This window comes from Larkinella sp. VNQ87 (assembly GCF_049445795.1).
GTDB lineage: Bacteria > Bacteroidota > Bacteroidia > Cytophagales > Spirosomataceae > Larkinella.
The window spans coordinates 230,687-346,029 of the sequence record NZ_JBMSDT010000007.1; the positions used below are offsets into that span (position 1 = coordinate 230,687).

Sequence of the window (115,343 nt, forward strand, 5' to 3'; positions counted from 1 at the left end):
AGCAGCACGCCTGTTTCGCCGTTGGTATGGCGTTTCACCATCCGGATCGTGTACATCTGATCCGCTTTGGGCGTTTTGACGCCGAATTCCGCATAAAACGCCAAAACCGGCGCCGGAAAGTTGTCGTTTACGCAAATGACTTCCATTTCTACTGATCAACTATTTTCTTTTGTCTATTAGGCTGCCCGCTCCTGCACAACGGATTTAATCCCGACGGACGAAGAAGGAAGCACATGCATACCCAAAAAATCCTGAATATGATACACTTCGTCGTCCCCGTCGAATAGCAGCATCACGCCATCGGCAATATGATACTTCCGGCGTTGGGTAGTTGTTAACCGTTCAATGCCCGGAAAACGGCTCAGGGGTACCGACAGAATCCGGCCATCTTTCAGAAGTAAGGACAAATAGCCTTCTTTCCGAAACGAAATCCGATCCAATACCGGCTGTTCCTTGGTAAATCCGTCCGTTTTCATCCCAGTTGCAAAACGTTTACTTTCTCTCCGGTTGCAAATGCCGTAATGTTGGCGGCAATTTCCGGACCGTGCTGTTTTAACAAATTTAAGGCCGTATTAATTTCCTTCGGCGTCAGACTTCCGGTTTCGAACACCTCCAGCGTATCTAGCCAGATTTTGGCCGATTTACCCTTGCGACTTTTCGTATTGGAAATGTGAACGTGCATCCGTTCCGACAAATCATAGGCATACAGAAAGAATACCAAGGCTTTGTAAACGGCCAATTTCGGCATCAGTCCTCAAACAAATTCCCCAAACCACCCAGGACCGAGCCGCCTTCCTTGCGGGATTGCGCCCCGCCAACAGCCAGCCGGTCGACCAGTTTGGAGATCGGCATCGACTGAATCCAGACTTTGCCCGTTCCGCGTAAGGTTGCCAGGAAAATACCTTCTCCGCCAAAAATCATGGATTTCAACCCACCCGAACGCTGAATGTCGAAGCTGATCGACGGCTCAAAGCCAACGACACAGCCCGTGTCGACCCGCAGCGTTTCGTTGTTCAGTTGCCGCTCCATCACCACGCCCCCGGCGTGGATGAACGCCATCCCGTCGCCCTGAATTTTCTGGAGAATAAAGCCCTCCCCGCCGAACAAGCCGCTGCCGATCCGCTGGTTGAAGTGGATAGACATTTGGGTACCCAAAGCCGCACACAGAAAGGCGTCTTTCTGCACAATCAGTTGATTGCCATAAATTTTCGCCAGGTCGATGGGCATCACCGTGCCCGGATACGGAGCCGCAAAGGCCACTTTGCGTTTGCCGTAGCCCCGGTTCGTAAAGTGCGTCATAAACAGCGACTCGCCCGTGAGCAAGCGCGAACCAGCTTGAAACAGCTTGCCCATGATGCTTTGGGTCGCCTGCGAGCCGTCGCCCATTTTGGTTTCAAACTGAATGCCGTCTTCCATGTATAACATAGCGCCTGCTTCGGCGATGACGGTTTCGTTCGGGTCTAGTTCCACCTCGACGACCTGGATATCTTCGCCGATGATGCGATAATCAATTTCGTGAGAACGCATGAATAGTGTCTGATTTACAACTTATTGCTAGCCTTTAAGCCCCGTTGGGTCCGGATCCTCATCCTCCTCGTCGAGGAACTCGTCGTCGTCATCCGTCTCACCCTCGCCCTCTTTCAGGTCCTTGCGGTTGCGCAGTTTCTTGTCGTCGACGGTTTTGTTCAGAAACGCGTTGATTTTATCAATATCGTAGCTGGTCGTAATCTCGCCAAACGTATTGATTTTGATGTCGAACCCCTCGAGTTCCTTATGAACCCGCGGCTTATCGCTCGACTGATCTTCCGGTTTTGCTCCTTTCTTCGCCATTCCCTTTTTTAGTTAAAAGTTAAAAATTAAAAGTTAAAAATAGGTGGTCAATCAGGTCGACAAACTGTAAGCAGAATACTTTTAATTTTTAACTTTTAATTTTTAATTCAGTTCATGAAGGGCTTTTTGCAGCCGGTCGATGGTGGCGGTTTTACCAATGATTTCGAGCGTCATCATCAGGTCCGGTCCGGCTCCGACGCCGGTGATCGCCAGCCGGAGCGCCTGCATAATTTTTCCCTGTTTGATTCCGATGGCGGTCATCGTTTCGGCCAGCGTCGTTTTCGCCAATTCAGCCGTCAGCGGTTCTGGTATCGAAGATAACGCATCTTTGAATGCGGTCAAAGCACGAACCGCTTCGTCGTTCCATTTGGCCGTCACGATGGCCGGATCATAACTTTCGGGAGCCCGGAAAAAGATACCCGACTCGGCGTAAATCTCGTCCGCAAAGTTGACGCGCTCTTTCAGCAAACCGGCAATTTTGGCGGCTTTTTCGAGCGAACAATCCAGTCCGTCGGCCGTGGCCTTGGCGGCAATCGTTTCGGCCAGTTGCTCGTTGGGCTGCTGCCGCAGGTATTCATGGTTGAACCACTTCGCTTTCTGAATATCGAATCGCGCGCCCGCCTTGTGGATTTGCTCCAGACTGAACGCCTGAATTAGTTCGTCCATCGTGAACAGTTCCTGCTCGGTGCCCGGATTCCAGCCCAGAAAGGCCAGGAAGTTGACGAGCGCTTCGGGCAGATAACCGTCTTCGCGGAAGCCCCGCGCCACCGCGCCCGTGAACGGATCAGTCCACTGGAGCGGAAAAACCGGAAAACCGCCCAGGTCGGCATCACGCTTGCTGAGCTTGCCGTTGCCATCGGGTTTCAGCAGCAGCGGCAGGTGCGCAAACTGCGGCATAGTGCTTTCCCAACCCAAAAACCGGTACAGCAAGACATGCAACGGAGCCGACGGCAACCACTCTTCGCCCCGGATGACGTGCGTAATGCCCATCAAATGGTCGTCGACGATGTTGGCCAGGTGATACGTCGGCATTCCGTCCGATTTCAGCAGCACCTTATCATCGATCTGCGACGAATGCACGACCACCCAGCCCCGGATCAGGTCGTTTAGCCGGATGTCCTCTTTGTTGGGCACCTTCAGCCGAATGACGTACGGCGCGCCCGAATCGATCAGCGCCTGCACTTCCTCCGGCTTGAGTGTCAGCGAGTTCTTCATCTGACGGCGCGTAATGGCGTTGTACTGCGCCGACGGTGCCTTGGCTTCCTCCATCCGTTTCCGCATGGCATCGAGTTCGTCGGACGTATCGAAGGCGTAGTAGGCTTTGCCTTCGGCCACCAGCCGTTCGGCGTGTTCGCGGTAGATTTCCTTGCGCTCCGACTGCCGGTAGGGTGCGTGCGGGCCGCCCTCGCTGATGCCTTCGTCAATCTCGATGCCGACCCATTTCAGGGCGTCGATGATGTAGTCTTCCGCGCCGGGCACAAAGCGGTTTTGGTCGGTATCCTCGATCCGGAGCAACATTTTTCCGCCGTGCTTGCGGGCAAACAGGTAGTTGTACAAAGCCGTCCGCACCCCGCCGATGTGCAACGGCCCGGTGGGGCTGGGGGCAAAACGAACGCGTATGGTTGTTGATTGAGACATTATGGAAGGACCATTTCGCCCGGTTGCGTCGTCAAAAGTCAGCAGCGGCTCTCCGCTCACCTCCTCTTCACTCCGCTTACCTCCGCGAAACAACTTTTATATAATCACTTATTGAACAGCAATAACCGAAATTTCCACATTAACATCTTTCGGCAGACGCGCCACCTCCACGGTTTCGCGGGCGGGCGGTTCAGCGGTAAAAAAAGTACCGTACACCTCGTTGATGGCCCCGAAATTGTTGAGGTCTTTGACAAAAATGGTGGCTTTCACCACGTTTTCAAACGACAGCTCGGCGGCTTTCAGAATCGCGCCGATGTTTTCCATCACTTTGCGCGTTTCGGCCTGAATATCACCGGCCTGGGCTACGTCGAGGGCAATCTGGCCGGAGACATACAGCGTTCCATTGACCAAAACCGCCTGGCTATAGGGCCCGATGGGTGCCGGAGCGTCGGGCGAGAATATGATTTTTTTCGTTGACATACGAGAACTTGTTGCAAATCGACCCGCAAGTTAACAAATGAAGTTAAGAGTTATGAATTAAGAGTTATGAGTTGGCTCCGCCGTTGCCTGTAAAGTGGCAGCGCCAACCGCCGGGCGGCCCCGTCTTAATTCATCACTCTTAACTCATAACTCCTTCGGTGGTAGGCGCCGAAGCAGCCCAGGCCGCCCCGGATGTTGGACGGGATCGTGACGGGTTCGGCAAATGGGTTGCCGTCGGCTTGCTGCTGGCGTTGCAGGGCTTCGTGATAGCGGTAGTAGTCGGCGTTCAGGTGCAACAGGCTGGCCGTCAACACCAGCGGTTTTTGAAAGACCGTGGAAAACAAGAAGTCGCTGGCGGGAATGGATGCGCCGAGGTAGCCGTTGCCCGATGTAAGCGGTTTTCCGTTGCGGTCCTGATCGGTGTAAAACGCCCGTTCGCCGGAGCCGCTCAGAAACTGCACCGGTTCTCGGACGGTTTTGGCGGGATTGCAGTTAGGGCACGGGTAGGAAAAAACGCCTTCTGTTTCGTAGTAATTCGGTACGCCGGGCGGATCGGTCCAGAAATACCGGGCAAAAAGCCGCTTCCGAAGTACGTCATTTTCCAGCACAACCTCCGAATCGAGCCGCACCCGGTGCAGGTCGACCGGTGCCGGAACCGTCGTCTCGGCGTCGACCCGCTGGCCGTCGGGCATTTGCACCGTCAGTTGGTACGTCTCACCCGGTATTATCGGAAATTCATCCGGCGAAACCCGGTAATACCGAAGCCGGGCGTCATACCGCAACACCACCGACTGCGTTCGGCTTTGCAGGGTCACGGTGGCATTTGTGATGTCCAGATTCGTGACGGTTTCATCATCCAGCAGCGGCCGCGACCGGGCTACTTTGGCGGCAATCACCGTGTCCTCCGGGGCAATAAAACAGGCCACCACCAGCTTCACCGGCTCGCTCGTCAACTGCTGCGGAACGACTTCCTGCTGCAATGGCTGGCAAGCCGCCAGGGCCAACAGGATCAGCAACCAACCCGGTTTTTTCATAATCAATCAAAATTGAAGCGTGTAACTGACCGACGGCACTACCGGAAACAGCGAGAACTTGTACAACACGGTTTTCGAGTGTCGGCCCGGCCCCTGGTCTTTGCCTTCCAGCGAATAATAGAATGGATTCCGGCGGTTGTACAGGTTGTACACCCCAATCTCCCAGGTTCGGGTGACGGTTTTTCGTTTTTTCCGAAATTGACAGCCTAGGTCGAGCCGGTGGTAGGCTTCGGCCCGAAAACCGTTTCGCTCGCCGTATTCTCTCACATTAGGCGCGGGGCCGAACAGTTGCTGCTGCGGACTGCCCGAACCAACGGCCGAAGCGGGCCGGTTTTCGTAACCCGAAAACCGGGAAACCGGCAGCGTCAGCGCCTGGCCGGTGCCGTACACCCAGGTTCCCGAAACGGTCAGGCCCGGTTTTAGTTCGTAAATACCCACCACCGACGCATCGTGCCGCCGGTCGTAACGCGGGAAAAACCGACGCCCGCCGTTCAGGGCCGGAAACTGCCACCAGGTCCAGGCCAGCGTGTAGCCCACCCAGCCCGTCAGTTTGCCGGTTTTTTTCTGCACAAAAAGTTCACTGCCGTACGACCAGCCCCGGCCCGTGGTGATGTTTTTCTCCCATTGCTGCGCGTCGGTGGCCGGTTCGGCGGTCAGAAAATTCGTGCCTTCGGCGTAGCTGATGAGGTTTTGCAGCTTTTTGTGATAGCCTTCCAGCGTCACCGACCAAGAGCGCGTAAAATCCCAGGCGAGCCCAACGGCCACCTGCCGGGCCTGCTGCGGCCGAATTCGGCCCGTGGTCGGAATCCAGAGGTCGGCGGGTAAGCCCAGGCCGTTGTTCGACAGCAGATGCGCGTACTGGTTCATCTGTGCGTACGACAGTTTCAGCGAAAAATCCGGAGCCAATTGATATGCCACCGACAGCCGGGGTTCGGGCCGCAGGTACTGAACCGGCCCTCCGCTCCGCTGCGCGGGGTATTCGACCTGACTGGCCGGATTTCCGTCGGCCGACAGCATTCCGGACTGAAGCAGCAGAAAATGACTGAGCCGAAAACCGCCGTTGATCCGCCAGCGGCCGGTGGGTTGCCAGGTGTCTTCGGCGTACAGACCGGTTTCCAGCGCGTCGATAAAAAACCGGGTGTTCGGGCCGGGCGCGGTGTTTCCCGCCGTTACGGCCGCGCCGGGCGTAAACCGGTGGTGCGTCGTCTGGATGCCAAAGCGTAGTTGGTGCCGATTCTGTTCCAATTCAAACGCGTATTTCAGTCCCGCATCCCGGATGCCGGACCGATACCGGAGCCGGTAGCGCAAACTGGCGGTATCGCGCCGACCGACACCTTCGTTCTCCACGTTCAGTTTGTAATCTGTAAACAGCAACGACAGCGTAAACGAAGCCTGGTCGGAATACCGGTGCTGCCAGCGCAGCGTGCCGAGGTTGTTTTGCCAGTTGAGCTGCCCCTGCAACGGGTTGTTGTCGGTTCCCGGCCGGTTCACGAACGCATCCCCGCTCCGAAAACCGCTCAGCGACACCTGGTCATCGGGGCCGAGCGGGGCGCTCAATCGGGCATTCAGATCGTAAAAGTAGGTGTTGGTTTGAAGCGCATCCGGTCGATTCGGCGCGGTAAACGGGCGGGTCAGCAGGTCGATGTACGTCCGGCGACCCGCCAGTAAAAACGAAGCGGGTTGTCGGCCCGGGCGGTTCCGGCCAAGCGGTCCTTCCAGCACCAGCCGCGACGCCACCAGCCCGACGCTGGCTTCGCCCCGGAGTTTCTCCCGGTTGCCGTCCTTCAGGTTCAGTTCGATCACCGACGAAAGCCGACCGCCAAACCGGGCCGGGAAACCGCCTTTGGTCAGTTCGACATTCCGGATAACGCTGCCATTAAAGGCCGAGAAAAAGCCCAGCAGGTGCCCGGCGTTGTAGACGAGCGCATCGTCGAGCAGAATCAGGTTTTGGTCGGGGCCGCCCCCGCGCACGTAAATGCCCGTATTGCCTTCGGAGCCTTTCTGCACGCCCGGCAGCAGTTGCAGCGTCCGCAACACGTCTTTTTCGCCCAGCAGAGCCGGAATTTTGTTGAGTTGGCTGGCCGAAAGCTGGATCTGACTCATCTGCACCCGGCGACTGATTGCTTCCGGGCCCACCGCCCGCACGGTCACTTCGTTCAGGAGTTGCCCGCCCGACAGCTCAATCCGCACCAATTGATCGCTTTGGAAAGGAACGGTCATTTGTACGGTGGCATAGCCCACGGCCGAGAAAACGAGCGTCAGGCTGTCCTGCGCGGGCAGTGTGAGGGCGAAAAAACCGCTCGAATCGGTCGTCGTACCGGCGGTTTTGTCCGAAACGTATACGTTGACCCCCACTAACGGCCGGACACTTCCGGCTTCAAAAACCGAGCCGCTGACGGTATGCCGATCCTGCCCCGGACTGTTGAAGCCGGACAGCAGAAGACACAGCACCACGAGCAACCGTTTCATCCGAACCGTTTGTTGATACATAAAATAGTACTCAAGATACGGTTTATCAGACGAAAAAGATTGACGGGTAAGTGCTTACGTCCGTGGAACGACTGTTTTTTTAGGCAATAGCCTTTGCTTTGGCACCCTGGCAAGATTCCGTTGAAGTCAACCGGGAAAGGACACCAAACCGGTCACCTTACTTCAGATCAACCGATAACTGAGTCCGGTTGTAGGCCCCGAAACAGCCCAACCCGCCCTGAATATTGCCGGGCACCAAAACCGGTTCGGCGAAAGGGTTGCCGCTGGCCTGGCTCTGCTGCTGTACAGCCTGATGATACTGGAAATAATTCGCATCCACATGAAGCAGATCAACGGTGATCGTTGCTTTGTCGAGGTATTGAAATGCTCCCTGCGGATTGCCTCCGTACAGACTCACAAATCCCCGCGAGGAGCCCAGGACTTCGCCATCCCGTTGCCGATCGTCCACCAGATCGCGGGTGTCCTCGTTCCGCCGGAAATCAAGCAGATTTTGCGCCCAACTGGGTTCAGGTGCGTTCGGATAGTCGGGTCGTTTACTCAAATAGCTGAACGTGCCCGCAACCCGGTAAAAATTTGGCTGGCCTGCCGGGTCCTGCCAGTACAGGCGCACAAAATAATCTGTTCCCGAAAAACCGTTTTTAAACGTCGGGATCGAGTCAAAAACGATTCGATCAGCGACAACCGGCGCCGGAACCGTGCAATGCGCTTCGACTTTCCGGCCGTCGGGAATCTGCACCGTCAGGGTATACCGCCGACCGGCAACGATCGGGAAGTTTTTCGGATCGATGGCATAGTAGTATTGCCCCTGGTACTGGCCGGATCGGCGTTCAAACACCGCCGAGCGGTTTTCGTCGGAAAGCGTAAGGGTGGCATTATCAACCCGATCATTGTAGCCGATGTTCTCGCCCAATACGGGCCTTGATAGCCTTACGTCGGCTGTCAGGAGCGTATCCTGGGGCGAAATAAAACAGGCCACGACCAGCTTTTGTACTTCCTCATTCAGCTTGCCGGGGTCGACTTCCTGCTTCAGACTTTCACAACCCATCAGGAGCCAAAAACTGCCCAGAATTAGCAGATACTTTTTCATGTGCTGTCAGAATTTGAACATGTAACTGATGGACGGAACGATAGGAAACACCGAATAGCGGTACAGCACGGTTTTGGTCGGTTGGCCTTCTCCCTGGCTCTTGGTGCCCAGGTCATAAAAGAATGGATTCCGTCGATTGTACAGATTATATACGCTGAACTCCCAGGTGCGCTCATGGTGCTTTTTCTTCTTGTGAACCTGCACACTCAGGTCCATCCGGTGGTAGGCTTCGGCCCGAAAGCTGTTCTTTTGCGTTCCGTAATCGTTGATCTGGTGACCAAAATCCTGGTTGGGTGTGCCAAAACCGTAGTACGGGTTATAAATCGGAACATGGCGCGGAGCCTGGTATTCGCTGGTAGGCACGGTCAGGGCCTGGCCGGTGCCGTAGACCCACGTACCCGAAACCGTAATGCGGGGACTGAGTTCGTAAATCCCGACAATCGACGCATCGTGCCGTCTGTCGTAACGCGGGAAGAACTTCCGGCCGAAATTCAGCTCCGGAAACTGCCACTGCGTCCAGGAAAGGGTATAGCCGATCCAGCCCGAAAACCGCCCGACTTTCTTTTGCAGCAATACCTCCGCGCCGTACGACCAGCCCCGGCCGCTGGTTACGTTATCTTCCCAGCGCACGGTTTCGGCCGAAGTCGGGTCGTTTAACAACAAAAAACTGGCTCCTTCGCGGTAATTGATGATGTTGTTCATCGTTTTGTAATACCCCTCGACCGTCAGGGCCAGGCCTTTCTTCTCGAAGTCTTTGGCTATCCCAATTGCGACCTGCTCCGACTGCTGTGGTTTGATGCGGTCGGTAGTCGGCACCCACAAATCCGTCGGCAAGCCAATTCCGGTATTCGACAGCAAATGCACGTACTGGTTCATCAATGCGTAGGAGCCCTTCAGCGACAGCGACGGTTTTAGCACAAAAGCCGCCGACAGCCGGGGTTCGGGCCGGATGTAATTGACGGCTTTGTGCTGAAAATGACTGAGCCGAAACCCGCCATTGATCCGCCAGCGGTCGGTCGGTTTCCAGGTATCTTCGGCGTACAGACCAGATTCCACCACGTCGATGGCATCAATTTCCTGCTTGAACTGGTTGATATCGGTGTTTTTCAACACGACGGCGCTGGGCGTAAAGCGGTGCATCGTCGCCTGAATGCCAAGGCGTAGGGAATGCTGCGGAGACGGATAGAGATCGACATCGTGCTTCAGCGAAAAATCCCGGATGCCCGATGTATAGCGCAAAGAGAATGCGTCTTCGTTCTGAAAATTCAACTCATCCGACGAAATCTGAAACTTGTAATTGCTGAAAATCAGCGAGGTATTCGAAAAAGCTTTTTCCGAGATCAGGTGATTCCAACGGAGCGTCGCCGTAGCATTCCCCCAATTCAGCCCAATTTTTATTCCCTCCTCTTTTTCATCCGCGTAGAACCGGTCCTGCCCAAAATAACCGCTCAGGTAAAGCTTATTTTTGGGACCAAAGTCGTAATTGGCCTTGGCGTTCAGGTCGTAGAAATAATATCCCGCCACCGTCTGCCCGTCGGTTTGCTGTTTGATGATCGGCCGGGCCACAAAATCCAGGTACGTCCGGCGTGCCGATACCAGAAACGACGAGGAGCCCGCGCCCGATTTCTTTTTGGTCAGCGGCCCTTCCAGCGTCAGCCGGGAGGCAATCAGACCGATGCCGCCTTCGCCGTGCAGCTTCTCCTTGTTGCCCTCCTTCATGTTCATCTCGATCACCGACGAGAGCCGCCCGCCGTAGCGCGCCGGGAAACCGCCTTTGATCAGCTCCACACTCTTGAGTGCATCGCCGTTGAAAACCGAGAAAAAACCAAACAAATGGTTGGCGTTGTAAACCTCTGCATCGTCCAGGATCACGAGGTTCTGGTCGGGGCCGCCCCCGCGTACGTAGATGCCGGTGTTGCCTTCGGAGCCTTTCTGCACACCCGGCATGAGTTGCAGCACCTTCAGTACGTCTTTTTCGCCCAGAAAAGCCGGAATCTTCTTGATCTGGTTGATGGGAATGTCGATGGTACTCATCCGGGCACTCTCACTCACTTTCTCCTCGCCCGGGCGAGGGGCCGTCACGGTTACTTCCGACAGCAGCCGACCGGGCGTGAGTTGGATGTTCAGCTCGGCATTGCGCCGGAACGACACGGTTTGCTGGACAGATTCGTAGCCGACGAACGAGAACGCCAGCGTCAGGCTGTCCCGGGCCGGCAGTGTCAGCGAGTAAAAACCGTAGGTGTTGGTGGTCGTACCGGTGGAGGTGCCGGGCAGGTAAACGTTGACGCCGATGAGGGCTTCCTGACTGCCTTTTTCGCGCACGTAGCCACTGACCGTGAAACGGTTGGCCGGAGTTTGCGCCAGGACTGAAGCAACCGTGCAGAGAAAAAAGAGGTGAATGCAGAGTAGCAAGTGCTTCATATGTCGGTATACAGATAAAAGGCTTCAACCCGTATACGACGAAAGAGCGGAAAAAGTGTGGAATGGTTGGAATTTAACAGATTTTAAGGAAGCCCGGGAATAAAGTCAACGAGTTGTCGGAATGCAAGTCAGTTTTGCTATTTTCGCCGGTATCGATTCTTCTCCCGAAAAACTAGCCCTATGCATTCCTTTTCCCTGCTCATCAGCCTGCTCCTGCTCACCGGTTTGTATCCGGGTCCGCCGAAGCCCAAACCGGACGGCTGGATTCAGCTTTTCAACGGCAAAGACCTGAAAGACTGGTCGGTGAAGATAACGGGGCATCCGCTCAACGATAACTACGGCAACACCTTCCGGGTGGAAGACGGGAAGATGGTGGTGCGCTACGATCAGTACAAAAACTTCGACGAGCAATTCGGCCACATTTTTTACAAAAAACCGTTTTCGGCTTACCTGCTGCTGGTCGAATACCGGTTTGTGGGTGAGCAGGTCGCCGGTGGACCGGGCTGGGCCGTGCGCAACAGCGGGGCCATGCTCCACGGCCAGGACCCCAAAACGATGGGGCTGAAACAGGACTTTCCGATTTCGCTGGAAATGCAACTGCTCGGCGGTGACGGCCAACACGAACGGCACACGGCCAACCTCTGCACGCCCGGCACCAACGTGGTCATGAACGGCAAGCTGTTTACGCCCCACTGCATCGATTCAAACTCCAAAACCTACCACGACGACCGTTGGGTCCGGGCCGAAGCCCTCGTGCTGGGCGACTCGCTGGTGAAACACATCGTGGAAGGCGATACGGTGCTGACGTACACTAAACCGCAAATCGGGGGCGGTAATGTCATTCATTTCAACTCCGATCAGAAAAAAGACGGTCAATTGCTGCGGCAGGGCTACATCTCGTTGCAGAGCGAAAGCCACCCGATCGAATTCCGGAAAGTTTCGCTGTTCGACCTGTCGCCGTATCTACGCAAACCGAAAGAATTACAAGCGGTTTTGCGGCAGTTGCAGACTCGGAAGTTATGATTTGGGGATACAAACACGGCCGGGTCGGCCGTGTTTGTATCGGTTTTATTGTTCATATACAATAACCCGATTTAACAGTTTGGCCGGTGTCGGGTTATCCTATCGAACGACCTGATTAACACGCTACGGCCATGCTGAATTTCGATCAACTTTCGCTCAATATTCCCGACACTACCAAGCCCCGGGTGGTCGTCATCGGGGGCGGTTTTGGGGGCATTAATCTGGTGAAGAACCTGAGCGGCAAAGATTTCCAGATTGTGATGTTCGATAAACAGAACTACCACGGTTTCTGGCCGTTGCTGTATCAGGTCGCCACCGCCGGGCTCGAACCCGACGCCATTGCCGAACCGCTCCGCAAGCTCTTCGACGAAGATTACGAAGATTTTCACTTCCGGCTGGTCCGCATCACGGGCGTCGATCCGGTGACGAAAACCGTCAAGACGCTGATCGGCGACCTGCCTTACGATTATCTGGTGATTGCCACCGGCACGAAAGCTAACTTTTTCGGCAACGAGCAGGTGCAGAAATATTCATTTTCGCTCAAAACCATTCCGGAAGCGCTAAACCTCCGCAGCCAGTTTCTGCAATCGTTCGAGCAGGCCAGCATCACGAAAAATCCGGCGGATCGGGAAAGTCTGCTGAACTTCGTCATCGTCGGGGCCGGGCCGACGGGCGTCGAAATGGCCGGGTCGCTAGCCGAGATGCGCAAACACGTCCTGCCGGGCGACTATCCGGGCCTGGATTTCAGCAAGATGAATATTTATTTGGTCGAGGGTCTGGACCGGGTTTTGCCGCCGATGTCGCCCGAAGCCAGCGCCAAAACGCAGCGGTATCTGGAGGAATTGGGCGTGAATGTCAAGCTGAAAACGCTGGTCGAATCGTACGACGGCGAAACCGTGACCTTTAAAGGCGGGGAGCAAATCCGGTCGAAAACCGTCGTCTGGGCAGCTGGCGTCACGGGTGCGCTCATCGACGGTTTTCCGAAAGAAATCATCGGGCGCGGAGGACGGCTGATGGTCAACGCCTTCAACCAGGTGCAGGGCTTCACCGACATTTTTGCCATTGGCGACATTGCCCTGATGCAAACCGAAAAATGGCCGAATGGGCACCCCGGCGTGGCACAACCGGCCATTCAGCAGGGTAAACATTTGGCCAGAAACCTGCGTCGGCTGCTCAAAAACGAAGCTTTGACGCCCTTCGATTATTTCGACAAAGGTTCACTCGCCATCATTGGCCGCAGCCGCGCCGTGGCCGATTTGCCCGGCAACGTTCACCTCGGCGGTTTTGTGGCCTGGGTCGCCTGGCTGTTTGTCCATATTTACTACCTGATCGGTTTTCGGAGCAAGCTGGTCGTCCTGAGCAACTGGATTTACCGCCTGTTCACCTACGAACGCGGCACCCGGCTCATTATCCGGCCCTTCGTCCGGAAAGACGACAAGGAAGCACAGGAGTTTGTATTGAAAAATGAATTGTGACGCCGGATTATTCTTGAACTGGGATTACACGGATTTGAGGATTAACTGGGATATTTTTATACCTTGTTCGTTATCATACCCAATCCAGAAAAAGAATTACAATAGACGATTAGAGAAGAGGAAAGAAGTGAGATTAACATTCTCTTTTTCAGTCGATTACTCGCTTGTCTATTCTCTTTCTTTTTTTGTCTGAGTAGAAATCATACTTAATCCCTGAATCTGTGTAATCCAGGTTCAGAATGTTGCGATGAGATATTTGTTAGCCGCCCTGCTGCTGTTCGAGACGGTTTTTGTTTCGGCCCAATCCACGTTGAATCCCGACACCGTCAAAGCCGGGCAATTCGACATGGGCAAGATGTGGACGTTCGATACGCCCCCGATGGCGTATTTCCAGAAAACATACGGATTTACGCCCGATCAGAAGTGGTTCGATGAAGTGCGGCTGGCGTCGCTGCGGTTTGCCGATTACTGCTCGGCTTCGTTCGTGTCGGCCAACGGCCTGGTGATGACCAACCACCACTGCGCCCGCGAATCCGGGACGAGCGTGCAGCGCAAGGGCGAAAACCTGAACGAAACCGGTTTTATCGCTAAAACGCTGGCCGAAGAGCGGAAAGTGCCGAATTTGTTTGTCGATCAGTTGCTGAAGATTGAAGACATTACGACGCGGGTGCAGTCGGCCATGAGCAACGGCAAATCCGAAACCGAACAACTGCAACTGCGCGAACGCGAATTTGCGGCAATCAAGCAGGAATTCGGCAATCAGCCGGAATGGAAAGGACTGGAACTGCAAACGATCACGTTTTACAACGGCGGGCGGTATGCACTCTACGGCTTCAAGCGGTACAACGACGTGCGGCTGGTGCTGATGCCCGAACTCCAACTCGGTTTTTTCGGCGGTGATCCCGACAACTTTACGTACCCGCGCTACGCCCTGGATTTCTCGTTTTTTCGGGTCTACGACAACGGTAAACCGCTCAAAACCGCCCATTTCTTCAAATTCAACCCGAACGGGATCAAGGAAAACGAGCCGGTTTTTGTGACGGGCAATCCCGGCAGCACCGAGCGCCTGAAAACCGTGGCCGAACTCGAATACGACCGCGATCTGCGCATCCCGTACATCCTGCAACTGCTCCGCAACCGGGCCGATGCGCTCCAGGCCTACAACGCGAAGGCGAAAAGCGACAGCATTCAGAACGAGATCTTTAGCTTTGAAAACAGCCTGAAAGCCTACGGCGGCCAGTTGGAAGGCTTGCGCGACCCGTATCTGCTGGCCCGGAAAGCGGCTTTCGAGCGCCAGTTCAAAATCGATGCCCGGCAGGTGGAAAGTGGGCAGGCGAAGTTGAGTACCGGTTCTGGCCGCAGCAACGACGCAGGTAACGGCACGGCTTCGGCTACGCCCGGATCGAAGGTCGACATCAACCTGAAACTCTGGGATAACCTCGCCGACAACGTAACGGAACTCCGGAAGCATTTCAAAGACAACACGTATTTGTCACCGAACGAACTGGCGCGGGGTGATCTGCTGGTGTTTGCCCACCTGCTGACGATGTATGCCGAGGCCGCCCGCCAGAACCCCGCCCGGGCCGAGCAAATGAAGGAACTGCTGCAAACCCCGAAGCTGACCGACCGGGCGCTGGAAGAAGCCTACCTGGCGGCTCACCTGAGCGAAGCCCAGGCGGCTCTGGGCAACGACGACCCGTACATCAAAGCCGCTCTGAACGGCAAATCGCCCAAGGAAGCAGCCGCTTACCTGCTCAACAACACCAAACTCAGCGACCAGGGATACATCAACGACCTGATTACGAAAGGTCCGGCGGCCATCAGTGGCGACAACGACCCGTTGCTGGCCCTCGCCCGGATTTCGGTGCCGCGTTACCAGCAGGCATCGGCCGCCGTGAAAGCCATCAGCGGACGACAAACCGTATTGCGGAGTAACCTGGGCCGGTTGTTGTACGAAGTCTACGGCACCGCCATCCCGCCCGATGCCACGTTCTCGCTGCGAATCAACGACGGCGTCGTGAAAGGCTACCCGTACAACGGCACCGTCGCGCCCTACCAGACGACGTTTGCCGGTTTGTATGACCGGTATTACTCCTTCAACGGCAAATTCCCGTGGTCGCTGCCCCAACGCTGGCTGAACCCGCCCGCCCAGTTGCTGCGCCAACCGATGTGTTTTGTGTCGACGAACGACATCATCGGCGGCAATTCAGGCAGTCCGCTGATTAACAAAAACCGGGAAGCCGTGGGACTGGCTTTCGACGGTAACATGGAAAGTCTGCCCGGCAGCTTCATTTTTGTTCCCGACAAAAACCGCACGGTTTCCGTCAACACCGGTGCGATTGTGGCTGCGATGCGCTATATTTATAAGGCAGAGCGCATCGTAACGGAACTCGTCGGGAAATGAAACGCATCATCCACAAGCATCCGCTGGCCATCCGGTGGTTTCACTGGATCAACTTTCCGATCCTGTTTGTCATGATCTGGAGCGGCCTGTTGATTTATTGGGCCTACCATCCGTACAAAATCCAGGTGGGCGACACGGTTTTGTTCGAATTTTTCCCCAATTCCTTTTTCCTGGCGCTGAAACTGCGTCGTCGGCTGGCGGAGGGCATGGCGTGGCACTTTGTGTTCATGTGGATTTTTACGATCAACGGCCTGCTGTACGTGCTGTACACGTTTTTTTCGGGCGAATGGCGGCTGTTGCTGCCCAATCGGCATTCGTTTCGGGAAGCCTGGCAGGTGTTGCTGCACGATTTGTACATTCGGAAAACCGCCCCTCCGCAACTCAAGTACAACGGCGCGCAACGGATTGCTTACACGGCCATCCTGCTGATGGGATTCGGGTCGTTGTTGACCGGGCTGGCGATCTACAAACCGACGCAGTTTTCGTGGGTGACGTGGCTGACCGGCGGTTACCAAACCGCCCGCGTCTGGCATTTTGCGCTCACCATCGGCTATGTGCTGTTTTTCGTGATTCACATTTTGCAGGTAATCCGCGCGGGCTGGAACAACTTCCAGGCGATGGTGACCGGTTTCGAAGTCGAAAAAGAGCCTGCCGAAAAAGCCCCGACCGAACCCACCGTTTCGGCTTAGTTCCTTTCTCTGAACGACCCGCTATGGCAACCGTAAACGATCTTGACGAAAAATTGCCCAAAAAAAAACCGGAACGGGAAGAGCTGACCACCGAGCAGCATATCCGTCGGCGGACCCTGAAAGCGTTTCTGGGCTTCGGGCTGGCGAGTCTGGTGCCCTACGGCGTCTGGAAGTGGATCACAAAACAACCCCGCGCAGGTGGTTTGCCAAAAGCATTCCGCAGCGTTTTGAATGCAAATGAACAGGTAGCCAACAGCTATTTCAGTCACGCCAACCTGGCGCCGACCTTTCCGAAGGAGCGGGCGGCCAAAAACGTCCGCATCAACGGCCGCGACGGGTTACGAAGCGCGCTCGACAAGGAAGCCTGGCGGCTGACCGTTCAGCAACCCGGCCAAAAACCGCTGGCGCTGACGCTGGAAGACCTGAAAACCCTGCCGAAACAGGAGCTTATTTTCGAATTCAAGTGTATCGAAGGCTGGAGCCAGATTCAGCACTGGGGCGGGGTTCGGTTTGCCGATTTTGTCGAAAAATACCAGTTGGGGCAAAAAACCGGGTCTGGCGACTGGTACCAGCACGTGGGCATGAAAACGCCCGATGGCGGCTACTACGTCGGCATCGACACCCCCAGCGCCCTGCACCCGCAAACCCTGCTGGCCTACGAGATGAACGGCGAACCGCTGCCGGATTTGCACGGCGCTCCGCTTCGGCTGATCATTCCCGTCAAATACGGCGTCAAGAACCTCAAACGGATCGGCAGCATCTGGTTCAGCGACGAGCGCCCCCGCGATTTCTGGGCCGAGCGCGGGTATGATTACCACGTTGGGTTGTAGTTGCTCTCCAGACTGGCATCTCACCAGAGTAGCATCCCGCCCCGAACTGACGTCCTGCGCCGGACCGGACTACTCTCTCCGGGCTGGCATCCAGCCCCGGATTGCATCCGGGGTTATCCAGAGGGAAGCCCTGCGGGCTTGATGGATGGGATGAGCGGCATTGGGCGGTTTTTGTTATCTTCGGAGCTTATTCAGAAACAAACTGCTTCATGAAGAAACTGCTACTCCTGGCAACGGCGCTCGGGCTGCTGCCGCTGTTCGCCCGTGCCCAAACCGCTTCCCAAAAGATTGTCGCTACGGACCTGACCCGCATCAAACAGGTCGGCACGGTCAAAACTGCCCCCGACGGAAGCCGGGCCGTGTATACCCTGACGACGATTGAGCCTGATCCGGAGAAAAAAGAGGAATACGAGTACAAGACCCATCTTTATTTATCAGGACTGAAAACCGGCGATTTAAAAGCCCTGACCCACGGCAGCGAGAGCGCCAGCCAGCCGGATTGGTCGCCGGATGGCAAGTCGATTGCGTTTGTTCGAAGTGTGAAGGGTAAACCGCAGATTTTCGTGATGCCGCTCGATGGCGGGGAAGCCTGGCAGTTGACCAAACTGCCGTACGGCGCGTCGGGGCCGCAATGGTCGCCGGATGGGCAGCGGATTCTCTTTACCGCTTCGGCCTCGCTGTCCGACATCCTGACCGACTCGCTCCTGAATCCGGGCAAAATGGTTCCGGCCTGGTCGCTGGAAAAACCGGGTTTTGCAACCAACCAGTTTATCAAACCCGACAAAACCGTCAAGCCCAATCCCGACGGTTCGCTGGCCGAAATCCGGGCGTATCTCAACAAGGATGTCGAGGACAAAAAAGCCAAAGTCATCAACCGGCTCAACTTCCAGGGCGAATCGACCACCGAACCCGAACTGCGGTTTACGCACCTCTACAGCATCGACGTAAAACCGGACGCCCGGCCCAAACCGCTGACGCGCGGCTTTTACTCCTTCCAGGCCCCAGTCTGGCTTCCGAACGGGCAGGGCATTCTGGCCGTCACCGACCGCGACACGCTCCGGCACCCCGACCGGGAGCAGGACGCGGCTTTGATCTGGCTGGCCGCCGATGGCTCCGGAAAACGCGTCAACCTGCTGGCCGAATCGGGCAAAACCTATTTTTCACCGGCCATCTCGCCCGACGGTCGGCAACTGGCGTTCCTGACCAGCTCGGCACAGGGCGTCAACGTAGGCCAACTTACGGTGGCGACCCTGAACGGCACGGCGGTTTCGGACCTCCAGCCAATCGCGTTCGACCGGGCCGCCGGAAACCTGAAGTGGAAAACCGTAGCGGCTGCAGCTTCCGGCAAGAAAAAACCGGCTCCGGCCTATGCGGTCTTTTTCACGGCTCCCTCGAACGGCGGTTTTCCGCTTTACCGGCTCGACCCGGCCACGAAGCAGGTCACGCAGTTGTCGGATTTTAACAGCGGCATCAATTCGTTCGACCTGGCTGGCAATCAGGTGGTGTTTGCCAAAACCGAGGTCGCCAATCCGTCGGAACTGTACATCGCGGCCCTCACGGGCGCAACGGTCCAACAACCGTTTACCGAAAAAGCAACGAAACTCAGCAGTCACAACGACTGGGTGGCGGGTAAAACGCTGAGTTTTCCCGAAAAACGGACCTACAAAAACTCCAAAGGCCAGATCGTCGAGTACTGGATCATGAAACCGACCGCGCTGGCAACGGGCAAAAAATACCCGCTGCTGCTGAACATGCACGGCGGTCCCACGGCCATGTGGGGCCCCGGCGAACCGTCGATGTGGCACGAATTTCAGTATTTCTGCTCGCAGGGCTACGGCATCGTCTACGCCAACCCGCGCGGATCGGGCGGCTATGGCATTGATTTCCAGCGCGCCAATGTAAAAGACTGGGGCACCGGCCCGACCGAGGACGTGCTGGCAGCCGCGACGGATGCTGCCCGCGAAGCCTGGGTCGATACGAGTCGGCAGGTGATTACAGGCGGTTCGTACGCGGGGTATTTGACGGCCTGGATTGTGGCCCACGACAACCGGTTCAAGGCGGCTTTCTCGCAGCGGGGCGTCTACGACCTGACGACGTTCATGGGCGAGGGCAACGCCTGGCGGCTGGTGCCGAACTACTTCGGCGGTTATCCGTGGCAAAAACCGGCGCAGGAGGTGCTGGACGCTAACTCGCCCTACACGTTCGTGGAAAACATCCGGACCCCTTTGCTGATCAAACACGGCGAGAACGATTTACGGACGGGCGTAATTCAGAGCGAAATGCTCTACAAAAGCCTGAAGATATTGGGTCGCCCGGTCGAGTACGTCCGGATGCCGGGCGCGACGCACGAACTGAGCCGCACGGGCAACGTCCGGCAGCGTATCGACCGCATCCTGCGGATTTACGAGTTCTTCGAGCGGTACGTTGGGGAAAAAACCAACCGGCAGTAGACTGGAACACGGCCGGGTCGCCGTCGCGATTTAACGGATAAAACGGATTAGAACTGATCTTTTATCCGTTAAATCCGTGTTCCTATCCCAAAATGACACAAATGCCGTAGAAATGTCGGGATAAAACCGGCAGACTCCGGCGGCAGTAGCCCTACCTTTGACCAAAAACAACGACGATGAGCAAGGGATTATTAGCCGAAAAAATCGGGTCGCTGAGACGCAGCAAAGGACTCTCTCAGGAAGCACTCGCTGAATACGCATCCATTAACCTGCGGACCTTACAGCGCATTGAAGCGGGCGACACCGAACCGCGCGGACAGACGCTCCGCCTGATTGCCAAGGCGCTGGACACACCGGTGGAAGAGTTTCTGGATTTCACCAAGGAGGAAGATACCGGTTTTCTGCAACTGATGAACCTGTCGGCCCTTTCCTTTCTGGTCATTCCGGTCGGGAACATCTTTATTCCGCTGGCGCTTTGGGTTCTCAAACGGGATAAGGTAAAAGGGGTTCATGCGCTCGGCCGCCGGATGATCAATTTCCAGATCACCTGGACGTTTGTCACCTACGGGTTGTTACTCGGCTGGATAGCCGCCCTGTTCATGCAGCTTCCGGTTATCCTTCCGCCGATGCTGGTTTTCTCCATTGTGTTTGGACTCTGTATCCTGAATGCCATTATTATCCTGGTAGCTACTTTTCAGATTAACCGGGGCGGTGAGAAGGTTTATTCTATCGGTTTTCCACTCCTGCGGTAAAATCTGTGCGCATCCACCGCGCCCGGGCCTGCCTGGAGTTGTCAACGTCCTGCCGATTGCTAAACCTTTTGCGCACCTGTTATAAAAACTTCTGATCTTGCGGTCAGCAAGCGACTTCACTTACCAGGTTTGGCGATGATAACCAAGGTTTTGCGGTTTTGGCTATTGCTTTATGGGATCGTTCATACAGGAGGCATTTCGTTGCGGGCCCAGCCAGCCGCCGTACAGGACAGCATCAATCGTTACCTCAGCCGGGCCGAACAACTCACGTCTTCCCAGCCTGAACAAGCTTTGGTGGCCGCGCAAACCGCCCTGGCGCTGGCGCAGAAAAACCGCCAGCCGTTATCCGAAGCCAAAGCCTATCAACGGCTGGCCCGCATCCACGCCGAACGCGACGATTATGTCCGCGCGCTCGACGCGGCCAAAACCGGGCTTTCCATTTTTCATCAACTCGGCGAACAGCGGGACGTTTGCCGGATGTACATCGCCATCGGCATCATCAATCGGTACCTGAAACTTTACAACGCGAGTATTGAAGCCAACTTGCAGGCGCAAAAAATCGCGGAGGCCCGCCAGGACACGGCCCTGCTCGGGGCTATCTACGGCAACCTGGGGAACGTGTATTTCGACAAAAAAGACTACGAACAGTCGTTGCAATCGGGTCTGAAAGCCCTGAACATCCAGGTGGCCCAGCGGGATACGCAGGCGATGGGCAACACGTTTCATAACCTGGCCAGAATTTACCGCATTCGCCGGGAGTTCGGCAAAGCGCGGGAATTTTACCACAAATCGCTGGCCATCGACCTAAAAAAAGGCAATCAGCTAAACATCGGCGGCTCGTACATGGATTTGGCGTTGCTATACCGGGACATGGGCGATTTTCAACAAGCCTTGCTGTATTCGCAGCGGACGCTGGTGATCGCCAACCAAATTAACTCCAAAAGTCTGCAACAGCAAGCCTTGGCCAATTTGCCCCTGATTTACGGCGTATTGGGCAAACCCAGGGAAGCCCTGGCCGCCCAACGGCAGTACCACGACCTAACCGACAGTTTACGCTCCGTGGAATTGTCCCGGCAAATCGCTGAGGTGCAGGCCCGCTACCAGGCCGAACAGAAAGACCGCGAACTGAGTTTGCAAAAATTACGACTGGAAACTCAGCAGGCGTCATTAAGCCAGCAACGGATGCTAATTCTAACCCTGATCGCCTTCGTGCTGCTGAGCGGACTGATTGGCTACCTGGTTTTCAACCGGTACAAACTTCGGCAACGCAACCTGAAGCTTTCGCTGGAGAATGAACAATACCGCCTTTCCCGGAACCTGCAACTGCGGCAGCAGATTGACGAAACGATCAACTACTTCGCCACCTCGCTTTACGGCAAGAATACGGTGGATGAAATTTTGTGGGATGTGGCCAAAAACTGCATTGCCCGGCTGGGGTTTGTCGATTGCGTGATTTACCTGCTCAACGAAGAAGACACGGCCCTGGTGCAGAAAGCCGCCTATGGCAACAAAAATCCGGAAGACTATGCGATCCTGAACCCGCTGATGATTCCGCTCGGCGAGGGCATTGTCGGAAGCGTGGCCCAAACGGGCCGACCGGAAATTATCGCAGATACCACTCAGGACACGCGCTACATCCTGGACGACGAAATGCGCCACGCAGAGTTGGCCGTCCCGCTGCTGTTCCAGAACAAGGTGATCGGCGTCATCGACTCCGAACATCCCGAAAAAGGCTTTTTCAAACCGTACCACCTGGATGCCCTGCAAATGATTGCGGCCATCTGTAGCAGTAAAATTGCCCAGGCGCTGGCGGATGAAGAGTCTAAAAAAGCCCGCATGTTGCAATTGGAAGCTGACCACATCCGGCAGTTGGACCGGGTCAAGTCGCAGTTTTTTGCCAACATCTCCCACGAGTTCCGTACCCCGCTTCAGCTCATTCTGGCTCCGCTTCAGAAACGGGGGTCCCTCAGCCCGGAAGAAACCCACATGATGGAGCGGAACGCCAACCGGCTGCTCCGGCTCGTGAACCAACTGCTCGACCTGGCGAAAGCCGAAATGGGGATGCTGACGCTGCACGGCCAGCGGGGCAACCTGATCGGGTTTCTGCGGCAAACCGCCCACTCCTTCCAGCCGATGGCCGACGCCCGAAAGCTCCGGTATCGGATCGACCTGCCGACGTCCGACTGGGTGGCCATGTTCGACCGCGACAAACTGGAAAAGATTATCTACAACCTCTTGTCCAATGCGGTCAAGTTTACCCCGCCGGGCGGTCAGGTGCGGTTTTGGGCGGGGGTGGAGCCCCAAACCGGCCTTCGGCTGGTGGTCAGCGACACGGGTATCGGCATTCCCGAATCGCTGCAAAACCGCATCTTCGACCGGTTTTACCAAATCGATCCTTCCCAAACGCGGGCCTTCGAGGGGAGTGGCCTGGGGTTGGCCCTGACCAAAGAACTGGTCGAACTCCATAAAGGCTCCATTCAGGTGGCGAGCCAATCCGAATCGGGGAGCACGTTTGAAGTCTGGCTTCCGATGCCGGTCGAGCCGATGCCCGAAACGGACGGTATGGGTGAACCGACTACGCTTTCCGCTCCCGATTTACCCCTGACAACGCCCGGGCCCTCCGCCGAAGAGCCGCCGACCGAAGCCGACGACAAACCCACGCTGCTGCTGGTAGAAGACCATACCGAATTAAACGATTACCTCCGTCAGCAACTCGCCGACCGCTTCCGGGTGGTGCAGGCCAGACAGGGCGACGAAGGGTTGCAGGTGGCCCGCCGGGTAGTTCCGGACCTGATCATTTCCGATGTGATGATGCCGGTGATGGACGGTTTTTCGATGACCCGACACTTGAAAGAAGATGACCTGACCAGCCACATTCCGGTTATCCTGCTCACGGCTAAAGATGACGTCGACTCCCGCAAAGAGGGGTTTGAGGGCGGGGCCGAGCAGTACCTGGCAAAGCCCTTTGCCCTGGACGAACTGGTCGCCCGCATCAACAGCATGCTTACGCAGCGCGATCTGTTGCGCAAAAAGTACAGCCGGGAAGTGATGCTGCAACCGACCGGGACACCCATCCGCGACCGGGAGGCCGAGTTTTTGGAGAAAATCATGCAAATCATCAACGAACACATGGCCGACGACGCTTTCAGCGTGGAAGGCCTTCAGCGGGAAATGGGCATGAGCCGGATGCAACTACACCGGAAACTGAAAGCGCTTACCGATCAGTCGGCTTCCGATTTTATCCGATCCATTCGACTGCAACGGGCCGCCGACCTCCTGCAACAACCCGGCATCCCGATCGCCGAGGCTGCCTACCTGTCGGGTTTCCAGCACCTTTCCTATTTCTCCAAATGTTTTAAAGAACAGTTTGGAATGCTCCCCTCCGAATTTGCGAAACAAAAAGACATGAACACGCCCAAAAACTCTGCATAACTTTCTGATTATCAAAAAGTAAATCTTGCCAATAATTCTTTGTTACATCTGTGCTATTTTCTGGGAATTCTGTGCTAACCGCCTGCTGAGAGCCTGGGCTACCTTTGTTGCCGTAAGGTAATCGCCGACTCACCTGCAAGCAGTTTGGCCGTCTAATGATTTTTTTTCCACACCAATTCCCATGCAAAAAGTACACGTAGTAACCGTCTTCGCCTTGTGCCTGACGATCCTTTGCGGCTGCGAAGAAAGCGCTATTGAGCGCCAGAGTCTGACGGCACGAGCCGGTGGCGTCGTCGGCAATACCCTTCCAGAAGGCAATCCCTCTCCAGGAGGCAATCCCCTTCCAGAAGGTACCAGTTCGGGTGGGCAATCGTTGCCGTACCCAACTATTACCAGGAGAACGTTTATTCCAGACTATGATCTGTGGGCTCACACCAAGTGCCACACCTGGCGGATTGAGTGGCCGGAATACCCGGCCGGTACTGATCCGAACAAGATTCCAACGGTCTTTACACTATCCAACGGCGCACTCAACAGTTTCGATTACCTGAACGCCCAATCGGCCTCCAACACGTACAAGACCCATTTCAACCTGTACCACAACGCCCAGCTGGAAATGTCCAGTACGCTGTGGGACGAACTGATCTATTCGTTCAACGCTGGCGATCAAATGGAAATCACCTGGTTCAACAAGACGAATATTTCGGTAAAGAGTCTGGAACACTGGGTAAAAGAGCGGCCAGCCCTTTTCGAAAACAACTGGGTGGATAATAATCAGGAGCCTCCGGTCTATCAGCAGGGCGATATATTCCTCTTTAAGGTAATGAATTTGGATCCAACGATCCTGAACCGCTACGGCGGTATTCGCATCGTCTCCATGTCGCCCCGGATTATTGAAGTCTACCTGGCCGTTCCGAACAACTAACTAGTTCCGCTTTCCCATGCCGTAAAGACAACTTGGTGCAGACAACTGCACCGGGTTAGGAGAGCTATATCTTCTATTCATCTTAACCAATTAATTTCTCAAACTCATGCGTCCGTTTTTTTCACACCTCTTTCTAAAAGTCTGCCTTGTCGGCTTTCTGTTCACCCCTAAACAATTGCTGGCCCAGCAATGGTCGGCGTCGGGCGGCAACCTCTACGTGTTGCCCGGTGTACGAGTGGGTATCGGAACGATTGCTCCTTCCCGCAGCCTGCACGTGACGGGCGAAGCGGATCAGTACATCCGCCTTTCATCTTACGGTGGCACCTCACTATCTAACCACGCGGCTGGCCTCGAATTGCAACGGATCATTCCGAGCGGTGGCCCGACCAGTAGCTGGTCCATTGTCAACGAAGACCACCTCCGCTTCCGGCACAACGGCAACCTGATGTTTGCCATGACTCCCAGTATGGCCCGGTTGGGCATCAATGTTGATAACCCGGTTGAGTTCACTATCTACGGGAAAAATGTCACCAAGTCGGGTAATTCGGTGGTCGACGGTGCCCTGCGCCTGCACTCAAAGGTCGGAACCAATATTCACATGCTGGCCCTCGACGGCAACCAGATTGAAAGCAGTGATCCGCTGTACATCAACAACGATTCGGAACAGAACGTCCACCTCGCCAACGGCGGAGGCAAGGTGAAAGTGGGAACGACCGACAACGAAGCCCGGTTTAGCGTAGCGTCGGAAAGTGACATGCAACTCAAATTGATCAATCCGGGCAACGGCGGAGCAGCCTGGCGCATTGGCGTCGCCAACGGGAGTTGGGCTGCGGGCGACGGAAAACTGGTCTTTTCGAAAACCGCCAGTTCGTCGGATGCTACGATGGTCATTACGCCCGCCGGAAAAGTGGGCATCGGCCTGACAAACCCCTCCAAAACGTTACAAGTCAACGGCACCACCTCGACTAAAGTCCTCGAAATCACGGGCGGGGCCGACCTGGCCGAACACTTCGACATCGAAGCAAGCGAAACGCCGTTGCCCGGCTCGGTGGTGAGCATCGATCCGGAAAAACCGGGTCAACTGCGCGTGTCCCACCAAGCCTACGACAAAACCGTAGCCGGGATTGTGAGCGGAGCGGGCGACGTACAGCCGGGCATGCTAATGGGACAGGTCGGCACGCTCGCCAGCGGCCAACATCCGGTGGCCCTGACGGGGCGGGTGTATTGCCGGGTCGATGCCGGTTTCGGGGTCATCCGGCCGGGCGATCTGCTCACCACTTCGCCCACGAGCGGCCACGCCATGAAAGCGACTGACCCAACCAAAGCGCAGGGAGCGATTATTGGTAAAGCCATGACCTCGCTCGAAACGGGTAAGGGACTGGTGCTGGTGCTGGTTAGTCTTCAATGAGGTACGACAATTTGTAACCAACATGAAAGCCATTCCTTTTTTATTCATCTGTTTGATCGGCCTGTTCGGCGGGTTGGCGGTGGCCCAGAAAAAAGTGCCGTATTCGTTCCGGTATCAGGACGGGCCACATCAGGCCGATACGTCGGGCCAGGGTCAACTCCGGTTTTTGACGCAGGTGACGCAACCCACTACAACGCTTCTGCGGTTGTATTTCGCCGGAACGCAATTGGGCGACAATAGCTACCTGGTGCTGGAAGGCACCGACGGTGCCCGGCAGGAACTCCGGAAGCCGGACCTCGAAAACTGGCACTATAGTTCGGCCTACTTCAACGGCCAATCGGTGAAGGTGTCGCTCTTCGCGGCTGCCGGTGAGCGTAACTCGGTACAAATTTCGGAACTAAAGGTCACCGACCCGCAGGCCGTTCCAAACCGGAACGGCCGACCGGCGACCGGCGATCTGGGTGCTTCGGCCCGAACAGCGGCTTCGACCACCACCACAAACGTCACCGAAACACACCCCCACGCGAAGGCCGTGGGGCGATTCACCAACGGCGTTGAGTCGTGGGGTACAGGCTGGATTGCGCCCAACGGGGCCATTGTGACGTCATCCATTACCTCCAATAAGGTCAAAAACGAGTCCTATGACGTCATTGAGTTCAATGTGCCGTCTTCCATTGGGTTCACCGTGCAGCACCCTTCTCCACAGGATCAGTATCCAGTCTCAACTGCATCCAACGATGTGGTTGAAAGCAACAGAGTGGTTCTCTTTAATGTTTGGGTTGACGGCAGTCATAGCAGTGTTGGACAAGCTGCCAGTTACGCCATTCTCACACCGCTGCCCAACAGCACGGGTCTGCGGCCCGGCGAACGGCAGGGGGAGTATTTTCGCATCTCAACAAACCCCAGAAGTTCGGATATTCATGATGCAGGCAACGTTCCGGCAGACGTATTGCATTACGGGGCCTCTCCTGGTGATAATTACAATGGGCAATACCGAACGCTGCATGTGTACCCGACGTCGCTGATGGAACAGAATGAGTACCTGTCGACTAACCTTGAACTCGGCGGAGATCGCGACTTTTTTGTTCTTTACGGCGGGGCGGGCTTGGTAAACATGGTTGGAGCGGGACCGGCCGGAAGCGACCGGGGTGCTCCGGTCACCTATGGCGGAACAAACATAGCCATGGGCGTACACGAGTATGGTAATACTGACTTGCCTTCGGTGGGCGTCGGGTTTCGGGACGATGAATTTCGCAACGATCTGGCCCGGTTCTTCACCGAAAAATCGGCCTACCTTGACTGGAATGGAGTAAGCAACCAACCCAACGGCCAGATTCACAAGCCTTATCTTACCGTGCAACAGGCGGCTCAACATGCGCCCAACGAGTACACGGTTTATGTCGCCGGAGGAACGTACCCGGGGGCCGTTACATTTAATCGGCCTTTGACGCTGCGGGCACCCGTCGGCACCGTCAGGATCGGAGCCAGCCCGGTGGGCGCACGGAAAGCGGCCGGACCGACCATTCCCCCACACTGGCTGGAAGAAGGGCCGTCGTTCGATCGGGAATCGGCGGAAAACCGCCGGGTACGGGTTTGGCCCAATCCCTTCAAGGAGCAGACCGAAATCAATTACCCGTTCGCGGAAGGAGGTCCGGTATCAGTACGCATCCTCAGCACAGCGGGCGTCCCCATCGCTACCCTAGCCGCATCGGGTCAAACCGGAGTGTCCTGGAACGGCACCGACCAAAGCGGAACCCCGGTTCCGGCCGGGCTCTACCTCGTGCAGGTCAACGACGGCAAACAGATCATAACGACCAGAGTATTGAAGAAGTAAACGTTCCTCTCAGTATCTACAAAAAACTAAAAATTATGAAAAATTTAATTGCAACAGTCATTTTGAGTGTCGTGCTGGCAGGTGCCGCATTCGCTCAGGCACCGTCGAAAACAGTGGTGGGAAACAACGACAGGACGCGGGTCGCCGTGGTCGAATTCACACCCGGCCCAAAGGCGTCGGGCATGTCGCACGAAGCCAAACGGCAACTTCAGGCCAGCATTGCGTTCCGGCTGATGAAAACCAACCAGTTTGATATTTACGATGTCCGGCACACAAGGGAAGCGTCGCAAGCCGACCTGGCGGCTGTCAACGGCGCTTCGACGACCGCTGCGGTGCGGGTCGGCAAGCAACTCAAGGTCAAATATGTGCTGACGGGGACCGTCGATGAATACAACACGGAAGGCTCGGCTACGCTCAAAACCCGGCTTGTAGAGGTGGCCACCGGCAAAGTCAGACACTCCGACGAATTCTCGCACCAGAGCACGAAAGAGATGCGTACGGGCGGTGATGTCGAAATGAAGACGAACGTGCTGCTGCCGATCACCCTGAAGCTGGCGGCCACGCTCGCGGCAGCAGCGCTTTGATCGTTCGCAGGTAGTGAGGGTTTCAAGGGGTTGCTTACGTTGACCCGCAAGGCTGAAATTTACCCAGACACCCTCTGATGAACACAAGCGATTTAAAAACGCCTGCTAAAACAGGCGTTTTTTTTGAACTTTATCCAGAATTAATTTTACCTATTTAATAGGTACATTTGGTAAATGTCATTTTTCTAAAAATTTTGTACGTATATATCTAAAAAAATAGCTATTAAATTTGGCAGATATATTGTTTTGCTTAATTTTGGTTTATCAACAAACCACAGTGACTTCTTCTTTCCTCCGGATCTTTCCGCTGGCCGCACTACCGGACTGATCCAACCCGAATCGACAGGACTTGCAGGGAGCAAGACCGATTCGGCTGATCTGCCTGAATAAACCAGTGCAGGTTTTTGTTTCGTTTCGCCTTAACTGAGAACACATTACCGACTGTCTGGCCGGTTGGGTTGCGTATTGCCTTTTGCAACACCGACAGATCGTTCGGAGACAATACTGAACCGCCGGACTAAACCGGTGATCAGTCATTGCCATGCGCCCGGTTGCGGAGGGCGGTTCGGCGAAGCGGCCAGTGTCCGGCCGTCCGACGCACCGGGTTTGCATGACAATGATTCCCGACTATCCATCTTTTACACGTTATTTAACCTAATCTAATTGTATGAGGAGAACGCTACTTTTACTAGTAGGGGTGCTCTGGCTATCGATGGCTGTGGCCACAGCACAGACACGGACACTCACGGGTATCATTACGGCCGCCGAAGAAGGGCCGCTCCCCGGAGCCAATATTGTCATCAAAGGCAGCACCGTCGGAACTACGACCGACAACCAGGGCAAATTCAGCCTGAAAATTCCCACGGAAGACGTAACGCTGATCATCAGTTCGATCGGTTTTCTGACCGAAGAAATTCCGGTCGGCAACCGATCAACGCTCGAACTGAGCCTGAAATCCGACGTAAAATCCCTGGCCGAAGTCGTCGTAACGGCGTTTGGGGTCGAAAAAGATGTGAAATCACTGGGCTACGGCGTTCAGGAAATCAAAGGCCAGCAACTGACCGAAGCCCGGGCCACCAACGTCGTCAATGCCCTTTCCGGGAAAGTGGCCGGCTTGCGGGTTAGCTCAAACGGTGGACCGGGCAGCGGTTCGACCATCCAGATCCGGGGCGCTTCCTCGGTTTCGGGCAACAACCAGCCGCTGATCGTCATCGACGGGGTGCCGATTCAGCAGTCGTTCGACAAAACACGCGGATCGGGCATTTCGGAAGTCAACCCCGATAACATCAAGGAAATGAGCGTTTTGAAAGGCCCCAACGCGGCCGCGCTCTACGGTTCGCGGGCTGCCAACGGGGTTATTTTGATTACGACCAAAAACGGCGCCGGCACCAAAGGCATCGGCGTTGAAATCAACTCCAACGTGACCTTCGAACGGCCGTGGATCAAACCGAAGTTCCAGAACATTTACGGCGGGGGCAACGGCTACCGAACCTGGTACAACGACGGCTGGTCGGGCGCCATCACGGACCCGCTGGAAATTCAGCAATACCGGGCTGCGTACCCGAACGGCCCGCTGAGCGGCACGGAAGGCACCGATGAAAGTTGGGGCGCGCCGATGGACGGTCGGCTGGTCCGGCACTGGTGGTCGGGCAAGGAAGTGGCTCCGCTGACGCCCAACCCGAACAACTGGGAGGATTTCTGGCAAACCGGCCAGACAATTACCAACAACGTTGCACTTTCTGGCGGAAACGAAAAAGGCAGCTTCCGGTTGTCGGTTGGTCGGCTCGACCAAAAAGGAATTGTGTATTACAACGATTACTACCGGAACAACTTCAAGTTCAACTCGGCGTACAATTTTACCGATAAGTTCAGCGCCACCATCTCGGCGGAATACCTCAAGTCGGGCGGTAACCGCAGCTACAGCAGCGGACAGGAATTTATTTGGTCGCACCGGCAAACCGACTGGACCAAACTGCGCAACTGGCGCGATTACACGGACGTACACATTCAGCGCGCGCTGCCCGGAAAACCGGCCGATACCGATCCGCCGAACTGGCAGCATACGTATTTCACCAACCCGTATTATTCGTCGGAATTATTGCCGGATAACAACGAGAAAGACCGGCTGGTGGGCAACATCGCGCTCAACTACAAAATTCTGCCGTCGCTGAGTTTGATGGTCCGGAGCGGAACCGACGTCTGGACCGACACCCGGATTGCCGTCACGAACTTCGAGCGGGTCCGGAACGGAAACCGTACGCCCGGCGCTTTTCTGGAAGAAGTGCTGCGTCGGCAGGAAACCAACCACGATGCTATTCTGACGTTTAACAAAACGCTTACGCCGGACTTCACGACCAACATCCAGGTGGGCGGGATTTCGCGGACGAACTACTACAAACGGAATTACCTGAGCGTGGGCGAACTGGTCGTCGACGGGCTTTACAATGCCTCCAATGCCAACCCGAGCCGGAATACCGCCCAGAGCGCCATTGAAAAATCGCAGGTGAACAGTGTATTCGGATCGTTTGAGCTAGGTTACAAAAATGCGCTATTCCTGAACGCAACCGCCCGTAACGACTGGTCGAGCACGCTGCCCTCGGACAACCGCTCGTACTTTTATCCGTCGGTTTCGGCTAGTGCCGTTGTCACCGATCTGCTGAATTTGCAAAGCAATATTCTGTCGTTCGGGAAAATCCGGGCCAGTTGGGCGCAGGTTGGGAACGATGCGCAACCCTACCAGTTGCTGCAAACCTTCCGGGCCGGAACGTCGTGGGCCGGTTCGACACCGGAGTTCTACGAAAACACCCAGATTGCCAACTCTACCCTGCGGCCCGAAATCACGACCGGAACCGAGCTAGGATTGGACCTTCGCTTCCTGAAAGGGTTGATCGGCCTGGACGTGACGTATTACGATCAGGTCTCTCGCGACCAGATTCTGGCCGTTGAAATCTCGAAAGCCAGCGGGTACAACTCCCGCGTCCTGAACGCCGGGAAGATTTCCAACAAAGGGCTGGAAGTGGTGCTGACCGGTACGCCCATCAAAACCGCTACCGGATTCAACTGGGAAACGACCCTGAATTTCTCGCGCAATCGCAACAAGGTGCTTGAACTGGCCGAAGGCCTGACCACCTACACCCTGGCTACGCGGCAGGGCCTGATCACCGAAGCGCGCGTCGGACAACCCTACGGGAGCTTCTTCGGAACCGGTTTTGACCGCGCACCCGATGGCCAGATTATTTACGGCGCCAACGGTTTGCCGGTTGTTTCGACAACGCCCCGCACGCTGGGCAATATCCAGCCCAAATGGACCGGCGGCTGGTTAAACAGCTTCACCTTCCGGGGCATCACGGTTTCGGCGCTTATCGACGTGAAATGGGGCGGTGACTTCTTTGACGAAGGTACCGGAACGGCCCGCTGGACCGGCCAGTACGAAGAAACCGCCGTTGGCCGCGAAGAAGGCGTGATTGGCAAAGGCGTCTACAACGCCGGGACCGCCGAAAACCCGAACTATGTACCCAACACCGTGATTGTACCGGCCCGGACGTTCTACGCCTACAACAACCCGCGCAGCTACCACGAAGCCTCGATCTACGACGGTAGTTATGTCAAACTCCGTGAAGCCACGATTGGCTATCAGTTTCCGACGACCTTCCTGAACCGGATCAAAATCCGGTCGGCCAAAATCTCGCTGGTGGGCCGGAATCTGGCGATGCTGTTCAAGAACACCACCCACGTCGATCCCGAGGTGGATCGTTTCGGGGGCAACCAGCAGGGTTTTGCCTACGGCGAATTGCCCAGTTCCCGCAGCATCGGGGCCAACCTGAGTCTGTCATTCTAATTCCGGAAAACGATTTTATCTATGAAGATCATAAAAGCACTTTTTCTTAGCCTGGGTCTGATCACGCTGGCGGGTGCCTGCACGTCGGAGTTCGACGAAATGAACGTCAGCCCGAACGATCCGACTTCCATTAGCCCCCAGTATTTGCTCCCGTATGCTCTCGAAGCCTCCATCGACCGCTACTGGGGCGTCCGGACCCGGTTTGAGCGGCTGAACCTCGACGGAGCCATGTGCTGGATGCAGTACCTGACGCGCAACATCTACGCAAACGAAGGCGACAACTACGAGGTATCGGTCGGTTTTTACACCAACAACTGGAAGGGTTTCTTCAACGATGCGCAGGTCAATTATCAGCGGATCATTACGCTGGCGGGCCCGGGTGGTCAGTTCGAAAACCCCAACTACGAAGGCGTGGCGCTGGTGATGCGCTCGTGGGTGTTTTCGCTACTCACGGATGTGTACGGCCCGATTCCGTATACCGAAGCGCTGAAAGGAACGGCGGAAACCCCGAACTATACCCCGGCTTACGATCCGGTCGAGGTGGTTTATGCTGGTTTACTCAACGACCTGAAAACCGCCAATGAAAAACTGAGCGTAACCGGTCCGGGGATTTCGGGGGATATCCTCTACAACGGAGATATTCTGAAATGGAAAAAATTTGCCAACTCGCTGCGGCTGCGCCTGGCGAACCGCCAGGCGGTTAAAAAACCGGCCGAATCGAAAGCCATCATGGCCGAAATTCTGGGCGATGCGACGAAGTTCCCGGTTTTCACGAGCAACGCCGACAACGCCCGGCTGGTCAACTCGGCGGTATTGCCCAGCAACAACGAATGGCACCAGGTCATGATTCAGGACGGCCGAACCGATTGGAACATCAGCAAGACGCTGGCCGACCGGCTTAACGAACTCGGCGACAGCCGCATCACGGTGTATGCCCAGCCGAACAAAGCCGGGAAATACGAAGGCCACGCCAACGGCCTGCCCGATGCCGTCGCTACTACCTACCTCGGCACCAGCTCGGTGCTGGGTACCTACTTCACGGCCGCTACGGCACCCGCTGTGCTGATGACCTACGCCGAACTCAACCTGATTCTGGCCGAAGCCGCTGCCGATGGCGATATCACGGGCAGTGCGCAGTCGTATCTGGAAAAAGGTGTCACGGCATCGTTCGAGCAATACGGTCTGACGGTTCCGGCCGGTTATCTGACGAAGATTGGGACGGCGACAAAAGCAACCATCCTGGAGCAGAAATGGATTGCCCTCTTCGGGCAGGCCATCGAAGCCTGGACCGAATACCGCCGGACAGGCCTGCCGGTTTTGCCCGCCAAAGACACCCGGGCGGTTTTCTCAAACGACGGCGTGTTGCCAACCCGCCTGAAATACCCCACCTCGGAATATTCGCTCAACAAAACGAGCCTCGACAAAGGCATCGCGACGCTGGGCGGTTCCGACGATATGAAAACCAAACTGTGGTGGGCCGAGAAGTGAGGGGACGGGGCCGCCCATGCGGTGAAGAATTAAGAGTTAAAAATTAAGAATTAATCTGGAGGATGCTATTTATGAAGAACTATAAATGCCTTATCTTGAGTACGTTACTGGCAGCAGGTAGCTTACTGGCCGGATGTGAGAAAAAAGAAGATCCGTTTGTGGATCGGGTGGTGGCCCCGGTGCTGGTGGTGGTCGAAGGCGCTTCCGACGGGGGCGGTCTGACGGCCGAACCGGTGGTTACGCAGAAGATCTCTGCGCCAGTTACGATGTCGGTGAAAATTTTTGAACTCGACAAAAGCGGTATTCTAGACTACACCGTCGGCATCGACTCGATTCCGGTTACTTCGCTGGCGATCAAGCTGACCAAACGCGACGGCACCGCCATTGCCGATCTGACCACCGACAATACCGGGAAGGCATCGCTGACGAAGACCTGGGCCGAACTGGGCATTACGGCCCCGGCTGTGGGCAGCAGCGTTTCGCTCACGTGGCGGGGCGAATACAAAGGCCAGGCCTTTTCCCGGCTGTCGCGGGTGCAGGGTGTGAATTAAGAACTACCATCGGTCAGTCGTTCGTGTTTTTCGGTTACTCAGTTCGCTGACCAAACCGGGAAAGACGGACGGCTGACTCCGTACTTATAAACGAATAAATAAACATCTAACCAATTTCGAATTATGTCTCTTAATCGTCGTGAATGGCTCCGGTCCGGATTGTTGGCCGGTGTAGGTTTAGCGGCTGCTCCTGCGGCTTATTGTGAACCCTGGCTCGACAAGCCGGAGTGGACCACCGCCCTGCCCCCGACCGCTCCGAAAGGCGCGCTGAAGGCCCGTCTGTCGGCCAACGAAAACCCGTACGGCCCGTCACCCAAAGCGATCAAAGCAATCAACGAAGCGGCTTCGGAAGGCTTTCTGTATCCGTTCCAGTACGGGATGCAATTGCAGAAGATGATTGCGGAAGAGGAAGGTGTTTCGCCCGAACAAATCCTGCTGTCAGCCGGTTCGGGGGCGCTGCTGCATGCGACGGCGCTGGAGTTTGCCCACAAAAATCCGGGCGGTAGCGTGCTGTCGGCCGATCCGACCTACGAGCAACTCGTTCGGGCGGCTGTCATGCACGGCATGGCCTGGGACAAAGTACCCCTGACCTCGGGTACCTACGACCATAACCTGGAAGAAATGGAGAAGCGGGTTAACGACAAAACCAGCCTGGTGTACCTCTGCAACCCCAACAACCCGACGGGCGTGACGATCAACCCCGAAAGCCTGCGGGCCTTCGTGGACCGCGTGTCGGCCAAAAAACCGGTTTTTGTCGACGAAGCCTACATTCACTACACGGGTGACCCGAAAAAATATACGGTGATTGAAAACATCAAGAAGGGTCAGAACGTGATGGTGGCCAAGACGTTCTCGAAAATCTACGGCATGGCCGGTTTACGGATGGGCTACATGGTCGGCCAGCCGGAAACACTGAAAGCCATCTCGAAATGGGGCGGTGGGGCCGGAAACCTCAGTATGACGACCCTGCGGGCGGCTCTGGCCTGTTACAAAGACGAAGAATTCATCAAGTATTCGTTGGGCAAAGGACTCGAAGCCCGCGAATTCCTGTATGCCACGCTGAAGCAGAACGGTTACACCTACCTGCCGTCGGGCACCAACTTCGTGCTGTTTCCGATCCGGATGAAGGGTGACGATTTCACGAAGAAAATGATGGACAACGGCGTGAGCGTCCGGCAGTGGAAGTTCGACGGCCAGTTCTGGTGCCGCGTGAGCCTGGGCACGATGGAGCAGATGAAATACTTCGCCGATGCGCTGAAAGTGATTTCGTAACGTACCCCGTACCCACGGACTTTAGTCCGTGTGAACCAGTATGCCGTTAAGTTGAACCAACTACTGGATCACAGAAGCTCTCACGGACTAAAGTCCGTGGGTACGGGGTGTTGAAATCGCTCCCGAAGGTGTACCTTTGGGAGCGATTTCTGTAAAACCTCTATGTCAGTTCTGATTTCTCCCCTCGCCGAAAGCCTGCCGTCGTTTCTAAAGCAGCGCAATTATTCGGCCATTGCGGTTTTAGCCGATACCAATACCAAGCGTTTCTGTTATCCGCAGGTAAAAAATTTTTTACCGAAACATAAAATTATTACGATTCCGGCGGGCGAGGAACACAAAAATTTAACGACTTGTGAGACCGTCTGGCAGGCATTAACCGACGCCCAATTCGACCGGCACGCGCTGCTTATCGACCTCGGAGGGGGCGTAATCGGCGATTTAGGCGGTTTTTGCGCGGCAACGTACAAACGCGGCATTGATTTTATCCAGATTCCGACCACTTTATTGTCGCAGGTCGATGCCAGTGTGGGCGGAAAGCTAGGTATTGACTTTCACGGATTTAAAAACCATATTGGGGTCTTTAAATTACCGGAAGCCGTCCTGATCGATACGGTTTTCTTTCAAACATTACCCGAGTTGGAGCTGCGGTCGGGATTTGCCGAAATCGTCAAACACTGTTTGATTGCTGATGCCTCCAAATGGAATGAAATCCGTCGCCGGGATCTGCACCAGCAGGACTGGAATGATCTGGTGACACATTCCGTTGAAATTAAAAAAAATATCGTCGAACAAGATCCAAATGAGCGCGGAATCCGTAAGATATTGAACTACGGTCACACGCTGGGTCATGCGCTGGAAACGCATTTTTTGGCGGACCCGAAACGCCGGTTGCTGCACGGAGAAGCGATAGCCGCCGGGATGATTGCCGAAGCCTTTATCGCGGAGCGAAAAGGGTTGATTCAACTCCGGCTCCTGGAGCAAATTGAAGAGTACCTTTTTTCAGTATACGGCCGGGTCAGCCTCACGGATGCCGACCTGGAGCCGGTTCTGACGTTGACATTGCAGGACAAGAAAAACCGGAACGGACAGGTGCGCATGGCGCTGCTCGACGGCCCCGGCAGTTGTACGTACGATGTGGTTGTTACAAAGTCCGAAATGCGCCGGGCTTTGGCCTATTACCGAACCTAAACTGTAAGCGGACCGTTAACGCGGATTTCTGAACTTTACAGACAGAAAATCAATTAAATAGTGTGATTTCCTAACCAGTTTTGTCTATAAGATTCACTTTTACCACTTTGTTAAACAGTCCGTTTATGAAACATTTTTTTGGCGTTCTTGTGTTGCTGGCCGTCGTTTCGCTGGCAGGCTGCATGCCCGGTAAGTTATTTGTCGAACACGACTACAGTTACGAAGGGCATTTTAAAAATTACGAGTCTTTTAATTTTCTGGAATGTGAATACATCGACTCTACGCTACTTTGTTCCGATATTCAGGAAGCGATTCGGCACCAGATGGAAGCCCGGGGTTATAAAGTCGCCAACCGATCGCCGAACCTGCTGATCTCCTACAACATTTTCCGCAACGACCTGCGTTTCCGGGGCTACCAGCAACCGGTTATCAAGGACTGGGTGGTCAGTGAAGACGGTGACGCAACCTATAAGCGCATCGATTACAACCTGGATGAAGGTACCCTGATGATCTCTTTGATCGATGCAGAAACCTATCAGGTCATCTGGAAGGGCTACGCGTCGCGGGTCACCCGAAATCCGAACTTTAAAAACAACTACTTCAAGGGCATCGTCCGATCCATCTTCGACCAGTATCCGCTGCTGGCAACGGCGAGGAAATAAGAACTCTGTTGAATAGCGAATAATGAATATCAAATAACGAATATCGAAATTGGTTCTGCCAGCACAGCCTTCGTTATTCGCTATTCGATGTTCATTATTCGTTATTCATTGTTAACTGCTTAAAGATTCCTTCCAGATTGTTTTCCTGCTGTTTCAGCCCAACGAGTGTCAGCTTTTTATCGGCAGCCAAGCGGAAAACCGCAGCGCGCAGATCGCTGTTTTTATCGGCTGTCAGCCGGTAGCGCCCCTCCCCCAGTGCCTCAACTTCCTGTATACCAGGCAGTTCATTCAAAACAGTCTCGTCAATCAGATCCTGCTCAAATTCGGCAATGACGGCTAGCGAATCGCCGGAGATTGCCTGCAAGTCACTCAGCAAACCATCGGCTACGATGCGCCCCCGGTTGATGATGATCACGCGGTTGCAGAGCGCTTCGACTTCCTGCATGATGTGCGTCGAAAACAACACGGTTTTTTCGCGCCCAATGGTTCGGATGACCTGCCGGATTTCAGTCAATTGGTTCGGGTCCAGGCCGGTCGTCGGTTCGTCCAGAATCAACACCGGTGGATTATGAATCAGCGCCTGGGCCAGCCCAACGCGTTGCCGGTAGCCTTTCGACAACTGTCCGATCTTCTTGCGCTGCTCCAGCCCCAGCCCGACCAGTTCGATCATTTCACTGACGCGCTGGCGCAAAACCGCCCCCCGCAGTCCGTGCAGTGCTCCGGCAAATTGCAGGAATTCCTTTACGTACATGTCCAGATAGAGCGGGTTGTGCTCCGGCAGGTAGCCCAAACTGCGCCGAACGTCCAGGGAATGCGTTCGGACGTCAAAACCGTTTACTTCCACGGTGCCGTCGGTCGGAGGCAGATAGCCCGTCGCGATTTTCATCGTCGTCGATTTACCGGCCCCGTTTGGCCCCAGAAAGCCGACAATCTCGCCCGGCTGCACCGTAAACGAAATTCCGTCGACGGCCCGTTGAGCCGTTGTCCCCGGACGGGTATACAGTTTGGTCAGATTTTTTACCGCAATGGACATTCAATAGACATTCATCAACACAAAAGGCACTGTAACAAGGCGCAAGGTACGAAAGCAAGCGGAGAATTATACGAACAACGCTGAACACCCGCTGAACCAATCCCCTGGCCTTCTAGTAACGGTGTTTTCGGAAAACCGCTTTTAAAACCAAAAACAATTTTTATTTTTAACCTTCTTTTTAAGCCTGTGAGTTGAAAATGCGACCATGAAAACAACGTTGCTGGGTACGGTGGTGGGTGTCCTGATGGTCGTCGGTGCGTGGGCACAGCAACCAGGCGTGCCGAATCCGGCCCAGCGGTCAACCGATCATCCGCCCGAAGTCGTCACCAACTGCGACAATGCACAAACGCAGACCGAGCTGAATCTGTGCGCCCAGATGCGGTTTCAGAAAGCCGATCAGGAACTGAATGCGGTCTATAAACAACTGCTGAGCCTGTTGCCCAAAGACGATAAAGCGATGGTGGTGGAGGCTCAGCGACAATGGCTGTCGTACCGCGACGCCCACTGCCGGATATATGAGAAAATGTATGCGGGTGGTTCCATGCTGAGTATGGTGCTGGCCAACTGCAAGGAAACCACGACCCAGAGCCGAATTACCGAATTGAAAGAATTAATCGCCGAACGCAAACTAAGACAATAGACGCCAGCCGTATGAGTGACTCAGTATTCCGGAAAAAATCAGTCGTTAAAGCCGTAGCTGACCTGGACCAAAGCGAATCGTCGCACCTGCAAAAAATCCTGGGCGTCCGTGACCTGACCTCGTTTGGCATTGCCGCCATCATCGGCGCCGGAATTTTCAGCACCATCGGGCGCGCCAGCGTCAACGGCGGGCCAGCGGTTTCGCTGCTGTTTGTCTTTACGGCCATTGCGTGCGTCTTTACGGCCCTCAGTTACGCCCAGTTTGCTTCCACGGTGCCGGTCAGCGGCAGCGCCTATACGTACGCCTACGTGTCGTTTGGCGAGTTGTTTGCCTGGATCATCGGCTGGGCGCTGATTCTGGAATACGCCGTTAGCAACATGGTGGTAGCTATTTCATGGTCGGAATATTTCACCTCGATGCTCGAAGGCTTTGGCATCCAGTTTCCGGCCTATTGGGGTACTGACTACGGATCGGCGGCCCGGGCCTACGCCGAGGTGCAGGCCAGCGCGTCGCCCGCCAGCCTGTCGGCCAATACCCGCGAACTGGCCCAGGCATTTCAGGATGCGCCCATGCTTGGCGGTTTGCGGCTCATTGCGGATTTGCCCGCCGGGGTGATCACGGTTTTGATTACGGCCCTGGTGTACGTCGGGATCAAGGAATCGCGGACGGCCAGCAATATTCTGGTCGTGCTGAAACTGGCCGTCATCGGACTGGTCATTGCGGCCGGAGCTTTTTACGTCAAACCCGAAAACTGGTCACCGTTTGCTCCCAACGGCGTCAGTGGTGTTTTGAGCGGAGTGGCTTCGGTCTTTTTCGCCTTCATCGGTTTTGATTCCATTTCGACGACGGCCGAAGAATGCCGGAACCCGCAGCGGGATTTGCCCCGGGCCATGATTTACTGCTTGATCATCTGTACGGTTTTGTACGTCCTGATCACGCTGGTGCTGACCGGGATGGTCAATTACAAAGAATTGGGCGTCGATGATCCGCTGGCGTATGTGTTCCAGAAAGTGAATCTGAATTTTGTCGCCGGGGTAATTTCGGTCAGTGCGGTTATCGCCATCACGAGTGCTCTGCTGGTCTATCAGTTAGGCCAACCCCGCATCTGGATGACCATGAGCCGCGATGGCTTGCTGTGGCCCCGTTTTTCCCAAATCCATCCGCGCTACCGGACTCCCTCCTTTGCCACGATCATTACCGGTGTGCTGGTGGCCGTGCCGTCGTTGTTGCTGGATATGCAGTTTTTCATCGACCTGACCAGCGTCGGAACATTCTTTGCCTTCATCCTGGTTTGCGGAGGCATTCTGTACCTCGACGCCAAAGACCTTTCCCGCCACTCGAAATTTAAAGTGCCCTATGTAAACGGGAAGTACCTGATCGGGCTGGCACTCATCGTCACGCTTGTTCTGGTCTTCCGGTCAGGCGGTTTTATCAGCAGTATCGAAGAAAAACCGTTGCTGGCCTTTTTCTGGCTGACCTGGACAGTATTATCGGTGCTGTCTTTTCGGTACAACTTCTCGCTCCTGCCGGTGTTGGGCATTCTGACCAATCTGTACTTGATGACCGAACTTGGTGTGAGCAACTGGGCGATTTTCGTCGTCTGGCTCGTAATCGGTCTGCTGATTTACTTCTCGTACGGCTACCGGAAAAGCAAACTGGCTCCGGGCAACTCCTGACGTTCTCAGGCGGGTTCAACATGAATTAACACATCGTAAATAGCTGGTTTTTGATCCATAATGGCCCGCTTGACAGCGTGAGCAATGTCGTGACCCTGGCGAACGGTCAAATCGCCCGGCACTTCGACGTGCAGATCGACAAAATACTCGAAACCAGCTTTCCGAATAACAAACTTCTCGACCCGTTTTACCTGCGGAACGGTTAGGGCAATGGCTTCAATTTCGGACCTCCAGTCCCCCGACGGCGACTCATCCATGATTTCCCCGAACGAAGGCCGGAAAATGTGGTAGGCATTGTAAACGATCACGCCCGACGCCAGCAGAGCCGCCCAGTCGTCGGCGCTTTCGTAACCCGGTCCACCAACCAGCGCGATGCTGATGCCCACAAAAGCCGTCAGCGACGTAATGGCATCGCTGCGGTGGTGCCAGGCATCGGCCTGAACCGCCCGGCTATCAGTTTCCTCCCCTACCCGGGCAATCCGCCGAAACAGCACCTCCTTGACAATGACCACGCCTGCCAGTACGATCAGGGTGAACGGGGCCGGAACCTCGTGGGGAACCAGAATATTCTGAATACTTTGAATGGCGATCAATATGGCGGCTCCGACCAGCGCCATCGACACCACAATGGCGGCCAGGGGCTCGGCTTTTCCGTGGCCGTACGGATGGTTCTGGTCGGGTTTCCGGGCTGCGACTCGCAGTCCTAACCAGACAAACACGGAGGTAACAATATCCGTCCCCGACTCCATGGCATCGGCAATCAAGGCGTAGGAGTTGCCTAGCCAGCCCGCAATGCCTTTGATTAACACTAAGGCAATGTTGACTACAATTCCGAGCAACGTAGTTTTCTGTCCTCGTTCAGCCTGATGCGGTTTTGGAGGTGCTTCCATTCGTTTATAAGTCCTTTGGAGAGCCACTCATATAGCCTGGCTCTCCCGTGGCTGTTTTTGCCTTTACAAGCCTACAGTTAACTTGTTGTAGAAAACCCTACTTTCGAAAGCATTCCTGAAGGCGGTTTTGCGCTCGAAGTAACAACGGTTTTGACTCTCTATTGTCAAAAATTACAGGGTTATCAAAAAATAATAACTTGTATGTACAAAAGAAGTTTTTTCTTCCTAATATTGTACCACTGGATGTGAATACAATCTGATCAGTATGGCCTGTTGAGTAACTCATTATCTCACAACGAAAATCTTTACATCTCGCAATAATTCAGAAAGCCTACGGGGGCTCCCTGTGGGCTTTTTTGCTACCTGGAAGAAAACAAAAAGGTACCACGACTTACAATCGTGGTACCTCCGATTTCGGCAAGGCTCCGTTAGTCGCTCCTACGGCCCCCCATCAGCAGGCTGGCGTAGTACAGCAGCGTAGCTAGTGAACCCAGTGCGGCTACCACGTACGTCATGGCGGCCCACCATAAGGCGTCTTTCGCATAGCCGTATTCCCGCTGATTAACGATGTTGCGGTTTTGTACCCAGGCCAAAGCCCGGCGGCTGGCATCGAACTCAACCGGCAGTGTAACAAAGCTAAACAGCGTCGTGACGGCGAACAGCGCCACCCCAATGGCCAGCGGAATGATGGTCGTGTTGATCAGCAGAATACCGATCAGAATAATCCATTGCAGGTAGCTTGACGAAATTGTCAGGAACGGCACCATCGCCGACCGGAATTTCAGCGGACCGTACGCCGTCGCGTGTTGCACGGCGTGTCCGCATTCGTGGGCCGCAACGGCAGCCGCAGCCACACTTCGACCGTAATAGACATCGGCGCTGAGGTTGACGGTTTTGTCCTGCGGGTTATAATGGTCCGTCAGCATTCCTTCTACCGACAGGACACGAACGTCATAAATGTTGTTTTCGTGGAGCATCCGCTCGGCAATTTCCTTGCCACTCAGGCCATTGCTCAGCCCGATTTGGGAGTACTCGTTGAATTTACTTCTCAGACGCCAGCTAACGCCAGCACTCAGAAGAGCAAAGAGGATGAAAATAATCCAGATCATTGGCATAATTCAATAAACCGGTTGTACCGGTCCCATTAAGGTTCGAGGTTAAACGGGAGTTTAAATCCCGCTGCTAGATAAACAAATATCGAGAAAAAAACAGTTCATTGTTCATCCCAATCCGCAACCGCTGATCCCGGTTTTAAGCGGTCTGTCACGCGGGGTAAGCCGCCCGGATTTTCTCAATGAGGGCTGTGGTGGAATAACCCGCCACGAGCGGAATGGTTTGAACCCGCCCCCCGTTTTCCAGCACAAAACTGGCCCCGACAATATTTTCCACGGCATAATCGTCACCTTTAACCAGCACATCCGGTTTTACGGCCTGGATCAGTTCGAGGGGCGTCGGCTCATCGAAAAGGGTTACGGCATCGACAAACGCCAGCGACGCCATCAGCCGTGCGCGGGCGTATTCGTTGACCACCGGCCGCAACGGCCCCTTGATGCAACTCACCGAAGCGTCGGTATTCAGGCCCAGGATCAGTTTATCACCGGTCTGCCGGGCTTTCTCGAGGTAATCGACGTGGCCCAGGTGCAGGATGTCGAAACAGCCGTTCGTAAAAACAATACGCTGGCCTTCGGTATGCCACCGCTCTGCCTGTTCGACAGCCTGTTGCCGGGTCAGTATTTTGGATTCAGTCATAAGTGATTCTGGATGCTGGATGGTTTGATGCTGGATGTCAGATACTGGATGGGCTGAATACTGGATAATTTGAATACTAGATATTGAATGCCCTTATTTAAATTACAGATTATCAATAATCTTACTCCCTGCCAATATTGTTCAGTATCCCGTATCCAGACTATCCAGTATCTGACATCCAGCATCCAGACTATCCAGCCTGTGGTTGTGGGCTTCGACCTTTCAGCATCACGATTAGAAAACTCAGCGCCCCCAGCAACACCACGTAAAACCATTGTGAAAAAAGCATCAATGTGGCAAGCGTGGCTCCGTCCTGATTGCTCAGGCCGTACAGCGCCAAAGCCGCCCCCACCAGAATGTTGAAGGCCCCGGCTCCGCCCTGAACGGGTGCGGCCATTCCCAGCGATCCCATGATCAGGATGGTCAGGCCGGCGCGCCAGCCGAGGTCGGCGGTTTGCGGCATGGCGAAGAACAGAACGTACGACATGAAATAATACAATGTCCAGATCAACACTGTATGAAAGATAAAACCGCCCGGATGCTTCAGTTTCCGAATGCTCAACAGGCCCTCGATTAGCCCGGTTACAAATTTCTCGACGCGAAGATAAAACGGTTTCTGACGCAACACTTCTTTGTAGCGGTTGTAGAAAAACCACATCATCACCCCCAAACCGAGCAGACAACCTACTGCCAACACCAGCAACCAGGAATTACTGCCGGTACTGCTTCTGCTAGCCTTCGAAGCAAAGAAATCCGTCAGGAAGGCGCTGAGCCGGTTGAATTCGATTAGAAACGTTGCGCCGGTTAACACCAGCAGCATCAACACATCGAAAATCCGCTCGGCCACCACCGTTCCGAAGCTCACGTTGACCGGGACACCTTCCAGCCGGTTCAGTGTCCCGCAGCGGGTTACTTCGCCCATGCGCGGCACCACCAGGTTGGCAAAATAACCGGTCAGTACGCCCAGCGTCGTGTTAGCGGGCGCAGGTCGGTACCCCAAAACCGGTTCCATCAGCAAGCCCCAGCGGTACGCCCGGCTCCAGTGGGCAACGATCGTCAGCAGGCCCGAAACCACAATCCAGCGGTAATCCGCTTTGCCAAACGCTTCAAACATGGCTACCCGGTCGATGTCCTTGAAAACGTACCAGAGCAGCGCGGCCGCAATGCCGAGCGAAAGGCTGTATTTAAGAATGTTTTTCACGCTTGTGGAAGGATTAGATGTTGGTGGGGTGATGGCGGGATGGTTTGATGCTGGATTGTTTCGATACTAGATACTGGATGCTGGATACTGGATGCTTGAACGACTTGACGAAACCATTTAATCATCCACCATCCAGTATCCAGCATCTAGTATCAGGCATCCAGCCTCACACCAACCGGTTGTTACCGTCGGGGAACACCACCAGCGGTTTGTAAGTTTTGGCTTCCTCGGTGGTCATCATCCCGTACGAAATGATGATGATAATGTCGCCGACCTGCGCGCGCCGGGCCGCGGCTCCATTCAAGCAAATGATGCCCGAACCGCGCTCACCCTTAATGACATACGTAATCAGGCGTTCGCCGTTGTTGTTATTGACAATGTGAACCTGCTCGTTTTCAAGCAATCCGGCCGCGTCCATCAGGTCTTCGTCGATGGTGATGCTGCCGACGTAATTCAGTTCGGCCTGCGTCACCCGGACCCGGTGGATTTTGGATTTCATTACGGTAATAAACATAGCTGTATCGACTACCCGGTTCAAACGGACGGGCAAAAGTAATGAAAAACCGTCCATCCGTCGCAGTCAACGCAAAAACAGGGCCGGAAAAGAGTTAGTTCAGTCAATTGGTTGTCAGACAATCAGGTTATCGATCAGCCGGGTCTGGCCCAAATACGCGGCAATGCACAGCGCCGTCGCCCCCGGTGCCTGAAGCTGTTCGACCGGTTGCAGCGTCTCGGCGTTAGTCACCTCAAAGTACTCCAGCCGAAACGCCGAATAAGCCTGCAAATAGTCGTTTACGGCGATTTTGGCCGCTTCAATCGGGCCCTCCTCCTGCAAAACCGCCCGGGCCTTGTTCAGGGCCTGGTGCAAGGCTGGCGCAACCTGTCGCTCGGCGGGCGACAGATTCCGGTTGCGCGACGACATCGCCAGCCCGTCGGTTTCCCGGACAATCGGCATCCGGACCAGTTCGAGCGGAAAGCCCAGATCCCGGATTAATCGCCGGACAACCGCCACTTGCTGCAGGTCTTTCTGGCCGAAATAGGCCCGGTCGGGCTGCACAATGTTAAATAGTTTCGACACCACAATGCCGACGCCGTTGAAGTGCCCCGGCCGGAAAGCGCCTTCCAGCACAGTTTCCAGTTCGCCGAAATCCAGCCGTAAAACCGGGCTACCGGGGTACATTTCCTCGACGGATGGCGCAAACACCAGATCGCAGCCAACGGCTTCGAGGAGTTGGCAGTCGGCTTCGAGGGTATGCGGGTAACGGGCGAGGTCGTCGGGGTTGTTGAACTGCGTAGGATTGACAAAAATGCTGCAAACCGTCAGGTCGTTCCGGGCTTTGCTGGCCTCGACGAGGGCCAGGTGACCCGCGTGCAGCGCGCCCATCGTTGGTACAAAGCCAATCGACACGCCAGCCTTGCGCTGAGGATCAAGGGCTTGCCGGAGGCCGGTAATCGTTTCGTAAAGTTGCATAGTAAATAGACCCCCAAAGCACTACCGGTCTGACAAACCGGTGGAAAGCAGTTTAGGGCGGTTTTAGCTTCGGAATGACAAAACAGGAGTTTTTCTGCCGGAATTCTATTGAAATACCAAAAAAAATTGTATAATTTTGCAGATTTTTAATTGTGTCCGCTCCGGCGGTGTATTTCACTAAAGCCCCCCAATCGTGTTATGAGCAAACTTCGGATTCTCTACGTTGCCAGTGAAATCAACCCGTTTCTTCAGACCTCAGCAGTAGCCGATTTCGTCCGGAAACTCCCTCAGGCTATGCAGGAACGCGGGATGGAAATTCGCATTCTGGTACCACGTTTCGGGCTGATCAATGAGCGGAAAAACCGGCTCCATGAGGTAGTTCGCCTGTCGGGTATCAATATTACGGTGGGCGACGAAGAGAAGCCGCTGATCATCAAGGTGGCCTCGATTCCCAATGCGAAACTTCAGGTCTATTTTATCGACAATGAAGACTATTTTCAGCGTAAGCACGTTTTTCTGGACAAGGACGACCGGTTTTACGAAGACAATGACGAGCGGACGATTTTCTTCTGCAAAGGCGTTCTGGAAACGGTGAAGAAGCTGGGCTGGTCGCCCGATATCGTGCATTGCAACGACTGGATGACGGCACTGATTCCGCTGTATTTGAAAACGACCTACAAAAACGATCCGATGTTCAAGGATACCAAATCGGTATTCTCGGTCTATAACAGTTCCTTTTCGTACCGCTTCGACGATGGCCTGGTTGAAAAAGCCAAAGCAATGGACGTGGATGACGACATGCTAAAGTACCTGAAATCGGCTGATTTTGACGGTTTTATCCGGATGGGTTGCACCTATGCCGACGTGGTTGTGAAAGCGGATGAGGATTACAGCGAAAGTTTAAATACGATTTTGAATGATTTGTCCGACAAAAAAGTTGAACTCACCGAAGAAGGCCAGGAAGTTGCTGATCGATACTACACGCTTTACACCGAACTGGCTGGCTAGGCGGCCGGTCAATCCGGTTCGGCTCTCGCTGCTGGCGGGCATGGTTTCGCTGGTTGCCGCCCTGGTCGCCTGCGAGGAACCCAAAGACATCGGGCTGCCCCCCAACACGGAAATCGGCGTGTTGTACACGGATACGCTGACCATCCGGACGTCGACCATTCAACTTGATTCGGTCCTGAACGACCGGAATGTGCGGTTGTTGGTCGGTCAGTACAACGACCCGGTTTTTGGCAAGGTATCGGCCAGGGCGTTCGGGCAACTGGCGATCCGCAGCAATACGGGTAGTTTTAAAACCGAGGGCGAAATGGTGTATGATTCGGTAAGAGCCTTGCTACCGTACACCTACATTTACGGCGATACGACCAGCGTACAAACCATTTCGATCCACCAGTTAACAGAAGATCTGGACTCGACCAAACGGTATGTAGCCTCTTCCTCAGCGGCTTACGCAACCCAGCCGCTTGCAACGTTACAATTGACACCGACGGCAGCTAATGATGCCAAATACGTCCGTCTGCCCGACGCTCTGGGCCGGGAATTTCTGAACCGGTCGAAGGGAAGCGGCATTACGCAGGCGGATTTCACGACCTACTTCAAGGGGATCGCCGTAATTCCGGCGGCAACCAACACCACGGTTTTCGGTTTCTCCAATAACATTTATTTCGAGCTGTATTACCACAGTTCGACCGATACGACCAAACGGTATCGGCAGGACTTCTCCACAACGACGGGCCGGGCATCGTTCAGCCAGATTCGGGTAGATCGGTCCGGAACCAAACTGGCCGGGTTGAGTGTCGGCCGCCCGTTGTCGGCTTCGGCAACCGGGGGTGAACTGTTCGTTCAGAGCGCTTCGGGTGTCACCCCCAAGCTGGAATTTCCAACGTTGCTGAACTTGCGGAAAGAAACGGGACGAATTGCCATTAACCGCGCAGAACTGAGTTTTTCCGTCACTGGAAATAGTCCTGGCGGTCCCATTCCGCCCTATATGACGCTGGCTCAGGTGGATGAGAACAACCGGGTTTTGTATACCTCTGAGGGGAGCGCAGGCAACCGCCTGTTCCACATGGTGCAACGGAAAGAAGGTACGTTCCAGACCACCGGTAAATGGTATTATCCGCAGGTGGCAGGCTACAATTCCCGCCTGAAGACGTATACCTTCGATGTTACAACCTACCTTCAGGCGATTCTGGTTGGCTTTACGCCTAACAACGGCCTGGTGCTGTTTCCCCCCTCAACCAGTGAGTTGGTAACCCAATCCACTACCAGCCCGGCGTCTTATGTAGTACAGCCCTACATTTTCAATCAGTTAAACGGTGCAGTGCTGGGCGGAGAAAAACCGGTCAAGCTAGTGGTGTTCTACACCTACACGCCGTAGTATTTTTTGTCTTTACAGGAAGCCGGTTCGAACACGAACCGGCTTTTTTGTTTCTGTACTTTTCAACTAAAAATCGTCTTTTTATGCGGTTTTATTGGTATCTTAACGGGAAAGAACCGGTGTTTTGCCAGTATTTTAAGAATAGTCAGGCACTTTCTTAACTTTTTTAAAAACCGGATTAGCAACACCATTTAAATTTCAAAACTATGTGCGGAATTGTCGCTTATGTAGGCCATCGTGAGGCCACGCCCCTGATTTTAAAAGGACTAAAACGACTTGAGTACCGGGGGTATGATAGCGCCGGGCTGGCTTTGCTCAATGAGGAAGATGCTGAACTGAGAGTCTTCAAGAAAAAAGGGAAAGTGGCCGATCTGGAACACGAACTGGCCGGAAAAAAGGTGGCTGCCACTATCGGCATCGGTCACACCCGCTGGGCTACGCACGGGGCTCCGAACGACGTCAACGCCCACCCGCACTACTCGCACGACCGGAAGCTGGCGATCATTCACAACGGCATTATTGAAAACTACGCTTCGATCAAGCAAAATCTGGTCCGCAAAGGCCACGTTTTTCGCTCCGAGACCGACTCGGAGGTGTTGATTCAATTCATCGAAGACATCCGGAATGAAACCGGATCGTCGCTGGAAGAAGCCGTCCGGCTGGCGTTACAGGAAGTGGTAGGTGCCTACGCCATCGTAATTATTTCCCAGGATGACCCAACGCAACTGATTGCCGCCCGCAAAGGCAGTCCGCTCGTCATTGGGGTCGGCGAAAACGAGTTCTTTTTTGCCTCTGACGCTACGCCCATCATCGAATACACGAAAGATGTGGTGTATCTGAACGACCACGAAATTGCCGTCGTCCGGAGCGGTGAACTTCGGCTGATCACGCTCGACAACACCCAGACTACGCCTTACATCCAGAAAGTAGAATTGGAACTCGAAGCCATCGAAAAAGGCGGTTTTGAGCACTTCATGCTGAAGGAAATCTTTGAACAGCCCCGCTCCATTGCCGACAGCATGCGGGGCCGTGTCCGGGCCGACGAAGGGCATTTGCAACTGGGCGGTTTGCGCGATTACCTCGATCAACTGGCCGCTTCAAAACGAATTGTCATCGTGGGCTGCGGCACATCCTGGCACGCCGGGCTGGTGGCTGAATACATTTTCGAGGAACTCGCCCGAATTCCGGTCGAGGTAGAATACGCGTCGGAATTTCGGTATCGTAACCCGATCATCAAGGAACGCGACGTCGTGATTGCCATTTCGCAGTCCGGTGAAACCGCCGATACGCTGGCGGCCATTGAACTCGCCAAATCAAAAGGAGCTACGATTTTCGGGGTATGTAACGTCGTCGGTTCTTCCATTGCCCGTTCTACCCACGCGGGTGCTTACACCCACGCCGGTCCGGAAATCGGGGTCGCCAGTACCAAAGCCTTTACGGCACAGGTGACGGTGTTGACGCTGATGGCGCTCACGGCGGCACACCGGAAAGGAACAATAGCCGACACGCTTTTCCGTCAACTACTGGCCGAACTGGAGCACATCCCCACACTGGTCGATAAAGTGCTCCAGAACGCCGAAAAAGTGAAAGAAATCGCCTATATCTTCACCTACGCCAAGAACTTCATCTACCTGGGCCGGGGACTAAATTTTCCGGTCGCGCTGGAAGGGGCCCTGAAACTGAAAGAAATCTCGTACATCCACGCCGAAGGCTATCCGGCTGCCGAGATGAAACACGGCCCGATTGCCCTGATCGACGAAGATATGCCGGTGGTGGTGATTGCCACGAAAGACAGTTCGTACGAAAAAGTGGTGTCGAACATTCAGGAAGTGAAAGCCCGCAAAGGCCGGGTGATTGCCGTCGTAACCGAAGGCGATACGCAAATCCGGGAAATGGTCGATTTTGTGATCGAAATCCCGAAAGTCCACGACATGCTGATGCCGCTGATTTCGGTCATCCCGTTGCAACTTCTGTCCTACTACATTGCCGTCATGCGCGGCCGGAACGTCGATCAGCCGCGTAACCTGGCGAAGTCGGTAACCGTCGAGTAAACCAACTACCTTCCTCCCAAAAACGAAGCCCGGCAGGAATCTCCTGCCGGGCTGCTTTGTATTCAAAACGGACGAGTGCTTAGGCGCTCTGCTCGTTGCTGTTCATGACTTCGGTTTGCTTCCGGATCGACTCCATGTGGATGATCTTGAAGATTTCTTCCACCAGTTCCGGATACAGACCCATTTTCTGGCCCTGCTTGGCGCGGGTTTCGTGGACTTCCTTCCAGCGATCCGGCTGGAAAATGGTCACGTTGTTGTCGCGCTTGTATTCGGCCAGTTTTTCGACCAGCGTCATCCGGGCGGCCAGCATTTCCACCAGTTGCCGGTCGACGTTGTCGATTTTGTTCCGGATTTGCTCCAGGGCACTCTGAAATTCGAGGTTCTGCGATTCCACTTTCCGGATGTGCAGGTGCTCCAGCATCTCACCGAAAGCCGCCGGTGTCAACTGCTGAGCCGCGTCACTCCAGGCATTGTCCGGATCGATGTGCGATTCCACAATCAGACCGTCGTAGTTGAGGTCCATCTGCATCTGAGCCAGTTCCTGCAAATACGCCCGCTTCCCGGCCATATGGCTCGGGTCACCGATGATCGGCAGGTTCGGGAACGTCGATTTCAGTTCGATGGCCATTTGCCACAGCGGCACATTCCGGTATTTCGAAGCCTCCCCCGTAGAAAAGCCCCGGTGAATGGCGCCCAGTTTGGTAATTCCGGCTCCGGCAATTCGCTCAAACGCACCGATCCAAAGCGCCAGGTCCGGGTTGACCGGATTTTTGACCAAAACCGGTACATCCACCCCACGTAGGGCATCAGCGATTTCTTGTACATTAAAAGGATTGACTGTTGTCCGGGCTCCGACCCACAACACATCCACACCGTACTTCAACGCCAGTTCGATGTGCTCGGGAGTCGCCACTTCAACGGCAAACGGCAATCCGGTTTCTGCCTTGGCGCGCTGAATCCACGGCAAAGCCGCCTGACCCATGCCTTCAAAGCTTCCGGGACGCGTCCGGGGTTTCCAGACGCCAGCGCGGATGACATGAACTGCCCCCAGTTGCGCCAATTGGCGGGCGGTTTCTACGAGTTGCTCTTCAGTTTCGGCGCTGCACGGGCCCGAAATAATGAGCGGTTTTCCGTTCGTCTCTATCCAGCTATTCAGCGGCAGGACTTCTAAACTTGGCTTCATTCGCGTACTCTATTCGTTTGATTACTCCTATTACTCTACCGGGAACTTTTTATTAAAAATTTTTAGTATATTAGCTGTAGATACACTCATTTTCAACTAAATTTGCGTCCTTTTGCGCTGATAACAAAACCGGTTTACAACAAGTTTACTGGTCAGTGTTAGGAATCCCGAAAACAAGTTTTAACTTTCGGGTCACAAGTTGGTGCATCAGACAGTAATTATGTCAAACCGAGGTCCATCTTCTATGCCAACGATTGTTCAGCGGGCTACCACTACAAAGCCCGTCTCGTTTGAAGACACGTCGATTGCCTTCTCTTCCCAGTCTAATGGGAAACTTCGTAAAACGTACTGGTTATTTGCGTTGATGAACCGGGGTTGGCTGGTAAATTTAGGTACTTTTTTTATCAAACTGGCATTCAAGCTGCAACTTCCTGTAAAAAAACTCATTAAGCGTACTATTTTCGAGCAATTCTGCGGGGGCGAAACCATCCGGGATTGCGAGAAAACCATCCAGAGACTTCAGGCTGGTCGCGTCGGAACAATTTTGGATTATTCCGTTGAGGGGGAAGACAGCGAAGTCTCCTTTGATGAAACGGTTCTCGAAATTCTGCGCACCATCGAACGGGCAAGCGAATCGAACGATATTCCATTCTGCGTATTCAAAATTACCGGAATTGCATCGACGGAATTATTGGAAAAAGCACAGGCCGGCGACACGCTGACCGACGAAGAACAGGCGGCCTATGAACGTGTCCGCCAGCGGGTTGATACGCTCTGTCGGCGAGCCAGTGAACGTAACATCCGGATCTTTATCGATGCCGAAGAAAGCTGGATTCAGGATACGATTGATCAATTGGCTTACGAAATGATGGATCGGTACAATCATCAGCATTGTATCGTCTATAATACCTACCAGTTGTACCGCTCGGATAGCCTGGAAAACCTCAAAAAAAGCGTAGCCTGTGCCCGGTCGAAAGGCTATTACCTGGGTGCCAAGCTGGTTCGGGGCGCTTACATTGAAAAGGAACGCATTCGGGCGCACGAAGGGGAATACCTCGACCCGATTCATCATACTAAAGCAGAAACCGACCGCGACTTTAACGAAGCCATTGACTTTTGCCTGTCGAATCGGGATCTGGTATCCATTTGCCTCGGTACGCATAACGAATACAGTTGCCAGTATTGCATCCATCTGATGCAGGAGCATCGGATTGCGCCCAACGACCCGCACATCTGGTTTGCCCAGTTGCTGGGCATGAGCGATAATATTTCGTACAACCTGGCTCATGCGGGCTATAACGTTGCCAAATACGTCCCTTACGGGCCCGTTGAAGCTGTTATGCCCTACCTGTTCCGCCGGGCCGACGAAAACAAGGCGATTGCGGGCCAAACCAGCCGGGAGTTTCTGTTGGTGAAAAAAGAACTCCAGCGCCGGAAAGGCTGCCAGGTATCGTAATTTGATTATTTTTGGGAGTTCTATACTCTGACAATATTCTTCCGGCTGGCCGCTGAACAAGTCTGCCAGCCGGTTTTTTTATAGTCCTTATTATGGTTAAGAAAAGTCCGGTCAAGTTTTTCATATTGAGCCTGTTTCTCATCGCCCTCGATCAGGCGGTCAAGCTATTGGTGCATTTTAACATGGAACCCGGTTTTGCGGGTCAGATCCGGCTCCTTGGCGACTGGCTTAAGCTTCACTACGTGCTCAATCCAGGGATGGCGTTTGGGATGCAGTTGGGACACGAATACGGAAAGCTATTGCTGAGCCTGTTCCGGCTGGTGGCGATGGGCGGCATTGGCTGGTACCTGGTACACCTGGCCCACCGGGGAGCACCGAACGGTTTGCTGTGGGCGATGGCCATGATTCTGGCCGGCGCCGTTGGCAACGTCATCGACAGCACGTTCTACGGTGTTTTTCTGAACAATGCGCCGTATGGCTCTACAACGCCCTGGTTTCACGGTCAGGTGATCGATATGATATTTGTCGACGTTTGGGAAGGCTTTCTGCCCGATTGGGTCCCGATCTGGGGCGGTCAGTATTATTCGACGCCTATTTTCAACATTGCTGATTCCTGTATCTTCGTCGGCGTCTGTATCATCCTGTTTTTCCAGCGCCGGTTTTTCCGGGAACAGAATGAAGAAGAAGGCTTGCTGCCCGATGAAGGTCCGGACCCGGAGAATGCATCAGTGCTTCCGGCGGCCGAATTGGATGATGCTACTCCCACCGCTGAGTCCACTGAGAAAGGTCCTGACCCGGTTCCGACCGACGACCCGCAACGCCCCCGAACGAGTCCGGAAGACGAACGTACCCACGGACTTTAGTCCGTGTTTTTATTGCTGGCTATTTGATCATAAAAACACGGACTAAAGTCCGTGGGTACAGTACTACTGTCGGCTGCTGGTTTGGCCTTCTTCCATCGGGGCAAAGTCTTTGAACATCCGTTTCAGTGCCTTGTCATTGGCTTCAGTTTTGCTCTGCCAGGCCGCATCCAGTTCCAGCGCGACAAGGCCTGAGAGACTCATAGCCGCCCGAAAATCGTCCAGTTTCTTCACAAAATCCGGATTTCGGCGGGTGGCCTTTAAGGCAAACTCCCGGGCAAACACGTCGCCCTTATTTTGTAACTCGCTCTTTTTGCTCATGACGTAGTTAAACCGGTCGAGCAGGTCTTTCATCGACTTCCCAATTACCTCCGTAGCTTCGAGCGTGCCCATTGTCAATACGGCCGTGCCGCCAACCGCCGACACATAACGCATGTTAGTCTGGACTTTCGTATTCTGGTTATTGGCCACAATGGCCGGTGTGACGCCCGTTACAGCTCCCAAACCGGCATTGGCCACCGAGCGGTTTCGTTTGCCGGTTTTGGCTTTCCGGTAACTCTTCTTCAATTCCTCTTCTTTCTCGCCCAGTTGAGTCAACAGGTTCCAGGCCGTTACCAACGACTGACGATACTGGGCGTAGAGATAACGATCTTTTTCTTCTTCGTTGATTGCGTTGTAAACCGTAAAGTTGATTTTGCGCTCGGCCCGGTTCTGGGTTTTGTCGAGTGCATAAAACACAATCTGGAAGGATAACGAATCCAGTGGATCTTTCACAAAGTCATAGCTGGGCTTCCAGATAAATTCGTAGTTGTTATCGGTGTTTCTCCGCAATGATTCCTTCGGCACATCCTGGCTTTCCGACAGAAAGTCGAAGGTTTTGATATCATCATCGCCGTTGGGGTCACCCAGCGAAAACTTCAGGTTAATGGTGGTATTTTCCTTAATCCGAACCCGTGGATTTTCCGGAATCAGCGTAATCTCGGGCGGCAAATCCATCTGAGTAATCTCCACTTTCAGGCGTCCTTTTGTACGGGATTTAGCGGGTTGGTCTTCCACCCAAAACTCAATGTATTGGCCCTTGTTTTTTTTCAAATCGTTGAACTGGTTCAGGGAAAGATGCCAGGTTAGTTCGCCCTGAGCCGTCAATTTGGAATTTTCCGGCATCTGATCGGCGATCGGAATGAAAACAACCGGGTCATTGTCTTCATCCCGCACCGCCGACGCATCAATTTTGTAAACGTTCTGCGTTTTGCTGCGTACGTAGAAGGGCCTCAAATCGCTCACCACCGGGGGGCGGTTTACATGCTGAACCTTGAAATCGACGGATTGCGTAGCGGTTTCGCCCTGTTGGTTACGAATTTCAAAAATAACCGGAACCACTTTGGTCGTATTGATCCGATCGGCAATATCGAAGCCGGGCGTCCAACGGAAATGGCCGGTCGAATCCAGCGTCATGCCTTCCATCTGCCCTTGTTTAATGGAATAAGTCAGTGAGTCCGACCGGGAGCCTGCCGCCCGAATCATGACGTTAATGGTTTGTCCTTCCGACACCGAGTTCCAGTTCGCGTTTTGACGATCCGACTGATGAGGTAGGATTATTTGAAGAGGCTTTGCTTCCTGAGCAAAACTATTGAGTCCGGTTAAGAATATGAATATAGCAACTATACTCCCTATTTTTTGCAACATGAGGAATCGTCACCGATGGTTTTTAAGTGTAACGCAAAAATACCCGATAGATTTTATGTATGCCGTAAACATACGGTTTTATTGACTGAACGCTTTAACGAAAGAAATAATTTTTGTATTTATTTAAGAAAAAGTTAACAACTCAGACTTCCTTAACATTAGCTAAAAATAAAAAAACCGCCCATCGCTGAGCGGTTTCGATAAGCTGATCTTCCGATTAGTTTTTCTTGGTCGGTGCCGGAGCGGCCGGTTTTGCCGCATTGGTGTTAGGCTGCGTGGCTGGCTGAGCCGCCTGTTTCGATGGAATCGGGACGTTCATTTTTTTGAAGACCAGATCCGTAATGTTGTTCTCTTCCGGTGCGTACAGCAGAACCGGGATCGTGCCGGAACCCGCATCCAGGTTGAAGACGAACGTGTAACCATTTTCTTTCGCGACATCATCAACGTTCTTCTGGATTTTCTGCATTACCGGATTTACCAGTTGGTTGTATTTATTTTGCAACTGGGTTGATGAGTTCGCCTGAAACTCCTGAATCCGTTGTTGCAAACCCTGGAGTTCTTTTTCCTTATCCGCCCGGATCAGATCCGACATCTGAGCCTGTCCTTTTTCGTATGCCGCCAGTTTGTCCTGAAACTCTTTCGACATATCCTGGAACTGCTTTTCCAATTGCGTCCGCTGAATCGTAATCTGGTTCGTAATATCTTTACTTTCCGGCATGTTTTGCAGGATGTATTCCATATTCGTATAGCCAATCTTCACAGGAGCTGCCGAAGCCGTCACCGGTTGTTGCGCCTGTGCCCACACCTGGCTTCCTCCTAACAGCAGGGTTACTGCCAGTGCAATGAGTTTGTTTTTCATTTCTCTACTCGTTATTTTGGTTGTTTTGTCGGTTTACTTGTATTAGATTTAGAATTACCTCCCGGGTTTAATTCCTTATCGGGAACTGCCGTAGTAGCCGCTTCGGCTGTCGTTACGTTACTTTTAGCTTTCGGGTCGGTAGCCAGCCCCAATTCCTCCATGACATAATCCGTGTAATCATAAATCGGATTCGTGTACAGAATCACCACGCCCTCACTGGCTTTATCGAGCACCATTCCCAGTCGCTTCTGGGTGGCCACTTTATCGATGGCCCGCATCACCGTTTCGGTAACCGGTTTCATCAATTCTTTTTTCTTCTCAAAAAGCAGGCCCTCGTAGCCGAACACCTTGTTGTTATACTCCCGGGCTTCCCGCTCCTTCTCGCTGATGATCCGCAGGCGCTCTCGTTTCATCGCCTCCGTCAGCAAAATTTCTTCGGCCTGGTAGGTTCGTTGCAACTTATCGATCTCCGTATATTTATCCTGAATATCCTTCGACCATTTCTCGGCGAATTTGTCAATGTCCGCCAGCGCCTTCTGGTAGGCAGGCATCTTGCTCGTAATGTATTCCGAGTCAACATACCCCAGCTTTTGCGCCCGAACGGACCCAAGTGCCCAAAAGGAGAGCAAAGTTACAAAAATAAGTCCTTTTTTCATGACATTTTCTGAAACAAAACCGATACGGCTGGCTAGTACATGCTTCTACCTGAATCCATTACGACCAGCTTCGTTGCTCGTTGCGTATCTATACATAACGCTCCGGAAGGTAATTTCTTATCTGATTTGCTGTCCAATGGTGAAGTGGAACTGGCCACCCGGTTCAACGCGCGTCGTCGAGCCCGGCATCCGGTCGAACCCGTAGCCGTAGTCGATCCCGATCAGACCAAAGGCGGGCATGAAGATCCGAGCCCCAAAACCGGCCGAACGCTTCAGGTCGAACGGATTGTAGTTTTTGAAATTACCCCAGTTGTTACCGGCTTCCAGAAAACCGAGTACAAAGATGGTAGCCGAAGGGTTCAGCGACACCGGATACCGCAGTTCCATGATGTACTTACTGAAAGCCAAACCGCCCCGGGAACGCTCCTGGGGTGTGGGAGAAATCCCATTCAGTCCCGTGTACACATCCCGGTCATTGTACCCCCGTAACCCGATGATATCCTGCGCCAGCGCGAACTGCCCCGTACCGGCCAGACCTGACCCACCGAGAACAAACCGTTCGAAGGGGCTGAACTCCGTCCGGGAATTGTAGCGGCCCAGGAAGCCCATGTGGGCGCGGGCGTTCAGGACCAGCTTACCGGTCACGGTCGCGAACCAACTGGCATCGAACATCCATTTGTGGTATTCAACCCACTTGTACCGATCCCGTATATCCACGTTTTTATTCGTCGTGGCATTGGAGAAAGCCGAATACGGTGGTGTCAGCGTAGCCATCAACGAGATCGACGAACCGCCCCGAGGGAATTGTGGATTATCGATACTATTCCGGGCCAGCGTCGTATTGAACGTAATACTGTTCGAGGTTCCGTTGTTCAGACCGATGCCAAAAATATCGTAGTTGTTCAACTCATACCGCTGGTAGGTCAGCGAGTTGCTCAACTGGAAGTAGTCGTCCGGGAACCGCAGACGCTTGCCCAAACCAACCGAAATCATGGTGTTTCCGTAAGAACCCAGGAAGGTCCTACCATAAGCGCTCGGGTTGGTATAAAGTGAATTGTAGTCGGAGATCCGGTAGATCGTACGCGACAGACTCACCGACAGGGCATTCGGTTTTTTACCCCCTAGCCACGGCTCCGTAAAGGTCAGCGAGTAGGTCTGGAACTGCCGTCCGTTGGCCTGGAAACGCAGCGCCAGCTTTTGCCCATCACCCGCCGGCAGCGGCCGCCAGGCTTTCATGTTCGTGATGTTGCGGGCCGAGAAGTTATTGAACACCAGCCCGAGCGTACCGACAAAACCGACGTAACCGCCCCAGCCCCCGGATAATTCAATCTGGTCACTCGGTTTTTCCTCGACCGTGTATTCAATGTCTACAGTTCCGTCGGGTTGCGGCACCGGGTTGATCCCGATTTTCTCGGGATCAAAATACCCCAACGTCGCCAATTCGCGCTGCGTCCGGATGATGTCGGTTTTGCTAAACTTCTGCCCTGGCAGCGTCCGAATTTCCCGCAAGACGACGTGATCACTGGTTTTAGTGTTACCGTTCAGGATGATCCGGTTGATGGAAGCCTGTTTGCCTTCAAAAATCCGGAATTCCAGATCCAACGAATCTCCCTCCACACTTTTGATGACGTCTTCGGCATTGAAATACAAATAGCCCCGGTCCATGTAGGCCGAACTCAGGTCACTGCCCGGAATCCCGTTTTTCTTTTTCTCAATGTCTTCCTTACTGTATACATCGCCTTTTTTGAGACCGAGAATCTGCGTCAGTTGTTCATCCGTATACAGGTAATTGCCTTCCCAGCTCACGTTGCGGACATAATATTTCTGACCTTCATCGATGTTCATGATGATGTTCACGGTCCGATCGTTGTGGGCAAATACCGAGTCGAACGTGACGGAGGCATCGCGATATCCTTCTTTGTTGTAGAAGTCGATCACCTTCTGTTTGTCTTCCTCAAACTTCTTGGGAACAAACTTCGAGGGGGTAAACAAACGGCCAAACCGCATCTGCTTTGTACCCTTCATTTTCAGCCGGATTTTTGACTCATCGACTAGTTCGCGACCCCGAATTTCGATGTTGTTAATTTTGACCTTGCTCCCTTTGTCAATGGACACGCGCATGGTGGCCTGGTTGCGGGTGCTGTCGGTCGGTACTGAGATGATCTTGACTTTTGTATTCAGGAAGCCTTTTTCAACAAAGTATTTTTTAACGCTAAGCTGGGTGTTCTTGATCAGGGTGTTCGAAATCAGGCGGCCCAGGTTCAGTTTCACCTTGTCCTTGAGCGCATCCTGCTCTGATTTCCGGATGCCCACGAACGTTACTTTATATAAACGGGGTTGTTCCTTGATGTCGACATTGAGCGTAACCTGGTTTCCTTCGACTTTCGTGGCCAGAATTTCGACGTCTTCCAGCAGCCCCTGAGCCATCAACCGTTTAATGGCTCCGTTGATGCTTTCGCCGGGAATCCGGATCTTATCCCCCACTTTCAAACCGGTTAGCGACAACAGCGAGTTTGGGTCGAGGTATTTGTTTCCCGTCACGGTCAACCCGGCAATTTCGTACTCTTTCGGATCGGCGTAATTAATATCGATAGGCGAGGGTTCTGCAGCCGACGGGCTGGTCGTAATTCGCCCCCCCCCAAAGCCGGGCCGGACCTGGGCCTGAGCCGATAGAGAAACCAGCAGCAGCAAGCCACATGCTGCCAGAAAAAGTTTACTGTTCCTGAATACCAACGTGGTAGGAGTTAATTTCATAGGTCACTTCACGAGTTGTTCGCTGATCTTTCCAAAACGCCGTTCACGGTTCTGATACGTCAGTATGGCCTCCCACAAATGGGGTTTGCGAAAATCGGGCCACAACACGTTATTCATAATATATAATTCGGCATACGCCAGTTGCCAAAGCATAAAGTTGCTGATCCGGTTATCACCGCCCGTCCGGATCATCAGATCCACCTCATCAATGCCTTCGGTTGCCAAGGCCTGCGCAAATACCTCCTCGTCGATCTGGTCGGGCTGTAACACTCCTTCCTGTACTTGGCGGGCCAGTTTTCGGGTGGCCTCCATAATATCCCATTTTCCGCTGTAACTCAGGGCCAGAATCAATTGCAACCCGCTGTTATTTTCAGTCAACCGCATAGCTTCGTCCAACTCGGCCCGGCAATCTTTGGGCAACGTATGAATGCTGCCGATGGCCAGCAGCCGGACGTTATTTTCCATCAAGGTGGGAACCTCATTCCGGATCGTATGAACCAGCAGATGCATCAACGCATCGATTTCCATCTTAGGCCGGCTCCAGTTCTCGGTGGAAAAGGTATAGAGTGTCAGGTATTTTATGCCCAGTTCCGCACACCCTTCCGTGACTTCTCTGACGGCTTTGATTGCATTTCGGTGGCCGAATACCCGTGCAGCGCCCTGTTTTTTGGCCCAGCGTCCGTTCCCGTCCATAATAACGGCCACGTGTCGGGGCAGATTGCTCAGGTCTATGAGTTCTTTCATTCAGCCGGATTCGTTTTAACAAACTTTAACAAAAAGACGGCCCGGGGAGGTGGGCCGTTCAAAATCAGGCTGCAAGTTACTAAAAAGCAGAGGGAATTAAAAGGCAAAAGAGGGCGAAGGAAAACCGAAGCATCCGAATATTTTTGCTTCGGTCATCCCCTACTCCTATCGGGTGTGTAGCAGTTCGTTTAAACAGATATTATGCGGAAATGAAAATTAGGAATGTTGCTTCTCACCCGGGTCACCGGATCCGAACCGAGCCGGTTTTTGTTCGGGTGACCCGCCCTACTCCCCGCCGGTATCTTCCCCTTTTTTGCCGAGTAACCGCAAAAAGCCTTCAAACCGCTCCCGATAAGCCGCTCCCAGCGAGATCTGGTGCGAACCGATGGCAATCGTCCGGTACGAATACTCGGTAATTTTCGCTAGGTTAACAATGTAGGATTTGTGAACGCGTAGAAACTGCTGGCTGGGCAGGGCCTGCTCCAGATTAGAAATGGTTTCGTTGACAACATCGACCTTTTGCTTACCATAAATTTTGCAGTAAATACCGTAGGCTTGTATATAATCAATGTCACCATAATTGAAGCGCTGAAAAGAATGACCTTTTTTCAGGAACAGAAACGGATGATCGACCAGCAAATCGGAAGTTACCTGGGTACTCAGCGCCCGGTTGACAGCCCGTGTGAAGCGTAGAAAGGTAAACGGCTTCAGCAAAAAATCAGCCGCCCCCAGGTCGAAACCCTCAAGGGCCATCTCAGGTCGGGAGGAGGCAATAACCAACGGTATATGCCTGGGAAACGACCGAATTAGGTCCAGTTCAGCCTGACTTAAAAGGTCAACTTCCAGACAGATCAGTTCATACGACTTTTTCTGAAGCAGTCCCTGGGCTTCGGCCAGGGAGTTACAGACTTCGGGCAGAGAGAAAAAGGGCAATCGTTTCAGATAATCCCTGAATTCAGCCACGATCGCTTGCTCCACAATGAGGCATTGCTGATCCATATACCCACTATTGGCCGAAATGCTTTTCAAATAATCAACACACATAGGTATACCAAGTGGGGCTAATCAGACAACTCCGGATGGAATTTATACCGGTCATCTGTGATGCGAAAAGATGAATGAAAATTAAATCAACTAAAGAATAAGTAGGTCAAACCGAACTTTTGGTTTAGTCTGCGTAGCCATTCCCGGATAAAGAAGTATATTTAAAATTCAGAAGAGCGGGCACCGGAGTCAGTACCCGCTTCTTTCACTTTCTTTTCCCCGTTTTTTTCTTTTTCAGAACAAAAAAGCGACGAGGGTCAACGGGCAAGTCAGTCCCGCCAACGGTTTCAACCGGGATGGCGAAAAAGAACAACGTGTGGGCCGACTGCTGCCCGTTTTTGCGATAGCAATCCAATGAAATAATCATGGTATAAAAGGTTTAGACAGAGAATAATGGCTTTCTAATGGAGCCAGAGCCTTCGGGTTTCACGGTTCCGCCCAGTTTTGATATTACTTCACAAAAGAGGGAACAAAAAACATGGCAATCCTGCCAAAATACTGGGACAATTCTGCCAAAAGTGCCTAAAAAGCCGTTGCGCAAATTTACCTGTACAGACAAGGACGAAATTCACAGATATACGAGCGGTATGAGGCACCTTATACGAGTATGGCAACTCCTGCAAATTGGGATTCTGGCTTTTCTTCAGCCCTGCCAGGCGAACTCACCCTATATTGTCAAAGTGCAGCATTATTCGCTGGGCGAAGGCTTACCGAACCGGGGGGTGTTGACTATTGGCCAGGATAAGCAAGGGTTTATCTGGATCGGTACGCTGGACAACGCCTACCGCTTCGACGGCTTTACGTTTAAAACTCTGCCGGGACAACTCACCTCCACTCAGCTTCCGCCGGTTATCAAGAACATTCACTGCGATGCCGACGGGAATCTGTGGTTTTTTAAAGTTTGGTCTCACTTTCAAAGGCAGATCGACATACTCGCGCCCGGTCAGCAAAAACCCGTTGCTTTCGAGGACTTTTTTCACCGAAAACTACCCTTTGACGTTCAGGATTATACTAACTCAGCAGGTTTTATTGATGCTCCCATCCGACCAACCGACCCGTTATTGATTCCCCATTCGGACGGGTCCGTGTGGCTTCATAAAGGCCGTGGCCTCTTTAAACGCCTGTATCAGCATCCGGCCGGGGGAATTCCCCAAAAAATACTCATCACACCCACAAACACGGTATTGTTCAGCTACCTGGTATCGGGTAAGCCAAAAGAAAGCGAACTCATCGAGGTAAGTCTCGCCGGGGAGATCCGCCGACGGCAACACTTACCGGTTGAAATCTATCCCGTCTGGGTCGATTCCACGAATACGATCTACCTGTCTCGTTTCACCCGGGGTATTTTAATTGAACGGTCTGAGCTGACCGCCCAACGAGTTCAACCGCTCTTACTTAAGCTCCATCCCGACGGAACGATGACAAATCTTCCCATCACTTTGCCAAAAGGCGCGTTCACGGACCTGTTGCGGTTTAACAATGGCAAGACTGTATATGATTCCCGTCGAGGGCTTTTTTGGTTTATCGGTAAAAGCTCACTCATCGCCTGGCACCCCCGACAGGGTGTTGTATTCGATCTGACTGCGTCGGGTTTTCCGGTTGCCAGTCTAATTGACCTTAATCACCTCTTTATTGATCGGACGGGAGCGATTTGGGTCGGTACCCACAATGGCTTTCTGCTGCTGACGCTGGAACCCAACCGGTTCCAACGGTATTCCGATATTCCGTCCAAACCGGCTCCCCTTCCCCTGTTGAGCACACAGGGCCTGGTACGAATCGGGGACTGGCTATGGGTCAATGCCCAGGGGGGCCTGCTGCTAAACCTGAAAACCGGGTCTTACCGACACCTTCGGCGGCAAAGTTACGGTCCCGCCATCCGAGGTTTTGATAACCGCATCTGGACAGCATCAAACAATTCGCTGCTTCAAATCGAGCCCACAACGGCCACCGTTCACACACACCCCATTACTAATTTTTCAACCTTCAACCCCTGCTGGGCAATCTGGCAGGATAAGCAGCATAATTTCTGGTTGGGCTACGACCAGGGCCTATCGTATTTTGACGTAAAAACAAACCGTAATGAACCGTTCAGGCGCTACAACCAATTCCAGGAACTGGCAAACAACCGCATAAACGGTTTTTTCCCCGATTCGGCGATTGGCGGGCTCTGGGTTGCAACCTCATCCGGCCTGTACCAGCTCGACACGGTACGGGGTATTACGGCCCGCTACAGTTCACAAAATTCCCACCCCAACCAACTTCCTTTCGATTATATTAAATTCCTTCACATTGATCGCCATCAACCGGGAATTTACTGGCTGGCCACACGAGGTGGAGGCCTCATTCAGTGGGAGCGAAAAACCGGACGCTGGCAACAGTTCAACCGCGACCAAGGCCTGTCTAATAATGACATTTACTCCATTCATGAAGACCGCAACGGCCACCTGTGGCTCCCCAGTAACTACGGCCTGATGCGATTCAACAAGCGCACCCATCAGGTTCAGCTTTTTCTGCCCAAAGACGGTATTGCCCACGAGGAATTTAACATGACCGCCCACTTTCAGAGCGCCGATGGCCAGCTTTTTCTGGGTGGGTTAAACGGTGTCACTTCCTTTTATCCGGATCAGCAAGCCGGCGAGAAGCCGGTTATCGTACCGCTCCTCCTGACTCAGTACGAGCAACTCAACGCCCAAACCGGGAAACGGATCAACTATTTCCCGGCGTTTGAACGGGAACAAAAAATTGTTCTTCCGCCCGAAAACCGCTCGTTTTCGCTTTCCTTCGCCCTACTCGACTACCGGTATGGACGCCAATTCCGGCTCTCGTACCGCATCGTCAACTGGCAGGACTACTGGACTTCGCAACTCCAGCGAGACATCGCCATCAGCGGCCTGCCGCCGGGCGAATACCAGCTTCAGGTACGGGCGCAAAACCCGAGCGGACAGTGGGTGTCGGAAACACTTTCAATTCCCATTACGGTACTCAAACCGTTTTATTTGCAAACCTGGTTTTTAACCCTCATCATCCTGAGCTTAATCGGCGCCACCATTGGCTTCTTTCAATGGCGAAACCACCGGTTAAGCCAAGAAACCAAACGTTTGGAAGAGGAAGTAGCCCGCCGGACGGCCCAGATTGCCAACGATAAGGCGGTTATTGAACAGCAAGCTGCCGACCTACAGGCCAGCGCTACCCTAAAATCCCGGTTTTTCGCCAATGTGTCCCATGAATTCCGAACACCCCTCACGCTACTGCTAGGGCCGTTATCCTATCTGTCAAAACACCTCTCCGACCCGGTTATGGTACGACTCGTTGCCAGTATGGACCGCAATGCGCGACAGCTACTGACGATGGTAAGTGATTTGCTTGACCTGTCCAAGCTGGATGAAAACGGGATTCAATTGCTAAAGCAGCCTACCGACCTGGCCCAGCTCATCAACCAGACGGTGGCCATGTTTCATTCGCAGGCCGACTATACCGGTATTACCCTGACGGCCGAAGGAACCACTGAACCGCGATGGCTGCTGCTTGATCCCGCCAAAGTGGAAACCGTCCTGAAAAACTTGCTGGCGAATGCTCTGCGGTTTACGCCCTCCGGCGGAACCATCACCGTTCGGATGCATCCGCCCGACTCGTCTATTCGGATAGAGGTCGTCGATACCGGAAGTGGCATTCACCCGGACGACCTGCCTCACATTTTCGAGCGGTATTACCAATCGAAACAACCCGACGCCCCGCTCCGGGGCGGAACCGGGATAGGACTGGCCCTGGTACACGACTATTGCGCGCTTTGGGGAGGCCGCCTGGCTGTTGTCAGCGAACCTGGACAGGGCAGTACGTTTGCCTTCACCCACCCGTACCAGCCCGTCGAAGCAGTCGAGCCTCAGCCGTTACCATCCTCCGAACCGTTGGTCCCGGCGGTTTCGGAAGAGAAACTGCCCGCTGCCAACCCGGTTGCTCCGCGGGTGCTGCTGGTGGAAGACAACACGGACATGGTAACGTATCTCGAAACGATTCTGGCCCCGCTTTACCGGCTTCACATCACCCGCAACGGCCGGGAAGCCTGGGAATGGCTGCCTAGTCAGCCCGAACAGAATTGGCCGCAACTGATTGTGACGGATTTGATGATGCCCGACATGGACGGGCTGGCGCTGGTCGACCGGATTCGGCGGCAACCGAACCTGCGAACGATCCCGGTTTTGATGCTCACGGCCCGGACCAGCCTGGATGTCAAGCTCGAAGCCCTGCGCCTGGGCGTGGCCGATTATGTCACCAAACCGTTCGATCAGGATGAACTCGTGACGCGCATCAACAACCTCCTTGAACGCTCACAGGAGCGCCTGGCCTGGCAACAGACTGCTGATGAAGTCAACCCTCCGCCGTCGCAAGATGACGAATGGCTGGTGCAGATTGAGCAGCTTGTCCTGAAAAACCTGACCAACAACACATTTCAGGTTGGATCGCTGGCCGAAGCCCTAAACAGCAGCGAGCGGCAATTATACCGGCGGCTGAAAAAAGCTACCGGTTTTTCGCCGAACCAGTTCATGCAGGAAATCCGGCTGCAAACCGCCCGGGAATGGCTGGAGAATCAGCGGTTTGCTACGGTCAAAGAAGCCTGTTATGCCGTTGGTTTTCAGGATGCAGTATATTTCTCCCGGCTGTTCCTGCATCGCTTTGGGCGTTATCCGGTCAGCTATCTGCGCACGGCGGAGATGGCTTCCGAAACGGAAGAATAGGATAACATGGGTAATGGATAAACTTCCTGGCTAAAACGATCACCTTTTTTGTCATCCCGACGTCAGGAGGGATCTTCGAACGCCGACCTACAACTCCATCAAACTTTTCAGGTTGTCGTGGTAACTACTGCCGGTCAGGAGTTGGGTGGATTTTTTGTCGCGCATGACCACGATGAACTTGCCGTTGAAGTGCCGCTGAATTTCCTGAATGTGCCGGGCGTTCAGCAGCGTCGAGCGGCTGATTCGGGTAAACGTGTCGGGTAATTTTTCTTCCAGCGCCGTGAGGGTGTGACTGGTCAGAAACTGCTGCCCGTCGACGGTATGGAGCAACACGTACTTGTCCTCGGCTTCAAAAAAAGCCACGTTCGTCAGCGGAATCAGTAGAATCCGGTCGCCGGTTTTCACCGAAATCGAATGCAGTTCTTTTTTGGGTTTCAGAAGTTCCAGCACATGCCGTAAGTCCGGGCTGGCGCCTGTTGGTGCGGAGCGCGTTTTGCGAATTCGCTCCACGGTTTTTTCGAGTCGCTCGGGCTCGATTGGTTTCAGCAAATAATCGATGGAATTTTCTTCGAAGGCCCGCACGGCGTAGTCGTCGTAGGCAGTTGCAAACACCACGATGGGTAGATAGGGCAATTTGGCCAGCATCTCAAACCCGTTCAATCCCGGCATTTCGATGTCCAGGAAAATCAGATCGGGCTGGAGGGCTTCGACGGCTTTCAGACCGTCCAGGCCGTTGGCGGCTTCGCCCACTAGCTCGAACGTGTCGGTATAGCGGCCCAACAAACGCCGGAGCCGACTAATCGCCAGCGGTTCGTCGTCGACCAGCAGTGTACGGAGCGGAAATTGATGGATCATCGTTTACCGGTTTATAGTCGAACCTGGCCAGCAGGTGACCAATCCAACCGAAAAGCCTTTGGCTCAGCAGGAATTCGGGGCGGTTTTTTATTGCTCCACCCACTTCTTTTCAACGGGTATGACTGGCCGCTCCGCATCCGGCGAGGTGGTTAGGCGTTCTTTTCGAATCTGCACGACCACCTCTTTCCGGGGTTGATTCTCGACTAAAAGCCGGGCTTCGTTGCCGTACAGAATCTTGAGCTTATCCTGAATGCTTTGCAGCCCATAACCCGCTACAAGCTCTTCCGGAAAGGCAGGCCCGTTGTCGTGAATCCGCAGGTAGAGCCAGCCTTTTTCTTCGGTAATCCGAACGAGAATGGCTCCGGGTCCGGCCACTTTCGAAATCCCGTGTTTAATGGCATTTTCGACCAGCGGTTGCAGCAAAAACAGCGGAATCTGCACCTCATTCAAATCCGGGTCGGTCAGGTCGATGCGGTAGGTCAGCCGGTCACCGAAACGCACCTGTTCCACATCCAGGTACGTCCGGACCATTTCCAGTTCGTCGGCCACGGTGTTGAAATACCGGTTTTTCATCCCCGTCGTGTAGCGGAACAGTTTCGACAACAACAGCACCATTCGCTCGGCCCGGTCGGGTTCGTCATGCACCAGACTAGCGATGGAATTCAGGGCGTTGTACAGAAAATGCGGGTTGATTTTGGCTTGCAGCGCTTCCAGTTCGGCCCGGGTTTTCTGCTGTTCCAGATGAAGAAGTTGGTATTCCTGTTCGGTAATTTTCCGGGTATAGGTCTGCGCCCGTTGCTGAAAGTAGAAAAACAGGTTTCCGACCACAATGGGTCCCAATAAGTAAAGCATCGACGTGTTGTTGCCCTTGCTCCGGTAAACGGAACGTTGAGGTAAGTTGAAGTAGTCAAGGAGCCATCCTTTCCACAACAAATAATTCAACGTTCCGACGATAACCAGAAAAATGAGCGACAAAACAAGGTGTTGGACCCAGATTGACGGAAGACGAGGAGCCACCAACCCAAAAAGGGAACAAATGACCAACACGCAGACCGCATTGATCAAATTGTTCAGGCAAATCATGATGGTAATTTCAATGTATTCACCAGTTGGATTCGCCAGCTCCAGCGTGAAATAAATGATCCCGCTGATGCCGTAGACCAGGGTCGCACAGACGATAATTGAAATCAGCCAGTCGCGCGGACTGTTTTGCACAAACCATTTACCGGCTTCCAGCTTCTGAAACGAACTCATGCGCAACTGCGGTTAAAAAGCGTTCTACTGGCCACACTGGCTCAGCAGGTACTGATTAGTATCCAGGCCCCAACTCGGGTGAAGGGTCGATACCGGTTTGAATGTAGCAAATTTTTCGGCGGCTTGTTTCAAAAGCGGACAGGCGGTGGATTTTCCTCCGCCAAACTGCTCGGGCGTGTAAAACAACGACTGCCCCTGCAAGGCGTATATGCGCGGATTTTCGGGATTTTTCTGTTTGGCTTTTCCCAGAGCCGCTTCAAACTCGGGGACGTATTGCTGCCAGCGGTTTTCCGGATCGACCGACAGCCGGGCGCTGGCCAGTTGGGCCGCCAGCACCATCGTTTCGTCGTTGTCGGGTTGCTGTTTGGCTACTTTCTGGTAAAACTCGGCGGCTTTGTCGAGCATCGCGTCTTTTTTCGCGGCCTCCGTTTCTTTCACGCCGAGCAGAATGTAGGTGTACGACGCCCAGTAATTCGGAAGCCACTCGCCCGTTTCAACATTGGCGATGCGCTCCAATTGGCCGGCAGCTTGCTGCAGGTCCGGAATGGGCGTCATGAACTTCACTTTGGCAATGGCGTCTTCCATTGCTTTGGTGTACTTTTCGTTTTGGGCAAATGTGCGGGAGAAAACCAACGCCAGAGTGAATAAAAGGGCTATTTTTTTCATAGTTGACAAGAATTTAATGGTTAGAAATGAGTGAAACGTACCCACGGACTTTAGTCCGTGTGAGCTTCTATGATCCAGTAGTTGGTATCAACTTAACGGTTTACTAACTTACACGGACTAAAGTCCGTGGGTACTTAATTCAGGATCAATGGCTTTTCGCGTCAGGCTTAGCACGGCACCGACGAAGAAAAACCGGTAAAACGGCGGTACAACGGCGAATTTCTGCGTGCCATCGGGCGTATACCGGTACCCATAACTGTTGCGCGTTCCCAGTACATTTTCGCCCGATGCATACAGCACCAGAAACGCCCGGGACAGACGCCGTACGTAGCTCATATTCAGGCTCAGACTGCTGTACGGGCGGGTTTTATCGCCCAGAAACCGATCGCTGCCGGGATTGAAATACGGCCGGCCGCTGGCGAGCGAATACGTAGCCCCGGTATTGATCCCCAACGCCCGAAACGCTTTCTTGAAAACGAGATTCAGCGTGTGAGCAGCCGCAAAGGTCGGCATGGCCTCGACGGGATAGTTCCGGAACAGCCGCTTGGTATCCAGAAATGAGTACGAAACCCAATAATCGACGTTTTTCATCGATTGCTTGTCGCGCCAGAACAGGTCAAAGCCCTGCGCGTAGCCAAAACCGCTGTTGTCGGTTTGGCTGGTCGGAAACCGGTAAATGTTCGGATCGTAAAAACCGTTCGTATTTTCCCGGACGAGGCTACGGTAGTCTTTATAAAACGTTTCAACCCGGAACGTACGGTTATCGCGAATGCGCTGGTAATTCAGGATTAAGTGATTGGCCTGTTCAAAACGCAGGTTCGGATTCGTTAGCAGATAGGTCTGATCGGGCGTCTGGTAAAACTGCCCGGCCGCCAGCGAAACCTGCCCGTAATCGTCGGTTTTGTACGCCATCGACAAACGGGGTGACACATTCAACCGCCCGATCACCGACGCCCGTTCCCCGCGCAAGCCCGCCCGAACGGCCAGCCTGCGGGAGAAAAACACCTCGGTTTCCACAAAAAACGCGGAATACCAATCGGTCAGCGAACCGCCCCACTGGCCGTAATGGTTCAGGTACGTATACCGGTGGAGTTCGGCACCGGTCAGCATCGAGACATTATCGCCCAGCGACCGGGTCAGCACTACTCGCCCCTGTAGACGTTGCTCATCGGTTCGGGCCTGCACGGTATCGATGCCCAGCCGGTCACGGTTGTCGGTGTAACTGATCCCGGACTGCAACCCCCAGCGCCCCTCATCCCAGGTGGTTTGAAACGTCGTCATCGACAACGCGTTGCGGTTTTTAACGGTAAACGGAGACGCCTGGAAATCGCCGGTAAAATTTCGAAACGAGATCCCCTGGTAGGCCATGGAAACATCCGAATAATGCTTTAGCAAACCGCGTTGGCCAATGGGCTGGGTCAGAATCACCGAAACTTCGCCGGATTCGGGCGCGTGCAGCCACCGAATGTTCGATTTCAGGGTGCTGAACAGCGGATTCAGGTTCGTATAATTAGCCGAAACCGTCAGCCGTTCTTTTCGGAACGCCGACAGACTGATCCCAGCGGCATTGAAACCAAGGCTTAGTCCATCATTGTCTTCGGCTTTATCGCGGGTGTTCAAGGTCAGCACCGACGACAGTGCCTGGCCGTACTGAGCCGAATAACCGCCCGTACTGAAGGCCGTCCCCTTGAACAGAAACGGCGAAAACCGGCTCCGCTGGGCTACGTCCGGGCCTCCGCTCGTGAACGGGTTCTGCACCACCAGCCCGTCGATGATCGTGCGGGTTTCGGACGCGGCCCCACCCCGGACGAACAAGCCGGTTTGGTCGCCGACACGCTGCGCACCGGGCAACAGTTGCATCACGGCCGGAATGTCGGCTCCTCCGCTGGCCGTGGTTACGATGTCGAGTGGTTTCAGGACGGTCTGGCGTTTTTCGTCGCTGGCTTCAAAGGCCCCCGCCGTGATCACGACGGTGTTGAGCACCGTGGCGGTTTCCTGCAACTTCATCGTCAGCCGCACCGTCGGCTGATCCAACCTGATTTTTTGCTGCAACGGCTCATAGCCGACAAAACTGACCGCAATCGTGGCCGTATCCCGCTGGTCGGTCCGGAAACTGAATGCGCCATCGGCATCGGTATTGACCCCATCGTACGAGCCTTTAATGAAGACATTCGCACCGGGCAGGCCGTTGCCTTTCCGGTCGGTTACGGTTCCGGTGAGAGTGGTTTGCGCCCAGACACAAGCGGGAACCAGGAGCATGCCGAACGTTAGTAGTTGTTGTTTCATGTCGAACAGCGTCGAATTCGATTCAAAGCTATTCGCGGGCCTGCCGGAAGGCGAGTAATTTCCGACCAATGCCGGTTCCGGCAGGATAAACACGGCGTTTCTCCGGATAATTTAGTTGAGAAAACCGCTAAAACCGGAAATTTTCCATTCCGGGCTGTTCGGCTTCTGAGCCATAGGTTATTTCCCTTTTTTTAAAAAATTCAAAAAATAATTTCTTCAAAAAGAGTATTGGGCAGCAGTTCCCGCATCTTTGTGTCAAATCTACAGTACGTCGTACGCATTCCACACCAAAGTCTATTCTTGCGAGTTAGCGTAAAGGGTTAAATAAACCAGCAGGGTCGATTCTGTGCCACAACTCGATAATCCCTTAAAACCGATACATACCGATTAAGCTCATTCATTGTGAAAAATTTTTCAAGTATGACTACCAACCTGCTCATCTCTAACCCCCTTGTGACGCCTATGCTTGGAACAAATTACTAACTGCACAAAAAAGCCGGTAACGTTGCAGCGTTACCGGCCGTTGATCCCCTACACTTTTTCGCTCAGTTCTTTCCCCACCCACGAAGGGATGGTTTGGGAATCCTCATGCCGACTATTAACCGACACAATCAAAATTATGTCAAAAAGCAGACACTTTCACTACGCTATACAGAAAATCATGCGCGTGACTCTGTATCAAGCTCTGTTATCCATCGCCTTCACCACCCTGGTGCATGCACATGACGTGCGCGGCCAACGGGTTCTCGAGCAAAAGGTCACGCTACGCCTGGCCAATGCCGAGGTCGAGAAGGTACTGGAACGCATTGAAACGGTGACGAAAGTCAAATTCATGTACAACCCGCAGATTTTCGGAAGCCAGAAGTACACCTTTCGGTTTCAGGACGAAGCGCTGTCGGAAGTGCTGGAGAAAGTGCTGACTCCCCACCGGGTTACGTACGAAGTGGTTCAGGACAAGATCATTCTGAAACGGATTCTGGCTCAGGCTCCCATCGAAGTAGCTCCGCCCGCCGGGGTGAAAGAAGCACCCAAACGCAGCATTACCGGGAAAGTGACCGACGAAACCGGCGCCGGAATGCCGGGCGTCAGCGTCCTGGTGAAAGGTACGCAACGCGGCACCTCCTCCGACGCCGAAGGCCAGTATTCCCTGGTCATTCCCGATGCGGAAGTGGCTTCCGCCGTGCTGATTTTCAGTTTCGTCGGCTACACCTCACAGGAAGTAGCCGTGGGCAACCAGAGCGTTGTTTCGGTTCAGATGAAACCGGAAGCCCAGTCGCTGAACGAAGTCGTCGTAACGGCTCTCGGGATTGCGCGGGAAAAGAAAGCCCTGGCCTATTCGGTTTCGGAAGTGAAAGGAAGTGAATTTACGCAGGCCCGCGAAACCAACGTCGCCAACGCCCTGACCGGTAAAATTGCCGGGGTCAACGCGACGGGGATGGCCACCGGCCCCGGCGGTTCGAGCCGGATCATCATCCGGGGAAACGGTTCGCTCAACGGCAACAACCAGCCGCTGTACGTGATCAACGGAATGCCGATGGACAACAGCATTCCGGGGGGCGGCACGACGGCCGACGGCAACGGGATGAACGTCGACCGGGGTGACGGCATCGGCGGGATCAACCCCGACGATATCGAGTCGATCAGCGTGTTGAAAGGCGGTCCGGCAGCGGCTTTGTACGGGGCCCGGGCTTCCAACGGCGTCATTCTGATTACGACCAAAAAAGGCCGGGGCCAGAAAGGCATCGGCGTGGAAATCAACAGCAACACGACCTTTGAAAGCATTGCTGTGATTCCGAACTGGCAGTATGAATACGGCCAGGGTGTGGACGGCAAAAAACCGACCACCGTCACCGAAGCCAAAAGTACGGGCCGGTTGTCGTACGGTGCCCGCATGGACGGCCAGCCGACGATCCAGGTCGACGGCCAGTTGCACCCGTATTCTCCGCAAAAAGATAACCTGAAGCATTTTTACCGCACGGGGAGCAATTACATCAACTCCGTGGCCTTCACGGGCGGCAACGAGTCGGTCAACTTCCGGCTGGGGCTGAACAACACGCAGTCGAACAGCATCGTCCCGAATTCGTCGTTTACCCGCCGGATTGCCAACCTGAACCTGAATGCGTTGCTGGGCAAAAAGCTGAGCATCGAAACGGTTTTCCAGTACAACCTGGAAGAAGGCAAAAACCGCCCGAAAGTCGGCTACGCCGATATGAATCCGCACTGGGCTACGTACCTGGTGGCCAACGTCGTCGACATCCGCAGCCTTTCGCCGGGCTACGATCCGGTGACGGGCAAAGAGATGGAATGGAACCCGGTTCCGGCCGCGCCAAACCCGTATTTCGTGATTAACAAGTTTAAAAACGACGACACCAAACACCGCTTTATCAGCCAGGGAAGCATCCGGTACGACATTCTGGACAACCTGTTTATCAAGGGGAGCGTCAGCCAGGATTTTTACAGCTTCCAGTCAGAATACGTACAGCCGACCAACAACGCCTACCAGCCGCTGGGAACCTACGACGCCCGCAAGGTGAGTTCGTCGGAAACCAATGGCATGCTGACGCTGAACTACAACACCACCTTCTTCAAAGATCTGACCTTTACGGCCATGCTCGGCGGCAACGCCCAGCGCGCCGTCTATGACCAGACAGCGATCACCGGGAGCGAGTTTACGGTGCCGTATTTCTACAGCTACACCAACCTCGCCACCTCGACCACAACGCCGACCTACATGAAGAGCGCCATCAACTCGGTTTTTGGTTCGGTCGACTTCGGGTACAAAAACGTGGCTTACCTGACACTTTCGGGTCGTCAGGACTGGTTCTCGGTACTGAATCCGAAGAGCAACAGCATTTTCTACCCATCGATTGGGGGTTCGCTGATTCTGTCGGATGCTTTCAAGTTGCCGAGAGCCATCAGCTTTGCCAAACTGCGGGCTTCGTGGGCGCAGGTGGGTGGTGCCACCGTGAATGCCTACCAGATTTACCAATATTATTCGATGCAGCAGGGTGGTCACAACGGCCGGCCAGTGCAGGTGCTGTCGTCGTCGCAGGTGCCCAACCCGGATTTAAAACCGCTGACCTCAACGACGTACGAAGCCGGTATCGACGCCAAGTTCCTCAACAACCGACTGGGTATCGACCTGACGCTTTACAACCGGAAAACCACGGATGACATCGTGACGACCAACATCGCGGTTTCGTCCGGTTACACCTCGGCCCTGCTCAACGTCGGCGAGTTGAGTAACAAAGGAATCGAGCTGTTACTGACCGGCACGCCCATCACCAACGGGAACTTTAGCTGGGATGTGAGCTACAACATGGCTTACAATAAGAGCAAAATTGAGCGGCTGGCAGACGGGCTGACTGGTATCGATGTGGGTTCCGGGGTCGGGGGCGGTTTGGTCCGCAACGTGCTGGGTCGTCCGTACGGAACGGTTTGGGGCTATCGGAAGAAAACCGACGCCAACGGCAACGTGGTCTTCAATACGGCCAGTGGCTATGCCGTACGCGGGGATCTGGAAGAAATCGGCCAGGGAACACCTCCGCTAACAATGGGGATTACGAACAACTTCCGGTATAAAAACTTCTCGCTGAACGTGCTGCTCGACGGTAAATTCGGAAGCATCGTGTACTCCAACCTCTACCAGTATGCCTACCGCTTCGGCTTACCGCAGGAAACGCTGCCGGGTCGCGAAACCGGGGTGACCGTCACCGGGGTGACTCCCGAAGGCAACCCGTTCACGAAAGCCTGGAAGAAAGAAGAAGTGGATACCTACTACGACAACGACAAGAATTACACCGCCATGTTCATGTTCAACAACGACTTCGTGAAGCTGCGTCAGTTGGTGTTGAGCTACAACCTGCCCGTCAGCAAGCTGCGTTTCGTGAAGTTGCAGGGCGCGTCAATCTCGCTGGTCGGCCGAAACCTGGCCATCCTGTATAAGGATAAGAAAAACCAGTATTTCGATCCGGAGTCGGGCTATACGAGCACGAACGCCCAGGGCCTGGAAGCCTTCGGTGTTCCGCGGACCCGCAGCCTGGGCGTGAACTTAATGGTGAAATTCTAATTAACTAACGATCTCACAATGAAGCAACTGATTCATAAACTACTCTTCGCGGCCCCGATTTTCCTGCTTTTGTCGGCCTGTGACAAAGGCTTTGAGGAAATGAACGTGGACCCGAACAAATATTCGCAGGTTGTTCCGGAATACCTGTTCACCCGGGCGCAGCTCGATGGCGTGAGCACCAACTTTACCGGCGCAGCTTACCTGACCATCGGCCAGTCGATGCAGCACTTCGCGACCTACAAGGAGGTTCCGGCCGCCGGAGACAAGTACTTCAACTACACCTATTCGACCGGCAACTGGAATGCCTACGCCGGAACCGGGGCCGGACAGGGTGCGGTAATTTCCATTCGCCAGGTGATCGACAAGGTGTCGACCGATCCGGCCAATGTCAACAAACTGTCGGCCGCCCGCATCTGGAAAGCCTACATCTTCCACCGTTTGACCGATCTATACGGCGACATTCCCTATTTCGACGCTGGAAAAGCACTTTCTGACAAAAACTACGGTCCTAAATACGATACGCAGCAGGCCATCTATGCCGACCTCCTCAAAGAACTCGACGAGTCGATCCAGGCGTTCGATGCCACCAAGGCGACCTTCGGCAATGCCGACCTGCTATTCGGGGGCGACGTGAGCAAGTGGAAGAAATTTGCGTATTCCCTGATGCTGCGGCTGGGTATGCGGCTCACGCAGGTGGATGCAGCCCTGGCTAAAACCTGGGTGGAGAAAGCCATCGCCGGGGGCGTCATTCTGGACGATGCCGACCGCGCCGTGATTGCCTACGTCGACGGGTCGCAAACCGCCAGCCGGAATTTCATCGCCAACGGGCTGCTCAGCACCGACTACATTACGCCCGGTGGCGACAACGTGGAAGGCGGCAAGTTTGCCAAAACGTTCATCGATTACCTGAAAGCGACCAAAGACCCGCGTCTGAATGTGTTCTCCATCGTCTGGACGACCACCGACGGCAAATCTTTCACGGCCGACACGACGACGGCCCGGCAAAGCGGGATGCCCAATGCGGCTTTCAATAACCTGCCTGCCAACTTCAACTCGTTCTCGGAGCCGAATCCGGCCACCCTGCTGCGGTACAGTGCCCCGCTGATCGTGCTGGGCAATGCCGAAATGAACCTGCTGCTGGCCGAAGCCTCCGTGCGCGGCTGGGCCAGCGGAACCACGGCGGCAACGGCCTACGCCAATGCCGTCCGGGCCGGGATGCGGCAATGGTCGCTGTTTGGCACGGGCGGGGTTATTTCCGACGCGAAGATCAACGCATATCTGACGGCCAATCCGTACAAAACCGCCGGAACCGTGGCCGAGCAGATGGAGCAGATTCAGACGCAGAAATGGGTGGCTTTGTTTCTGGAAGATGAATACGAAATCTTCGCCAACTGGCGCCGGACGGGCTACCCGGTTCTGACGCCGACGAATTATCCGGGCAACCTGACGGGCGGCAAAATCCCGACCCGTTTTGTGGTTCCGGATTCCGAAGAAACGTACAACAAAACCAACTTTATTGAAGCCCGTACCCGCCAGGGCGGCACCAACACCTTGTCTAGCGTGGTGTGGTGGGATAAATAAGAAAAACCCGGTTATCACTACCGGGTTCAACAGATAGTTTGAATAGCACGCGAATCGCACCGGGGCTTCCCTGGTGCGATTTTTTATTTAGCCAATTCCGCTTTGCCCTCTGGGCTGACCGTGGATAACCCCGGGTTGCACCCGGGGTTATCCACGGTCAGCCCAGAGGCTTTTGAGTACGGTTTTTGGTAAATTGAACGCAGATAGCACTGGCTGTCGGCCCATTACAGCGTCTTCAACTCCAGATTCTTCCAGCGAACTTTGATACCACCCCCGTCGTGGATTTGCAGGGCAACACCGCCTTCGCCTTTGCCGATTTTCTCGTCGGTAAAGTCAACCATCGGCTGGCCGTTGAGCCAGGTTTGCACGCGGTCGCCCTCGGCCCGGATGCGCAGTTTGTTCCACTGCTCGGGTTTCAGGATAGTTTCTTTCTCGTCCGGAATCTGAATCAGCCAGCCCCGGCCGTACGACTCGTAAATCCCGCCGGTATCGTGGTTTGGGGGCGCTACTTCCACCTGCCAGCCGCTCACTTTCGTACCTTCTACCGTCGACCGGATAAAGACACCACTGTTGCCGTTGGCTTCCTGCTTAAACTCCACCGACAGATCGAAATTTTTATAATACTTATCAGTTGCCAGATAGCCGTAGCCTTTGTCCGGGCCGCTCTCACACACCAGTTCGCCGTTCTCGACATACCATTTTTCGGTCCCGTAGATTTTCCAGCCCGTCAGGTCTTTTCCGTTAAACAACCGTATTTTCTTCGTCGGTGCCATAAAGCCCACCGTTACGGCGATCAGCAGAACCAATACCAGCAATTTTTGTTTCATGGATTTAGCAAGCAAAAAGTTTAACAAAGGATTTAATAGTTTTGTACCTTGTTCGTAACCGTCCATTCCGTTCAATAAACAGGTGACGGTTTCGTTCTGAACAGTATCGGGCATAAAGATAGCAAGACGGAGCATCTATCGGGCGTCTGAAGACACCTAATCTTCACTAATTGACAGCTTTTTCATGAAAAAAACAGTCTTATTCCCCTTCTACCACCGCAGCCTGCTGCTGGTGGCGTTTGTCGTTTTGGGTACATTCCTGGCCGGTTGTGACGGAGAAGAGGAAGACGCCCCGGCCCAACCCAAAACCGTGGCCGATCTGGTGGTCGAAGGCAGTGAATTTACGATTCTGGAAGCCGCGATCCGGCAGGCTGGGCAACTCGACGCATTCAAAAATCCGAACCTGACGGTTTTTGCCCCGAACGATGCCGCCTTTCGCGCTTCCGGCATTGCCGATGCCAACGCCCTGGCGACCCTCACCCAACCCCAACTGACTGCCATTCTGCAATACCACGTCCTGAAAGCCGCCGTTGCTTCGTCCGGTTTTCCGATGGAGAGCAATAAACCGGTGCAGACCTCGCTAAGCATCAACGACCAGCCGGTCATTGTGTATGTCACCAATGGCTCTGGTGGTTTGTTTGTCAACGGTGCACGCATAGTGACGCCCGACATTCAGGCGGCTAACGGCGTTATTCATGTCATCGACCGCATTTTGCTTCCTCCGCCCTCGGGCAGCACGGGGGGCGGTACGCTGGTGGGCGTCGTGGCTGCCGATACCAGCCTGTCATTGCTCGGTACGGCCGCCCTGCGCGTGGCAGCCAGCAACCCGACGCTGGCAACCGTTCTGACAGGTACCGAACCGTATACGACCTTCGCGCCAACCAACAACGCCTTCCGCGCACTGAAACTGAGCAGTTCCGACACGATTAACAAAGTGCCGGTGGCGACGCTGGCAGATATCCTGGCCAATCACGTCGTGGCTGGAAGGCTGTATTCGAACGACCTGAAAACCGGCGACTTAACAGCCTATAGTAACAAAAGACTGACACTCAACGTGGGCACAAGCGTAACAGTCAAAAGCAGCGGAATTCCGTTGCCCGCCACCGTTACACAGGCTAACCTGACGGCAACCAACGGTGTAGTTCACAAAATCGACAAGGTACTCTTGTAATCCGGCCCTATGCTTCCGAAAATTCTCCTGGGCCTGCTGATTTTCATCGTCGTCGCAGCCGTCGTGATCCTGACGATCGGCTACCTAATTTCCGCACCGGGCTACCAAGGGCCGGTGACCGATCATTTCGACGGCAAACAATTTCATAACTACAACGGCGCACAGGCCAAGGGGTTGCTGGAAGCCCTGCAATGGATGCTTTCGGGTCGCGACCAAAAGCCCTGGGGAGCGTTTCGGAATGTGCCGCCCGGCCCTCCTCCTCCAAGCCGCGTGGCGGGTTCGGAAGTGCGGGTCACGTTTGTCAATCACTCGACGGTTTTGCTGCAATTCGACAGCCTGAACGTGCTGACCGATCCGGTTTGGTATGACCGCACCAGCCCCTACCAGTGGGCCGGCCCCAAACGCAACCGCCCACCCGGTATCCGGTTTGACGATGTCCCGAAGATTGATATTCTGCTCATCAGCCACAACCACTGGGACCACCTCGACATTGAAACCGTGCAGCGGCTCTGCCAGCGCGACCAGCCAAAGGTGTACTGTCCGCTGGGTGTCAAAGCCTTTCTGGAAGAGCAGGGTTGCCGGAACGTGACGGAACTGGACTGGCATGGCTCGGCGGTATTTAACGACAGCACCACGATTCGCTGCGTACCGGCGCAGCATTTCTCCGGCCGGGGGATGTTCGACCGAGACGCCACGCTCTGGTGCGGTTTTATCGTGGATAGCCAGACAGCCGGGAAGTTGTATTTTGTTGGGGATACGGGCTACGGTGCTTTCTTCAAAGAGATTGGTGCAAAATACGGCCCGATGCGATTGTCAATGGTGCCGATTGGTGCGTTTAAACCCACTTGGTTCATGGCCCCGATTCACTGTTCGCCCATCGAAGCCGTTCAGATTCACGAAGATATTCGTTCGCAGCAGAGCGTCGCGATCCATTACGGCACCTTTCCGTTAGCCGACGATGGCGAGAACGAACCCATTGAAGAATTGCGAAAAGTCGCTCAGAACCGCCCCGGCCTTGCGGATCATTTTTGGATTTTACCGGAAGGCGAAGGTCGGATGGTTCCCTAATTTTCGAACGATTGCAACGCTTTCTCCACAGCCGGGGTCTTGGCTATAGTTATCACGTTATCCATTCTTTTTATCGAGCATGAAATTCAAGCCGTTTAATGTTTTTATTGCCTTCCTCCTGGTGATCGGTCTGACCTCTTGTATGAATAATTTCAACGACGAGAGTGCCGGTATGGCGGAGAAAAACGACCAAGAGATTCGCAATTACCTCAATGCTAATCAGTTACAAAGTCAGGTAACGAAAACCGCTTCCGGTTTATACCACATTATTACCCCCGCCAACTCATCCGCTAAAGCCGCAACAGCAAACGAAGAACTGGAGTTTACGTACACGTTGTCGTATATCGCCGGTAGCACAACCGTTCTGGTCGACAGTGCCAACAAGACCAAATCGGCGTACATTCCTTTCCTGGCCGGGGTTGTGGTGCAGGGACTGGAAGAAGGATTTCTGCTAATGCGCGAAGGCCAGAGCGCCCGATTCTTTATGCCCTCCAACATCGCGTTCGGGAATGATACCCGGAGCGGCAAAATGCCTGCTTACAGCGCGGTTGTTTTTGATGTCACCCTAAAACGGTCGCGGACGCAACTCGAGCAGATGGACGATTATGCCGCCATCAAAAAGCTGGGAGCGCCTACGTCAACGACTTTGGTGCCCAATTCAACGGACAGCGTTCGCGTATACATTACTTCAAAAGGGACCGGTGCCCGTGTTACCACGAACCAGACCGTAACGGTTGCGTATACAGCCAATACCTTCCGGGCCAGCACCCCCTTCGACAAAGGTGACTCACTGAGCTTCAAAACCAGCTCGAACCAGGTAATTTCCGGCTTTGACGCGGGTATTCAGCAATTGAGCGTAGGCGATAAAGCTGTTCTCGTTTTTCCCTCCGGTGTAGGTTATGGTGCCCAGGGCAGCTACGATCAGAGCAAAGGCTATTACATCGTTCCTCCCTACACGCCCCTGGCGTTTGAAGTCACCGTTAAATCCGCGAAATAAGGGCGTTTTTTTATTCGGGTTTACTCCGACCCAGGCTGGGTCGGAGTAAACCCGTTTTTTCTTCAACTCGCTTCCCTTCCACTGCCAGCAGATACAACTGCATGGATTCGCCGGTAGTAGCAACCCACTGATCGTATTCAGCAATAGCCCGAAGCCGGTCTTCCTCCGAAACGTAGCCGTCCTGAACCAACTGCGGACCCCGGATTTCGGCCACTTCCGACCAGATGCGGCTGGCCGTGGCAAAACCGGGTTCTCCTTTCCGACTGCTTTCAAACTGCAGTTCGGCTGTCACTTCGGCCAGCCCGTTTCGTTCGAACAGTGCTGCAAGGTGATCGGCGATGGCGTTATCAAAACCGGCTTCCTGCCGCCAGCGCAGAAAGGCGTCATAAAACGTCCGCATGGCGTCCGGTGGCTCGGGCAACCACTCGACTTTTTCGTGGTTGTAATCCAGCACCGCCAAAAAACCGCCCGGTTTTACCCATTCTTTCATCCGTACCAACGCTTCCTCCGGCCGGTTTAGCCATTGCAGTACGCGAGCGCAGGTCACCAGATCGAACCGCTCGGTGGTTTCAAATGTGTACAGGTCGGCTTGCTGAAACGACAGTTGCGGCAGACCGACTGTATGTTGCTGCGCTGCGGCAATCAGCTTCTCACCCGGATCGATGCCCAGCACCCGGCCCTGCGGCCCTACCCGCTCGGCAATCCCCCGTGTGATGGCCCCGGAGCCACAACCCACATCCAGCACCGTTAGCCCCGGTTTCAGGTATTTTAATACGTTGCGGTTGCTGTTTTCAACCGTCCGGCGCTCCAGAATAGGATTGGCAACGGTGGGCATAGCCGCCCGGGCAGTGGCAGTTTCGTTCGACATTGGATCGAAAATAACGTTTACAGCTTACGCTCTTCTTTTTGGGCGATTAAATACAAAATAATACTTGAATGTTACAATAATAACCATTACCTTCATTCCATACCATCCCCTGTTACGATCATGAAAAAGATTCTGATTTTATGGGTCGTGCTGGCTGGGCCGGTGTTTTCCGCCTTTGGGCAAAACGAACACGTGGCCATCAAAACCGTTCTTTACAACGAGACGGAGGGGTTCTTTAAACGGGACCAGGAAAAATGGGCAGATTGCTGGGCACATACCCCGTATATCTACTTTGCAGCAAATTTGTACGGTGGCGATTTTACCCTGATCAAGGGTTGGGAAAACATGGAAAAGCAGTTTAAAAATCACTTTACCAGCACCCGACCGGCGGACCAGGTTTCGATTTACAACACGAATTACGAGATTCATCTCAACGGCAAGATGGCCTTTGTCTGGTACGACCAGATGCTGATCGACAGCCACGGCACTACCACCTCGAAAGAGTCGCGGGTGGTGGAGAAGATTGGCGGGAAATGGAAAATCATCCACGTTTGCGCCCTCACGAACCTGAATCCCCAGACGGTTCAGGCCGGGCAGTAGTGCGTACCCACGGACTTTAGTCCGTGAGTTGTTAGTTACTCAATGAGATAGCTAAGACTCACGGACTAAAGTCCGTGGGTACGGCGGAAGGTAATCGCGATTCCCACCAGAACCACAATGCCCCCCATGATCATCTGAGCGGTAATCCGCTCATCGATCAACAACCAGGCCAGCACACCCGTCACCACGGCCTGACTCAGCAAACTCAACGAAACCCGCTGGGCCGCAATATGTTGCAGGGCGTGACTAACCGAAAACCAGCCCAACAACTGGCAAACCAGCGCCTGCACCGCCAGCGAGGCCCAAATCCGCCCGTCAAATCCCCACAATGGCTCACCCAGCGCCCAACACAAACCGCCCAAGTACAGGCTCGATACCGTCATGCTGCCCGTCATGAAACTCAAAATCGGTAGCTGGCGCAGAACGGATTTGCTGACAATGATGTACCCGGCATAAAATAAGCCGGATAAAACGCCCAGACCAAAACCTTTGTCTATTTTCAGGGTTAAAAACGTTTCGACGCCCATGAGCAGCACCAGCCCGACGAGGGCCAGCGCCGTTCCGAGCCAGAAATACCGCGTCGGCTTCTCGGGCATGAACAGAAACGCCCAGATGCCCACCCAGATCGGCGATAGGTTGGTAAGCAGGCTGGCCTGAGTGGCCGAAGAATACTGAATGGACAGATTCCAGACGGCGATGTCGGATGCAAAGAAAATACCGCAGACGGTGATCGGTTTCCAGTAGCGCAGCGTTTCCGGATTCCATTTCCGACGAATGAGCACATACGGCCAGATCAGCAGCGTAGCCAGGCTCAGGCGGTAAAATGCATCGCTAACGCCCGAAATCGGCGTCGAGCGAACCAGAACCGGGAAAATACTGATGCAAAGGATACCAATGAAAAGACTCAGCCGGGCCGACATTCAGGAGCAACAAACAAGGTTGGAAAGAAGACCAAAGGTACGGCGCTGGCGGTAGTTGACCAAGGCGACCAGAACAGAAACTCGTATGAAGCGAACAAAACCCCTGTCCCCGTTATCTCATTTTCTCGCCCTCCTGCTCACGGTTTTACTGGTGATTCAGGTCGGCTGTCGGCGACCAACCGGAAACCGCCCGCCCTCCGGTGCCGCAGAACTGTGGCTGATCAACCCGGATCGGTCGGCGCTCTTTCAGCGGCAAACTGCCCCCTTGTCGTTCGGCGATGCTTCGGGCCAGTCGCCGACCATTGAAGTGGATGAAAGTCAGACGTTTCAGACGATGGACGGTTTTGGGTATACGCTCACGGGCGGCAGCGCGATGCTCATCAACCGGATGGGTGCGCCGGAGCGGGCGGCTTTGCTGAACGAACTGTTTGCGACCGACGACAATAATATCGGCGTCAGCTATTTACGCGTGAGCATCGGTGCGTCGGACCTCGACGAGCGTGTGTTTTCGTACGACGATCTGCCCGACGGCCAGACCGACCCCGAACTGAGCCGGTTTAGCCTGGACCCCGACCGCAAGCACCTGATCCCGGTGTTGAAACAGATTCTGACGATCAATCCGGCGATCAAGATTCTGGGCTCGCCCTGGTCGCCCCCGACCTGGATGAAGACCAACGGGAATTCGAAAGGCGGCCGTCTGAAACCGGAATTTTACGACGCCTACGCCCGGTATTTCGTGAAATACATTCAGGGCATGAAAGCCGAAGGTATCCGGATCGACGCCATCACCATTCAGAACGAGCCGCTGCATCCGGGCAACAACCCAAGCCTGCTGATGTTGCCGGAAGAACAGGCGGTTTTTATCAAAAAGAGCCTCGGCCCGGCGTTCAAAACCGCCGGAATCGACACCAAAATCATTCTGTACGACCACAACGCCGACCGGCCCGACTACCCGATCACGATCCTGAACGACCCGGAAGCCCGCCAATACGTCGATGGCTCGGCGTTTCACTTGTACGCGGGGCCGATTGAAGCCTTGTCGGAGGTGCACAAAGCCCATCCCGATAAGAACCTGTATTTTACGGAGCAGTGGATTGGCGCACCCGGCGACCTGAAAGGCGACCTCGGCTGGCACGTCAAAAACCTGATTGTGGGCGCGTTGCGCAACTGGGCGCGGACGGTTCTGCAATGGAACCTGGCCGCCGACCCGCAGCAAAAACCGCATACCGAGGGCGGCTGCGACCGTTGCCTGGGCGCGCTGACGATCGACGGCAACGCCGTGACGCGCAATCCGGCGTATTACATCGTGGCTTCGGCGTCCAAGTTTGTGCGGCCCGGTTCCGTCCGGATTGCCTCGAATCTGGTGCCGAATCTGCCCAACGTAGCCTTCAAAACCCCGGACGGTCGGCGGGTGTTGATTGTCCTGAATGAAAGCGCCGGGCCGCAGGCTTTCAGTGTGCGGTTTCGGGGGAAAGTGATGAATGTGAACCTGCCAGCCGGTTCAGTAGGGACGCTGGTGTGGTAACCTACAGGTTTTGTGTCAGCGCTGGCTGTGGGTGACGAGCCTTAATCTGATGCAGGAAAAAGAGTTTCATTCCGCGTTCAAGAACCAGATCGGGCGCAGGTGTCAGGAGGTAATCGGAGGCCGTTCGGATAGCAATGACAATACCGTCGGCCAGACGATCGTTGAGGAGGTGCTGGAGTGGCAGCCCGGCATATTCTTTCGGAAGTTTGCCAATTTCCATCACATCCACGACCGAACCACTTTCGGCGTACCCGGTCAGGTATTCCAGAAACTCCATGATGTCCGGTCGGCTGACGATGCTGGCCATGTGCGCACCGCCGATGCGGTCGGGCATGACCACCCGGTTAGCCCCGGCTTTCCGTAGCTTAGTTTGAGCCGAGTGCTGCGACGCCCGGCTGATGATGGTTAGTTTATCATTCAGGCTCCGGGCGCTCAGGACGATGAACACGTTGTCGGCATCGTTCGGAAGGGCCGTCAGCAGCGCCTTGGCCCGGCCAATGCCCGCCCGTTGCAGGGTTTCGTCTTCCGTCGCGTTGCCGATCAGATACAGCAACGATTCGTTTTTGATCATATACGTCCGCACCCGCTCCTCATTCTGTTCGATGACCACGAACGGTACTTTGTGCTGACGCAACGTGATGGCCGCTTCCTGCCCGTTTCGCCCGAGACCACAGAGAATCACGTGGTTGGTTAACTCATCAATCTGTTTGGTCATTTTTCGGTGTTTGAAGAAGTTGATAAACTCGCCACTGGCGACGTACTGGGTAATAATTGCTAAGGCGTAGGCGAAGGTCGTAAAGCTGGAAATCAGGAGGATAATGGTAAAAATGCGGCCCGCTGGCGACAAGGGTCGTACCTCGGTGTACCCTGCCGTGGTGATCGAAATCACGGTCATATACAGGGCGTCAATGAAATTATAGTCCTCAATGGCAGTATAGCCCACCACGCCCATGCAGGAAATGGCAAGAATGATCAGAAACGGAACAAGAAGCGAATACCGCTGACTACCGTTGAACATGTGCTGGCTCAGAAAGAGATAATTTCAAAAATAGCAATTTTACCAGCAGATAAATATACTTATGCGATGTTATTACAAATTATATTTTGCCAGATGTACCCAATCCGAACTATACAGTTACATTAATAACAAAAACGCTCAGGCTTTCCGCAAAACTTTCCCTGGCGAATCGGGTGAAGTCGGCGCAAGCGAGCGATTCTTCGGGGATCCCGTTTAAAACGTTATCTTTCGTCCATCCGCCGTAACCGTAAACCCGCATGCTTGCCTACCTTTTCGCCGTCCTGACGGCCGTATTCTTCATCGGCCTGACCTGGTTTACCGCTTCCAAACCCTCGCTGGTTGGCGAAAATGCCATGGGCTACGGGTTGGGGCTATTCTTCTGGGGTGCCGGTTTTGCCCTTGTCAGTTTGCTGCTAACGATCACGCTAAACGTCCGGGGCGGCTTTGATTGGATCGCTCCGGCAGGCAGCATCCGGACGCTGCTGATACTGTTTGCCTGGCTAGTGGTGGCTTTAACGACGTTTTTTTGTGCGGTATTCAAATGGGAGTGGCACAGCAACACGCTTTATCCCGCCTTTTTGCGCGAAGTAGCCGTTCGGCAGGGGCAGTTCTGGATACCGCTGTTCTGGCTGGTGCCATGCTTTCTTTCGCTTCCGGCCTCCGGCCCGTCTCTTATTCCACTTACCTTTCTCAAGGTTTCGTTCGGATTGGCACTCGTTCTCGGTACCGTATTTGCCGGTGGGTTGCTGGTGGGTTACGTTCGAGAATCCGACCGGCTTTCGGAGGCCAACAGGGCTTATCACGCAGAGCGGGAAGATACCTGGCACCGGCAGAATCTGGAGACGATTGCTGCTCAAAAAACCGACGATCCCATTATCAACCTGCTGGGTTATTCCAGTCGGTACCAGCCCGATGACATCCGGCAGGCGGCCCTGGCCAAGATCAAAGCGCATCCGAACTGGGAAGCCGAGATCCTGGCGTTGCTCCAAAGTGAATGGGGGTATCGGGAAGTTTATTATTTTCTGGATGGCAATCCGGTGGAGCATCCTGACCAGTTTGTCGGCCCCCTGAACCAGAGCATCGGCTGGCTCTCGGCCAGCATTCGGGCGGACCTGAAAGACAGCAACAACCTGCAACACTGGAGTTTTGATTCGTACGGCATCGACCGGTTGTTGCGAGCGCTTGATCAGCAATTCCTGAACCGGGGCGTTGATTTTTACCCCGCCGTGCTCCAACTCCGGCAAGCCCTGGACGCGCCCCGGCCCGAGCGATTTAAAGGCGTCCGGTTTTCGATCACCGCCAGCGTAGACCAGTGGCTGGCAAGGCATCGGAAATAAGGGAGGGGTTTGTTTTCAAAGTAAGAATACGCAACAAAACCTGCTCTGTTTTAGCGGAGCTAATTTTGTTGCGTAGTTGAACGCGTTACTTAGCAGCTTTCTTGAACGATTCCCAATTAGCGTTTGCCAGCATGGTTTCAACCAGCCGGACTTTCGCGGCTACAGCTTCCTCCTCCGTTTTATAAAAACCGGCTTCTGCTGGTTTGGGAGTTGATTTAACAGGCTTTTTGGCAGTCTTCATAGTCAATACTAGCTTTTCCTGGCTGAAATAGCAAATCCTTCATATTCCTTCCCAAACTCAAACTTTTCGAAATCCCCATTCGTAAATCCTTGTATGGCAAACAAGTGATTCACTTTAAAAATTTCTTTGCTTATAGCAATTTGATACGGGTTATCCATTATTTATGTTACAGCGGTGGGAACTCAGCACAAATGTATGTGTTTGTACATATTCAACAAGTGGTAAAATCCAATGGACGAATTACACTTACACGATCTGGTTGCCCTAACCGCTCCCCTGCCGGAACACAAGATGCGCCGGGGCGAAATCGGCGTTATCGTGGATAAAGGAACACACTCAAAAGAAATTGCGTTTATTTCAGTAATTTGCATCAATCATCCAGCATTAATACGCATCCCGTATGACGCACACCATCACGATTGAAACCCTTAACGACCAGGACTTTACGCTACTTAAAGGGCTGGCTCAGCGTTTGGGACTTCGCATCAAAGAGACGCACACGGAAACCGAATTGAGTGAAGCGGAAGAGTTACGGTTACTGGATCGTGTGGCTGGCGGTTGGCAAAGTGACGAATCCGGCGATGAGCTGGCCACTATGCTTCAAAACGCCCGATCCTTTCGCGAGCGCGATGTGCAACTATGAACCGTTATTTGCTCGACACCAACATTTGCGTCCATCTCATAAAAGACGAATTTAGCATTAAGCAGAAAATTGCGCAGATTGGTACAAAATCGTGTTTATTATCGGAGATTACCCTTGCTGAATTGCTATTTGGCGTAGAAAATAGTGCACCGGATCGGCGACAGAAAAACCGGCAAAATGTTGAAAATCTCCAAACTCTTTTTCAGGGACGCATCCTCCTCATTGGTGAAGCACTGCCTGAATATGCCCGACAAAAAGCTGCTCTAAGACAAAAAGGCCGAACGATTGATGACTTCGATTTACTGATTGGATCAACAGCCATCGTATACGGGCTGACATTAGTGACCCGAAATACAAGGCATTTTGCGGATTTGGCCGGTATTAAACTGGAGAATTGGATTGATGCTTGATGAAGGTTTATTTGCAGGCGAATTGATTCTCTACGCCGATTTTTTCTGCCATTGGTTCAAGGCGTTTCGCTTTTCTTCAACATCGTTCAGTTCCGCGTCAATCATTGGCGGGACTTTCAGCAGTAATTTTTGCAATTCGGTTAAATCGCCTTCCAATGCCGGTGACGGTTCCTCAACCGGCAGCAGAATCATTTCGATGGTTTCGGCCTCAACGTCTTCAGGCAGTTCAACGGTTATGGTGTTCCGCCCTTGCTGTTGGATGATTTTTCGTATGGCGTTCATCATTTTTGTAATTTTCATATTTTTATTTCCATTTATAAAAGTTTTTTCAGAAGGCCAAATAAATATCTATGAATACGCTTGCAATGGTCTTGCACCCTAGATATATTTGACTATATCATTGAAGCAAGTCCAAGTCATGGTAGATTCAACCAACAATTCTACTAAACTTCCTGAAGGTATTGAACAAGATTTCTTCAAATTCTATGAAGAAAAGATACATCATATCAAAAAGGAAATTGCAGAAATGGATAAGAACATTGAGCAAATGACGCAAGAGCGCAAGAAAAAAGGCCTTGCTCTTGAGTATTATGAGAATTTGAGTCTAACACATACTTTGCCTACAGTACAACTTAATAAATTTGAAGTAAAAGTAAGCAGTTCTAATATTGTTGAGATTCTAACCGATAAGTCAGTTTATAATCCTGAATGGACTCATGCAGAGAAGATTAAGTTCATTACAAATCAACCAGGAGCATCTATTTTTCGTGTACCTCAGATTGTTGAGGAAATTAAAAAAATAGATTTAAATTGGAAGGATGTTAGCTACAAGACAATATATGAGAAAATAGCACCGACCGTTTCACGAATGGTTGTAAGAGGAGATATACTTAAAGTACGTTCTCTGAAAAACGAGATTGATTTTGGTTTTGTAAATAAAACTCGATTCGATGAGAACTTGCAGGTAAAGCCAGAATATACAGAGGCATTGAAAGATTATGAAGTAATTGTCTCTGAAAAGAAATTGCCACCTGCTCCTACAGGTGGCAATGTTGAATCCAAAACTGATGGAGAAAAACCGTTAGCAGATGCGGCTGAAGAGTTAAACGGTCAAGCATTCAACCACTCAGGCTTTTCTAACTCCAATTAAGTTGGATTCAGTAGTACTGTGGTGACAGCGCATTCACCAAAAGGGAGCGAAAGCATTTCATTATGCCGTAGCTCCTTTTTTCATTTACAATAATAATATCTAATCATTAGCTTTCCAAATCTCTTTTTCTTCACTATCTTATTGTATGCCTTGACAGTACTATCTTATCGTCTCTTCTTGGAAGCCTTAATAGTATTATCCAGCCAATCTTTTCTTACATATCTTTTGCTTTCTTACTCTTTGAACTAAAGTAACACTCCCAGTGCTCATCTAATGATCCGTCTATTTGATGTACTTGATCTTGTCTATTACATGACCTCTTTTACGACACTTACCTAATCTTGTATTCCTTTCATCTTCTTGCATGTTACTACAATCTATATTAATTATCTAATTTACTTTTATTATGACTCATCCTGTCCTAAAGCAATAGTGCCACGGCTGCAAGGCCGTGGCACTGAAACAAAGTCAATATATTATCTTCCTATCAACTCCCGCAAGCCTCGCAATCATCCTTGTTGTCAATCGAACACACCATCGCGGCATAGGCGGCTTCGGCTTCGCTGACTTGTACGGGGTGGGCGGCTGCTCCCTCCTGGGCGAACTTCTCGTAGTTGAGCGGTTTTTCCATTGTTTCAACCAGCACCGGCTCCAGTTGCGCGTCGGCCTGTTTTTCCACCGTGAACTTGACGGCGTCGGCAGCGGCTTTCGTGCGGAGGTAGTACATGCCGGTTTTCAGGCCGCGCTTCCAGGCGTGGAAGTGCATCGAGGTCAGCTTGCCAAAGTTGGCGTCCACCATGTGGATATTCAGCGACTGCGACTGGCAGATGTACGCGCCCCGGTCGGCGGCCATGTCGATGACGGTTTTCTGCTTGATCTCCCAAACCGTCTTGTACAGATCCTTGATGTTCTGCGGAATTCCCGGAATGTTCTGCACCGAGCCGTTGGCGGCAATGAGCATGTTTTTCATCCGGTCGTTCCACATGCCGAGCTTCACGAGGTCTTTCAGCAGGTATTTGTTCACGACCACAAACTCGCCCGACAACACGCGCCGGACGTAGATGTTCGACGTAAACGGCTCGAAACACTCGTTGTTGCCCAGAATCTGGCTGGTCGACGCGGTCGGCATCGGGGCCAGCAGCAGCGAGTTCCGAACGCCGTGCTGCACCACTTCTTTCCGCAGCGACTCCCAATCCCAGCGGCCCGACTCCGGTTTCACACCCCACATATCGAACTGGAAGATGCCCTGCGAAATCGGCGAGCCTTTCCAGGTTTCGTACGGGCCGTACTGCTTGGCCTGTTCCATCGACGCCGTCATGGCGGCAAAGTAGATGGTCTCGAAAATATCCTTGTTCAACTGCTTCGCTTCGTCCGATTCGAACGGCATCCGGAGCATGATGAACGCATCAGCCAACCCCTGAACGCCCAGACCAATCGGCCGGTGGCGCATGTTCGACCGACGGGCTTCTTCCACCGGGTAGTAGTTGATGTCGATGATTTTGTTCAGGTTGCGGGTTGCAACCTTCGTGATGTCGTACAGTTTCTGGTGATCGAACCGCATGATGCCGTCGGCGCCCCGGGTTACAAACTTCGGCAGAGCAATCGACGCCAGGTTACAAACCGCCACTTCGTCGGCCGAAGTGTACTCGATGATTTCCGTGCACAGGTTCGACGACTTGATCGTACCCAGGTTTTTCTGGTTCGATTTCGAGTTGGCCGCATCCTTAAAGAGCATGTACGGCGTACCGGTTTCGGTCTGCGATTCCAGAATTTCGTACCACAGATCCTGCGCCTTCACCTGACGCCGGAACCGGCCTTCGCGCTCGTATTGCTCATACAGTTCGACAAATGCTTCGCCGTGCGTATCGGCCAGACCCGGGCACTCGTGCGGACACATCAGCGACCAGACGTCGTTGTCTTCCACCCGCTTCATGAACAGATCCGGCACCCAGAGGGCGTAGAACAGGTCACGGGCGCGGAGTTCTTCCTTGCCGTGGTTTTTCTTCAGTTGCAGGAAATCAAAAATGTCAGCGTGCCAGGGTTCCAGGTACACTGCAAACGACCCTTTGCGCTTGCCTCCGCCCTGATCGACGTAGCGGGCCGTGTCGTTGAACACCCGCAGCATCGGGATGATCCCGTTCGAGGTGCCGTTCGTGCCCTTAATATACGTTCCGGTCGCGCGGATGTTGTGAATGCTCAGACCAATTCCGCCCGCCGACTGCGAAATCTTGGCGGTTTGTTTCAGCGTGTCGTAAATGCCCTCGATGCTGTCGTCTTTCATCGTCAGCAGGAAGCAGCTCGACATCTGCGGTTTGGGCGTTCCGGCGTTGAACAGCGTCGGCGTTGCGTGCGTAAACCACTTCTCCGACAGCAGGTTATACGTTTCAACGGCGGCTTCCACGTCGTTCATGTGAATCCCGACAGCCACGCGCATCAGCATGTGCTGCGGACGTTCGGCAATTTTGCCATCCATCTTCAGCAAATACGATTTTTCGAGCGTTTTGTACCCGAAATAGTCGTAACCGTAATCGCGGTCATAAATGATGGTGGAGTCGAGCAGGGCGGCATTTTTCCGAACTACATCGTAGACTTCCTTCGAAATCAAGGCGGCATTTTCACCGGTTTTGGGGTCGACGTAATTGTACAGCCGTTTGATCGTTCCCGAAAACGACTTGTTCGTCTCCTTGTGCAGGTTGGAGATGGCCATCCGGGCCGCCAGAATCGCATAATCTGGGTGCCGAGTCGTCATCGAAGCAGCCGTTTCGGCGGCCAGGTTGTCAAGTTCGGTGGTTTTCACCCCGTCGTAAATCCCGTTGACCACTTTCATCGAGACTTCGATCGGTTGTACATAGGCGGGGTCTAAACCGTAGCACAGTTTTTCAATCCGTGCCGTGATCTTGTCGAGTTTGACCGATTCCCTGCGGCCGTCGCGCTTGATTACGTACATAGTATGATTTGGGATGATATTGTAGATGTATGAAATGGTATGTAATTGACTCGGATTCGATTCTTAAAGGTACTATGCACTAGTACAACAAAGCAAAGCAGAAAATTCGCACCGGCTCCGTTAACTTGGAAATATTAAAACCGGGGGGCGTGTTAAGAAACTGTTAAGACCTTACTCAGAATTACTTACCGAAACCCTACCGGAAAAAAGGTCTAAAAAAGTTGATAGGGTTTATTTTCCTTTATTTAGCGAACGGTTTTTCCCTACCGGTAAAACACTGATTGTTACCGAATTGTTGGTCAAATTGCCGAAAAAACCCTAAAAATTCAACCTACAGTAACATACTTTTTTTGATCGCAACAAAAGCAGGCAAAGCGGTTGGAAACCAACGGGAAAGTCTTTACCTTTGCAGTCCTTAAATCCATCCGACCCGCAAAACCGGTCGGTGGCCCGATATTCAGAACTGAGTTGTTCAACCGAGTTTTATTGTACCATTTATATTGTCATGAAAAAAGGCATCCATCCAGAGTACCGGGAAGTCGTATTCTGGGATCTGACCAGCGATCACAAGTTCCTGAGCCGTTCGACGGTTCAAACGAAAGAAACCATTGAGTTTGAAGGCAACACCTACCCGGTGGTTAAAGTCGAGGTAAGCTCCGAATCACACCCGTTCTACACCGGCAAGAACGTTCTGCTCGATACGACGGGTCGTGTGGATAAATTCCTGAAGCGGTACGGCAAGAAATAAGTCGTCCGGTTTACACGAAAAAACTCCGCTTGGAAGCATCCGGGCGGAGTTTTTTTAGTTTTACACCAGACAAAAGACACGGGTAGACAGGCGAATCGCTGGCATCCAGTATCAAGTATCCAGCATCCCGTATCTTTGGTCCTCACCAGCCCGTCGCTTCCTGCAATTGCTCGGTCAGGTGCCGGATCAGGTCGTGGGCTTCCAGCAGGCCATTGTGCCGCCAGATTTCGGTGCCCTGCCGGAGCAGAATAAACGAGGGAAGCTGCTGCACCCCAAAGCTGCGCACCACTTCCGGATGCACCCCCTGCTCAACGCGGGTGATTCGAATGAAATCGCCCAGTTCGCTGTTTACCTGTGCCAATAATTGATTGATCAGGGTCTGCTGCGGTAACGAGACAGGCACGAATACCAGCAAAACCGCGGTTTTGGCAGGGACAAAAAGGGGCCGAAAAAAAGTCGTTTCCATACAAAGCGTTCACATTTGCGGTAGCTGGTTTGTCGGTTTTCTGAAAACCGTAAACAGTCTACCGACGGGCTTCCCCGCAGCAATCCTCTTCTTCTCGTAAAATTGCCGCTTTTCAGGCACTGCTTCCATGAGATTGATTGGTTCAAAAACTGACATTCGTCAGCCGTTACCTCTTTTTTTGCCTTTATCTTGCAGCCAATCACCAGATACTTTTTTCTTTGCAGTTCACCGGACACCAACCCATGTTTACCGACCTGTTTTCGGCCGTCTTTGCCAATGCCACCATCGGCATTATCCTTTCTGACAGCCGCGGACGGATGCTTTCGGTCAGCCGGTTTGCGCTGAGTCAGTTTGGGTATACGGAAGCTGAAATGGTCGGACAAACCATCGAACTGCTCGTGCCAGACTCCATCGCTCCGCTTCATAAAAGCCTTCGCATGTCGTTCAACGCCAATCCGGAAGTCCGGCACATGGGCCACGGGCGCGACCTGCGCGCCAAACGAAAAGACGGTTCGACGTTTCCGGCCGAAATCAGTCTGAGCTATTTTTACCAGAACGACGAGTTGTATGTGGTGGCTTACATCATCGACATTACATACAAAAAAGAAGCCGAGCAGGCGCTGATCGAACAGAAAAGCCGCATTGAGCAGCTCAACGCCGAACTGGAGCAGAAAGTAGCCGACCGGACCAACGCGCTGATGGTGACGCTGCACCAGCTCGAAGTCTCGAAAGACGAGTTGTCCAAAGCCCTGACAACCGAACGCGAACTGGGCGAGCTAAAATCCCGGTTCGTGTCGATGGCCTCGCACGAGTTCCGGACACCCCTGAGCGCGATTCTGACCTCGGCCGATTTGTTGGGCAAGTACACGACCACCGAGCAACAGGACAAGCGAAACCGCCACATCCAGCGGATCAAAGCGTCGGTCAACCACCTGAACGCCATCCTGGAGGAGTTTCTTTCGGTAGGCAAACTGGAGGAAGGAAAAGTAGAAGCGACGTATTCGTTTTTTAGCCTGAATGAGTTGGTGGAGAGCGTCGTTTCGGATGTGCAAAGCCTGCTGAAAACCGGGCAAACGATCCGGATCGACGGACAGTGTGCGCATGCGGTTTGGCTCGATGAATCGCTTGTTCGCAAAATACTGGTTAATTTGCTGTCGAATGCCATCAAATACTCCGGAGAATACAAACCCGTCTGGCTGCGTCTTCACTGCGACGACGGGCAGGTGCAGATCACCATTCAGGACGAAGGGATTGGTATCTCGGAAGAAGATCAAAAACATTTGTTTGAACGATTTTACCGGGCTAAAAACGCAACCACCATCGAAGGCACCGGCCTGGGGCTGCACATTGTGGCGCAATACCTAGCCCTGCTGAATGGCACCATCGACTTCCAAAGTCAACTCAACCACGGAACCACCGTTACCCTATCATTCCGTCATGAAAACGATTCTGCTCATTGAAGACAACAACGACATTCGGGAAAATACTGCCGAGATTCTGGAATTGGCCCAGTACCAGGTTCTTACAGCGGAAAACGGTAAGGTAGGCGTCGAAAAGGCGCTGGAAAACCGCCCGGATCTGGTCATTTGCGATATTATGATGCCGGTTTTGGACGGCTATGGCGTGCTGCATATTTTCAACAAAAATCCCGATCTGGCTGGCATTCCGTTTATCTTCCTGACGGCCAAAACCGAGCGGGCCGACTTCCGCCGGGGCATGGAAATGGGGGCCGACGATTACCTGACCAAACCGTTCGATGAAATTGAACTGCTGAATGCGATCGAAGGTCGTCTGAAACGCTTCGAGCAGATGCGTCCATCGTACGAACCGACCCAGGCTGGCTTAAATCAGTTTCTGGATGATGCCCAAACCGCCACCGGGATCAACTCCCTGGTGGTCGACCGGAAAACCCACGTCATCCGGAAAAAGCAATATATTTATTCGGAAGGTGATGAACCAACGCGGCTGTACTTTGTGCAGTCGGGCCGCGTGAAAACGTTCAAAACCAACCCGGACGGTAAAGAGTTTATTACCGGTTTGTACCAGCCGGGCGATTTCTTCGGTTACGTGAGCCTGCTTGAACATACCGACCAGACGGATTCGGCCGTAACCCTGGAGGATTCGGAGTTGTTGTATATCCCGAAAGACGATTTTATGAGCCTGATTTCGCGCGATGGCGAGGTGGCCCGGCGGTTTGTGCAACTGCTGGCCAACCGCGTGACCGACCGCGAGCAGCAGTTGCTGGGCATGGCGTATAATTCCCTCCGTCGGCGCGTGGCCGATACGCTATTGCGGCTGCACGAAAGTCTGCAACACGAGCAGCAGGAACAGGCCGTAATTCCGTTCTCCCGCGATGACCTGGCGTCGATGGTCGGCACGGCCACCGAATCGCTGATCCGGACGCTGAGTGAGTTTAAAAACGACGGCTTGATCGACATCAAAGGCACTAATATCCGCGTGCTCCAGCCCGAAAAGCTGAAGCGGTCGCGGTGGTGATTGAAACCGGGGTGGTTTTCACTTTTTCCGCATGGCCCACTCCCGGCCGGGTTTGTCGACCCGGAAGGTTTCCAGATTGCCCTGATCCTGCAACGTGACGTAGGCCGTGCGGCCGTCTTTACCGCCAAAACAGATGTTGGTCGGCCGTTTGCCGATCAATTGAATTTCCTGCACAACTTTACCATCAGGCGACACTTTGGCGACGGTGCCTTTGCCAAACCGGGTGATGTACAGATTGCCGTCGGCGTCACAGCGCATCCCATCCATGCCAAAATCCGGAAACTCGATCAACAGCCGTTTGTTGCTCACCTGCCCGCTGGCCGACAGATCGTACACCCAGACTTTCCGCTGGTTCGACTCGTTGACGTACAGCCGCTTATCATCCGGACTTACCTCCACGCCGTTGGTGGTGCCCATGTTCTCTTCCAGCAACGTCACCTTGCCGTCAGTATCGATGCGCCAGAGGTTGCCGGTATTGTTTTTCCAGCTCGGATCGCTGGCGTACAGCCGGTCTTTGCCGTCGATGGCAATGTCGTTCGGCTGGTTCATGCGCGGTTCGTTGGCAAACACGCTGACGGTTTTTGTCCCGGCCGCTACTTTCAGAATGTTGTGTTTGGGGTAATCGGCGATCAGCATATCCCCTTTCCGATTAAACCGAATGCCGTTGCCAATGCTGCCTTCGGGCAACTCCACAAACACGCTGGCCTCTCCACCCGGCGTAATTTGGCCGACGGTGCCCTGTTTGCCAAAATTCACGGCATAAATCGTCCCGGTTTTATCCACGGCCGGACCTTCCACACCAGAGGTAAAGCCGTTGGCGGGCGTAAAGACGGCGGATTTAAACAAATCGTCGGCGGGCTGGGTCGCCATCAGGGCGAAACCGGTGAGGCAAGTAGCCAGGGCAAGCGTATGTTTATTCATTCTTAAAGCGTTGATTTGTTTATAGTTTATAGTTGAAACGAACAACTATAGACCATAAACGCTAAACCTACTCAAACTCAATGCCGCCGGTATTCCATTTCCTGCACGGCGTCGCGTTCCTCTTTCGGCATCCGGCTGTGCCACCATGATGCCAGAATGGAACCGGTGATGTTCATCAACGGGCCGAAGATGGCAGGGGCCAGCCCAACCGTCGCCATTTTACCCATTTCCTTGGCAATGCCCGACGCCAGACCGCCGTTTTGCATTCCGACCTCAATCGCCATCGTCCGGCAGTCGCGCTCGCTCATCCGGAACAGTCGCCCTGACCAGTAGCCAAGGAAATAGCCCGACAGGTTGTGCACCAGTACCAGCCCCAGCAGCAACGGCCCGATGGTCAGCAGGCTGTCGCGACCTGCCGCCGTGATGATCACGATGATGAAGGCAATGCCGAACATCGACACATACGGCATCAGGTTGTCCAGCCACACGGCTTTTCCGCTCAAAAACCGGTTGAACAACAGCCCCGCGCCGATCGGAATGATCACCATTTTAGCAATGTCGATCATCATGTGTACCGTGTTGATCTCGACAAAAGCCCCAGCCAGCAACTTCATCAAAACCGGCGTCACGAAGGGGGCCAGCATGGTCGATACGGCCGTAATCGTAATCGACAGGGCCAGGTTTGCTTTCGCCAGGTACGAAATCACGTTGGAAGCCATGCCGTTGGGCGAACAGCCGATCAGGATGATCCCGGCGGCAATTTCGGGCGGCAGTCCGCTGATGCTCGCCAGAAAATAGCCGAGGCTGGGCATGATGATGAAGTGGCTGATGACGCCGATCAGCACGCCTTTCGGCATCCGGATGACACCCACAAAATCGTCGAGACTCATGGACGTTCCCATCCCGAACATGATGAGCTGAATCAGGGGCGTAATGAGCGTACTGAATTTAAAATCTCCGACCGAAACAAAGTACTGCGGGTAGTAGAGCGCCGTGACAACGGCCGCGAAGATGACGACGGTGTACGAAAAGCCTTTCAGGTTCTTGTACCCCCGAAAACCGATGGCAACGGAAAGAAAGCAGGCAATCAGGAAGGGACCAGCCATCGGCAGATTGCCGCTGACCATCAGTGCGAGCGCGACCAGCAGACAAACTCCCGCCAGACCCAGAATCAGTTTATGCATGATACTATTTCAGAAGGTTTAGGAAAACACAGCCAAATATAACGGTTTCCCCTTTCGTACCCACGGACTTTAGTCCGTGTTTTTAGAGCTAGCAACTCGAATTGTCAGGAAAAAAACACGGACTAAAGTCCGTGGGTACGGACCTCACTGCGGCCGCTGGCGGACCACGATGGGTTCGGCAATCCCGTTCAGGTCGTACACGATCCGGCCTTTGCGGATGGTCATTTCGCAGGCCAGTTTTTGTTTTCCTTCAATTTTATGCCCGGTGTAGTCGAAAAAGCCGAAATAACCGGTGTCGCGCACGGCAAACTTCCCGTCCACCACATCCAGCAGAGCGACGTCGGCTTCGGCACCTTCGGTCAGGTGGCCGAGTTCGGGCCGTTTGATGGCCTGCGCCGGACTCCAGGTGCTGGCTTTGATCACGCTTTTCAGATCCATGCCCATCGCCATGAATTTCGACATCACGTTCAGCATGTCTTTCATGGCGTTGTTCATGCTGCCGGTATGAATGTCGGTACTGATTGTATTAGGGTAAAAACCGCTCTTCAGCGCCGGAATGGCCTGCGAGAAGGCGAAGCTGATACCTCCGTAACCCACGTCGAAAATGATTCCTTTTTTCTGCGCTTCCCAGACAAACGGTTTCAGTTTGTTGGTCGTCACGTCCAGAATTGGCTCGCGGGTGGCCAGTTGCCCGAAGCAGTGGGTAAAAATGTCACCCGGCCGCAGGCGTTTCAGAAACAACTCCTCAATGGATAAAGTCGGTTTGCTCCCGCCAAAATCGATCATCACCGGTTTGTCAGCCAGCTTCCCGGCTTCCACGGCCCGGTCGGTCGGCGTCCAGTCGTAGCCGTTGAAGTGCGCCAGTTTGATGCCGACGACTTGCTCCGGGTATTTCTTCGCCATTTCGGCCGTGGCTTTGGCGTCCATGTCCTCAATGTTCTGCTCGAACTTGCCGCCCCGCATCCCGCTCCCGACGATGTTGAGCAGGGCCAGCACCCGCGTTTGCGATGCGTCGATGGTTTGCTTCTTGAACGTCTCGAAATCACGCCAGCCCGAGCAGCCCGCGTCGACAATGGTCGTCACGCCGTTCCGGAACGTAAAACCGTCGGGCGGCAGGGCATTCGGGCCGTTGCTGTAGGTCTGGTCCATGTTGGTTCCGAAAAAAACGTGCGTATGAATATCAATGATACCGGGCGTGACGTACAGCCCTTTGGCGTTGACCACCTGACGCGCACCGGTCGCGTCGATGTTTTTGGCCACCTTCGCAATCTTACCGTCCAGAATCGCCACATCCATCACGGCGTCGACGTTATTTTTCGGGTCGATGACGTGCCCGTTTTTGATCACGATGTGGTACGGTTGCGCCAGCGTCCACTCACTGACGAGCAGGCTCAGGGCCGCAACGATAAGTAACAGGTTCTTCATGGGTTTGGGGTTATGGCATTGAAAATGAAGGAGAGAATAGTCTGTAGTTTATAGTTTACGGTTTATAGTTTATGGCCCATGAATCATGGATAACGTTTTGGCATTCAAAGAATTGACTCATCAACTGTAAACTATAAACCGTAAACTATAAACTGACGGAAGACTTACACCACTTTGGAAAGCTCCTCTTTGATTCGTCGGGCCACGATCTTCTCCTGACCCGGTTTCAGCATCCAGACCGTCACGCCGATGCTGCTGGGGCCGCCCCCACCGACTTCGATCGACGGGTCGCCGGTGCGCAGGGCTTCCTGCAACTGCTTGCCCGTGATTTTCAGTTGGGCCGGGTCCCAGGAGATACGGAGCGAGGGCGTGTGGTTGCCGAGCGGATTGACGCGCACCTCGGTTTTGATGCCGTTTACGGTTTTGACGGTGTTCTCGACGTGGGCTACCCCGTCTTCCCAGCTTTTCCAGGTTTTGGCAAAATCCTGCGCCAGAAACTTCTCGACGGCCACATACATGCCCAGAATTTCCTCCTTGTTCACTTTCATGCCGCGCCCAATGTTGAACCCACGCGGAGGCATATGCACCCGAGCGGCTTCAATGATGGACTTTTTGCCCATCAGCAACCCGGCGCTCTGCGGGCCGCGCATGGCTTTTCCGCCCGAAACCACCACAAAATCGAAGCCCATGTCGTTGAATTTGTACAGATTTTCGACCGGCGGCACGTCGGCGGCAATGTCGATGGACGTCGGAATGTTGTGTTTTTTGCCCAACGCCACCCACTCTTCGTGCATAATCTTGCCCTTGTCCGATTGAATGTGCAGGAAGTGCAGCAGGGCGGTTTTCTCGTTGATGGCTTTCTCCAGTTCCTCGACGGTTTCGATGTAAACCATCTTGCAGCCGGTGTTCACCAGCGCGTGGTTGTAAACAATTTCGTGGCCTTTCTGGCAGATAACTTCCGATTTCATGCCGGTGCCTTCCAGGTGGGGCAGCGCTTCCACTTTCTTCTGGTCGGTACCGGTCAGGATGCCCGCCAGCCCCAGCGTCATGCCCGAAAACGCGCCCGAGGTTACCACAGCGGCTTCCGAATGCACCAGTTTGGCAATTTTCTCCCCGACCTTGTCCTGCAATTCGTCCAGCAGACAGAACTCTTTCGAGGCATAGTTGATGGCTTCGAGCACTTCGTCGTGCATCAGCGAGCCCGTCATGTAGGTCAGCGTTCCGGCGGCATTGATGAACGTCCGGACGCCCAGCTCCTTAAACAGATCGCGTTTGGGAGCCGCCAGCGCTGCGGCTTCGGCGGTTACGGGCAAGGTGCCGACCAGTCCACCCAGCAGGGGGACACTCGACAGGCGTTTGATGAGTTTTCTTCTGCTTAACATGCGTGTGTTGGAGTTTCGTTACGTTCTTTTCTTCCGGTTTTTCCTGCCCGCTTTCGGGTCGGCGGGTAGAGTAATCTTCCAGATGTTGCCACCCTTGCCGCCGTATTCGATGATGTACACGGTATTGTCGACCAGCAACGCGTCGGTGGGCTCCGTAAAACCGTCGACCAGGCGGGTGGTTTTGACCGTATAGTTATCCTTGGCTTTGTCGTACCTAAAATCGAGGTGTAATAAATCGCGGCCCTGCTTTTTCAGCGGGTTGACGAGGGTTGAGTTGCGTCGCGGGCCGGAGTAGCGGATCACGAAGCCGTCGCCTTTGAAGTCGTCGGCCAGCACTTTTTTGGTATCGAAAAACAACCCGAGCGGTGAACTGTGGGCATTAAACGTCCCGACCGGCACGCCCGTCGAATCGCCGTCCATCACCAGCCCGGTTTTTGGGTCGCGGTATTCGTTGGCATCCGGTCCCAAGTTTAGCACCGGGCCGGTAAACGTGACACCCGCCGGACGTTTCGGAAACTCGGGGTCATTGCGGAAATACCGCATCAGCCAGGCGTGGGCAAACTTGCTGATAAACGGATCTTTCTCCGGATCGGGTTGCCAGTCGGCGTATTGTTGCGGGTTATCCAAACCGCCCCCCATCACCCACGGAAAACCGTAGTGGTGGCCCTGCCGCACCCAAAACATATCTTCAGCGTGGTCGTAGTCGCCGGAATTGGAAACCGCAAACAACCGGCCGTCGCCGTCGAATGCCATGTCGTAGGCATTCCGGATACCTTCGGCATAGATGTAACCGGCCGCTTTCAACTTCGCTTCGTCGTCGGGCAACTCCAGGTTTTTGGCATCGACCGGAAACCGGAAGATTTTGGCCGTTAGCGCATTATCGCGGGCATTCGGATACACGCCCCCGTTGTCCTGCACCTCGCCGTGATCGGTTCGTGCGCCGGTATTGACGTAAATGTATTTCTCATCCGGGCTGATTTCCAGCGCGTTCCAGCCGTGGTCGAAGGTCGTTTTGTTAGTGCCGTACTCGACGGTATTGAACACCACCGTCATCTCCGGTTTTTCGTCCGACGCCAGGTCGTAGCGCACCATCCGGCCCTTGGTCCCTTTGTTGTCGTTCACACTGATGTTACCGGCCAGAAACAGGGTATTTTTCAGAAAAGCCGCGCCCTGCAAACGCGTGATGCCGTGATCATCGGCCGAAAACACTTTTTCGGCCACCGGCGGCTGGCCGTTCATTTTCACCCGGAATACATCACCCGTGAAGGTTGTGTAATACAGATCACCGGTGCTGGCGTGCCGGATCAACCGCACGGCTTCGGGGCCGACGGCCATAAAATGCTCCACCTTGATGTCGGGGCGCAAAGCCGTGGGCGGGATGGGCGCTTTGGCATCGGGGCCTTGCGCGTAGAGTAACAGGGGGCAGCAAACCGCCACCGTCCATACACGAATTGTTTTCAGGAAAAGGGTCTGCATTCTTATTTGGTGTTGGTCTTCGGAGTCGTTAGTTTACGCACATAAGCCACTAATTGCCAGCGTTGTTCGTCGGAAAATACCTCTTTGAACGGCGGCATGTTGCCCCGGCCATTTGAGAGCTTCCAGAATAGCGCGCCATCGGTTTGTTTGACGACTTCCGGGTCGTGGAAGTTGGCGGGTTTGGCCCCGAGCGCCCGGCCCGCGGCCCCGTCGCCGTACCCTGCTTCGCCGTGGCACGACGAGCAGAATTCCTGAAACAGTTCCTCGCCCTGCGCCAGCGTCAGTGGTTCGGTCGGGTACTGGTTTTTCAGCGTATCGGCCCAGGCGGGCGCTTTCCATTTTTCCTGTTTCGGATCGTCGGCCAACCGGTTTTCCGTAAAACCCGTGATGCCAAAACCGCCCAGCACGCACAAACCGGTAATCAATAAGGTACAGAAACGCATGTAGTAGTAAAGTGGGGCTTTAAGAACCAACGGTTTATCTTACTTATACCCCTAAATCCCCTAAAGGGGACTTGGACGCGCCATGTCCAGATGCCTAAGTCCCCTTCAGGGGATTTAGGGGTTTACTTTCTTTCTTTAATCGCCTTTCGAACGCTGCCCACTTCCTCGGCGGTGATGGCACTGGCCGAATTGCCAAAGTTTTGCCGGACAAACGTCAGCACCTCGGCAATCTCTTCGTCTTTCAGGAAGTCGTGCTGCGGCATGACATTGTTGTACGACTGTCCTTTGACTTCAATCGGGCCGTCCAGTCCTTTCAGCAGCACTTCGATCAGCCGGGTTTTGTCGCCCACGACCCATTCCGATTCCCCCAGGGGCGGAAACCGCTGCGAATCACCCAGCCCATTGCGCTGGTGACAGGCCCGGCAATACACGCCGTAGACTTTGCTGCCCAACACGGGCTTGTCCTTGTCCAGGTTATCCTTGATTTCGTCGGGCGTGCGGATGTGCGACATGGTTTTGCGTTTCTCCATCTGGGCCAGTTGCGCCGGGCCGAATTTTTTCCGGTCACCTTTGTAGGTCACTTTCCAGATTTTGCCTTTCTCGGTTTCGGCCAGGTACAGCGAACCGTCGGGGCCCATCGCAATGCCCATCGGGCGATACACCGCATCGCTCACGTTGACAATCGGATCGACACCCGCAAAACCGTCGGCGAAGATTTCCCAATCCGACGAGGGAACGCCTTTTTTCGACGGAACAAATGCAATAAAATAGCCCGCCTGCGGGTAAGGCGCCCGGTTGGTCGATCCGTGAAAGGCGATGAACGCGCCGTTTTTGTACCGATCCGGAAAAGTGGTTGGACGTCCGGGAGCGCCCTGGTAAAACAGAATGTCGTTCGGTGCCCAGTGCCCCGGAAAACCGATGATCGGTTTTTCGTATTGACTGCCTTTGCCGATGTCTTCACCATCTCCGCCGTATTCCGGATTCAGCACTTTTTTGCCCTGCATCTGGTCGTAGTAGTAATACGGCCAGCCCGCATCCGCACCCTCTTTGATTCGCAGGAACTCCTCCGACGGCAACACCGCGCTCTGCCAGGGCGAGTACACGCCAGCCCAGAGCATCAGCAGGTCGTCGCGGCCGTGTTGCAGGGCGTAAAGCGTCTGGTCGACCGGATTCCAGTCCATCGCCACGACGCTCCGTAAACCGGTAGCGTACCGACGGCCGTCTTTCTGGGTCTGATTCGGCTTGTTGGCGTCGAACTGCCAGATACCGCCGTGGTCTTCGAGCAGGGCGCAGGGCGTTATTCCCGGCGAACTCGGAATCCGGTTCCGCTCCTGACAGGCGTTGGAAGGCGCTCCGTAGGCCACGTAAATATGGCCCTTATTGTCAAACGTCAGTGGTTTGGCAATGTGCTCGTGCATGCCGTGCGGATGGTCGTCGTTCACGATGATTTCTTCCGGCCCTTCCGGCACCAGCTTGCCCGGCGTCAGTTTGTAGCGGTAGACGAGCAGTTCGGAGCTGAAATACAGGTAGCCGTTGTAAATCCGCATCCCCGTTCCGTAGGCCCGCTCGCGGGTCTGCCCGCCGAAGGTTTTGATGATGTCGGCGCGGCCGTCGCCATTGGTGTCGCGCAGGGCAATCACCGACTCGCCTTTGTCCCGGACAAACCGGGCTTTCACGTAAATATCCCCGTTCGCGTTGATGGCCAGGTGCCGCGCCCGTCCGGGTAAGCTATCGACCACCACGGTCGCTTCAAACCCCTCGGGCAGAAACAGTCCGCCGTTGGCATCGGTGCGAGCCGGTAAGTTGGATTGGTTATCGCGCCGGGTAAACCCAAGCCCGGCCACGAGAAGAAGGAAGACTACGCTGGAGTAAGACTTTGACATTCAAGCAAAAGCAATAAAGGGTTATAAATAGAGGCTGTTCAAACTTTTTTTTGTCTTTTTGTCATCCCCGCTTTTATCATCCCGACGATAGGAGGGATCTTCGGGTGAAACTGACATTCCTTCCGGCGCCCGGAGATCCCTCCTATCGTCGGGATGACAAAACGCACGCGTCGGTTACCGCACCACAATTGGGTTGGCAATCCCGTTCAGATCATAGACGATTTTACCGCCTTTGATGGTCATCTCGCACTCGAATTTCCGCTTACCTTCGACCCGGTAGCCGGTTTTATCGTAAAAGCCGAAATTGCCTTCTCGCAGGTTTAGGATGGCCACGTCGGCAATCGCCCCCACCGACAGATGCCCCAGGATTTCGCGTTTGATCACCTGCGCCGGTGCCCAGGTGCTGGCTTTGATCACATCCGCCACCGGCATGCCCATGCCCACGAACTTCGACATAATGCTCAGAATGTCTTTCATGGAGCCGTTCATGCTGCCGGTGTGCAGGTCGGTGCTGATCGTGGTGGGGTAAAAACCGGCTTTGATGGCCGGAATGGCCTGTGAATAATTGAAGCTGGCCCCGCCGTAGCCCACGTCGAAGACGATGCCTTTTTTGCGGGCTTCCCAGACAAACGGCCGGACTTTCCCGGTGGCTTCGTCTACGATGGTTTCCCGCACATTGCCTTCCAGCAAGGTGTAGGTATGCGTAAAAATGTCGCCGGGGCGCAGGCGCTTCATGAACAATTCTTCCAGCGACAACGGCGGATCGTGCATTCCGAAGTCGATCATGACCGGCATATTCGCCAGTTTTCCGGCCTGCACGGCGCGGTCAACGGGCGTCCAGGTGCCGCCCATAAAGTGCGCGACCTTGAAACCGACCACGTCGTTGGGGTTGCCGAGCGCCATCGCTGCGGCCATTTTGGGGTCCATATCGGTGGTGTCCTGCTCCCACATCCCACCCCGCATGCCTTCGCCGACGATGTTCAGCAGCGACAAAACCCGGGTTTTGGAGGTCAGGATGATGTTCTTTTTGAACGCCGGAAACGACTGCCAGCCCGCTCCGCCCGCGTCGACGATGGTGGTGACGCCCACGCGGAACGTAAAACCGTCGGGTGCCACGGCAATCAGGCCGTTGCTGAGGTAGTGGTCGGGTTCGGTGCCGAAATAGACGTGCCCGTGCAGATCGATCAGACCGGGCGTGACGTACATGCCTTTGGCGTTCACCACCTGTTTGGCTTTACCAGCATCGATGTTTTTGGCCACCAGCGCAATCTTGCCATCGCTGATTGCCACGTCCATCACCTCGTTGATGTTGTTTTTCGGGTCGATCACCTGACCGCCCTTGATCACGATGCTGTACGTTTGCGCCTGTACCAGCCCGCTGAACAGGCAGGCAAAAAAGAAAGTGAACAATGATTTTTGCATGGCTTCCGGACGCATCAAACCGCTGCTTTCGAGAGTTCTTCTTTCAAGCGCGTCGCCACGATTTTCTCCTGGCCCGGTTTCAACATCCAGGTTGTCAGGCTAATACCGCCCTGCTCGCCCACAATTTCGATGGAGGGGTCGCCGTTGCGCAGGTTTTCCTGCAAGGCTTTTACCGTCAGGTTCACTTTGGCCGGTTCCCATTTGATCCGGAGCGTCGGCGTGTGGTTACCCAGTTCGGGCCGGAAGGTTTCGGTGGTTACACCGTTCACTTTTTTGACGGCATCGGCAATGTGGGCCACGCGGTCTTCCCAGATTTGCCATTCTTTCTGGTGATCCTGCTTGATGAATTTCTCGACGGCGACGTACATGCCCAGAATTTCTTCCTTGTTCACCTTCATCCCGCGTCCGATGGTCGAACCCCGGGGCGGCATGCTCAGCCGGGCCGCATCGATCAGGTGTTTTTTCCCCATCAGCAACCCGGCGCTTTGGGGGCCGCGCATGGCTTTTCCGCCCGATACGCAGACCAGATCGAAGCCCATATCGTGGAATTTCCAGAGGTTTTCGACCGGCGGCACGTCGGCAGCAATGTCGATCATCGTCGGAATGTTGTGTTTTTTCGCCAGATTCACCCACTCCTGGTGCATGATCTTGCCTTTGTCCGACTGGATGTGCAGAAACCACATCAGAGCGGTTTTTTCGTTGATCGCTTTTTCGACCTCCTCCACCGTTTCGACAAACACCATTTTACACCCGGTGTTGGTCAGCGCGTGCGAATACCCGACATTATGCCCTTTCTGTACAATCACTTCCGACTTCATGCCCGTACCTTCCAGTTGCGGCAGGGCTTCCACTTTCTTCTGATCCATGCCCGTCAGCACGCCCGCCAGCCCCAGCGTCATGGCTGAGAAGCAGCCCGCCGTCACCACCGCCGACTCGGCGTGAACAAGAGCCGCAATTTTTTCGCCGACTTTGGTTTGCACATCGTCGAGCATCATAAACTCCTTCGAAGCGCCCTGGATGGTTTCCAGCACTTCGTCGTGCATCAGCGAACCGGTCATGGCCGTGTACGTTCCGGCGGCATTGATGAACGTCCGGATGCCCAGTTCTTTGGCAAGGTTACGGGGCGCTGCGGCCACGGGAGCGGCCAATACCGATTGCAGTGGGGCGGCACCGCCAACCAGCCCACCCAGCAGGGGTACGGTTGACAGGCGTTTGAGGATACTTCTTCGGGTGATCATGTCGATGGGTTGGTTAAGCCAGGGAAAAGCCCTTCCCGCCGACGAGCGGGAAGGGCAGGGTTAGGGAAGTAATCAGATGTAAGCAATGCAGTCCATTTCAACCAGGGAATCGCCCGGCACCCCGCCGTAGACAGCGACAGTTGTGCGTACTGGCGGTTTGCTGCCAAACCGCCCTTTGTACACTTCGTTCATGCCCTTGTAATCGTTCAGGTCATGCAGAAACACGTTCACTTTCAAGACTTTATCCATCGAAGAACCAGCCTTGATCAGTTCTTTTTCCAATTCTTTCAGCACTTCGTCCGTGTGTACTTTAATGTCGCCTTCTTTGTGGTACCCTTTTCCGGCGACAAACACGAGGTTGCCGAATTTCGTAGAACCGGAGAACAGCGGCACGTCCTGTTCATTAGTTACATTAAATACTTCCTTTTGCGGGGCCGCGCTGGCTTCAGCTTTTGAAGTAGCCATACCCAGGCCCGTTACACCGGTTACGGAGGCAAAGAGTCGTTTTAGGATCGATCGGCGTTCTGGTTTCATTAGAAAATTAAAGAATGGAAAGGTGAATACTAAAATTATTAAGTAAATCAAGCATTTTTTCCCGTATCTAATAAGTAAGCTAGACCACAAATCTGTCACGAACCAATATATAATGGTATTTTATCTACTCCGCAAGAACGATTCCGGCTAGGGCTGGCATCCTCTGCTGTTGATGATGATGTGGGCGTCGAGCTGTTCGTAGCGGGCGTTGATGGTGTTGCAAATCAGGTCCAGCTTCTCGAAAAGAGGTTCATCGTCCAGCGAAGCCGTCAGGTAGCACGATTTCATGACTTCCTCATCAAAGACGATTTTGATCCCGTACGATTTCTCCAGCGTGGCAAATACCTCGGCGATCGGTGTCCGCTTAAACCGGAAGGGCTGGCTTTGGGCCTGGCTGTCGAGCAGGGCCGGTTTTTCGACCAGGCTCTTGATGATCTGCGTGTTCGTGGGCGAAAATACGATCTGCTGATTGGGCGTCAGCACGACGCCTTCCAGCTTATTATTTTCTTTTTGCTGCGTTAACTCTGTATTATTGCGGGCAAAAACCGACACCTTTCCGGTTTTAACCACCACTTTAACCTGCTTGTCATTTTCGAAAGCCTGAATGGTAAAACTCGTCCCCAAAACTTTCGTTACCAGTCCTTTTGCGTAAACATAAAAGGGCTTATTCGGATCTTTATGAACTTCAAAAAAAGCCTCTCCGACTAAATAAACTTCGCGAATAGCACCCGGGAAGTTTTTCGGATAACTGACCCGCCCCCCGGTTTTTAACAGCAATGTACTTCCGTCCGGCAAGGTTACTAAACGGGTTTTCCGATCGGGGTTGGCAACTTCCTGAAGCGGTTGGGATGCCTGCGTAATCAGCTCGTTATAGGTTACATCAACTTTGGTGCAGGGCTGGTGAATAAACAGCCGCCAGAACAAGCCGAGCAGCACCAGCACACTGGCCGCCATCCCGTACCGCAGGGGTGTAAACTGGTACCATTTGGCCACGGGCTGCTCATCCCCATCGAGGGATTGGCGCAACCGGTGAATTTCGTGCTGGACCTCCCGGTCCGAAACCGGCACGCGGTCATTCGGAATTCGGGCGTAGGCTTCGTTGAGCGTGATGAGCAGGAAAGCGGCCTTGTCAACCAGTTCTTTTTTATCCGGATTCTGAACCATCCATTTCTGCCAAAAATCGCTTTCCTGCGGGTCATTGAATAATTTCCAGCGTTGAAAAGACGGATCGGTGGCTAATTCTTCAGGTTCGAAATTCCGGTAATCTTGCATACAAAATTAGAATACTTTGCCATTTCTGGATAAAGATGCAAGACTATGCGGTCTATACTCTTTTTTTCAAAATTATATTTCGAACTTTTTTAGTTTATTGAGCAGGACCACCGGTTTCGACCATCAGCCGGATTTTTCACATGCAAAACCCACCCTTCGACCGCGGGTAAATCCAGGCTTATCCACCCCCGGCCGGCCCAAAACCGAGCGTCTGTCAAGGTTACTGACAACTGGACGAAAACCCGCCGATAAACCGATGTCTATTTCCTAAACAGTTTGGTTTTTAATGTGAATCTCTGATAACTTTGGTGAGCGTTCATGCCGGTTTTTTAAATTAATCTTTCGGATTAAGTATTAAACTTGTTCATAGTCTGTTGTTAATGGTTTTATTTTTAATACTTTGGCAATACAGAACGCTCCTTATCTTCTCTATTTATAGCGAACATCGATCCCAAAATTAATTGATGAGTTACAAACATTTATGCGCCTTGGCCACGAGTTTTATACTATTGCTGACTAGCCTTGTCTCGTTCTGTTATGGACAAGTCGAAAAGCCGGTATTTCGCATGGTTGTCCTGGCCGAAAAAGACGGTGGCGTCCATGCGCCGTTTGTCGCTGCCGCCCGTGAGTGGCTCGGGCAGGAAGCGGCAAAAGGTCGCTTTGCCATCGATTACATCACCGATACGGAACCCATCGATGCGGCTTTTCTGGCTCGTTACCAGGTGTTCATCCAGTTGAATTACCCACCTTATCGCTGGACTGACGTTGCCAAAGTGGCTTTCGAGCAGTATATCCGGGAGGGTAAAGGCGGTGGCTGGGTCGGTTTTCACCACGCTTCGCTGCTCGGCGAATTCGACGGTTTTCCGATGTGGCCCTGGTTCTCGGAATTTATGGGCGGTATTCGCTACAAAAATTACATTCCTGGTTTTGCCAAAGCCACGGTTCGCGTCGAAGCACGATCCCATCCGGTGATGCAGAATTTACCGGCTTCGTTCGAGGTCGAAAAGGAGGAGTGGTACACCTACAACAAAAACCCGCGCCCGAATGTCAAGGTGCTCGCGATAGTCGACGAATCGACGTATGTACCCGATTCTGACATCAAAATGGGCGGGGATCACCCGGTGATCTGGTCCAACGAACACATGAAAGCCAGAAATGTGTACATTTTCATGGGGCATCATCCGGATTTATTCAAAAACGAAGCCTTTAAAACCCTCTTCCGAAATGCCATTTTCTGGGCGTCGGGGAAATAGGAACACCGATTGATGAAACCCTCCAACTATCCCATGAATAAACCTGAAACCGTATTTCCCCAAACCACTCAACCGGTGGCGAATCCGGCGCGGGTCGGGGCCATCGACATCCTGCGGGCGCTGACGATGGTGCTGATGATTTTCGTCAACGATCTCTGGTCGCTGACCGACATTCCGGCCTGGCTCGAACACGTCCCGCGTGGGGTCGACGGCATTGGGCTGGCCGATGTGGTATTCCCGGCTTTTCTGTTTATTGTCGGCATGTCGCTGCCTTTTGCTATCGATAACCGACGGAAAAAAGGCGACAACTTCCAGCAACTCATCGGGCACATCCTGTTCCGGTCGGTAGCCCTGCTGACGATGGGCGTTTTTCTGGTCAACGGCGAATCGATCAACGAATCGGCGACCGGGATGCCCCGGCTGTTATGGAATGTAATTTGCTGCACTTGCTTCATACTGATCTGGAACAGCTACCCCAAATCGGCCCCGAAATCGCTGGTTACCGGTTTGAAAGGGCTCGGCATCCTGACGCTGCTGGCGCTGGCGGTTTTGTACCGGGGTGGCGAAGGTGGTTCGATCAGCCGCTTCGAGCCGCACTGGTGGGGCATCCTCGGCCTGATTGGCTGGGCGTATCTGGTGGCGGCTCTGATCACGGTGGGAGCCCAAAACCGGCTTTGGGTTCTACTAACGGCCTGGGCGGTTTTTGCCGCCCTGAGTCTGATCGCCCACGCGGGTTGGTTGCCCGACGCCCTGCATGTGATTCCGGGGGCCATTCGGAACGGCACGCTTGTGGGCTTAAGCCTGGGCGGGGTGGTGATTTCGACGCTGTTTCAACAGTACCGGAAAAAAGGTGACAACCGCCAAATGACGGTCGTTTTTCTGGCCACGGCGGCTTTACTGATCGGTCTGTCGGTACTCACACGCCCCTACTGGGGTCTGGCCAAGCTAGGCGAAACCCCGGCCTGGCTGTTTCTGTGCAGCGCCTTCACGCTGCTGGCCTTCACCGCTATTTACTGGGTCGCCGACGTGTGGGGCCAGAGCCGCTGGTTCGGCTTCATCAAACCCGCCGGAACCGACACGCTGCTGTGTTACCTGATGCCATATTTTGCCTATGCCACCACGAATTTTCTCGGGATTCATTTGCCGGAGATCGTACTAACAGGCGGTATCGGACTGCTCAAATCCTTTCTGTTCGCCCTGCTATGCGTCGGGCTTACGGGCTTGCTGAACAAAGCAGGTATCCGGCTTAAGCTTTAAAGGTAACCGATCACCTTCGTTTGTCACCCTTAAATCCCCTAAAGAGGACTTTTCCAACCCGCTTTTTACTGCGTCCGAGTCCCCTTTAGGGGATTTAGGGGTAATTGATCACGCAAACAGGATTACCAGACATAAGCGTATTACAAGTATTTCCCCAAAAAACCGTATCTTTCGACCCTTCCCCGCAAACAATAACCGATGATTTTGACGTAAGTGAACACCCTGTTCTGCAACACGGTTCGGATGGTATGCTGGTTGATCGTCGGCCTGCCCGGCTGGGCGCTGGCTCAGAACCTGATTCCGAATGGCGGTTTTGAGAATTACCGCACCTGCCCCCGGCTCGACAATCTGTTGCAGGAAGCGGTACCCTGGTTTAATCCCAACGGAGCCACACCCGACTTTTACCACCAGTGTTACCCAACCGCCCAGATCGAATTGCCACCCCATTCCGGCGAAGGCCTGGGGCGGTTGTTTCTGGATTTGAACTGGGCCGAATACATGGCCACTCCGCTGAAAGAACCGTTGCAGGCCAACGAATGCTACTTTTTTGAACTGTTCATTGCCACCCCCAATCCGCCCCGCTACCTGACCGGCACCATCGGCGCGTATTTTTCGGAACAACCGCTCTCGGCCACCGGCAAAGACCTCTTCGCCGTCGATCCGCAGATTCTCGACAATACGCTGAACGCCGGAATTCCACGGTTGCGCTGGGAACGAATTACGGGCTACCTGAAAGCCAAGGGCGGAGAGCGGTTTATGACGCTCGGAAGTTTTAAAAAACTGCCGGTTTTGCTCGGGTTTTACTACCTGTTCATCGACGACGTTTCGCTGCTGCCCATCCGAATGAATCTGGGCAAAGACACCACCCTCTGCGGTCGGCAAAGTACGCTGCTGCTTGACGCTACAACCCCCGGCGCGACGGGATACCGCTGGCAGGACGGCAGTACCGCGCCCACGTTCCGGGTCAGCAGACCGGGTACGTATTCCGTCACAGTGACAACGCCGTGCAAGATCTTGCAGGATACCATCCAGGTCGATTATGCGCTCGATTTCGACCTGGGACGCGACACCACGCTCTGCGAAGGCCAGACGCTGGCGCTGACGGTTCCGGCCAGTCTGCCGCCGACCTTCCGCTGGCAAGATGGTTCGACGGCCCGAACGCAAACCGTCAGACAGGCCGGAACGTACAGCCTGCGCGTGGAACAGGCGAGTTGCGTTGCGATCGATACCGTGCAGGTTCGCTACGTTTTGCCGCCCCGGCTGAACCTGGGCCTGGATCAGAGCCTGTGCGGAGCCGAGGTTTTTACGATAAAACCGTCGTTTGCCGAAGGCCAATTCCGCTGGGAGGATCAAACCGCTGGGATTGAGCGCACCGTGGGCAACTCCGGCCTGTTCCGGGCGTCGGTCCGCAACGACTGCGCAACCGTCAGCGACACCCTGGCTATCTCGTACGGCGAGTGCGGCTGCGTGATCCAGACGCCGGACAGCTTTACACCCAACGCCGACGGACTGAACGATGTGTTTCAACCGTTGCCCTGCGGAGATATTACCATCACCCGTCTGTCGGTGTTCAACCGCTGGGGCGAGGTCGTTTTTCAAACTACGGAGCCCCCGTTTGCCTGGAACGGACTTTACCAGCAAAAAAACGTACCGATGGGCGTTTACGGCTGGCAGATTCAGTACCAACTGCGGCAAGGCAACGGTTTTGTACCGAAAGAAAAAAAAGGAGCGCTTAGCTTGATTCGCTAGCGCTCCCTGAAATCACTTCGGATTGTAAAACCGTCAGCCTTTTTTGGCCGAGGCAGCCGCTTCTTCGGCCTGCGCCAGTTTGACGGCTTCGTAGAGGTTGACCACCGCCCCGGTTTTCGACAGATCAGTGAAGTTTACCAAATCGTTCGATTCAGGCCGCAGCACCTGCCGTTTCTGCACAACCGCCGACTTTTCGATGATTCGCTTCAGGTCGCTGTAGGTCAGTTTCGGGAAATACGATTTCAGAACGGCCGCAATCCCGGTCACGACCGGAGCCGCCATACTCGTGCCGCTCAGGTTATCGTACTTGCTGCCGGGCGTGGTCGAGTAAATGGCCATGCCGGGCGCAAACACATCGACGGTTTTCCGGCCGTAGTTCGAGAACGGTGCCACCAGGTGCTCGTCGTTTTTCGAGGTGATGGCCCCCACCGTAATCAGGTTCGGAATGGCCGACCCGTCCATAAACCGGTCCGACGGGAAGCTGGCCGTCGTATCGAGCAGTTTGTTGTCGTTGCCGGCGGCATGAATCAGCAGTACCCCTTTCGAGAGCGCGTACCGCATGGCGTCGTCCACGGCTTTGCGCTGGGGCGACACATCTTTCCCGAAACTCATGTTGATAATCTGCGCCCCGTTGTTGACGGCGTACCGGATGGCATTCGCCACATCCTTGTCGCGTTCGTCACCGTCCGGCACGGCCCGGATCGCCATGACACGCACCTGATCGGCCACACCCTGCACGCCCAGGTTGTTGGTGCGGTCGGCGGCAATGATCCCAGCAACGTGGGTGCCGTGCAACGCGTCGGGGCCGGTAATGTCGGGGTTTCCGTAATCGGTGTCCGTCAGATCATCGGGTTTGTCGCCGACGATCGAGCGGCTTTCGTACTCCGGATTATAGGCGTATTCGGCT

At 53.9% G+C, this 115,343-nt stretch carries 94 protein-coding genes (2 of these 94 running past the window's edge); 44 read left to right on the forward strand and 50 right to left on the reverse strand.

The annotated features are described in order from the left end of the window. From ACO2Q8_RS14060 to ACO2Q8_RS14110, 11 genes are all read right to left on the reverse strand, one after another. Positions 1 to 146, reverse strand: the 5' portion of a protein-coding gene (locus ACO2Q8_RS14060; protein WP_423345459.1) for a hypothetical protein. 145 nt of this gene lie to the left of the window's left edge; only the first 146 of its 291 coding nucleotides appear in the window; the start codon lies at positions 144 to 146; its stop codon lies off the left edge, out of view. A gap of 30 nt (positions 147 to 176) precedes the next feature. After that, the gene (locus tag ACO2Q8_RS14065; protein WP_423345460.1) at positions 177 to 476 is read right to left on the reverse strand and encodes a DUF2442 domain-containing protein; all 300 of its coding nucleotides are present in this window, start codon (positions 474 to 476) and stop codon (positions 177 to 179) included. Continuing rightward, positions 473 to 748 carry a DUF4160 domain-containing protein gene (locus ACO2Q8_RS14070; protein ID WP_423345461.1) on the reverse strand — a complete coding sequence of 92 codons (276 nt, stop codon included), beginning with the start codon at positions 746 to 748 and terminating at the stop codon, positions 473 to 475. The genes ACO2Q8_RS14065 and ACO2Q8_RS14070 overlap by 4 nt, the downstream gene beginning before the upstream one ends. Beyond that, on the reverse strand, positions 748 to 1,527 hold the full coding sequence (locus ACO2Q8_RS14075) for a TIGR00266 family protein (protein ID WP_423345462.1): 780 nt from the start codon (positions 1,525 to 1,527) through the stop codon (positions 748 to 750). Before ACO2Q8_RS14075 ends, ACO2Q8_RS14070 begins: the two co-directional genes overlap by 1 nt. Positions 1,528 to 1,554: 27 nt before the next feature. Continuing rightward, entirely contained in the window at positions 1,555 to 1,830 is a 276-nt protein-coding gene (locus ACO2Q8_RS14080) for a hypothetical protein (protein WP_423345463.1), read from the reverse strand. Between the two features lie 102 nt (positions 1,831 to 1,932). Continuing rightward, a complete protein-coding gene (gene gltX, locus ACO2Q8_RS14085) occupies positions 1,933 to 3,468 on the reverse strand; it encodes a glutamate--tRNA ligase (protein ID WP_423345464.1) in 1,536 nt (511 codons plus the stop codon). Positions 3,469 to 3,576: 108 nt separating this feature from the next. Next, positions 3,577 to 3,948 (reverse strand): RidA family protein, encoded by a 372-nt coding sequence (locus ACO2Q8_RS14090; protein ID WP_423345465.1) that lies wholly within the window; start codon positions 3,946 to 3,948, stop codon positions 3,577 to 3,579. A 125-nt stretch (positions 3,949 to 4,073) separates the two neighbouring features. Next, positions 4,074 to 4,982, reverse strand: coding sequence for a DUF4249 domain-containing protein (locus ACO2Q8_RS14095; protein WP_423345466.1), 909 nt, complete (start codon positions 4,980 to 4,982; stop codon positions 4,074 to 4,076). A gap of 6 nt (positions 4,983 to 4,988) precedes the next feature. After that, the gene (locus ACO2Q8_RS14100; RefSeq protein ID WP_423345467.1) at positions 4,989 to 7,472 is read right to left on the reverse strand and encodes a TonB-dependent receptor; all 2,484 of its coding nucleotides are present in this window, start codon (positions 7,470 to 7,472) and stop codon (positions 4,989 to 4,991) included. Positions 7,473 to 7,629: 157 nt separating this feature from the next. Further along, positions 7,630 to 8,559 carry a DUF4249 domain-containing protein gene (locus ACO2Q8_RS14105; RefSeq protein WP_423345468.1) on the reverse strand — a complete coding sequence of 310 codons (930 nt, stop codon included), beginning with the start codon at positions 8,557 to 8,559 and terminating at the stop codon, positions 7,630 to 7,632. 6 nt (positions 8,560 to 8,565) lie between these two features. Next, positions 8,566 to 10,980 (reverse strand): TonB-dependent receptor, encoded by a 2,415-nt coding sequence (locus tag ACO2Q8_RS14110; protein ID WP_423345469.1) that lies wholly within the window; start codon positions 10,978 to 10,980, stop codon positions 8,566 to 8,568. A gap of 180 nt (positions 10,981 to 11,160) precedes the next feature. Here ACO2Q8_RS14110 and ACO2Q8_RS14115 point away from each other — a divergent pair, with 180 nt between their 5' ends. The 18 genes from ACO2Q8_RS14115 to ACO2Q8_RS14200 all read left to right on the forward strand — a co-directional run bounded on the left by ACO2Q8_RS14115 (position 11,161) and on the right by ACO2Q8_RS14200 (position 37,785). Beyond that, positions 11,161 to 12,003, forward strand: coding sequence for a 3-keto-disaccharide hydrolase (locus ACO2Q8_RS14115; protein WP_423345470.1), 843 nt, complete (start codon positions 11,161 to 11,163; stop codon positions 12,001 to 12,003). A gap of 131 nt (positions 12,004 to 12,134) precedes the next feature. Then, positions 12,135 to 13,478 carry an NAD(P)/FAD-dependent oxidoreductase gene (locus tag ACO2Q8_RS14120; RefSeq protein ID WP_423345471.1) on the forward strand — a complete coding sequence of 448 codons (1,344 nt, stop codon included), beginning with the start codon at positions 12,135 to 12,137 and terminating at the stop codon, positions 13,476 to 13,478. A 247-nt stretch (positions 13,479 to 13,725) separates the two neighbouring features. Next, positions 13,726 to 15,882, forward strand: coding sequence for a S46 family peptidase (locus ACO2Q8_RS14125; RefSeq protein WP_423345472.1), 2,157 nt, complete (start codon positions 13,726 to 13,728; stop codon positions 15,880 to 15,882). Further along, on the forward strand, positions 15,879 to 16,571 hold the full coding sequence (locus ACO2Q8_RS14130) for a cytochrome b/b6 domain-containing protein (RefSeq protein ID WP_423345473.1): 693 nt from the start codon (positions 15,879 to 15,881) through the stop codon (positions 16,569 to 16,571). The genes ACO2Q8_RS14125 and ACO2Q8_RS14130 overlap by 4 nt, the downstream gene beginning before the upstream one ends. Positions 16,572 to 16,594: 23 nt before the next feature. After that, the gene (locus ACO2Q8_RS14135) at positions 16,595 to 17,401 is read left to right on the forward strand and encodes a molybdopterin-dependent oxidoreductase (protein WP_423345474.1); all 807 of its coding nucleotides are present in this window, start codon (positions 16,595 to 16,597) and stop codon (positions 17,399 to 17,401) included. Positions 17,402 to 17,610: 209 nt separating this feature from the next. Further along, positions 17,611 to 19,851, forward strand: a complete 2,241-nt coding sequence (locus tag ACO2Q8_RS14140) for a prolyl oligopeptidase family serine peptidase (protein WP_423345475.1) — start codon at positions 17,611 to 17,613, stop codon at positions 19,849 to 19,851. Positions 19,852 to 20,027: 176 nt separating this feature from the next. Continuing rightward, complete coding sequence (locus ACO2Q8_RS14145) at positions 20,028 to 20,603, forward strand: DUF4870 domain-containing protein (RefSeq protein ID WP_423345476.1); 576 nt, start codon at positions 20,028 to 20,030, stop codon at positions 20,601 to 20,603. 135 nt (positions 20,604 to 20,738) lie between these two features. Continuing rightward, a complete protein-coding gene (locus ACO2Q8_RS14150) occupies positions 20,739 to 24,035 on the forward strand; it encodes an ATP-binding protein (RefSeq protein ID WP_423345477.1) in 3,297 nt (1,098 codons plus the stop codon). 181 nt (positions 24,036 to 24,216) lie between these two features. Then, positions 24,217 to 24,960, forward strand: a complete 744-nt coding sequence (locus ACO2Q8_RS14155) for a hypothetical protein (protein ID WP_423345478.1) — start codon at positions 24,217 to 24,219, stop codon at positions 24,958 to 24,960. Between the two features lie 106 nt (positions 24,961 to 25,066). Further along, positions 25,067 to 26,368, forward strand: a complete 1,302-nt coding sequence (locus ACO2Q8_RS14160; protein WP_423345479.1) for a hypothetical protein — start codon at positions 25,067 to 25,069, stop codon at positions 26,366 to 26,368. Positions 26,369 to 26,390: 22 nt separating this feature from the next. Beyond that, positions 26,391 to 28,202 (forward strand): T9SS type A sorting domain-containing protein, encoded by a 1,812-nt coding sequence (locus ACO2Q8_RS14165; RefSeq protein WP_423345480.1) that lies wholly within the window; start codon positions 26,391 to 26,393, stop codon positions 28,200 to 28,202. 35 nt (positions 28,203 to 28,237) lie between these two features. Beyond that, positions 28,238 to 28,786, forward strand: a complete 549-nt coding sequence (locus ACO2Q8_RS14170) for a hypothetical protein (RefSeq protein ID WP_423345481.1) — start codon at positions 28,238 to 28,240, stop codon at positions 28,784 to 28,786. A 667-nt stretch (positions 28,787 to 29,453) separates the two neighbouring features. Next, positions 29,454 to 32,624 (forward strand): SusC/RagA family TonB-linked outer membrane protein, encoded by a 3,171-nt coding sequence (locus ACO2Q8_RS14175; protein ID WP_423345482.1) that lies wholly within the window; start codon positions 29,454 to 29,456, stop codon positions 32,622 to 32,624. Between the two features lie 21 nt (positions 32,625 to 32,645). Next, positions 32,646 to 34,112: a SusD/RagB family nutrient-binding outer membrane lipoprotein gene (locus ACO2Q8_RS14180; RefSeq protein ID WP_423345483.1), complete on the forward strand. Its 1,467-nt coding sequence runs from the start codon at positions 32,646 to 32,648 to the stop codon at positions 34,110 to 34,112. A 95-nt stretch (positions 34,113 to 34,207) separates the two neighbouring features. Then, positions 34,208 to 34,663, forward strand: a complete 456-nt coding sequence (locus ACO2Q8_RS14185; protein ID WP_423345484.1) for a hypothetical protein — start codon at positions 34,208 to 34,210, stop codon at positions 34,661 to 34,663. A 123-nt stretch (positions 34,664 to 34,786) separates the two neighbouring features. Further along, on the forward strand, positions 34,787 to 35,935 hold the full coding sequence (locus ACO2Q8_RS14190; RefSeq protein ID WP_423345485.1) for a pyridoxal phosphate-dependent aminotransferase: 1,149 nt from the start codon (positions 34,787 to 34,789) through the stop codon (positions 35,933 to 35,935). 162 nt (positions 35,936 to 36,097) lie between these two features. Next, entirely contained in the window at positions 36,098 to 37,123 is a 1,026-nt protein-coding gene (aroB, locus tag ACO2Q8_RS14195; RefSeq protein WP_423345486.1) for a 3-dehydroquinate synthase, read from the forward strand. A 125-nt stretch (positions 37,124 to 37,248) separates the two neighbouring features. Beyond that, positions 37,249 to 37,785: a DUF4136 domain-containing protein gene (locus ACO2Q8_RS14200; RefSeq protein WP_423345487.1), complete on the forward strand. Its 537-nt coding sequence runs from the start codon at positions 37,249 to 37,251 to the stop codon at positions 37,783 to 37,785. Between the two features lie 94 nt (positions 37,786 to 37,879). Here the strand turns inward: ACO2Q8_RS14200 and gldA are convergent, their stop codons facing one another. Beyond that, on the reverse strand, positions 37,880 to 38,818 hold the full coding sequence (gldA, locus tag ACO2Q8_RS14205; protein ID WP_423345488.1) for a gliding motility-associated ABC transporter ATP-binding subunit GldA: 939 nt from the start codon (positions 38,816 to 38,818) through the stop codon (positions 37,880 to 37,882). 205 nt (positions 38,819 to 39,023) lie between these two features. Between gldA and ACO2Q8_RS14210 the strand changes: the two genes are divergently transcribed. Next, positions 39,024 to 39,458 carry a lysozyme inhibitor LprI family protein gene (locus ACO2Q8_RS14210; protein WP_423345489.1) on the forward strand — a complete coding sequence of 145 codons (435 nt, stop codon included), beginning with the start codon at positions 39,024 to 39,026 and terminating at the stop codon, positions 39,456 to 39,458. Between the two features lie 11 nt (positions 39,459 to 39,469). Beyond that, entirely contained in the window at positions 39,470 to 41,134 is a 1,665-nt protein-coding gene (locus ACO2Q8_RS14215) for an amino acid permease (RefSeq protein ID WP_423345490.1), read from the forward strand. Positions 41,135 to 41,139: 5 nt separating this feature from the next. On the opposite strand, the gene ACO2Q8_RS14220 is transcribed toward ACO2Q8_RS14215, so the two are convergent. The 6 genes from ACO2Q8_RS14220 to panC all read right to left on the reverse strand — a co-directional run bounded on the left by ACO2Q8_RS14220 (position 41,140) and on the right by panC (position 46,445). Then, the gene (locus tag ACO2Q8_RS14220; RefSeq protein ID WP_423345491.1) at positions 41,140 to 42,024 is read right to left on the reverse strand and encodes a cation diffusion facilitator family transporter; all 885 of its coding nucleotides are present in this window, start codon (positions 42,022 to 42,024) and stop codon (positions 41,140 to 41,142) included. 428 nt (positions 42,025 to 42,452) lie between these two features. Further along, positions 42,453 to 43,133 (reverse strand): zinc metallopeptidase, encoded by a 681-nt coding sequence (locus ACO2Q8_RS14225; protein WP_423345492.1) that lies wholly within the window; start codon positions 43,131 to 43,133, stop codon positions 42,453 to 42,455. Positions 43,134 to 43,287: 154 nt separating this feature from the next. Further along, positions 43,288 to 43,773, reverse strand: a complete 486-nt coding sequence (gene rfaE2 / locus ACO2Q8_RS14230; RefSeq protein ID WP_423345493.1) for a D-glycero-beta-D-manno-heptose 1-phosphate adenylyltransferase — start codon at positions 43,771 to 43,773, stop codon at positions 43,288 to 43,290. Between the two features lie 190 nt (positions 43,774 to 43,963). Next, positions 43,964 to 44,974 carry a lysylphosphatidylglycerol synthase transmembrane domain-containing protein gene (locus ACO2Q8_RS14235; protein ID WP_423345494.1) on the reverse strand — a complete coding sequence of 337 codons (1,011 nt, stop codon included), beginning with the start codon at positions 44,972 to 44,974 and terminating at the stop codon, positions 43,964 to 43,966. A gap of 166 nt (positions 44,975 to 45,140) precedes the next feature. After that, on the reverse strand, positions 45,141 to 45,488 hold the full coding sequence (panD, locus tag ACO2Q8_RS14240; protein WP_423345495.1) for an aspartate 1-decarboxylase: 348 nt from the start codon (positions 45,486 to 45,488) through the stop codon (positions 45,141 to 45,143). Between the two features lie 114 nt (positions 45,489 to 45,602). After that, positions 45,603 to 46,445, reverse strand: a complete 843-nt coding sequence (gene panC / locus ACO2Q8_RS14245) for a pantoate--beta-alanine ligase (protein WP_423345496.1) — start codon at positions 46,443 to 46,445, stop codon at positions 45,603 to 45,605. A 198-nt stretch (positions 46,446 to 46,643) separates the two neighbouring features. On the opposite strand from panC, the gene ACO2Q8_RS14250 reads away from it, so the two are divergent. The 3 genes from ACO2Q8_RS14250 (at position 46,644) to glmS (ending at position 50,879) form a co-directional block, all read left to right on the forward strand. After that, positions 46,644 to 47,453: a glycogen/starch synthase gene (locus tag ACO2Q8_RS14250; protein WP_423345497.1), complete on the forward strand. Its 810-nt coding sequence runs from the start codon at positions 46,644 to 46,646 to the stop codon at positions 47,451 to 47,453. Then, positions 47,383 to 48,828, forward strand: coding sequence for a DUF4270 family protein (locus ACO2Q8_RS14255; RefSeq protein WP_423345498.1), 1,446 nt, complete (start codon positions 47,383 to 47,385; stop codon positions 48,826 to 48,828). The genes ACO2Q8_RS14250 and ACO2Q8_RS14255 overlap by 71 nt, the downstream gene beginning before the upstream one ends. A gap of 206 nt (positions 48,829 to 49,034) precedes the next feature. Next, positions 49,035 to 50,879 carry a glutamine--fructose-6-phosphate transaminase (isomerizing) gene (gene glmS, locus ACO2Q8_RS14260; protein WP_423345499.1) on the forward strand — a complete coding sequence of 615 codons (1,845 nt, stop codon included), beginning with the start codon at positions 49,035 to 49,037 and terminating at the stop codon, positions 50,877 to 50,879. A 79-nt stretch (positions 50,880 to 50,958) separates the two neighbouring features. Here glmS and ACO2Q8_RS14265 read toward each other — a convergent pair whose 3' ends face one another. Beyond that, on the reverse strand, positions 50,959 to 52,062 hold the full coding sequence (locus ACO2Q8_RS14265; protein WP_423345500.1) for a chorismate mutase: 1,104 nt from the start codon (positions 52,060 to 52,062) through the stop codon (positions 50,959 to 50,961). Positions 52,063 to 52,306: 244 nt separating this feature from the next. Between ACO2Q8_RS14265 and ACO2Q8_RS14270 the strand changes: the two genes are divergently transcribed. Both ACO2Q8_RS14270 and ACO2Q8_RS14275 read left to right on the forward strand, forming a co-directional pair. Further along, complete coding sequence (locus ACO2Q8_RS14270) at positions 52,307 to 53,518, forward strand: proline dehydrogenase family protein (RefSeq protein ID WP_423345501.1); 1,212 nt, start codon at positions 52,307 to 52,309, stop codon at positions 53,516 to 53,518. Between the two features lie 92 nt (positions 53,519 to 53,610). After that, positions 53,611 to 54,381, forward strand: a complete 771-nt coding sequence (locus tag ACO2Q8_RS14275; RefSeq protein ID WP_423345502.1) for a lipoprotein signal peptidase — start codon at positions 53,611 to 53,613, stop codon at positions 54,379 to 54,381. Positions 54,382 to 54,444: 63 nt separating this feature from the next. Here ACO2Q8_RS14275 and ACO2Q8_RS14280 read toward each other — a convergent pair whose 3' ends face one another. From ACO2Q8_RS14280 to ACO2Q8_RS14305, 6 genes are all read right to left on the reverse strand, one after another. After that, positions 54,445 to 56,064, reverse strand: a complete 1,620-nt coding sequence (locus ACO2Q8_RS14280; protein WP_423345503.1) for a hypothetical protein — start codon at positions 56,062 to 56,064, stop codon at positions 54,445 to 54,447. Positions 56,065 to 56,281: 217 nt separating this feature from the next. Then, positions 56,282 to 56,923, reverse strand: coding sequence for an OmpH family outer membrane protein (locus tag ACO2Q8_RS14285; protein WP_423345504.1), 642 nt, complete (start codon positions 56,921 to 56,923; stop codon positions 56,282 to 56,284). Positions 56,924 to 56,934: 11 nt separating this feature from the next. Then, positions 56,935 to 57,579 carry an OmpH family outer membrane protein gene (locus ACO2Q8_RS14290; protein ID WP_423345505.1) on the reverse strand — a complete coding sequence of 215 codons (645 nt, stop codon included), beginning with the start codon at positions 57,577 to 57,579 and terminating at the stop codon, positions 56,935 to 56,937. Between the two features lie 117 nt (positions 57,580 to 57,696). Then, complete coding sequence (bamA, locus tag ACO2Q8_RS14295; protein ID WP_423345506.1) at positions 57,697 to 60,333, reverse strand: outer membrane protein assembly factor BamA; 2,637 nt, start codon at positions 60,331 to 60,333, stop codon at positions 57,697 to 57,699. A gap of 3 nt (positions 60,334 to 60,336) precedes the next feature. After that, the gene (locus ACO2Q8_RS14300) at positions 60,337 to 61,077 is read right to left on the reverse strand and encodes an isoprenyl transferase (RefSeq protein ID WP_423345507.1); all 741 of its coding nucleotides are present in this window, start codon (positions 61,075 to 61,077) and stop codon (positions 60,337 to 60,339) included. A gap of 285 nt (positions 61,078 to 61,362) precedes the next feature. Then, complete coding sequence (locus ACO2Q8_RS14305) at positions 61,363 to 62,121, reverse strand: LytR/AlgR family response regulator transcription factor (RefSeq protein WP_423345508.1); 759 nt, start codon at positions 62,119 to 62,121, stop codon at positions 61,363 to 61,365. A gap of 587 nt (positions 62,122 to 62,708) precedes the next feature. Here ACO2Q8_RS14305 and ACO2Q8_RS14310 point away from each other — a divergent pair. After that, a complete protein-coding gene (locus tag ACO2Q8_RS14310) occupies positions 62,709 to 66,854 on the forward strand; it encodes an ATP-binding protein (RefSeq protein ID WP_423345509.1) in 4,146 nt (1,381 codons plus the stop codon). A gap of 87 nt (positions 66,855 to 66,941) precedes the next feature. Here ACO2Q8_RS14310 and ACO2Q8_RS14315 read toward each other — a convergent pair whose 3' ends face one another. The 4 genes from ACO2Q8_RS14315 to ACO2Q8_RS14330 form a co-directional block, all read right to left on the reverse strand. After that, positions 66,942 to 67,709: a LytR/AlgR family response regulator transcription factor gene (locus ACO2Q8_RS14315; RefSeq protein WP_423345510.1), complete on the reverse strand. Its 768-nt coding sequence runs from the start codon at positions 67,707 to 67,709 to the stop codon at positions 66,942 to 66,944. Between the two features lie 87 nt (positions 67,710 to 67,796). Next, positions 67,797 to 68,963: a sensor histidine kinase gene (locus ACO2Q8_RS14320; RefSeq protein ID WP_423345511.1), complete on the reverse strand. Its 1,167-nt coding sequence runs from the start codon at positions 68,961 to 68,963 to the stop codon at positions 67,797 to 67,799. A 24-nt stretch (positions 68,964 to 68,987) separates the two neighbouring features. Beyond that, positions 68,988 to 69,629, reverse strand: a complete 642-nt coding sequence (locus ACO2Q8_RS14325) for a hypothetical protein (protein WP_423345512.1) — start codon at positions 69,627 to 69,629, stop codon at positions 68,988 to 68,990. A gap of 117 nt (positions 69,630 to 69,746) precedes the next feature. Continuing rightward, the gene (locus tag ACO2Q8_RS14330; RefSeq protein WP_423345513.1) at positions 69,747 to 71,915 is read right to left on the reverse strand and encodes a TonB-dependent receptor; all 2,169 of its coding nucleotides are present in this window, start codon (positions 71,913 to 71,915) and stop codon (positions 69,747 to 69,749) included. Between the two features lie 661 nt (positions 71,916 to 72,576). Here ACO2Q8_RS14330 and ACO2Q8_RS14335 point away from each other — a divergent pair. After that, a complete protein-coding gene (locus ACO2Q8_RS14335) occupies positions 72,577 to 75,984 on the forward strand; it encodes a SusC/RagA family TonB-linked outer membrane protein (protein WP_423345514.1) in 3,408 nt (1,135 codons plus the stop codon). A gap of 18 nt (positions 75,985 to 76,002) precedes the next feature. Then, entirely contained in the window at positions 76,003 to 77,565 is a 1,563-nt protein-coding gene (locus tag ACO2Q8_RS14340; RefSeq protein ID WP_423345515.1) for a SusD/RagB family nutrient-binding outer membrane lipoprotein, read from the forward strand. Between the two features lie 224 nt (positions 77,566 to 77,789). Here the strand turns inward: ACO2Q8_RS14340 and ACO2Q8_RS14345 are convergent, their stop codons facing one another. Continuing rightward, positions 77,790 to 78,392 carry a 3-keto-disaccharide hydrolase gene (locus tag ACO2Q8_RS14345; protein WP_423345516.1) on the reverse strand — a complete coding sequence of 201 codons (603 nt, stop codon included), beginning with the start codon at positions 78,390 to 78,392 and terminating at the stop codon, positions 77,790 to 77,792. A gap of 184 nt (positions 78,393 to 78,576) precedes the next feature. Between ACO2Q8_RS14345 and ACO2Q8_RS14350 the strand changes: the two genes are divergently transcribed. From ACO2Q8_RS14350 to ACO2Q8_RS14360, 3 genes are all read left to right on the forward strand, one after another. Next, entirely contained in the window at positions 78,577 to 79,563 is a 987-nt protein-coding gene (locus ACO2Q8_RS14350) for a fasciclin domain-containing protein (protein ID WP_423345517.1), read from the forward strand. Between the two features lie 9 nt (positions 79,564 to 79,572). Next, entirely contained in the window at positions 79,573 to 80,631 is a 1,059-nt protein-coding gene (locus ACO2Q8_RS14355) for an MBL fold metallo-hydrolase (RefSeq protein ID WP_423345518.1), read from the forward strand. Between the two features lie 79 nt (positions 80,632 to 80,710). After that, positions 80,711 to 81,628 (forward strand): FKBP-type peptidyl-prolyl cis-trans isomerase, encoded by a 918-nt coding sequence (locus tag ACO2Q8_RS14360; RefSeq protein WP_423345519.1) that lies wholly within the window; start codon positions 80,711 to 80,713, stop codon positions 81,626 to 81,628. A gap of 10 nt (positions 81,629 to 81,638) precedes the next feature. On the opposite strand, the gene ACO2Q8_RS14365 is transcribed toward ACO2Q8_RS14360, so the two are convergent. Further along, entirely contained in the window at positions 81,639 to 82,496 is an 858-nt protein-coding gene (locus ACO2Q8_RS14365) for a class I SAM-dependent methyltransferase (RefSeq protein WP_423345520.1), read from the reverse strand. Positions 82,497 to 82,616: 120 nt separating this feature from the next. Here ACO2Q8_RS14365 and ACO2Q8_RS14370 point away from each other — a divergent pair, with 120 nt between their 5' ends. Beyond that, positions 82,617 to 83,096 carry a hypothetical protein gene (locus tag ACO2Q8_RS14370; RefSeq protein WP_423345521.1) on the forward strand — a complete coding sequence of 160 codons (480 nt, stop codon included), beginning with the start codon at positions 82,617 to 82,619 and terminating at the stop codon, positions 83,094 to 83,096. 65 nt (positions 83,097 to 83,161) lie between these two features. Here ACO2Q8_RS14370 and ACO2Q8_RS14375 read toward each other — a convergent pair whose 3' ends face one another. Continuing rightward, positions 83,162 to 84,016, reverse strand: coding sequence for a DMT family transporter (locus ACO2Q8_RS14375; RefSeq protein WP_423345522.1), 855 nt, complete (start codon positions 84,014 to 84,016; stop codon positions 83,162 to 83,164). Positions 84,017 to 84,101: 85 nt separating this feature from the next. On the opposite strand from ACO2Q8_RS14375, the gene ACO2Q8_RS14380 reads away from it, so the two are divergent. Continuing rightward, positions 84,102 to 85,541, forward strand: coding sequence for a glycoside hydrolase family 30 protein (locus tag ACO2Q8_RS14380; RefSeq protein WP_423345523.1), 1,440 nt, complete (start codon positions 84,102 to 84,104; stop codon positions 85,539 to 85,541). A gap of 1 nt (position 85,542) precedes the next feature. Here the strand turns inward: ACO2Q8_RS14380 and ACO2Q8_RS14385 are convergent, their stop codons facing one another. Next, the gene (locus ACO2Q8_RS14385) at positions 85,543 to 86,559 is read right to left on the reverse strand and encodes a potassium channel family protein (protein ID WP_423345524.1); all 1,017 of its coding nucleotides are present in this window, start codon (positions 86,557 to 86,559) and stop codon (positions 85,543 to 85,545) included. Positions 86,560 to 86,816: 257 nt separating this feature from the next. On the opposite strand from ACO2Q8_RS14385, the gene ACO2Q8_RS14390 reads away from it, so the two are divergent. Further along, positions 86,817 to 87,896 (forward strand): hypothetical protein, encoded by a 1,080-nt coding sequence (locus tag ACO2Q8_RS14390; protein WP_423345525.1) that lies wholly within the window; start codon positions 86,817 to 86,819, stop codon positions 87,894 to 87,896. An 85-nt stretch (positions 87,897 to 87,981) separates the two neighbouring features. On the opposite strand, the gene ACO2Q8_RS14395 is transcribed toward ACO2Q8_RS14390, so the two are convergent. Then, positions 87,982 to 88,137, reverse strand: coding sequence for a hypothetical protein (locus ACO2Q8_RS14395; protein WP_423345526.1), 156 nt, complete (start codon positions 88,135 to 88,137; stop codon positions 87,982 to 87,984). A gap of 8 nt (positions 88,138 to 88,145) precedes the next feature. Then, positions 88,146 to 88,295, reverse strand: coding sequence for a DUF6934 family protein (locus ACO2Q8_RS14400; RefSeq protein ID WP_423345527.1), 150 nt, complete (start codon positions 88,293 to 88,295; stop codon positions 88,146 to 88,148). A 73-nt stretch (positions 88,296 to 88,368) separates the two neighbouring features. Here ACO2Q8_RS14400 and ACO2Q8_RS14405 point away from each other — a divergent pair, with 73 nt between their 5' ends. Genes ACO2Q8_RS14405 through ACO2Q8_RS14415 form a run of 3 tightly spaced genes read left to right on the forward strand, consistent with a single transcriptional unit; the run spans position 88,369 to position 89,190 of the window. Then, positions 88,369 to 88,560, forward strand: a complete 192-nt coding sequence (locus tag ACO2Q8_RS14405) for a DUF4926 domain-containing protein (protein ID WP_423345528.1) — start codon at positions 88,369 to 88,371, stop codon at positions 88,558 to 88,560. Beyond that, the gene (locus ACO2Q8_RS14410) at positions 88,538 to 88,780 is read left to right on the forward strand and encodes a hypothetical protein (protein WP_423345529.1); all 243 of its coding nucleotides are present in this window, start codon (positions 88,538 to 88,540) and stop codon (positions 88,778 to 88,780) included. Before ACO2Q8_RS14405 ends, ACO2Q8_RS14410 begins: the two co-directional genes overlap by 23 nt. Then, the gene (locus tag ACO2Q8_RS14415) at positions 88,777 to 89,190 is read left to right on the forward strand and encodes a type II toxin-antitoxin system VapC family toxin (RefSeq protein ID WP_423345530.1); all 414 of its coding nucleotides are present in this window, start codon (positions 88,777 to 88,779) and stop codon (positions 89,188 to 89,190) included. Before ACO2Q8_RS14410 ends, ACO2Q8_RS14415 begins: the two co-directional genes overlap by 4 nt. A gap of 30 nt (positions 89,191 to 89,220) precedes the next feature. Here the strand turns inward: ACO2Q8_RS14415 and ACO2Q8_RS14420 are convergent, their stop codons facing one another. After that, positions 89,221 to 89,490 carry a hypothetical protein gene (locus tag ACO2Q8_RS14420; RefSeq protein WP_423345531.1) on the reverse strand — a complete coding sequence of 90 codons (270 nt, stop codon included), beginning with the start codon at positions 89,488 to 89,490 and terminating at the stop codon, positions 89,221 to 89,223. 118 nt (positions 89,491 to 89,608) lie between these two features. Here ACO2Q8_RS14420 and ACO2Q8_RS14425 point away from each other — a divergent pair, with 118 nt between their 5' ends. Next, on the forward strand, positions 89,609 to 90,340 hold the full coding sequence (locus tag ACO2Q8_RS14425; RefSeq protein ID WP_423345532.1) for a hypothetical protein: 732 nt from the start codon (positions 89,609 to 89,611) through the stop codon (positions 90,338 to 90,340). Positions 90,341 to 90,827: 487 nt separating this feature from the next. Here ACO2Q8_RS14425 and ACO2Q8_RS14430 read toward each other — a convergent pair whose 3' ends face one another. Further along, the gene (locus ACO2Q8_RS14430; protein ID WP_423345533.1) at positions 90,828 to 93,287 is read right to left on the reverse strand and encodes a ribonucleoside-diphosphate reductase subunit alpha; all 2,460 of its coding nucleotides are present in this window, start codon (positions 93,285 to 93,287) and stop codon (positions 90,828 to 90,830) included. Positions 93,288 to 93,792: 505 nt separating this feature from the next. Here ACO2Q8_RS14430 and ACO2Q8_RS14435 point away from each other — a divergent pair. Next, positions 93,793 to 94,035 carry a type B 50S ribosomal protein L31 gene (locus ACO2Q8_RS14435; RefSeq protein ID WP_423345534.1) on the forward strand — a complete coding sequence of 81 codons (243 nt, stop codon included), beginning with the start codon at positions 93,793 to 93,795 and terminating at the stop codon, positions 94,033 to 94,035. A gap of 142 nt (positions 94,036 to 94,177) precedes the next feature. Here ACO2Q8_RS14435 and ACO2Q8_RS14440 read toward each other — a convergent pair whose 3' ends face one another. Then, on the reverse strand, positions 94,178 to 94,501 hold the full coding sequence (locus ACO2Q8_RS14440) for a thioredoxin (RefSeq protein ID WP_423345535.1): 324 nt from the start codon (positions 94,499 to 94,501) through the stop codon (positions 94,178 to 94,180). A gap of 242 nt (positions 94,502 to 94,743) precedes the next feature. On the opposite strand from ACO2Q8_RS14440, the gene ACO2Q8_RS14445 reads away from it, so the two are divergent. Together ACO2Q8_RS14445 and ACO2Q8_RS14450 are read left to right on the forward strand one after the other, a co-directional pair. Further along, positions 94,744 to 95,961 (forward strand): PAS domain-containing sensor histidine kinase, encoded by a 1,218-nt coding sequence (locus ACO2Q8_RS14445; RefSeq protein WP_423345536.1) that lies wholly within the window; start codon positions 94,744 to 94,746, stop codon positions 95,959 to 95,961. Next, positions 95,939 to 96,997, forward strand: coding sequence for a response regulator (locus ACO2Q8_RS14450; protein WP_423345537.1), 1,059 nt, complete (start codon positions 95,939 to 95,941; stop codon positions 96,995 to 96,997). The genes ACO2Q8_RS14445 and ACO2Q8_RS14450 overlap by 23 nt, the downstream gene beginning before the upstream one ends. Before the next feature lie 18 nt (positions 96,998 to 97,015). Here ACO2Q8_RS14450 and ACO2Q8_RS14455 read toward each other — a convergent pair whose 3' ends face one another. From ACO2Q8_RS14455 to ACO2Q8_RS14505, 11 genes are all read right to left on the reverse strand, one after another. Beyond that, positions 97,016 to 97,918 carry an SMP-30/gluconolactonase/LRE family protein gene (locus ACO2Q8_RS14455; RefSeq protein WP_423345538.1) on the reverse strand — a complete coding sequence of 301 codons (903 nt, stop codon included), beginning with the start codon at positions 97,916 to 97,918 and terminating at the stop codon, positions 97,016 to 97,018. A 77-nt stretch (positions 97,919 to 97,995) separates the two neighbouring features. After that, positions 97,996 to 99,102: a bile acid:sodium symporter family protein gene (locus ACO2Q8_RS14460; protein ID WP_423345539.1), complete on the reverse strand. Its 1,107-nt coding sequence runs from the start codon at positions 99,100 to 99,102 to the stop codon at positions 97,996 to 97,998. 144 nt (positions 99,103 to 99,246) lie between these two features. After that, positions 99,247 to 100,527 (reverse strand): amidohydrolase/deacetylase family metallohydrolase, encoded by a 1,281-nt coding sequence (locus ACO2Q8_RS14465; RefSeq protein ID WP_423345540.1) that lies wholly within the window; start codon positions 100,525 to 100,527, stop codon positions 99,247 to 99,249. A gap of 164 nt (positions 100,528 to 100,691) precedes the next feature. Continuing rightward, positions 100,692 to 101,909: an aminotransferase class V-fold PLP-dependent enzyme gene (locus ACO2Q8_RS14470; RefSeq protein WP_423345541.1), complete on the reverse strand. Its 1,218-nt coding sequence runs from the start codon at positions 101,907 to 101,909 to the stop codon at positions 100,692 to 100,694. Between the two features lie 18 nt (positions 101,910 to 101,927). Beyond that, the gene (locus tag ACO2Q8_RS14475; protein ID WP_423345542.1) at positions 101,928 to 103,385 is read right to left on the reverse strand and encodes a PQQ-dependent sugar dehydrogenase; all 1,458 of its coding nucleotides are present in this window, start codon (positions 103,383 to 103,385) and stop codon (positions 101,928 to 101,930) included. A gap of 2 nt (positions 103,386 to 103,387) precedes the next feature. After that, the gene (locus ACO2Q8_RS14480) at positions 103,388 to 103,828 is read right to left on the reverse strand and encodes a c-type cytochrome (RefSeq protein ID WP_423345543.1); all 441 of its coding nucleotides are present in this window, start codon (positions 103,826 to 103,828) and stop codon (positions 103,388 to 103,390) included. 122 nt (positions 103,829 to 103,950) lie between these two features. Continuing rightward, the gene (locus ACO2Q8_RS14485; RefSeq protein ID WP_423345544.1) at positions 103,951 to 105,711 is read right to left on the reverse strand and encodes a PQQ-dependent sugar dehydrogenase; all 1,761 of its coding nucleotides are present in this window, start codon (positions 105,709 to 105,711) and stop codon (positions 103,951 to 103,953) included. 174 nt (positions 105,712 to 105,885) lie between these two features. Then, complete coding sequence (locus tag ACO2Q8_RS14490) at positions 105,886 to 107,133, reverse strand: amidohydrolase/deacetylase family metallohydrolase (RefSeq protein WP_423345545.1); 1,248 nt, start codon at positions 107,131 to 107,133, stop codon at positions 105,886 to 105,888. A 14-nt stretch (positions 107,134 to 107,147) separates the two neighbouring features. Then, positions 107,148 to 108,371, reverse strand: a complete 1,224-nt coding sequence (locus tag ACO2Q8_RS14495) for an aminotransferase class V-fold PLP-dependent enzyme (RefSeq protein WP_423345546.1) — start codon at positions 108,369 to 108,371, stop codon at positions 107,148 to 107,150. Positions 108,372 to 108,443: 72 nt separating this feature from the next. Then, a complete protein-coding gene (locus ACO2Q8_RS14500) occupies positions 108,444 to 108,905 on the reverse strand; it encodes a RidA family protein (RefSeq protein WP_423345547.1) in 462 nt (153 codons plus the stop codon). Positions 108,906 to 109,052: 147 nt separating this feature from the next. Further along, complete coding sequence (locus tag ACO2Q8_RS14505) at positions 109,053 to 110,177, reverse strand: FecR family protein (RefSeq protein WP_423345548.1); 1,125 nt, start codon at positions 110,175 to 110,177, stop codon at positions 109,053 to 109,055. Positions 110,178 to 110,743: 566 nt separating this feature from the next. Here ACO2Q8_RS14505 and ACO2Q8_RS14510 point away from each other — a divergent pair. The 3 genes from ACO2Q8_RS14510 to ACO2Q8_RS14520 all read left to right on the forward strand — a co-directional run bounded on the left by ACO2Q8_RS14510 (position 110,744) and on the right by ACO2Q8_RS14520 (position 114,436). Then, the gene (locus tag ACO2Q8_RS14510; RefSeq protein ID WP_423345549.1) at positions 110,744 to 111,430 is read left to right on the forward strand and encodes a ThuA domain-containing protein; all 687 of its coding nucleotides are present in this window, start codon (positions 110,744 to 110,746) and stop codon (positions 111,428 to 111,430) included. A 33-nt stretch (positions 111,431 to 111,463) separates the two neighbouring features. Then, entirely contained in the window at positions 111,464 to 112,687 is a 1,224-nt protein-coding gene (locus ACO2Q8_RS14515; RefSeq protein WP_423345550.1) for a DUF5009 domain-containing protein, read from the forward strand. A 213-nt stretch (positions 112,688 to 112,900) separates the two neighbouring features. Next, positions 112,901 to 114,436, forward strand: a complete 1,536-nt coding sequence (locus ACO2Q8_RS14520; RefSeq protein ID WP_423345551.1) for a T9SS type B sorting domain-containing protein — start codon at positions 112,901 to 112,903, stop codon at positions 114,434 to 114,436. Between the two features lie 33 nt (positions 114,437 to 114,469). On the opposite strand, the gene ACO2Q8_RS14525 is transcribed toward ACO2Q8_RS14520, so the two are convergent. After that, positions 114,470 to 115,343, reverse strand: the 3' portion of a protein-coding gene (locus ACO2Q8_RS14525) for a S8 family peptidase (RefSeq protein WP_423345552.1). Its footprint extends 752 nt past the window's final position; the window shows 874 of its 1,626 coding nt (coding positions 753-1,626); the start codon falls outside the window, past its right edge; its stop codon occupies positions 114,470 to 114,472.

Bases quoted from the DNA above. Each gene is read 5' to 3' on its own strand.
- ACO2Q8_RS14190 (WP_423345485.1), top strand. From the start codon at position 34,787: ATGTCTCTTAATCGTCGTGAATGGCTCCGGTCCGGATTGTTGGCCGGT.
- gldA (WP_423345488.1), bottom strand. From the start codon at position 38,818: ATGTCCATTGCGGTAAAAAATCTGACCAAACTGTATACCCGTCCGGGG.
- ACO2Q8_RS14175 (WP_423345482.1), top strand. From the start codon at position 29,454: ATGAGGAGAACGCTACTTTTACTAGTAGGGGTGCTCTGGCTATCGATG.
- ACO2Q8_RS14280 (WP_423345503.1), bottom strand. From the start codon at position 56,064: ATGTTGCAAAAAATAGGGAGTATAGTTGCTATATTCATATTCTTAACC.
- ACO2Q8_RS14285 (WP_423345504.1), bottom strand. From the start codon at position 56,923: ATGAAAAACAAACTCATTGCACTGGCAGTAACCCTGCTGTTAGGAGGA.
- ACO2Q8_RS14210 (WP_423345489.1), top strand. From the start codon at position 39,024: ATGAAAACAACGTTGCTGGGTACGGTGGTGGGTGTCCTGATGGTCGTC.
- ACO2Q8_RS14220 (WP_423345491.1), bottom strand. From the start codon at position 42,024: ATGGAAGCACCTCCAAAACCGCATCAGGCTGAACGAGGACAGAAAACT.
- ACO2Q8_RS14465 (WP_423345540.1), bottom strand. From the start codon at position 100,527: ATGAAGAACCTGTTACTTATCGTTGCGGCCCTGAGCCTGCTCGTCAGT.
- ACO2Q8_RS14310 (WP_423345509.1), top strand. From the start codon at position 62,709: ATGAGGCACCTTATACGAGTATGGCAACTCCTGCAAATTGGGATTCTG.
- ACO2Q8_RS14070 (WP_423345461.1), bottom strand. From the start codon at position 748: ATGCCGAAATTGGCCGTTTACAAAGCCTTGGTATTCTTTCTGTATGCC.
- ACO2Q8_RS14375 (WP_423345522.1), bottom strand. From the start codon at position 84,016: ATGTCGGCCCGGCTGAGTCTTTTCATTGGTATCCTTTGCATCAGTATT.
- glmS (WP_423345499.1), top strand. From the start codon at position 49,035: ATGTGCGGAATTGTCGCTTATGTAGGCCATCGTGAGGCCACGCCCCTG.
- ACO2Q8_RS14145 (WP_423345476.1), top strand. From the start codon at position 20,028: ATGAGCAAGGGATTATTAGCCGAAAAAATCGGGTCGCTGAGACGCAGC.
- ACO2Q8_RS14460 (WP_423345539.1), bottom strand. From the start codon at position 99,102: ATGCATAAACTGATTCTGGGTCTGGCGGGAGTTTGTCTGCTGGTCGCG.
- ACO2Q8_RS14505 (WP_423345548.1), bottom strand. From the start codon at position 110,177: ATGCAAGATTACCGGAATTTCGAACCTGAAGAATTAGCCACCGATCCG.
- ACO2Q8_RS14120 (WP_423345471.1), top strand. From the start codon at position 12,135: ATGCTGAATTTCGATCAACTTTCGCTCAATATTCCCGACACTACCAAG.
- ACO2Q8_RS14250 (WP_423345497.1), top strand. From the start codon at position 46,644: ATGAGCAAACTTCGGATTCTCTACGTTGCCAGTGAAATCAACCCGTTT.
- ACO2Q8_RS14115 (WP_423345470.1), top strand. From the start codon at position 11,161: ATGCATTCCTTTTCCCTGCTCATCAGCCTGCTCCTGCTCACCGGTTTG.
- ACO2Q8_RS14200 (WP_423345487.1), top strand. From the start codon at position 37,249: ATGAAACATTTTTTTGGCGTTCTTGTGTTGCTGGCCGTCGTTTCGCTG.
- ACO2Q8_RS14355 (WP_423345518.1), top strand. From the start codon at position 79,573: ATGCTTCCGAAAATTCTCCTGGGCCTGCTGATTTTCATCGTCGTCGCA.
- ACO2Q8_RS14350 (WP_423345517.1), top strand. From the start codon at position 78,577: ATGAAAAAAACAGTCTTATTCCCCTTCTACCACCGCAGCCTGCTGCTG.
- ACO2Q8_RS14430 (WP_423345533.1), bottom strand. From the start codon at position 93,287: ATGTACGTAATCAAGCGCGACGGCCGCAGGGAATCGGTCAAACTCGAC.
- ACO2Q8_RS14265 (WP_423345500.1), bottom strand. From the start codon at position 52,062: ATGAAGCCAAGTTTAGAAGTCCTGCCGCTGAATAGCTGGATAGAGACG.
- ACO2Q8_RS14515 (WP_423345550.1), top strand. From the start codon at position 111,464: ATGAATAAACCTGAAACCGTATTTCCCCAAACCACTCAACCGGTGGCG.
- ACO2Q8_RS14080 (WP_423345463.1), bottom strand. From the start codon at position 1,830: ATGGCGAAGAAAGGAGCAAAACCGGAAGATCAGTCGAGCGATAAGCCG.
- ACO2Q8_RS14345 (WP_423345516.1), bottom strand. From the start codon at position 78,392: ATGAAACAAAAATTGCTGGTATTGGTTCTGCTGATCGCCGTAACGGTG.
- ACO2Q8_RS14110 (WP_423345469.1), bottom strand. From the start codon at position 10,980: ATGAAGCACTTGCTACTCTGCATTCACCTCTTTTTTCTCTGCACGGTT.
- ACO2Q8_RS14365 (WP_423345520.1), bottom strand. From the start codon at position 82,496: ATGTCGAACGAAACTGCCACTGCCCGGGCGGCTATGCCCACCGTTGCC.
- aroB (WP_423345486.1), top strand. From the start codon at position 36,098: ATGTCAGTTCTGATTTCTCCCCTCGCCGAAAGCCTGCCGTCGTTTCTA.
- ACO2Q8_RS14440 (WP_423345535.1), bottom strand. From the start codon at position 94,501: ATGGAAACGACTTTTTTTCGGCCCCTTTTTGTCCCTGCCAAAACCGCG.
- ACO2Q8_RS14100 (WP_423345467.1), bottom strand. From the start codon at position 7,472: ATGTATCAACAAACGGTTCGGATGAAACGGTTGCTCGTGGTGCTGTGT.
- ACO2Q8_RS14065 (WP_423345460.1), bottom strand. From the start codon at position 476: ATGAAAACGGACGGATTTACCAAGGAACAGCCGGTATTGGATCGGATT.
- ACO2Q8_RS14125 (WP_423345472.1), top strand. From the start codon at position 13,726: ATGAGATATTTGTTAGCCGCCCTGCTGCTGTTCGAGACGGTTTTTGTT.
- ACO2Q8_RS14160 (WP_423345479.1), top strand. From the start codon at position 25,067: ATGCGTCCGTTTTTTTCACACCTCTTTCTAAAAGTCTGCCTTGTCGGC.
- ACO2Q8_RS14470 (WP_423345541.1), bottom strand. From the start codon at position 101,909: ATGTTAAGCAGAAGAAAACTCATCAAACGCCTGTCGAGTGTCCCCCTG.
- ACO2Q8_RS14290 (WP_423345505.1), bottom strand. From the start codon at position 57,579: ATGAAAAAAGGACTTATTTTTGTAACTTTGCTCTCCTTTTGGGCACTT.
- ACO2Q8_RS14445 (WP_423345536.1), top strand. From the start codon at position 94,744: ATGTTTACCGACCTGTTTTCGGCCGTCTTTGCCAATGCCACCATCGGC.
- ACO2Q8_RS14495 (WP_423345546.1), bottom strand. From the start codon at position 108,371: ATGATCACCCGAAGAAGTATCCTCAAACGCCTGTCAACCGTACCCCTG.
- ACO2Q8_RS14315 (WP_423345510.1), bottom strand. From the start codon at position 67,709: ATGATCCATCAATTTCCGCTCCGTACACTGCTGGTCGACGACGAACCG.
- ACO2Q8_RS14075 (WP_423345462.1), bottom strand. From the start codon at position 1,527: ATGCGTTCTCACGAAATTGATTATCGCATCATCGGCGAAGATATCCAG.
- ACO2Q8_RS14215 (WP_423345490.1), top strand. From the start codon at position 39,470: ATGAGTGACTCAGTATTCCGGAAAAAATCAGTCGTTAAAGCCGTAGCT.
- ACO2Q8_RS14335 (WP_423345514.1), top strand. From the start codon at position 72,577: ATGCGCGTGACTCTGTATCAAGCTCTGTTATCCATCGCCTTCACCACC.
- ACO2Q8_RS14095 (WP_423345466.1), bottom strand. From the start codon at position 4,982: ATGAAAAAACCGGGTTGGTTGCTGATCCTGTTGGCCCTGGCGGCTTGC.
- ACO2Q8_RS14475 (WP_423345542.1), bottom strand. From the start codon at position 103,385: ATGCAGACCCTTTTCCTGAAAACAATTCGTGTATGGACGGTGGCGGTT.
- ACO2Q8_RS14450 (WP_423345537.1), top strand. From the start codon at position 95,939: ATGAAAACGATTCTGCTCATTGAAGACAACAACGACATTCGGGAAAAT.
- ACO2Q8_RS14510 (WP_423345549.1), top strand. From the start codon at position 110,744: ATGGTTGTCCTGGCCGAAAAAGACGGTGGCGTCCATGCGCCGTTTGTC.
- ACO2Q8_RS14395 (WP_423345526.1), bottom strand. From the start codon at position 88,137: ATGAAGACTGCCAAAAAGCCTGTTAAATCAACTCCCAAACCAGCAGAA.
- panD (WP_423345495.1), bottom strand. From the start codon at position 45,488: ATGTTTATTACCGTAATGAAATCCAAAATCCACCGGGTCCGGGTGACG.
- ACO2Q8_RS14400 (WP_423345527.1), bottom strand. From the start codon at position 88,295: ATGGATAACCCGTATCAAATTGCTATAAGCAAAGAAATTTTTAAAGTG.
- ACO2Q8_RS14500 (WP_423345547.1), bottom strand. From the start codon at position 108,905: ATGAAACCAGAACGCCGATCGATCCTAAAACGACTCTTTGCCTCCGTA.
- ACO2Q8_RS14455 (WP_423345538.1), bottom strand. From the start codon at position 97,918: ATGAATAAACATACGCTTGCCCTGGCTACTTGCCTCACCGGTTTCGCC.
- ACO2Q8_RS14305 (WP_423345508.1), bottom strand. From the start codon at position 62,121: ATGTGTGTTGATTATTTGAAAAGCATTTCGGCCAATAGTGGGTATATG.
- ACO2Q8_RS14410 (WP_423345529.1), top strand. From the start codon at position 88,538: ATGACGCACACCATCACGATTGAAACCCTTAACGACCAGGACTTTACG.
- ACO2Q8_RS14270 (WP_423345501.1), top strand. From the start codon at position 52,307: ATGCCAACGATTGTTCAGCGGGCTACCACTACAAAGCCCGTCTCGTTT.
- ACO2Q8_RS14370 (WP_423345521.1), top strand. From the start codon at position 82,617: ATGAAAAAGATTCTGATTTTATGGGTCGTGCTGGCTGGGCCGGTGTTT.
- ACO2Q8_RS14135 (WP_423345474.1), top strand. From the start codon at position 16,595: ATGGCAACCGTAAACGATCTTGACGAAAAATTGCCCAAAAAAAAACCG.
- ACO2Q8_RS14225 (WP_423345492.1), bottom strand. From the start codon at position 43,133: ATGATCTGGATTATTTTCATCCTCTTTGCTCTTCTGAGTGCTGGCGTT.
- ACO2Q8_RS14360 (WP_423345519.1), top strand. From the start codon at position 80,711: ATGAAATTCAAGCCGTTTAATGTTTTTATTGCCTTCCTCCTGGTGATC.
- ACO2Q8_RS14485 (WP_423345544.1), bottom strand. From the start codon at position 105,711: ATGTCAAAGTCTTACTCCAGCGTAGTCTTCCTTCTTCTCGTGGCCGGG.
- ACO2Q8_RS14340 (WP_423345515.1), top strand. From the start codon at position 76,003: ATGAAGCAACTGATTCATAAACTACTCTTCGCGGCCCCGATTTTCCTG.
- ACO2Q8_RS14150 (WP_423345477.1), top strand. From the start codon at position 20,739: ATGATAACCAAGGTTTTGCGGTTTTGGCTATTGCTTTATGGGATCGTT.
- bamA (WP_423345506.1), bottom strand. From the start codon at position 60,333: ATGAAATTAACTCCTACCACGTTGGTATTCAGGAACAGTAAACTTTTT.
- ACO2Q8_RS14480 (WP_423345543.1), bottom strand. From the start codon at position 103,828: ATGCGTTTCTGTACCTTATTGATTACCGGTTTGTGCGTGCTGGGCGGT.
- ACO2Q8_RS14165 (WP_423345480.1), top strand. From the start codon at position 26,391: ATGAAAGCCATTCCTTTTTTATTCATCTGTTTGATCGGCCTGTTCGGC.
- ACO2Q8_RS14155 (WP_423345478.1), top strand. From the start codon at position 24,217: ATGCAAAAAGTACACGTAGTAACCGTCTTCGCCTTGTGCCTGACGATC.
- ACO2Q8_RS14170 (WP_423345481.1), top strand. From the start codon at position 28,238: ATGAAAAATTTAATTGCAACAGTCATTTTGAGTGTCGTGCTGGCAGGT.
- ACO2Q8_RS14320 (WP_423345511.1), bottom strand. From the start codon at position 68,963: ATGAGTTCGTTTCAGAAGCTGGAAGCCGGTAAATGGTTTGTGCAAAAC.
- ACO2Q8_RS14090 (WP_423345465.1), bottom strand. From the start codon at position 3,948: ATGTCAACGAAAAAAATCATATTCTCGCCCGACGCTCCGGCACCCATC.
- ACO2Q8_RS14380 (WP_423345523.1), top strand. From the start codon at position 84,102: ATGAAGCGAACAAAACCCCTGTCCCCGTTATCTCATTTTCTCGCCCTC.
- panC (WP_423345496.1), bottom strand. From the start codon at position 46,445: ATGCAACTTTACGAAACGATTACCGGCCTCCGGCAAGCCCTTGATCCT.
- ACO2Q8_RS14390 (WP_423345525.1), top strand. From the start codon at position 86,817: ATGCTTGCCTACCTTTTCGCCGTCCTGACGGCCGTATTCTTCATCGGC.
- ACO2Q8_RS14180 (WP_423345483.1), top strand. From the start codon at position 32,646: ATGAAGATCATAAAAGCACTTTTTCTTAGCCTGGGTCTGATCACGCTG.
- ACO2Q8_RS14385 (WP_423345524.1), bottom strand. From the start codon at position 86,559: ATGTTCAACGGTAGTCAGCGGTATTCGCTTCTTGTTCCGTTTCTGATC.
- ACO2Q8_RS14140 (WP_423345475.1), top strand. From the start codon at position 17,611: ATGAAGAAACTGCTACTCCTGGCAACGGCGCTCGGGCTGCTGCCGCTG.
- ACO2Q8_RS14330 (WP_423345513.1), bottom strand. From the start codon at position 71,915: ATGAAACAACAACTACTAACGTTCGGCATGCTCCTGGTTCCCGCTTGT.
- rfaE2 (WP_423345493.1), bottom strand. From the start codon at position 43,773: ATGACTGAATCCAAAATACTGACCCGGCAACAGGCTGTCGAACAGGCA.
- ACO2Q8_RS14105 (WP_423345468.1), bottom strand. From the start codon at position 8,559: ATGAAAAAGTATCTGCTAATTCTGGGCAGTTTTTGGCTCCTGATGGGT.
- gltX (WP_423345464.1), bottom strand. From the start codon at position 3,468: ATGTCTCAATCAACAACCATACGCGTTCGTTTTGCCCCCAGCCCCACC.
- ACO2Q8_RS14425 (WP_423345532.1), top strand. From the start codon at position 89,609: ATGGTAGATTCAACCAACAATTCTACTAAACTTCCTGAAGGTATTGAA.
- ACO2Q8_RS14405 (WP_423345528.1), top strand. From the start codon at position 88,369: ATGGACGAATTACACTTACACGATCTGGTTGCCCTAACCGCTCCCCTG.
- ACO2Q8_RS14275 (WP_423345502.1), top strand. From the start codon at position 53,611: ATGGTTAAGAAAAGTCCGGTCAAGTTTTTCATATTGAGCCTGTTTCTC.
- ACO2Q8_RS14415 (WP_423345530.1), top strand. From the start codon at position 88,777: ATGAACCGTTATTTGCTCGACACCAACATTTGCGTCCATCTCATAAAA.
- ACO2Q8_RS14300 (WP_423345507.1), bottom strand. From the start codon at position 61,077: ATGAAAGAACTCATAGACCTGAGCAATCTGCCCCGACACGTGGCCGTT.
- ACO2Q8_RS14490 (WP_423345545.1), bottom strand. From the start codon at position 107,133: ATGCAAAAATCATTGTTCACTTTCTTTTTTGCCTGCCTGTTCAGCGGG.
- ACO2Q8_RS14130 (WP_423345473.1), top strand. From the start codon at position 15,879: ATGAAACGCATCATCCACAAGCATCCGCTGGCCATCCGGTGGTTTCAC.
- ACO2Q8_RS14420 (WP_423345531.1), bottom strand. From the start codon at position 89,490: ATGAAAATTACAAAAATGATGAACGCCATACGAAAAATCATCCAACAG.
- ACO2Q8_RS14325 (WP_423345512.1), bottom strand. From the start codon at position 69,629: ATGAAAAAAATAGCCCTTTTATTCACTCTGGCGTTGGTTTTCTCCCGC.
- ACO2Q8_RS14435 (WP_423345534.1), top strand. From the start codon at position 93,793: ATGAAAAAAGGCATCCATCCAGAGTACCGGGAAGTCGTATTCTGGGAT.